This is a genomic window from Moritella viscosa (genome assembly GCF_900120065.1).
GTDB classification, from domain to species: domain Bacteria; phylum Pseudomonadota; class Gammaproteobacteria; order Enterobacterales; family Moritellaceae; genus Moritella; species Moritella viscosa.
In genome coordinates this window covers 1-115,343 of the sequence record NZ_FPLG01000015.1, presented here as the reverse complement: position 1 = coordinate 115,343, position 115,343 = coordinate 1, and the positions used below count along the sequence as shown (strand labels likewise).

110 protein-coding genes, 3 pseudogenes and 1 riboswitch are annotated in these 115,343 nt (G+C 40.0%); of the genes and pseudogenes, 32 read left to right on the top strand and 81 right to left on the bottom strand.

Annotated features, from left to right (window positions below):
- Window positions 1–39: 39 nt before the first annotated feature.
- The 7 genes from yciA to BT797_RS02670 form a co-directional block, all read right to left on the bottom strand.
- Entirely contained in the window at window positions 40–495 is a 456-nt protein-coding gene (gene yciA / locus BT797_RS02700) for an acyl-CoA thioester hydrolase YciA (RefSeq protein ID WP_045109240.1), read from the bottom strand.
- A gap of 75 nt (window positions 496–570) precedes the next feature.
- A complete protein-coding gene (gene ltaE, locus BT797_RS02695) occupies window positions 571–1,581 on the bottom strand; it encodes a low-specificity L-threonine aldolase (RefSeq protein WP_045109239.1) in 1,011 nt (336 codons plus the stop codon).
- Between the two features lie 297 nt (window positions 1,582–1,878).
- Complete coding sequence (gene sstT, locus BT797_RS02690) at window positions 1,879–3,093, bottom strand: serine/threonine transporter SstT (RefSeq protein WP_045109238.1); 1,215 nt, start codon at window positions 3,091–3,093, stop codon at window positions 1,879–1,881.
- A gap of 155 nt (window positions 3,094–3,248) precedes the next feature.
- Entirely contained in the window at window positions 3,249–3,686 is a 438-nt protein-coding gene (locus tag BT797_RS02685; protein WP_075471009.1) for a type IV pilus modification PilV family protein, read from the bottom strand.
- On the bottom strand, window positions 3,687–4,154 hold the full coding sequence (locus tag BT797_RS02680) for a hypothetical protein (RefSeq protein ID WP_082275993.1): 468 nt from the start codon (window positions 4,152–4,154) through the stop codon (window positions 3,687–3,689).
- A complete protein-coding gene (locus BT797_RS02675) occupies window positions 4,154–4,771 on the bottom strand; it encodes a hypothetical protein (RefSeq protein WP_075471008.1) in 618 nt (205 codons plus the stop codon). The genes BT797_RS02680 and BT797_RS02675 overlap by 1 nt, the downstream gene beginning before the upstream one ends.
- Entirely contained in the window at window positions 4,758–5,285 is a 528-nt protein-coding gene (locus BT797_RS02670; protein WP_075471007.1) for a prepilin-type N-terminal cleavage/methylation domain-containing protein, read from the bottom strand. Before BT797_RS02670 ends, BT797_RS02675 begins: the two co-directional genes overlap by 14 nt.
- A 225-nt stretch (window positions 5,286–5,510) precedes the next feature.
- On the opposite strand from BT797_RS02670, the gene BT797_RS02665 reads away from it, so the two are divergent.
- Entirely contained in the window at window positions 5,511–5,732 is a 222-nt protein-coding gene (locus tag BT797_RS02665; protein ID WP_045109235.1) for a hypothetical protein, read from the top strand.
- Between the two features lie 113 nt (window positions 5,733–5,845).
- Here the strand turns inward: BT797_RS02665 and carB are convergent, their stop codons facing one another.
- From carB to BT797_RS02640, 5 genes are all read right to left on the bottom strand, one after another.
- Entirely contained in the window at window positions 5,846–9,064 is a 3,219-nt protein-coding gene (gene carB, locus BT797_RS02660) for a carbamoyl-phosphate synthase large subunit (RefSeq protein ID WP_045109234.1), read from the bottom strand.
- Between the two features lie 27 nt (window positions 9,065–9,091).
- A complete protein-coding gene (gene carA / locus BT797_RS02655) occupies window positions 9,092–10,249 on the bottom strand; it encodes a glutamine-hydrolyzing carbamoyl-phosphate synthase small subunit (RefSeq protein ID WP_175545646.1) in 1,158 nt (385 codons plus the stop codon).
- A gap of 170 nt (window positions 10,250–10,419) precedes the next feature.
- Window positions 10,420–11,238, bottom strand: coding sequence for a 4-hydroxy-tetrahydrodipicolinate reductase (dapB, locus tag BT797_RS02650; RefSeq protein WP_045109232.1), 819 nt, complete (start codon window positions 11,236–11,238; stop codon window positions 10,420–10,422).
- A gap of 542 nt (window positions 11,239–11,780) precedes the next feature.
- Window positions 11,781–12,398: a BamJ family beta-barrel-assembly machinery protein gene (gene bamJ, locus BT797_RS02645; RefSeq protein WP_045109231.1), complete on the bottom strand. Its 618-nt coding sequence runs from the start codon at window positions 12,396–12,398 to the stop codon at window positions 11,781–11,783.
- A gap of 145 nt (window positions 12,399–12,543) precedes the next feature.
- A complete protein-coding gene (locus BT797_RS02640; protein ID WP_075471006.1) occupies window positions 12,544–13,476 on the bottom strand; it encodes an ROK family protein in 933 nt (310 codons plus the stop codon).
- A 264-nt stretch (window positions 13,477–13,740) separates the two neighbouring features.
- Between BT797_RS02640 and BT797_RS02635 the strand changes: the two genes are divergently transcribed.
- Complete coding sequence (locus BT797_RS02635) at window positions 13,741–14,463, top strand: lipoate--protein ligase family protein (protein ID WP_075471005.1); 723 nt, start codon at window positions 13,741–13,743, stop codon at window positions 14,461–14,463.
- Window positions 14,464–14,553: 90 nt separating this feature from the next.
- Here the strand turns inward: BT797_RS02635 and dnaJ are convergent, their stop codons facing one another.
- From dnaJ to BT797_RS02615, 5 genes and pseudogenes are all read right to left on the bottom strand, one after another.
- Complete coding sequence (dnaJ, locus tag BT797_RS02630; protein ID WP_045109228.1) at window positions 14,554–15,678, bottom strand: molecular chaperone DnaJ; 1,125 nt, start codon at window positions 15,676–15,678, stop codon at window positions 14,554–14,556.
- Between the two features lie 95 nt (window positions 15,679–15,773).
- Complete coding sequence (dnaK, locus tag BT797_RS02625) at window positions 15,774–17,702, bottom strand: molecular chaperone DnaK (protein ID WP_045109227.1); 1,929 nt, start codon at window positions 17,700–17,702, stop codon at window positions 15,774–15,776.
- Window positions 17,703–17,985: 283 nt separating this feature from the next.
- Window positions 17,986–18,390 (bottom strand): annotated as a pseudogene (locus BT797_RS24175) (ABC transporter substrate binding protein); the annotation flags it as partial.
- A gap of 24 nt (window positions 18,391–18,414) precedes the next feature.
- Entirely contained in the window at window positions 18,415–18,891 is a 477-nt protein-coding gene (locus tag BT797_RS24170; RefSeq protein WP_244534101.1) for a hypothetical protein, read from the bottom strand.
- Between the two features lie 349 nt (window positions 18,892–19,240).
- Window positions 19,241–21,547, bottom strand: coding sequence for a response regulator (locus BT797_RS02615; protein WP_045109225.1), 2,307 nt, complete (start codon window positions 21,545–21,547; stop codon window positions 19,241–19,243).
- A gap of 80 nt (window positions 21,548–21,627) precedes the next feature.
- On the opposite strand from BT797_RS02615, the gene BT797_RS02610 reads away from it, so the two are divergent.
- Entirely contained in the window at window positions 21,628–22,383 is a 756-nt protein-coding gene (locus tag BT797_RS02610; RefSeq protein ID WP_045109224.1) for a substrate-binding periplasmic protein, read from the top strand.
- An 84-nt stretch (window positions 22,384–22,467) separates the two neighbouring features.
- Here the strand turns inward: BT797_RS02610 and ribA are convergent, their stop codons facing one another.
- The 4 genes and pseudogenes from ribA to BT797_RS02595 form a co-directional block, all read right to left on the bottom strand.
- Window positions 22,468–23,109, bottom strand: a complete 642-nt coding sequence (ribA, locus tag BT797_RS24165; RefSeq protein ID WP_244534104.1) for a GTP cyclohydrolase II — start codon at window positions 23,107–23,109, stop codon at window positions 22,468–22,470.
- Window positions 23,101–23,520: pseudogene (locus tag BT797_RS24160) on the bottom strand (NADAR family protein); the annotation flags it as partial. The pseudogene BT797_RS24160 and the gene ribA, both read right to left, overlap by 9 nt.
- Before the next feature lie 252 nt (window positions 23,521–23,772).
- On the bottom strand, window positions 23,773–24,444 hold the full coding sequence (locus BT797_RS02600) for a cytochrome b/b6 domain-containing protein (protein ID WP_045109223.1): 672 nt from the start codon (window positions 24,442–24,444) through the stop codon (window positions 23,773–23,775).
- Window positions 24,445–24,500: 56 nt separating this feature from the next.
- Window positions 24,501–25,475 (bottom strand): DMT family transporter, encoded by a 975-nt coding sequence (locus BT797_RS02595; RefSeq protein WP_045109222.1) that lies wholly within the window; start codon window positions 25,473–25,475, stop codon window positions 24,501–24,503.
- 589 nt (window positions 25,476–26,064) lie between these two features.
- Here BT797_RS02595 and BT797_RS02590 point away from each other — a divergent pair.
- Both BT797_RS02590 and BT797_RS02585 read left to right on the top strand, forming a co-directional pair.
- Window positions 26,065–27,366, top strand: coding sequence for an aerolysin family beta-barrel pore-forming toxin (locus BT797_RS02590; RefSeq protein ID WP_075471003.1), 1,302 nt, complete (start codon window positions 26,065–26,067; stop codon window positions 27,364–27,366).
- 430 nt (window positions 27,367–27,796) lie between these two features.
- Window positions 27,797–29,017: a diguanylate cyclase gene (locus tag BT797_RS02585; RefSeq protein ID WP_075471002.1), complete on the top strand. Its 1,221-nt coding sequence runs from the start codon at window positions 27,797–27,799 to the stop codon at window positions 29,015–29,017.
- Between the two features lie 105 nt (window positions 29,018–29,122).
- Here the strand turns inward: BT797_RS02585 and BT797_RS02580 are convergent, their stop codons facing one another.
- The 28 genes from BT797_RS02580 to flgB all read right to left on the bottom strand — a co-directional run bounded on the left by BT797_RS02580 (window position 29,123) and on the right by flgB (window position 53,689).
- The gene (locus tag BT797_RS02580; RefSeq protein ID WP_045109219.1) at window positions 29,123–29,491 is read right to left on the bottom strand and encodes a rhodanese-like domain-containing protein; all 369 of its coding nucleotides are present in this window, start codon (window positions 29,489–29,491) and stop codon (window positions 29,123–29,125) included.
- A gap of 157 nt (window positions 29,492–29,648) precedes the next feature.
- Entirely contained in the window at window positions 29,649–30,593 is a 945-nt protein-coding gene (secF, locus tag BT797_RS02575) for a protein translocase subunit SecF (RefSeq protein ID WP_075471001.1), read from the bottom strand.
- Between the two features lie 11 nt (window positions 30,594–30,604).
- Window positions 30,605–32,449 (bottom strand): protein translocase subunit SecD, encoded by a 1,845-nt coding sequence (gene secD / locus BT797_RS02570; RefSeq protein WP_075471000.1) that lies wholly within the window; start codon window positions 32,447–32,449, stop codon window positions 30,605–30,607.
- 29 nt (window positions 32,450–32,478) lie between these two features.
- Window positions 32,479–32,820, bottom strand: coding sequence for a preprotein translocase subunit YajC (gene yajC, locus BT797_RS02565; RefSeq protein ID WP_075470999.1), 342 nt, complete (start codon window positions 32,818–32,820; stop codon window positions 32,479–32,481).
- A 118-nt stretch (window positions 32,821–32,938) separates the two neighbouring features.
- Entirely contained in the window at window positions 32,939–34,078 is a 1,140-nt protein-coding gene (tgt, locus tag BT797_RS02560; protein ID WP_075470998.1) for a tRNA guanosine(34) transglycosylase Tgt, read from the bottom strand.
- A gap of 133 nt (window positions 34,079–34,211) precedes the next feature.
- Window positions 34,212–35,261 (bottom strand): tRNA preQ1(34) S-adenosylmethionine ribosyltransferase-isomerase QueA, encoded by a 1,050-nt coding sequence (gene queA / locus BT797_RS02555; RefSeq protein ID WP_075470997.1) that lies wholly within the window; start codon window positions 35,259–35,261, stop codon window positions 34,212–34,214.
- A gap of 155 nt (window positions 35,262–35,416) precedes the next feature.
- Entirely contained in the window at window positions 35,417–35,833 is a 417-nt protein-coding gene (locus BT797_RS02550) for a hypothetical protein (RefSeq protein WP_045109208.1), read from the bottom strand.
- A gap of 2 nt (window positions 35,834–35,835) precedes the next feature.
- Window positions 35,836–36,840, bottom strand: coding sequence for a flagellar motor protein MotB (locus BT797_RS02545; RefSeq protein WP_075470996.1), 1,005 nt, complete (start codon window positions 36,838–36,840; stop codon window positions 35,836–35,838).
- Window positions 36,840–37,697, bottom strand: a complete 858-nt coding sequence (motA, locus tag BT797_RS02540; protein ID WP_045109206.1) for a flagellar motor stator protein MotA — start codon at window positions 37,695–37,697, stop codon at window positions 36,840–36,842. Before motA ends, BT797_RS02545 begins: the two co-directional genes overlap by 1 nt.
- Window positions 37,698–37,706: 9 nt before the next feature.
- Complete coding sequence (gene fliA / locus BT797_RS02535) at window positions 37,707–38,423, bottom strand: RNA polymerase sigma factor FliA (protein ID WP_045109205.1); 717 nt, start codon at window positions 38,421–38,423, stop codon at window positions 37,707–37,709.
- Between the two features lie 9 nt (window positions 38,424–38,432).
- Window positions 38,433–38,870 (bottom strand): flagellar basal body-associated FliL family protein, encoded by a 438-nt coding sequence (locus BT797_RS02530; RefSeq protein WP_045109204.1) that lies wholly within the window; start codon window positions 38,868–38,870, stop codon window positions 38,433–38,435.
- A gap of 28 nt (window positions 38,871–38,898) precedes the next feature.
- Window positions 38,899–39,996, bottom strand: a complete 1,098-nt coding sequence (locus tag BT797_RS02525) for a flagellar hook-length control protein FliK (protein ID WP_075470995.1) — start codon at window positions 39,994–39,996, stop codon at window positions 38,899–38,901.
- A complete protein-coding gene (locus tag BT797_RS02520; RefSeq protein WP_045109203.1) occupies window positions 39,993–40,310 on the bottom strand; it encodes a hypothetical protein in 318 nt (105 codons plus the stop codon). Before BT797_RS02520 ends, BT797_RS02525 begins: the two co-directional genes overlap by 4 nt.
- Window positions 40,311–40,494: 184 nt before the next feature.
- The gene (gene fliS, locus BT797_RS02515) at window positions 40,495–40,887 is read right to left on the bottom strand and encodes a flagellar export chaperone FliS (RefSeq protein WP_045109202.1); all 393 of its coding nucleotides are present in this window, start codon (window positions 40,885–40,887) and stop codon (window positions 40,495–40,497) included.
- Window positions 40,888–40,903: 16 nt separating this feature from the next.
- Complete coding sequence (fliD, locus tag BT797_RS02510; protein WP_045109201.1) at window positions 40,904–42,280, bottom strand: flagellar filament capping protein FliD; 1,377 nt, start codon at window positions 42,278–42,280, stop codon at window positions 40,904–40,906.
- A gap of 102 nt (window positions 42,281–42,382) precedes the next feature.
- Window positions 42,383–43,429, bottom strand: coding sequence for a flagellin N-terminal helical domain-containing protein (locus tag BT797_RS02505; protein WP_075470994.1), 1,047 nt, complete (start codon window positions 43,427–43,429; stop codon window positions 42,383–42,385).
- Window positions 43,430–43,721: 292 nt separating this feature from the next.
- Window positions 43,722–44,756 (bottom strand): DUF4349 domain-containing protein, encoded by a 1,035-nt coding sequence (locus tag BT797_RS02500; protein WP_075470993.1) that lies wholly within the window; start codon window positions 44,754–44,756, stop codon window positions 43,722–43,724.
- Window positions 44,757–44,760: 4 nt separating this feature from the next.
- Window positions 44,761–45,663, bottom strand: a complete 903-nt coding sequence (gene flgL, locus BT797_RS02495; RefSeq protein ID WP_045109198.1) for a flagellar hook-associated protein FlgL — start codon at window positions 45,661–45,663, stop codon at window positions 44,761–44,763.
- Between the two features lie 9 nt (window positions 45,664–45,672).
- Entirely contained in the window at window positions 45,673–47,004 is a 1,332-nt protein-coding gene (gene flgK / locus BT797_RS02490) for a flagellar hook-associated protein FlgK (protein WP_045109197.1), read from the bottom strand.
- A gap of 18 nt (window positions 47,005–47,022) precedes the next feature.
- On the bottom strand, window positions 47,023–47,544 hold the full coding sequence (locus BT797_RS02485; RefSeq protein WP_052678241.1) for a rod-binding protein: 522 nt from the start codon (window positions 47,542–47,544) through the stop codon (window positions 47,023–47,025).
- Window positions 47,544–48,656: a flagellar basal body P-ring protein FlgI gene (locus BT797_RS02480; protein WP_045109196.1), complete on the bottom strand. Its 1,113-nt coding sequence runs from the start codon at window positions 48,654–48,656 to the stop codon at window positions 47,544–47,546. Before BT797_RS02480 ends, BT797_RS02485 begins: the two co-directional genes overlap by 1 nt.
- A gap of 69 nt (window positions 48,657–48,725) precedes the next feature.
- Window positions 48,726–49,415, bottom strand: a complete 690-nt coding sequence (gene flgH, locus BT797_RS02475; RefSeq protein ID WP_045109195.1) for a flagellar basal body L-ring protein FlgH — start codon at window positions 49,413–49,415, stop codon at window positions 48,726–48,728.
- A 16-nt stretch (window positions 49,416–49,431) separates the two neighbouring features.
- A complete protein-coding gene (flgG, locus tag BT797_RS02470; protein WP_045109194.1) occupies window positions 49,432–50,217 on the bottom strand; it encodes a flagellar basal-body rod protein FlgG in 786 nt (261 codons plus the stop codon).
- Between the two features lie 65 nt (window positions 50,218–50,282).
- Window positions 50,283–51,005: a flagellar basal body rod protein FlgF gene (locus tag BT797_RS02465; protein WP_045109193.1), complete on the bottom strand. Its 723-nt coding sequence runs from the start codon at window positions 51,003–51,005 to the stop codon at window positions 50,283–50,285.
- Between the two features lie 13 nt (window positions 51,006–51,018).
- Entirely contained in the window at window positions 51,019–52,221 is a 1,203-nt protein-coding gene (flgE, locus tag BT797_RS02460) for a flagellar hook protein FlgE (protein ID WP_075470992.1), read from the bottom strand.
- Window positions 52,222–52,230: 9 nt separating this feature from the next.
- Window positions 52,231–52,887, bottom strand: coding sequence for a flagellar hook assembly protein FlgD (locus BT797_RS02455; RefSeq protein WP_045109191.1), 657 nt, complete (start codon window positions 52,885–52,887; stop codon window positions 52,231–52,233).
- Between the two features lie 5 nt (window positions 52,888–52,892).
- Complete coding sequence (gene flgC, locus BT797_RS02450) at window positions 52,893–53,315, bottom strand: flagellar basal body rod protein FlgC (protein WP_045109190.1); 423 nt, start codon at window positions 53,313–53,315, stop codon at window positions 52,893–52,895.
- A gap of 2 nt (window positions 53,316–53,317) precedes the next feature.
- On the bottom strand, window positions 53,318–53,689 hold the full coding sequence (flgB, locus tag BT797_RS02445; RefSeq protein ID WP_045109189.1) for a flagellar basal body rod protein FlgB: 372 nt from the start codon (window positions 53,687–53,689) through the stop codon (window positions 53,318–53,320).
- A gap of 117 nt (window positions 53,690–53,806) precedes the next feature.
- Here flgB and flgA point away from each other — a divergent pair, with 117 nt between their 5' ends.
- From flgA to BT797_RS02430, 3 genes are all read left to right on the top strand, one after another.
- Window positions 53,807–54,526: a flagellar basal body P-ring formation chaperone FlgA gene (gene flgA / locus BT797_RS02440; protein WP_045109188.1), complete on the top strand. Its 720-nt coding sequence runs from the start codon at window positions 53,807–53,809 to the stop codon at window positions 54,524–54,526.
- A gap of 83 nt (window positions 54,527–54,609) precedes the next feature.
- Window positions 54,610–54,885: a flagellar biosynthesis anti-sigma factor FlgM gene (flgM, locus tag BT797_RS02435; RefSeq protein WP_045109187.1), complete on the top strand. Its 276-nt coding sequence runs from the start codon at window positions 54,610–54,612 to the stop codon at window positions 54,883–54,885.
- The gene (locus tag BT797_RS02430; protein ID WP_045109186.1) at window positions 54,882–55,328 is read left to right on the top strand and encodes a flagellar protein FlgN; all 447 of its coding nucleotides are present in this window, start codon (window positions 54,882–54,884) and stop codon (window positions 55,326–55,328) included. The genes flgM and BT797_RS02430 overlap by 4 nt, the downstream gene beginning before the upstream one ends.
- Window positions 55,329–55,332: 4 nt before the next feature.
- On the opposite strand, the gene BT797_RS02425 is transcribed toward BT797_RS02430, so the two are convergent.
- From BT797_RS02425 to BT797_RS02390, 8 genes are read right to left on the bottom strand one after another with little or no spacing between them, the layout of a single operon-like run.
- On the bottom strand, window positions 55,333–55,746 hold the full coding sequence (locus BT797_RS02425) for a flagellar FliJ family protein (RefSeq protein ID WP_045109185.1): 414 nt from the start codon (window positions 55,744–55,746) through the stop codon (window positions 55,333–55,335).
- Between the two features lies 1 nt (window position 55,747).
- Window positions 55,748–57,070, bottom strand: a complete 1,323-nt coding sequence (locus BT797_RS02420; protein WP_045109184.1) for a FliI/YscN family ATPase — start codon at window positions 57,068–57,070, stop codon at window positions 55,748–55,750.
- 34 nt (window positions 57,071–57,104) lie between these two features.
- Entirely contained in the window at window positions 57,105–57,794 is a 690-nt protein-coding gene (locus BT797_RS02415; protein ID WP_052678239.1) for a FliH/SctL family protein, read from the bottom strand.
- On the bottom strand, window positions 57,794–58,807 hold the full coding sequence (locus BT797_RS02410) for a FliG C-terminal domain-containing protein (protein ID WP_045109183.1): 1,014 nt from the start codon (window positions 58,805–58,807) through the stop codon (window positions 57,794–57,796). Before BT797_RS02410 ends, BT797_RS02415 begins: the two co-directional genes overlap by 1 nt.
- Window positions 58,797–60,539: a flagellar basal-body MS-ring/collar protein FliF gene (gene fliF / locus BT797_RS02405; protein ID WP_052678238.1), complete on the bottom strand. Its 1,743-nt coding sequence runs from the start codon at window positions 60,537–60,539 to the stop codon at window positions 58,797–58,799. The genes BT797_RS02410 and fliF overlap by 11 nt, the downstream gene beginning before the upstream one ends.
- An 8-nt stretch (window positions 60,540–60,547) precedes the next feature.
- A complete protein-coding gene (gene fliE, locus BT797_RS02400; RefSeq protein ID WP_075470991.1) occupies window positions 60,548–60,877 on the bottom strand; it encodes a flagellar hook-basal body complex protein FliE in 330 nt (109 codons plus the stop codon).
- An 11-nt stretch (window positions 60,878–60,888) separates the two neighbouring features.
- Window positions 60,889–62,220: a sigma-54-dependent transcriptional regulator gene (locus tag BT797_RS02395; RefSeq protein ID WP_075470990.1), complete on the bottom strand. Its 1,332-nt coding sequence runs from the start codon at window positions 62,218–62,220 to the stop codon at window positions 60,889–60,891.
- 3 nt (window positions 62,221–62,223) lie between these two features.
- Window positions 62,224–63,078 carry an OmpA family protein gene (locus BT797_RS02390; protein ID WP_075470989.1) on the bottom strand — a complete coding sequence of 285 codons (855 nt, stop codon included), beginning with the start codon at window positions 63,076–63,078 and terminating at the stop codon, window positions 62,224–62,226.
- A gap of 243 nt (window positions 63,079–63,321) precedes the next feature.
- A riboswitch (cyclic di-GMP riboswitch) is annotated at window positions 63,322–63,405 on the bottom strand.
- Window positions 63,406–63,879: 474 nt separating this feature from the next.
- Between BT797_RS02390 and BT797_RS02385 the strand changes: the two genes are divergently transcribed.
- Genes BT797_RS02385 through flhA form a run of 7 tightly spaced genes read left to right on the top strand, consistent with a single transcriptional unit; the run spans window position 63,880 to window position 70,143 of the window.
- Window positions 63,880–64,752, top strand: a complete 873-nt coding sequence (locus tag BT797_RS02385) for a FliM/FliN family flagellar motor switch protein (protein WP_075470988.1) — start codon at window positions 63,880–63,882, stop codon at window positions 64,750–64,752.
- A 17-nt stretch (window positions 64,753–64,769) separates the two neighbouring features.
- The gene (gene fliN, locus BT797_RS02380; protein ID WP_045109179.1) at window positions 64,770–65,138 is read left to right on the top strand and encodes a flagellar motor switch protein FliN; all 369 of its coding nucleotides are present in this window, start codon (window positions 64,770–64,772) and stop codon (window positions 65,136–65,138) included.
- Window positions 65,135–65,875: a flagellar type III secretion system pore protein FliP gene (fliP, locus tag BT797_RS02375; RefSeq protein ID WP_139291619.1), complete on the top strand. Its 741-nt coding sequence runs from the start codon at window positions 65,135–65,137 to the stop codon at window positions 65,873–65,875. Before fliN ends, fliP begins: the two co-directional genes overlap by 4 nt.
- Before the next feature lie 2 nt (window positions 65,876–65,877).
- Window positions 65,878–66,147, top strand: coding sequence for a flagellar biosynthesis protein FliQ (gene fliQ / locus BT797_RS02370; RefSeq protein WP_045109178.1), 270 nt, complete (start codon window positions 65,878–65,880; stop codon window positions 66,145–66,147).
- A gap of 2 nt (window positions 66,148–66,149) precedes the next feature.
- Window positions 66,150–66,932: a flagellar biosynthetic protein FliR gene (fliR, locus tag BT797_RS02365; protein ID WP_075470987.1), complete on the top strand. Its 783-nt coding sequence runs from the start codon at window positions 66,150–66,152 to the stop codon at window positions 66,930–66,932.
- Entirely contained in the window at window positions 66,925–68,052 is a 1,128-nt protein-coding gene (gene flhB / locus BT797_RS02360; RefSeq protein WP_045109176.1) for a flagellar biosynthesis protein FlhB, read from the top strand. The genes fliR and flhB overlap by 8 nt, the downstream gene beginning before the upstream one ends.
- Window positions 68,053–68,067: 15 nt before the next feature.
- Window positions 68,068–70,143: a flagellar biosynthesis protein FlhA gene (gene flhA, locus BT797_RS02355; protein ID WP_075470986.1), complete on the top strand. Its 2,076-nt coding sequence runs from the start codon at window positions 68,068–68,070 to the stop codon at window positions 70,141–70,143.
- Window positions 70,144–70,209: 66 nt separating this feature from the next.
- Here flhA and tssJ read toward each other — a convergent pair whose 3' ends face one another.
- From tssJ to guaB, 3 genes are all read right to left on the bottom strand, one after another.
- The gene (tssJ, locus tag BT797_RS02350; RefSeq protein ID WP_244534099.1) at window positions 70,210–70,695 is read right to left on the bottom strand and encodes a type VI secretion system lipoprotein TssJ; all 486 of its coding nucleotides are present in this window, start codon (window positions 70,693–70,695) and stop codon (window positions 70,210–70,212) included.
- Between the two features lie 310 nt (window positions 70,696–71,005).
- On the bottom strand, window positions 71,006–72,586 hold the full coding sequence (guaA, locus tag BT797_RS02345; protein ID WP_075470984.1) for a glutamine-hydrolyzing GMP synthase: 1,581 nt from the start codon (window positions 72,584–72,586) through the stop codon (window positions 71,006–71,008).
- Window positions 72,587–72,694: 108 nt separating this feature from the next.
- Entirely contained in the window at window positions 72,695–74,158 is a 1,464-nt protein-coding gene (guaB, locus tag BT797_RS02340; protein ID WP_045109172.1) for an IMP dehydrogenase, read from the bottom strand.
- A 230-nt stretch (window positions 74,159–74,388) separates the two neighbouring features.
- Here guaB and xseA point away from each other — a divergent pair, with 230 nt between their 5' ends.
- Together xseA and BT797_RS02330 are read left to right on the top strand one after the other, a co-directional pair.
- Window positions 74,389–75,696 (top strand): exodeoxyribonuclease VII large subunit, encoded by a 1,308-nt coding sequence (xseA, locus tag BT797_RS02335; protein WP_217650838.1) that lies wholly within the window; start codon window positions 74,389–74,391, stop codon window positions 75,694–75,696.
- A gap of 150 nt (window positions 75,697–75,846) precedes the next feature.
- On the top strand, window positions 75,847–77,829 hold the full coding sequence (locus tag BT797_RS02330) for a methyl-accepting chemotaxis protein (protein ID WP_045109170.1): 1,983 nt from the start codon (window positions 75,847–75,849) through the stop codon (window positions 77,827–77,829).
- 68 nt (window positions 77,830–77,897) lie between these two features.
- On the opposite strand, the gene BT797_RS02325 is transcribed toward BT797_RS02330, so the two are convergent.
- Window positions 77,898–78,149, bottom strand: coding sequence for a Rho-binding antiterminator (locus BT797_RS02325; RefSeq protein WP_045109169.1), 252 nt, complete (start codon window positions 78,147–78,149; stop codon window positions 77,898–77,900).
- A gap of 362 nt (window positions 78,150–78,511) precedes the next feature.
- Here BT797_RS02325 and BT797_RS02320 point away from each other — a divergent pair, with 362 nt between their 5' ends.
- Entirely contained in the window at window positions 78,512–79,903 is a 1,392-nt protein-coding gene (locus tag BT797_RS02320; RefSeq protein ID WP_045109168.1) for a nucleobase:cation symporter-2 family protein, read from the top strand.
- A gap of 42 nt (window positions 79,904–79,945) precedes the next feature.
- Here the strand turns inward: BT797_RS02320 and BT797_RS02315 are convergent, their stop codons facing one another.
- The 4 genes from BT797_RS02315 to BT797_RS02300 form a co-directional block, all read right to left on the bottom strand.
- Window positions 79,946–80,287: a hypothetical protein gene (locus tag BT797_RS02315; protein ID WP_045109167.1), complete on the bottom strand. Its 342-nt coding sequence runs from the start codon at window positions 80,285–80,287 to the stop codon at window positions 79,946–79,948.
- A gap of 145 nt (window positions 80,288–80,432) precedes the next feature.
- Entirely contained in the window at window positions 80,433–82,457 is a 2,025-nt protein-coding gene (locus BT797_RS02310) for a PhoX family protein (protein WP_045109166.1), read from the bottom strand.
- A gap of 150 nt (window positions 82,458–82,607) precedes the next feature.
- Entirely contained in the window at window positions 82,608–84,647 is a 2,040-nt protein-coding gene (locus BT797_RS02305; protein WP_244534097.1) for a sensor histidine kinase, read from the bottom strand.
- Between the two features lie 2 nt (window positions 84,648–84,649).
- Entirely contained in the window at window positions 84,650–86,116 is a 1,467-nt protein-coding gene (locus tag BT797_RS02300) for a sigma-54-dependent transcriptional regulator (protein ID WP_045109164.1), read from the bottom strand.
- 257 nt (window positions 86,117–86,373) lie between these two features.
- Between BT797_RS02300 and BT797_RS02295 the strand changes: the two genes are divergently transcribed.
- The 5 genes and pseudogenes from BT797_RS02295 to BT797_RS02275 all read left to right on the top strand — a co-directional run bounded on the left by BT797_RS02295 (window position 86,374) and on the right by BT797_RS02275 (window position 91,021).
- Window positions 86,374–87,201, top strand: a complete 828-nt coding sequence (locus BT797_RS02295; protein ID WP_075470983.1) for an ABC transporter substrate-binding protein — start codon at window positions 86,374–86,376, stop codon at window positions 87,199–87,201.
- A 23-nt stretch (window positions 87,202–87,224) separates the two neighbouring features.
- Window positions 87,225–87,926 carry an ABC transporter permease gene (locus BT797_RS02290; protein ID WP_045109162.1) on the top strand — a complete coding sequence of 234 codons (702 nt, stop codon included), beginning with the start codon at window positions 87,225–87,227 and terminating at the stop codon, window positions 87,924–87,926.
- 75 nt (window positions 87,927–88,001) lie between these two features.
- Window positions 88,002–88,646, top strand: a pseudogene (locus BT797_RS02285) (ATP-binding cassette domain-containing protein); the annotation flags it as partial.
- A complete protein-coding gene (gene mobA, locus BT797_RS02280) occupies window positions 88,633–89,220 on the top strand; it encodes a molybdenum cofactor guanylyltransferase MobA (protein ID WP_045109160.1) in 588 nt (195 codons plus the stop codon). The pseudogene BT797_RS02285 and the gene mobA, both read left to right, overlap by 14 nt.
- A 10-nt stretch (window positions 89,221–89,230) precedes the next feature.
- Window positions 89,231–91,021 (top strand): bifunctional molybdopterin-guanine dinucleotide biosynthesis adaptor protein MobB/molybdopterin molybdotransferase MoeA, encoded by a 1,791-nt coding sequence (locus BT797_RS02275; RefSeq protein ID WP_075470982.1) that lies wholly within the window; start codon window positions 89,231–89,233, stop codon window positions 91,019–91,021.
- A 133-nt stretch (window positions 91,022–91,154) separates the two neighbouring features.
- On the opposite strand, the gene BT797_RS02270 is transcribed toward BT797_RS02275, so the two are convergent.
- From BT797_RS02270 to BT797_RS02235, 8 genes are all read right to left on the bottom strand, one after another.
- Window positions 91,155–92,210, bottom strand: coding sequence for a formate dehydrogenase subunit gamma (locus BT797_RS02270; RefSeq protein ID WP_075470981.1), 1,056 nt, complete (start codon window positions 92,208–92,210; stop codon window positions 91,155–91,157).
- A 104-nt stretch (window positions 92,211–92,314) separates the two neighbouring features.
- Complete coding sequence (gene fdh3B, locus BT797_RS02265) at window positions 92,315–92,932, bottom strand: formate dehydrogenase FDH3 subunit beta (protein WP_045109157.1); 618 nt, start codon at window positions 92,930–92,932, stop codon at window positions 92,315–92,317.
- 12 nt (window positions 92,933–92,944) lie between these two features.
- Complete coding sequence (locus BT797_RS02260) at window positions 92,945–95,800, bottom strand: formate dehydrogenase subunit alpha (RefSeq protein WP_075470980.1); 2,856 nt, start codon at window positions 95,798–95,800, stop codon at window positions 92,945–92,947.
- A gap of 12 nt (window positions 95,801–95,812) precedes the next feature.
- A complete protein-coding gene (locus BT797_RS02255; protein WP_045109155.1) occupies window positions 95,813–96,007 on the bottom strand; it encodes a twin-arginine translocation signal domain-containing protein in 195 nt (64 codons plus the stop codon).
- Window positions 96,008–96,030: 23 nt separating this feature from the next.
- Complete coding sequence (locus tag BT797_RS02250; protein WP_244534096.1) at window positions 96,031–96,630, bottom strand: TorD/DmsD family molecular chaperone; 600 nt, start codon at window positions 96,628–96,630, stop codon at window positions 96,031–96,033.
- 24 nt (window positions 96,631–96,654) lie between these two features.
- Window positions 96,655–98,364 carry a 4Fe-4S dicluster domain-containing protein gene (locus BT797_RS02245; protein ID WP_075470979.1) on the bottom strand — a complete coding sequence of 570 codons (1,710 nt, stop codon included), beginning with the start codon at window positions 98,362–98,364 and terminating at the stop codon, window positions 96,655–96,657.
- 273 nt (window positions 98,365–98,637) lie between these two features.
- On the bottom strand, window positions 98,638–99,264 hold the full coding sequence (locus BT797_RS02240; protein ID WP_075470978.1) for a DUF3306 domain-containing protein: 627 nt from the start codon (window positions 99,262–99,264) through the stop codon (window positions 98,638–98,640).
- A complete protein-coding gene (locus BT797_RS02235; RefSeq protein ID WP_075470977.1) occupies window positions 99,254–99,733 on the bottom strand; it encodes a DUF3305 domain-containing protein in 480 nt (159 codons plus the stop codon). Before BT797_RS02235 ends, BT797_RS02240 begins: the two co-directional genes overlap by 11 nt.
- Window positions 99,734–99,938: 205 nt before the next feature.
- Here BT797_RS02235 and BT797_RS02230 point away from each other — a divergent pair, with 205 nt between their 5' ends.
- Entirely contained in the window at window positions 99,939–100,829 is an 891-nt protein-coding gene (locus BT797_RS02230; protein WP_045109151.1) for a formate dehydrogenase accessory sulfurtransferase FdhD, read from the top strand.
- Window positions 100,826–101,740: a helix-turn-helix transcriptional regulator gene (locus tag BT797_RS02225; RefSeq protein ID WP_075470976.1), complete on the top strand. Its 915-nt coding sequence runs from the start codon at window positions 100,826–100,828 to the stop codon at window positions 101,738–101,740. The genes BT797_RS02230 and BT797_RS02225 overlap by 4 nt, the downstream gene beginning before the upstream one ends.
- Window positions 101,741–101,885: 145 nt before the next feature.
- Here the strand turns inward: BT797_RS02225 and yiaY are convergent, their stop codons facing one another.
- Window positions 101,886–103,034 carry an L-threonine dehydrogenase gene (gene yiaY, locus BT797_RS02220; RefSeq protein WP_045109149.1) on the bottom strand — a complete coding sequence of 383 codons (1,149 nt, stop codon included), beginning with the start codon at window positions 103,032–103,034 and terminating at the stop codon, window positions 101,886–101,888.
- A gap of 231 nt (window positions 103,035–103,265) precedes the next feature.
- A complete protein-coding gene (locus tag BT797_RS02215; RefSeq protein ID WP_075470975.1) occupies window positions 103,266–104,387 on the bottom strand; it encodes an enoyl-CoA hydratase/isomerase family protein in 1,122 nt (373 codons plus the stop codon).
- A 195-nt stretch (window positions 104,388–104,582) separates the two neighbouring features.
- Between BT797_RS02215 and BT797_RS02210 the strand changes: the two genes are divergently transcribed.
- Entirely contained in the window at window positions 104,583–105,152 is a 570-nt protein-coding gene (locus BT797_RS02210) for a PhnA domain-containing protein (protein WP_075470974.1), read from the top strand.
- A 131-nt stretch (window positions 105,153–105,283) separates the two neighbouring features.
- On the opposite strand, the gene BT797_RS02205 is transcribed toward BT797_RS02210, so the two are convergent.
- Complete coding sequence (locus BT797_RS02205) at window positions 105,284–106,003, bottom strand: YebC/PmpR family DNA-binding transcriptional regulator (RefSeq protein WP_045109146.1); 720 nt, start codon at window positions 106,001–106,003, stop codon at window positions 105,284–105,286.
- A 235-nt stretch (window positions 106,004–106,238) separates the two neighbouring features.
- Between BT797_RS02205 and bepA the strand changes: the two genes are divergently transcribed.
- From bepA to BT797_RS02190, 3 genes are all read left to right on the top strand, one after another.
- On the top strand, window positions 106,239–107,696 hold the full coding sequence (gene bepA / locus BT797_RS02200) for a beta-barrel assembly-enhancing protease (protein WP_045109145.1): 1,458 nt from the start codon (window positions 106,239–106,241) through the stop codon (window positions 107,694–107,696).
- A gap of 81 nt (window positions 107,697–107,777) precedes the next feature.
- Window positions 107,778–108,128, top strand: a complete 351-nt coding sequence (gene arsC, locus BT797_RS02195; RefSeq protein WP_045109144.1) for an arsenate reductase (glutaredoxin) — start codon at window positions 107,778–107,780, stop codon at window positions 108,126–108,128.
- Window positions 108,129–108,141: 13 nt separating this feature from the next.
- Window positions 108,142–108,717, top strand: a complete 576-nt coding sequence (locus BT797_RS02190) for a DUF2069 domain-containing protein (protein ID WP_045109143.1) — start codon at window positions 108,142–108,144, stop codon at window positions 108,715–108,717.
- A 159-nt stretch (window positions 108,718–108,876) separates the two neighbouring features.
- Here BT797_RS02190 and hda read toward each other — a convergent pair whose 3' ends face one another.
- Window positions 108,877–109,590: a DnaA inactivator Hda gene (gene hda / locus BT797_RS02185; RefSeq protein ID WP_045109142.1), complete on the bottom strand. Its 714-nt coding sequence runs from the start codon at window positions 109,588–109,590 to the stop codon at window positions 108,877–108,879.
- Window positions 109,591–109,687: 97 nt separating this feature from the next.
- Window positions 109,688–110,734, bottom strand: a complete 1,047-nt coding sequence (locus BT797_RS02180) for a DUF2066 domain-containing protein (RefSeq protein ID WP_045109141.1) — start codon at window positions 110,732–110,734, stop codon at window positions 109,688–109,690.
- 205 nt (window positions 110,735–110,939) lie between these two features.
- Between BT797_RS02180 and BT797_RS02175 the strand changes: the two genes are divergently transcribed.
- Entirely contained in the window at window positions 110,940–111,056 is a 117-nt protein-coding gene (locus tag BT797_RS02175; protein WP_045109140.1) for a hypothetical protein, read from the top strand.
- A 78-nt stretch (window positions 111,057–111,134) separates the two neighbouring features.
- Here BT797_RS02175 and upp read toward each other — a convergent pair whose 3' ends face one another.
- Window positions 111,135–111,761 carry a uracil phosphoribosyltransferase gene (gene upp, locus BT797_RS02170; RefSeq protein ID WP_045109139.1) on the bottom strand — a complete coding sequence of 209 codons (627 nt, stop codon included), beginning with the start codon at window positions 111,759–111,761 and terminating at the stop codon, window positions 111,135–111,137.
- 222 nt (window positions 111,762–111,983) lie between these two features.
- On the opposite strand from upp, the gene purM reads away from it, so the two are divergent.
- Both purM and purN read left to right on the top strand, forming a co-directional pair.
- Entirely contained in the window at window positions 111,984–113,024 is a 1,041-nt protein-coding gene (gene purM, locus BT797_RS02165; protein WP_045109138.1) for a phosphoribosylformylglycinamidine cyclo-ligase, read from the top strand.
- Window positions 113,024–113,671 carry a phosphoribosylglycinamide formyltransferase gene (gene purN / locus BT797_RS02160; RefSeq protein WP_045109137.1) on the top strand — a complete coding sequence of 216 codons (648 nt, stop codon included), beginning with the start codon at window positions 113,024–113,026 and terminating at the stop codon, window positions 113,669–113,671. The genes purM and purN overlap by 1 nt, the downstream gene beginning before the upstream one ends.
- 81 nt (window positions 113,672–113,752) lie before the next feature.
- Here purN and BT797_RS02155 read toward each other — a convergent pair whose 3' ends face one another.
- Both BT797_RS02155 and lpcA read right to left on the bottom strand, forming a co-directional pair.
- Window positions 113,753–114,529 (bottom strand): class II glutamine amidotransferase, encoded by a 777-nt coding sequence (locus BT797_RS02155; protein WP_045109136.1) that lies wholly within the window; start codon window positions 114,527–114,529, stop codon window positions 113,753–113,755.
- A gap of 76 nt (window positions 114,530–114,605) precedes the next feature.
- Window positions 114,606–115,196, bottom strand: a complete 591-nt coding sequence (gene lpcA / locus BT797_RS02150) for a D-sedoheptulose 7-phosphate isomerase (RefSeq protein ID WP_045109135.1) — start codon at window positions 115,194–115,196, stop codon at window positions 114,606–114,608.
- Window positions 115,197–115,343 lie beyond the last annotated feature (147 nt).

Genomic DNA, 115,343 nt, shown 5'->3' with positions numbered 1-115,343 from the left:
ATATTCCGCTTATATATCAGGTGTTATTCTTGATATCAATTATTCGACAGCACAAGTACGCTCGATACGGCGAGACTTACCACTATCATCAATCGCGACATAGGTAAATGTAGCTTCTGTAACAATATAACGATAGTTAAATTTCGGCGCATTGATCACTGGTTTAACCCAAATTTCTAACTTTATGGTCATCGATGAGTTACCAATACGAGAGCATGTACCATAACAACAAACTACATCACCAACGGCTACTGGTTGATGAAATGTCATCCCATCTACAGAAATAGTGGCCACTCGACCTTGTGCGATCTCTTTCGCTAAAATACCACCAGCAATATCCATTTGTGACATGATCCAGCCACCAAAAATATCACCATTTGCATTGGTATCAGCAGGCATTGCTAAAGTACGTAAAACCAAACTACCTGTAGGTATTCTCGATTTATCTAATTTCAATTTTTGATTATTTTCTACTGCTGTTGTTTTATCTGACATGATAACTCCGACACTACCTTTATTATAATAATTATATGTTATATCTGTCTTATTTACGTGAAATAAGGCTTGGCTTTACACTGAATGAAAATACTTAATTTCTGAAATTAATAAGTCGATTGCTTCAACTGTAATATCTTGGTGAACAACAAAACGGATCGCAGAACTCGCACTAATAATGATGCCTTTAGTACGTAAGTATGCCGATAATGCTTTACCATCTTGACCGGAATACTGAGTAAAGATCATATTGGTTTGCACACTATCTAAATCAAAAGTGAACTCAGACAGTTCCAATAATTGTTGCGCTAAATATTGCGTGTTTTCATGATCAATAGCTAATTTATCCACTTGCTCATCTAAGGCTAAAATACCAGCAGCGGCAAGAATACCCGCTTGACGCATACCTCCACCCAACATCTTCCGCCAGCGTCTTGCACTGCGAATTAATGATTCAGAACCAAGTAATAATGAACCAACCGGTGCTGCAAGTCCTTTCGATAAACAAATCGATGCTGAATCAAAATATTGCGTGATCTCACTCGCATCGACATTCAGTTTAACGGCCGCATTAAAAACCCGCGCGCCATCAAGATGAATGCGTAATCCATGTTCAAATGCCAATGCTTGCGCTTCAGCCAAATAAGCAAGGGGTAATACTTTTCCACCAATGGTATTTTCTAATGATAATAATTTGGTTTTGGCGTGATGATCATCATCAGGTTTAATATTGTCACGGATCGCTTGTAGACAAATGGTGCCATCAGCCTCGTTGGCTATCGGTTGTGGTTGCACACTACCTAACACAGCCGCACCACCACCTTCCCAACGGTAATTATGGGCATTTTGGCCACAAATATATTCATCACCACGCTGGCAGTGCGCCATAATTGCTAATAAGTTAGCTTGTGTGCCTGAGGAACAAAAAACCGCGGCATCAAATCCATAACGATCTGCAGCCATTGATTCAAGCTTGTTTACCGTAGGATCATCACCATAAACATCATCACCGACAACGGCGGTGGCCATAGCACTGCGCATTTTTGCCGTTGGCTGTGTGACAGTATCACTTCTAAAGTCAAACATTTGTCTATTCCTTTCGCCGATATCTATACAAAAATCTATATTTAAATATTAAACCGATAATTAATGTTTGAATCCATTGATACTTCGATTTTTAGAATTGTCAATGAGTATAACACTCGCATAACAAGAGTCAGGTTAATTTCCAACTTTGTTACTGATAGTTACGTATTTAAAGATCGTCAATAATACAGAGTTAAAGTTAATCAATAAAAAAGCAGCCAGTTATCATTAACTGGCTGCTTTATTATCATTGATATACTGTTGTTCGCACAACGCGAATCAGATTAGTAATATATTTTATACGTCTGTTTTTCTTTCATGAGCGTGGCTCACAGCAGCAGTAAATACCACATCAGTTGAACTGTTTAACGCAGTTTCAGCCGAGTCTTGCAATACACCGATAATGAAGCCTGTTGCAACGACTTGCATAGCAATATCATTCTCGATACCGAATAAGCTACAAGCTAATGGGATCAGCAATAATGAACCACCAGCAACACCAGAAGCACCACATGCAGAAATAGCCGCAATAACACTTAACAGTAAGGCCGTTGGTAAATCAACCGCAATACCTAAGGTATTAACAGCCGCCAAAGTAAGTACCGTAATAGTAATCGCCGCGCCGCCCATGTTAATAGTTGCACCAAGCGGGATAGAAACTGAGTAAGTATCTTTATGTAAGTTTAATTTTTTACATAACTCCATATTTACCGGAATGTTCGCTGCAGATGAACGCGTGAAGAACGCAGTAATACCACTTTCGCGTAAACACTGGAAAATAAGCGGATATGGATTTTGACGTGACATGAAAAATAAAATAGCCGGATTAATCACTAATGCAACAATGACCATTGAACCCAGTAATACCGCTAGTAAGTGGGTATAACTTGCCATTGCTGAAAAACCAACGGTCGCAAATGTTGATGCCACTAGACCAAAAATACCTAGCGGAGCAAATCGGATCACCACATGCACGATCTTCGACACACCACCAGCAATATCACTAATCACTTGTTTGGTCGTCGATGATGCGTGCTTCAAGGCAACACCAAAACCAATACCCCAGGTTAACACCCCGATAAAGTTGCTAGTAACAATCGCATTAATTGGATTATCAACCACTTTATAAATCAGGTTACGTAATACCTCAGTGATATTACTTGGTGCCGCATTCGTTGCACCTTCAGTCATTAAGGTTAACTGTACAGGGAATAAGAAACTTAAACTAACTGCGACAAGCGCAGCAGCAAAGGTGCCTAGTAGATACAAGATAACAACAGGACGCATATTAGCATTGGTATTCGCTTCTTGATTGGCTATCGCAGAGATAACTAATACAAATACTAATAAAGGTGCGATCGCTTTTAGCGCACTAACAAATAATCCGCCAAATAAACTTGCTTCTATAGCAATCTCAGGGGCTGCATACGCTAACGCGATACCCGCAATAATACTAATTATGATCTGCTTAACCAAACTCAGTTGAAAAAGCCCTGCTACTTTACTACCCATATCACGTCCTAAATATCCATAAACACCAATAAAGGCAGGATAATATCAAATTAAATGAAAAAGATAATATAAAACATTGGTAATCCATCACAGAATGACAATAAATATTGAATTTAACGTAAACTATAGTTCACAACACTTGCATTGCTTTTATTTTATCTCACAATCATGCCTTTATTTAGTATCGTCATACTACTAATGGTATAGGGCGTATTCGCTTTATCAATCCAATTAACTTTAACGACAACCTCTTTTAGTAGGCTTAATGTAGTTTTAGTTGTTATAACGCTTACTTGCCACGTTAAATTAAATTTATATTGATCATAATAAATGCTACCAGCTGCTAAATTACCACCTATATTGGAACCTAAAGTATTAAATTCAGCAATTGAATCGGTTAAATAATGGAGTTCATTCAACTTGAACTCCATTAACGCCCATGCAGCTGTATATTGTGATTGCTGCAATACAATTTTAGCCTGAGTTAATTTTAGCGCCGTCATACCGAATATTGGAAGTGTTAGTATAAATAAACAGATCATCACTTCTAGTAAACATCCCCCTTGCTGTACTACGTATCGCCTAATCCGCATTTAAAATCCAAATAAGGAATGTGGTTGCCAAATCCAAGGCGTTGATGTCGTAGTCAGTTTACGCTGCACCACCAGACGCTCAATATTATTGAATGGAATCTCAAGTAACACATTGAAAACACCTTCTTGTTCAGCGCATATATAAAACAGCTCTGATAGCATAAACTCACGCATCATGTCATTAGGAGTAACAGCCGAACGACTATTTAATGCTAAGTTTGTACATGGAGATGCCAAAGCAAGTAATTCAGGAGACTCGTAGAGCACGATATAAAATAAATCTAACTTATTTACCGCTATGATTCTCGTTTTTAAATAATTAAGATGGAGCTGATTACGCTGAATTCGCTGTTGCTGGATGTGGGCGAACGATAGACTACCACTGATCATAATAAAGACGATAATTAGCGTCATCGATAGTAAAGCAAAACCATGAACAGCTACATATGAAGATTGTTTAGCACGCACTATAGCAAAGCCCTCGCACTGCTATTTCGGAAAAAACTAAGCTCCATATCCATTAAATGACGATGACGTATATTTAATGCGATAATGACATAGCTTTTCACTCTTTGCGGTGATGTATACTGCTGGACAATTGTAAATTGCAATGAGCTCACCTCGATGCTAGCAGTATCAGAAATCATCTCCCAACCTAAGCCTCCCTCACAGCTAACCTCACTGCCTTTACGCAGCTGTATGCCACCATTATGTAACCTAAATCCAAAATTCTCACCACTAAAAACGCCATCTTCATTTCGGTCATACCGGTACAAAATGCAGTCTTTTCGGAGATTTAAGCTATAAATTTGGTCGTTACTATAAATAAAAGGGTTCGCTTCTTCACTATCGAGATTATAACCAGCTCGATTTAGCTCTCGCTGCATAATAATCAATACATTTTTAGCTTCCTGCTGCGCAAGATAATATTGTTCAGCCCGGTTCTTTTGCACTTCATGCGTAGCGAATACACTATAAAACCCAACTGAGATAACGCCGACTAATACAATCGAAATCATTGTCTCGAACAGTACAAATCCAGCACCATGAACGGGGAAAGGAAATAATGATTTAACAAGATGCATAAATAGCACTCTCTCCACGATCCATGCAAACTCGAATCCGTCCCTGAGTACTTACAATTATCTTAGTAGAAAAACGACCTAATGAAAGTTGGTAGGTCGCACCATTAGTCATGCCAAATAATGGTGAAAAAGATAAATGGGGTCGATTAGTGGATAGCTCAATATCACTTATTGCGGTACTAACCTGACTATATTTAGTCTGACATAAAGAGTTCGATGTAAAGCAACCACAGTTTTCTAATTGACTGATAACCCAACATAATTCAACGGTAGTAATAAGTGAGTTGTTTACCTGCACATGAAAATGATGTGGCAGCCCCCGTACTATCGATAATTGTCTAGTGACATTTAAGGCTTCGACTAATTGTCTTGTGAGATGGCATATTTTATTTTTATTCACTAATGCACTATATGAAGGCGCACTACTCGCCATCAATATAGCCAGTATTGCCAGAGCTAAAAGTAACTCGATTAAGGTTAGTCCTTGTAACTTGAATTTACATTGTGTTGTCATCTTTAGATTAATTTACCCCATAGCTTGATAACACTAACCTTAGAATAAAATGCAATCACTGATACATTTTTGCCAATAAACAGGTAAAATGTTCAACAATTATTGAATATACCCACAGTAACGACTTGCTCGCTTTGATTTAACTAAGTGATATAAACAAGTAAACAACAGGTGTAATCATACCGTTCACAACAAACAGAAAACACGCACAACTAAAGAGTTATTATGTCAAAAATAGATTTTTCAGCGATTAACAAAAGCAGTTCAAAGTCATTCCACGAACAACGTAATACCATCAAAAAAGTATGCCTTGGAAAAACTGTTTTATGTCCAGTTTGTCAGCAAGCATTAAAGCTGTTACCACCAAAAAATAAACATGACGAATCTAAGACTGGCGTGAGCTGTACTAAGGGTTGTACATTCATTGAGTTGGAGTTTGAACTGTAATAACGATTATTAATTGTTAGCTATTTTTGAATATAAAAAATGCAGATATAAAAAAACCTCGCACTTCGTGATAACTGAAGTTACGAGGTTTTTTATTAACGATAAATACTTACTTATTTGATACGCTTATGTAGCTCTTGTACTGAGCGAACGGTACCGCGGTCATCAGCAGAGTGCGCTTGGCACGTTGCAAATGCAGCATTCATTGTTGTTGTGTAGTTAACTTTATAACGTAAAGCTGCTGCACGTAGTTGACGAGAATCTTCAATCGCAACACGACCTTCAGTCGTATTAATGATGTAGCTGTACTCGCCATTTTTGATACGGTCAAGAATATGTGGACGGCCTTCGTGTACCTTGTTTACTAGACGAAGATTAATACCTTCTTCACCCAACGCAACAGCAGTACCGTGAGTCGCATCTATTTCAAAACCAAGTGCAATTAATTGCTTAGCTAGGTCAGCTGCGCGGGCTTTATCACCGTTACGAACAGAGATAAGCGCACGACCAGTTTTAGCAACTTCTGCAGAAGCACCAAGCTGTGCTTTAGCGTAAGCTTCAGCGAATGTATCACCCACCCCCATAACTTCACCAGTAGAACGCATTTCAGGGCCGAGTAACGGATCTGAACCTGGGAACTTAGCAAATGGTAATACTACTTCTTTAACAGAGTAATATGGTGGGATAACTTCTTCAGTGAAACCAAGTTCAGCTAAAGTTTGGCCAGCCATTACACGCGCAGCAACTTTTGCAAGTTGAACACCCGTTGCTTTTGAAACAAAAGGAACAGTACGTGCGGCACGTGGGTTAACTTCAATAAGGTAAACTTCATTATCTTTCACAGCGAACTGTGTATTCATCAGACCAATAACACCTAACTCTAATGCTAATGCACGCACTTGGCCACGCATAACATCAAGAATTTCAGGGCTTAATGAATAAGGAGGTAATGAACAACCTGAATCACCTGAGTGAACACCGGCTTGTTCGATGTGCTCCATAATGCCGCCAATAACAACATCTTTACCATCACAGATAGCATCAACGTCAAGTTCGATTGCATTATCTAGGAAACGGTCTAGTAATACTGGTGATTCATTAGAAACACTTACCGCTTCTTTGAAGTAACGACGTAAATCAACTTCGTCATATACGATTTCCATCGCACGGCCACCAAGTACATACGAAGGACGTACTACGAGTGGATAACCGATAGATTTAGCTGAAATAACCGCTTGTTCAGTCGTGGTTACCGTCGCATTATCAGGCTGTAATAAACCTAAACGGTCAACAGCTTGTTGGAAACGTTCGCGATCTTCTGAACGGTCAATCGCATCAGGTGATGTACCTATGATTGGTACACCAGCCGCTTCTAATTCACGCGCTAGTTTTAGAGGTGTCTGACCACCGTACTGAACAATCACGCCTTTCGGCTTTTCAACGCGTACGATTTCTAATACATCTTCTAATGTAATTGGTTCGAAGTATAGGCGATCTGATGTATCGTAATCAGTTGAAACCGTTTCAGGGTTACAGTTAACCATGATAGTTTCGTAACCATCTTCACGCATTGCTAATGCCGCGTGTACACAACAGTAATCGAATTCAATACCTTGACCAATACGGTTAGGACCGCCACCAATGATCATGATTTTATCGTTATCAGTTGGCTTGGCTTCACATTCTTCATCGTACGTTGAGTACATGTAAGCTGTATCACTTGAGAATTCAGCTGCACAGGTATCAACACGTTTGTAAACCGGTAAGATCTCTAAACGGTGACGTAATTTACGTACTTCGTTTTCACTTACACCAGCAAGTTTAGACAGACGTAAATCAGAGAAACCTTTACGCTTAAGTTGACGTAATAACGTTTCGTCAAGACCAGCTAGACCTACTTTACTTACGTTTGCTTCAACATTAACGATGTCTTCAATTTGCACTAGGAACCAATGATCAACACGCGTGATTGCATAGATTTCATCGCGAGACATACCGCTACGGAAAGCATCAGCAATGTAGAAGATACGTTCAGCGCCCGCTTCTGTTAGCTCTTGACGGATTTTAGCAGCTGAAGACTCATCATTTAAGTTCACTTCTGGATCAAAACCGTTCTTGCCGATTTCTAAACCACGTAATGCTTTTTGCATTGATTCTTGGAAGTTACGACCAATCGCCATGACTTCACCCACAGATTTCATCTGTGTGGTTAAACGATCGTTAGCACCAGCAAATTTTTCGAAGTTAAAGCGTGGTAGCTTAGTAACAACGTAATCCAGTGTTGGTTCAAATGATGCTGGCGTAGCGCCGCCTGTAATATCATTTGATAATTCGTCTAGTGTGTAACCTACCGCTAGCTTTGCAGCAATTTTAGCAATTGGGAAACCTGTTGCTTTTGATGCAAGTGCTGATGAACGAGATACACGTGGGTTCATCTCGATGATAACCATACGGCCATCTTCAGGATTAATACCAAACTGCACATTTGAACCACCCGTTTCAACACCAATTTCACGTAGAACAGCCATCGATGCATTACGCATAATTTGGTATTCTTTATCCGTGAGTGTTTGTGCTGGTGCAACCGTAATTGAGTCACCAGTATGAATGCCCATTGGGTCAAAGTTTTCAATTGTACATACGATGATACAGTTGTCATTTTTATCACGTACAACTTCAGTTTCGTATTCCTTCCAACCAATGAGTGATTCATCGATCAATAATTCAGTTGTTGGAGAAAGGTCTAAACCTAACGTACAAATGTCAATAAACTCTTCCATGTTATAAGCGATACCGCCACCCGTACCACCCATAGTGAATGATGGACGAATAATACATGGGAAACCAACCTCAGCCAGTACACCTTTTGCTTCTTCAATTGTATGAGCAATACCTGCACGTGGCGTTTCAAGGCCAATCGCTTTCATTGCTTTATCAAAACGACTACGGTCTTCCGCTTTGTCGATTGCATCCGCTGTTGCACCGATTAGTTCAACACCGAATTCAGCTAAAACACCGTTGCTTTCTAATTCAAGCGCACAGTTCAATGCCGTTTGACCACCCATAGTCGGTAATACCGCATCTGGACGTTCTTTTTCAATGATGTTACGCACAACTTCCCAATGGATCGGCTCGATGTAAGTCGCGTCTGCCATTTCTGGGTCTGTCATAATGGTTGCAGGGTTTGAGTTAACGAGAATAACTCGGTAGCCTTCTTCACGAAGTGCTTTACAAGCTTGAGCACCGGAATAGTCAAACTCACACGCTTGACCGATTACGATAGGACCTGCGCCCAAGATTAGAATACTTTTTATATCATTACGTTTTGGCATAGTTCAATTCTCTACTAGGTATCAGGCTTAGGCTTTGCTTTTTTCCGTACTCTTTTCCATCAGCTCTATAAAGTGATCGAAAAGTGGAGCTGCATCGTGTGGACCAGGACTTGCTTCAGGATGACCTTGGAAGCTAAATGCGGCTTTATCAGTACGATGAATACCTTGTAAAGAGTCATCAAATAATGACTTGTGCGTCATTACTAGATTTTCCGGTAACGTTGTTTGATCTACTGCGAAACCATGGTTTTGCGCCGTAATCATTACAACGTCTCGTTCCATGTCTTTTACAGGGTGGTTCGCACCGTGATGACCGAACTTCATTTTTAATGTTTTAGCACCACTTGCTAATGCAAGTAATTGGTGACCTAAACAAATACCAAATACAGGAATATCTGTAGTCAAAATTTCTTTAATTGCTGTGATTGCATAATCACACGGTTCTGGATCACCAGGGCCATTTGATAAGAATACACCATCCGGATTTAACGCGAGTACATCTTTCGCAGGCGTTTGTGCAGGTACAACCGTTAGACGGCAACCGCGATCAACTAACATACGTAAGATATTACGCTTAACACCATAATCATAAGCAACTACGTGGAAACGAGAGTCTGTAGCATCAGCAGGTAAACCGCCTGTTAATGTCCAGCTACCTTGGTTCCATTCGTATGATTCTTTAACGGTCACTTCTTTCGCTAAATCCATGCCTTTTAAGCCAGGGAAAGCTTTAGCAAGTTCTAATGCGTGTGTTTCATCTAGATTTTCACCTGCGATAATACAACCCGCTTGCGCACCTTTTTCACGTAAAATACGTGTAAGTTTACGAGTATCAATATCAGCAATACCAACAACATTACGTTCTTTTAAATAGTCAGTGAGTGATTGTTGATTACGAAAATTAGAAGTGATTAGCGGAAGATCTCGAATGATTAGTCCACAAGCATGAACATCTGAAGATTCGGCATCTTCATCATTTGTACCGGTGTTTCCGATATGTGGGTAAGTGAGAGTAACGATTTGGCGAGAATAGGAAGGATCGGTTAATATTTCTTGATAACCAGTCATTGAAGTATTAAAAACCACTTCACCTACCGAATGACCTTCTGCACCGATAGACACACCACGGAAAACTGTTCCGTCTTCCAACACCAACAAGGCGATATTACTCAAGACAACCTCCAAAAAATAGATAGAAAAATAATAAAATAAATCAACTATTTACCCCAGGCTGTCACACAGCATAGTAATTCGAGATTTAAAAAACAACCTCTGAATTACTAAATTTTGGCAAATTCCGCGCATAATACAGATAAAATAAATGTTACGCAACTGTTTTATTTTATGTTTTAAATTTAAGATTTAAGATCAAGGACATCTTGCATTGTATACAAGCCTTTCTCTTGGGAAAATACCCAAGCAGATGCACGTATCGCACCTTTTGCAAATGTCATACGGCTTGATGCTTTATGTGTAATTTCAATACGTTCACCGATATCAGCAAACATTGCTGTATGCTCACCCACTAAATCACCCGCACGAATAGTAGAAAAACCAATGGTTTCTCGCTCTCGCTCACCGGTATTACCTTCGCGGCCATACACAGCTACTTTTTTCAAGTCGCGACCTAATGTATCAGCGATCACCTCACCCATGCCTAATGCTGTACCAGACGGAGCATCAACTTTATAACGGTGATGACCTTCAATGATCTCAATGTCAGTGTAGTCGCCCATGACTTTAGCCGCCATTTCTAACAGTTTAAACATTACATTAACACCGACACTCATGTTTGGCGCAAATACCACACCTATCGTATTACCAGCATCATGTATTTGTTGTTTTTGTTCATCACTAAAGCCTGTTGTACCAATGACTATTTTCTTATTGTTAGCAACAGCAAACTCAAGATGATTCAATGTAGCTTCCGTCGTCGTAAAGTCGACAATCACATCAAAATCATTCACCACATCAGCAAGGCTACTCACGACTTTAACACCGAGTGAACCGAGACCAGCTAACTCACCAACATCAGCACCTAAGAAGTTGCACTCAGGACGTTCGATTGCAGCACCAACAACAGCTGCGCCATCACTATCTTGAATAGCTTCTAAAATCGTGCGGCCCATACGACCATTACAACCCATAACCGCGACTCTTACTGCTTGTCCCATCTAGACTTCTCCCTGTGTTTATCATTAATCAAATAGTTAAAGTACTTTGATGATAACACTCATAGAAACACATCAACAGAGTCGACTGCGCTTTCTTAAGCATAATTTAGGCATAAAAAAACCCGCTATTCTAAGTGCTAGAATGCGGGTTTTTTTATACTGAATATTAGCAATCAACCGAAGATACCAAATAGGCCAGCCCATAAGTGCATCGTAGGTATTGTTAAGAATACAATTAAAAATACTAATGCGTATTTCCAGTTAAAATCGTTATATGTTGCCATTACTCATTATCCATTAATTGATCTAAATCAAAAAACATCTTACCTAAATAATTATGGCTCAGCAGCAACTATATCAGCCACACAATAAATTTATACCTTTATAGGTAGTGATAATTTTAGGTTTCACTACTATATAAATAGCAAAATTCGTGATGATGTAGCACGAACGAATTAACAGAATACATATTTTAGACATAAAAAAACGCCTTACTCATATCGCTATGAACAAGGCGTTTAGCTAGTCTGTAATAGGACTGATTAGATGATGTCTAATAGTTCTACTTCAAATACTAGTGCTTGGAATGGACCGATTGCAGCGCCTGCGCCCTGTTCGCCATAAGCAAGGTTGTGTGGGATAGATAGTTTAAATTTATCACCAACATTCATTAGTTGTAGTGCTTCAGTCCAACCAGCGATTACGCCACCAACTGGGAACTCAGCAGGTTGACCACGTTCAACAGAGCTATCAAATACAGAACCGTCTGTTAACATGCCATGGTAGTGAACACGTACTGTAGATTCTGCAGTTGGTTTTTGCTCAATGTCGCCACGTGCGATAACTTCGTACTGTAGACCAGATTCAGTTACAGTTACTTCTTCACGTTCTGAATTTTCAGCTAAGAATTTTTCACCTTCAGCAGCAAAAATTTTAGATTTTTCAGCTTTTTCAGCTTCTAATTTCTCATGGATTAGTTTAAAAGCATCATTTAGCTCTTCATTGCTCACTTTGCTTTCTAAACCAGCGAACGCATCAGCAAGACCAGCTTGAACAGCTGAAATATCTAGACCTTCGAATGGGTTAGCTGCAAGTTGTTGACCCATTTGTAGACCAATACCGTAACTACCTTTTTGTTCACTTGTTGCAAATTCAGACATAATTAAACTTCCATAATTCTTAATGATAAACACAGTGACTGTGTTGCTTAAATAATTAGATATGGGCGATTTATTTAAAAACAAGGGAATAAATAAAAATTTCGTCCCTTAAACAATATTCAGTATTTAATAAACGCCAAAAGGCTTATTTATAGTTCAACAGCGCCGCGCCACGCACGCCACCTTCGCCACCAAATTCAGCCTGTTTTAAAGCGGGTAACTTCATATTACTAAACACGTAAGCATCCATTTTTTCAGGTAATATTGAATATAAAGCTTCAAATCGTGCTAACCCGCCACCAAACACAATAACATTAGGATCGAGAGCCATAATCAGACTCCCTAGCGCCGCGGCTAAAATATCTAAAAATACAGTCACAGTTTTAACGGCGACCATTTCATTAGCTTCATAAGCAGTAATAATATCGGGTCCTTTTAACGCCTGTTCTTCACTACACGAGCCATTCATATGTATTTTGTAATGCTTATATAACGCAGCAAGGCCAGTGCCTGAACAATAGGTTTCCAAACAAGAATGACCACCACAACCACAGTGCGTAACAGGTAGGTCAGGGTAACGCTGCAGCATAGTACCAGGGATCGCCATATGACCAAATTCACCAGCGCCAAAATTGTGCCCTGATAAAATAGTTTTATTAATGCAGATCGCACCACCTAAGCCTGTACCGAGCGTCACCGCAATCGCGATTTCAGCATTTTCAGCTGCACCTTTATAACATTCCGACAGCGCGAAGCAATTAGCGTCATTCTGAACTTTTACATCACGGTTAATCCGTTTTTGTAAATCTGACTGTAAATTGTGTCCATGTAAGCTGGGTAAATTTGAGCACACTAATGCATTCGTTTCAGCGTCCACGACACCTGGGTAACCAATCCCGACAAGTCCTTTGCAACCAAATTTTTTATCTGCTTTAAAAATAAAAGTATCGAGTGCATCTAATAATTCTTCATAATCTTCGGTAGGTGCGGGGATCCGCTCATTAAAAACACATTCTAGTGCTGTGTTATATACCGAAAATTCTATCTTAGTACCGCCAATATCAAAACCGTAATACATTTAACCTCCATAACCATTAAACAACAGCTAAATCATTGCACTTCTACTAATAATGAAAGTGTAATCAATTTCATACGAATAGGCAGCGTTATATTTATATAATCAATCACACGTCAACAATTTATTATATATCCTGTAACCAGAAATACTGAAGAACAAGATGAAACCACATTCAGTTAGTCTATACCGCACCAACTTAAGGGTTTGTAGTTACAAGAGATAAAGCTTAAAGTAGTAATAACAGTCCAAACAATAGATTTAAAAATGCCGCCACCTAAAAATAAGTCCATCCGTTTTAACAGTATCGATATAGATAATGCTTTCGCTAAAGAAGCACAATTCATATCCCAGATAAAACAGGATGAATTAAACCAATGCTTAATGTTATGGCAAGCGAAGACACCAACATTGGTATTACCGGCAGGGAATAAATGGCCTGAATCGGATATGCTAAAACAAGCGCTTGCAGAACAATCTTGGCAGGTATTATCGAGACAAACTGGGGGCGTGCCAGTTCCTCAATCACCCGGTATCATCAACTTATCTCACATCTATATTTGGCCAGAAAAAACACCTTATTCTACAGCTGCTGCTTATATAAATTTGTGTACGGTACTCAATGACTTTTTTTCCCAATATGGGTTAGAAAGTGAAGCGGCTGAAACTCCCTTCTCTTATTGCGACGGTGATTACAATTTAAATATTAATGGTCGAAAGATCGTTGGTACTGCACAACGCGTGATACTAAAAAAAGGCGGTCGTAAGATCGTACTGGCGCAAGCATTTATATTAATTGATGTACTACTCGATGAATTAATTAAACCAGTCAATCTTTGTTATGAAATGCTAGGTAAGGCACCATTAGTGAAGGCGAGTGCGCACACTTGTTTGTTTGAACATATTCAAGAGCGCCCAAGTATAGACATGCTATATCAGCAACTCACCCAAGCTTTTTTACGTAATACGACTCCCATCAAGAGCGATTAAGTAGAAACTAAAAAAGTAATAATGATTGATAAAAATAAGCCGCAGTAAAAACTGCGGCTTTAGCATAACGAAATCTATAAGATGATTTAGTTATTTAGTTAAATCATCAAAGAAGCTTTTAACACCATCAAAAAAACCTTCTGATTTAGGCTTGTGTTTCTTTGCTGACGCATTATTTAGCGATGCTTCAAACTGTTGTAGTAAATCTTTTTGTTCAGTGTTTAACTTAACAGGCGTTTCAAGTATTACTTTACACAGTAAATCACCTGTTGCGCCACCACGTACTGATTTCACGCCTTTACCGCGTAAACGGAACATGCGACCAGTCTGCGTTTCTGCTGGTACTTTTAATTTAACGCGACCATCTAAAGTCGGTACTTCGATTTCGCCACCGATACCAGCATGTGTAAAGCTAATTGGTACTTCACAATAAAGGTTGCTGCCATCACGCTCAAAGATTGCGTGTTGACGAACACTTACTTGCACATACAGATCACCAGATGGTGCCCCCATATCGCCCGCTTCGCCTTCACCAGTTAAACGAATACGATCGCCAGTATCAACACCTGCAGGAATTGTTACTTTTAGATCTTTGCTACGTTCGTAGCGGCCTTCACCATGACATTTACGGCAAGGATCTTTAATGATTTTGCCTTTACCATGACAGGTTGGACAAGCTTGATTTACTGCAAAGAAACCTTGACGCATTTGTACTTGGCCTTGACCATGACAAGTACCACAAGTTGTTGCTTTACAGCCTGACTTAGCACCTGAACCATTACACACTTCACAGTGACATTGGCTTGGGATACGAATCGTTTTGCTTACGCCACGAACCGCTTCTTCAAGCGTAAGTTCCATGTTATAACGTAGATCACTACCACGTGCAGCGCGTTGCTGACGGCCACGACCACCACCACCGAAGATGTCACCAAACACATCACCAAAGATATCACCGAAGTCACCTTGACCACCGTGTCCGCCTTGTTGATTTACACCTGCATGTCCATATTGGTCATAAGCCGCTTTTTTCTGTGCATCATTTAGCACTTCATAAGCTTCTTTAACTTCTTTAAATTGCTCTTCCATCGCTTTATCACCCTTCGTTCTGTCAGGGTGAAATTTCATTGCAAGGCGTTTATAGGCCTTTTTAACATCTTTTTCGCTAGCGTCGCGTGATACGCCTAGCACTTCGTAATAATCGCGTTTTGACATAATAATCAGCTTAAATTGAAATAATGTAGATACACGAAAGGCGTTGGTGAAGCACCAACGCCTTTGCTATTTAAAAACTAATAACTCAGGCGTTATTATTTTTTGTCGTCTTTCACTTCTTCGAACTCAGCATCAACAACATCACCAGCAACGTCTTTCTCTTGCGGTTGTTCTGCACCAGCTTCAGCGCCAGCTTGTTGTGCTTGAGCTTGCTGTTGAGCAATTTCCATCAATTTTTGAGCGGCTTCCATCAACGCTTGAGTTTTCGCTTCAATCGCTTCTTTGTCTTCGCCTTTAATTGCAGCTTCTAGTTCAACAATAGCCGCTTCGATTTTTTCTTTTTCGTCAGCAGGTAGTGCTTCGCCAGCTTCTTCGATTTGCTTACGTGTACCGTGAACCATTGCATCAGCTTGGTTACGTGCTTGTACTAGCTCTTCGAATTTAGCATCTTCAGCAGAGTTTGCTTCAGCATCACGTACCATTGCTTCAACTTCTTCATCAGAAAGACCAGAAGACGCTTGGATTGTGATTTTTTGCTCTTTACCAGTATCTTTATCTGTAGCAGATACGTGTAAGATACCATCAGCATCAATATCGAAAGCAACTTCGATTTGTGGAATACCACGTTGTGCAGGACGGATACCTTCTAGGTTGAATTGACCTAGTGATTTGTTGTCAGCAGCACGTTTACGCTCACCTTGAATTGCGTGAACGGTTACAGCAGCTTGGTTATCTTCAGCTGTTGAGAATGTTTGTGACGCTTTAGTCGGGATAGTTGTGTTTTTCTCGATAAGCTTAGTCATAACACCACCCATAGTCTCAATACCTAGAGATAGAGGTGTAACATCTAGAAGAAGTACGTCTGTTTTGTCGCCAGAAAGTACTGCACCTTGAATCGCTGCGCCCATTGCAACTGCTTCATCAGGGTTAACGTCTTTACGTGCTTCTTTACCGAAGAATTCAGTAACAGCGGCTTGAACCATAGGCATACGCGTTTGGCCACCAACTAGGATGATGTCGTTAATGTCGCCAACAGCTAGGTCTGCATCTTGTAATGCAATACGTAGTGGTTCCATTGTTGCTTTAACTAGATCTTCTACTAGTGACTCTAATTTAGCACGAGTAACTTTGATGTTAAGGTGCTTAGGACCTGACGCATCAGCAGTGATGTAAGGTAGGTTTACATCAGTTTGTGATGCTGAAGACAGTTCGATCTTCGCTTTTTCTGCAGCTTCTTTTAGACGTTGCATTGCTAGCGGATCGTTTGTTAGGTCAAAGTTTTGTTCTTTTTTGAATTCTGCTACTAGGTAGTTGATTAGACGTGTATCGAAATCTTCACCACCTAAGTGCGTATCACCGTTAGTCGCTAATACTTCAAATGTTTTTTCGCCATCAACTTCATCGATTTCGATAATAGAGATATCGAATGTACCACCACCAAGGTCATATACAGCAACAACGCTATCGCCTTTAGCCGTGTTTACACCGTAAGCAAATGCAGCAGCAGTTGGTTCGTTGATGATACGCTTAACATCAAGACCAGCAATACGGCCAGCATCTTTCGTTGCTTGGCGTTGTGAATCATTGAAGTAAGCTGGAACTGTAATAACAGCTTCAGTAACTGCTTCACCTAAGTAGTCTTCAGCTGTTTTCTTCATCTTTTTCAAAACTTCAGCAGAGATTTGTGGCGGAGCCATTTTTTGGCCTTTCGCTTCTACCCATGCATCACCATTGTCAGCTTTAACAATTTTGTAAGGCATAATTTTGATGTCACGTTGAATTTCTTCATCTTCAAAGCGACGACCGATCATACGCTTGATTGCAAACAGCGTGTTTTCAGGATTTGTTACAGCTTGACGTTTTGCAGGCTGACCAACTAAAGTTTCACCATCTGCAGTGTATGCGATGATTGACGGAGTAGTACGATCACCTTCAGCATTCTCGATTACGCGAGCAGTGTCGCCATCTAAGATTGATACACAAGAGTTAGTTGTACCTAAATCGATACCAATGATTTTACCCATAATCGTAATTCTCCAATAAATACTTTCATTTACAAATTTGATACAGAATAAATGGTGACAGTGAAAAGCTATTTCAAGTCTATTAAAATACTTTTTCCATCACTGATAACCCGCGTCTTGCAAGGTTATCTCTGCGATTGAAAATAAATATGGGGACAAAATGAGAGGCTTCAAGCAGAAACGTGAATTAATTAAAAAAAAATTGAATATAATTACGAAAATAGACCTAAATATAGTTTAAAAAAGTTAATAATACCGCTATTTAAGTCAATCAACACTTCAACTACTCAACAATATACTTAGCTTTATCAATGACTTCACCAGATAACTCAATCCCCATTCTTGCAGCTGCATCCAAATTAATGGAAAGTACAGGTTGAACAAGATAATTATCGGTGTGTAAGCCTTTCTTACCTTCAGCTAAGCGAACTAATAAATCAGCGGCGTCCTTGCCTATTTGCACATAGTCGATGTTGTAGACAGCAAAAATACCTTTATCGATACTACGGTGGTCCTCACCTATCAATGCAACGTCATTCCGCTCTGCCACTGTTACAACGTAGTTTAAGTCAGGCATATCAGTAATATGATGTGGTAAATATATCGCATCGACTTGTGGTACGAGTACTCTAGCCGAAGATCTAAGCTCTGTACTACCATCAATGTAATAATAAATAACCTGTACACCTTTTTGTTTTTGCTGTGTTAAAAATTACTCTACATTAAAGTTATCAATCGAGTTCTTATCAATTATTACGCCTAAGGCATTAATACCAGGCAGTAATTTTTTAATAACGTTAACGTCATAATGATCTATTAATTCATTGTGATGATTATTCTCATCAATACTACTCTTATCAAGGTAAATATCGGTTGATAGACCTTGCTGGCTAACCAAGGTAATAAAAGGCGTGTTTTGTGATATAGAAATAGTCATATTAACATCTGATAATTGCGCCTGATTTTCATCCAGCCAAGTGAGATTCGTACCTACGACATAACCTTGTCGAGTTAACTCCGATTGTAATCCTGATTGAATGTGTTCGACCACCATGCCAGAATCTAAAGTCGAGAGGCTGACTCTAAGCTGACTTGCCTGAGCGGCTTGGGAGAGTAAAGAAAGTAAAAACGTTAAAAATACGACTGATGGTATGCCAATATGACACAATGATAGGAGTGATCGTTCCATGATATGACCTTCTCGCATTATGCTTTCCTTAGCTACTAAATACTGTCGAGGTAAGGTAATTAATTTAACACATAATATTTTGATAAATAATGTAATGCATCACATTTCCCCATGCCTGAAAATGGGTCACTATCAAGTGCATAGCAGTAGGTTATTGAATAATGACCTTAACAATAATAAATAAAGAAGTAATATATTTTAGAGAAAAACACTAGAGTTAGCCGGACTTACATCGCTAATTATTCCCACCGCAGCACATCGATTAAAACGAATAAAATAAAAAGGCAAACAAATGTATTTGTTCGCCTTTCTTTATTTTAGAATATCAGTTCACACCAAAAACCAATTATTATACTTTATCTATGTTAGTAGCGAGTTGTCTCCGCGGCGCACTCGCTAACCAAGGCGACAAATGTTTTTGTAACATTAACGTTAATACTTGCTTACTCACTGGTTTCGCTATGAAATCATCCATTCCAGCAATAAAACATTTATCTTTTTCTGTTTGTAATACATTCGCGGTTAACGCCACGATAGGTGTGTGCTGATCAAGGGTTTCTCTTTCTCGAATAATCTTGGTTGCCTCAAAACCATCAAGGACAGGCATCTGGCAATCCATCAATATTAAATTAAATGTTTGCTCTTTACATAAATCAACCGCTATTTGGCCATTATCGGCAATCGTCACCGCGATACCGAGATTTTGTAACATCATCTTAGTCACTTTCTGATTGATAAATGTATCTTCAACTAGGAGCACTTTCATTACATCGCTGGCGGCCGTTTGATCTACAACCTTTTCAGTTTGTTCTGCGTCCTCATTAAGCATGGTTTTAAGGACCACATTTTTTAATGTATCAGCTTTATAAGGACGACTTAAAAAAGCTTTAATACCAAGTTGTTTAGCTAACACATCATCACCGATCTGTGCTTCTGCAGACATCAGCATTAAGCGAGGTGTTAATTCAGCAAATTCATCTTGTAATTGTTTTGCTACTGTAAAACCATCCAAATTGGGCATGATTTTATCAATAATAACCAAATCAAATGGCTTTCCTTTATCTAAGGCATCAAGCACAATTTGTTTGGCCAAACATGGGTCATTGCAAGACATTGATGTAGCGCCAAAATTTTTCAATTGTGCAGAAGTAATACGCATATTTAGCATACTGTCATCGACAAGTAATATTGACAGCCCCGCAAGGCTTTGTTCTGTATCCGTTCCGTGTAAAAGTTCATCAATAGATTCAAATTCAACGGTAAATTCAAATCGACTGCCTTCACCCGGCTTACTATAAACAATAATGTCACTATCCATTAACTGAACAATACTACGGCAGATAGCTAAGCCTAATCCTGTACCACCATAATTACGTGTAGTGCTACCATCTGCTTGTTGAAATTTCTCAAATATTTTTTGTTGGTTTTCCGCAGCAATACCAATACCAGTATCAATAATTTGAAACATGATCCCTGCACTATTATCTTCACGCTCCATTAACTTAATATTGAGATGCACGTGACCCACAGAGGTAAATTTGATCGCATTAGATAAAAGATTATTTAATACTTGGCGTAATTGCGTGATATCACCAAGCACCATGTCCGGTACTTGCTCATCAATATGACAAACTAAAACAATCTGTTTTTGTCCCGCGACAATTGAAAAATTAGCTTCAATCTCTTTACATAACTCAAATAAATTCAGCGGATTTTTTGCCAATACAAGTTGCCCAGATTCAATTTTAGAGAAATCGAGAATATCGTTAATTAAATCCAGTAGTGTAATCGAAGAAGAGTAAAGCATATCAACAAACTCTTTCTGCTCACTATCCATTGGCATGTCTTGTAATAAGGATGCCGTACCAATCACACCGTTCATTGGTGTCCGGATCTCATGGCTCATATTTGCTAAAAACTCACTTTTCTTTAAGTTAGCATCTTCAGCTTGATGCTTAGCAACTTCCAGCTCATGATAGTTATGACGAATGCGCATAATTGAAGCATTATAACTTGCCGTTAAATTAGTGATCTCGTCATCAAATGGACGAGGCATTAATTCAAGTGGTTGTAATAGCTGATCACTATCAAACTTATTCACGGCATCCGACATTTCGGTTAACGGTCTTATCACTATTTTATACACAACAAAAATAATAAATAATGCCACAATGGAGGTTTGTACCGCCTGAGACAACAACAAGAAAATAAATTTATCCCACAATCCCTTATAGATAGGATAGAGGTTGGCCTGAACCTTGAGAGTGGCGAGATCAAACGTCTTACTGCCAAAATCTTGTAGCATTGGCCAAGACACTTGATATTCATATTCCGATAATGGCGTTCCTAGTTTAAGGATTGTACCGCTATCATCTTTAATTTCGAGGTAATGAACGTTAGGTAGTTTCATTATCCCTTCTGCCTGTAATTTTAATTGGTCTCGATCTTCAACCCACAAGCTCGCCGTTAAGCTGGACAAATTACTTTGCCTTACTTGCTCAAGCTGAACCTCAATACCTGATATATCTTCTTTATAATCAAGGTAGACATTCAAGCCTGTAATGAGTAATGTAAAAAAAGAACTGATAAGTATAATTGATACGAGTAATTGCCTCGCGATACCTATTTTTTTCTTATGCAGCGTCGCTTTATTCATCCCCAAACTCACATCCTATTGCTAATCAACTAATCTAATGATAGACACTACTACGGAATTACTACGATAAGGAAGTAAAAATGAAACTGTTTATTTCAATAATGTTAACTCTACAGATTTGTATCGCTAGTTTTGCTACGAATGCAAAATCTATTAATTACTATGTCATTGCTAAACAAGCAATGCCTTTTCAAATAACAACAAGTAGTGGAAAACATTCAGGCATAGTTTCAGACATCATCTCACGTATATTTGTTGATAATTATATCGTCAATTATCATACTTATCCATTCAACCGTATGATTTCAGAATTAAAAGCCGGGAGAGAGAGAAACTGGATAACTTATGGCAGCCCTAATTGGGGAGAAGTACAAGCTGCAAACTTATCTGATATACCGATTTATACGGTACGCCATAGTATCTTAACCAACGCTAAATCTGACTTTTTTTACAATAATCTGAAAGACATAAACGATAAAGTCTTTGTATTACTGTATGGCTTTGATTATCCAAACTTACAACCCTTAATTGATAGCGGTCAAATGACAGAATTAAGAGTAAAAGACTATGCTGCAGCCTTTCGTGTCTTAGAAAAAATGCCGCAAGACGCAGTGTTTGTGGAAATGACCTCTCGTATTAAATACAACTTAAAAATACAAGGTCGAGATCTAAAACAATATAAGTTACAAGACTTTTCAGCATTAATCCCAAGCTACCCTATTTACTTAGCGCTCGATCCAAAGATGGATAAAGACATTCAAACATTTATTAACCAGAAATTATCCGACATGTCTGATTCAGGTTCACTAACAGAAATAATTAATCGCTATATCTGACACTATTACACCGGTAAATAAGTCGCTAACTTAGTTATCGGTGTATGTATTACCCCTTTTAAAATCTATTAAGGTGCATCAAATTTAATCAACATAACTAGATTCAAACATATGTCCTAGCTTGTCAGCTTTAGTTTTAAGGTAACCTGCATTATGCAGGTTATGACCTTCTTGTAACGGCACGCGTTCCGCAATATTGATCCCCGCTTTCATTAACGCATTTACCTTACGCGGATTATTGGTCATTAAATTAACTGCATTTATATTCAAGTGGCCTAACATTCCTTGGCAAAAAGTATAATCTCGCATATCAGCCGCAAACCCTAGACGTTCATTTGCTTCAACTGTATCTGCGCCATTATCTTGTAGGTGGTAAGCTCTAATTTTATTTAACAAACCGATGCCACGCCCCTCTTGGCGTAAATACAAGATCACACCACTCCCTTTAGCAACAATATTTTGCATTGCTTTTGCTAACTGAAAGCCACAATCACAACGCGCACTGAATAAGGCGTCACCAGTCAAACATTCCGAATGTAAACGAATTAATACAGGCTCACTTGGATCAAGCTCACCATAAACTAAAGCTAAGTGCTCTTTACCTGTCGCGTTTTCAATAAAGCCATTCATTTGAAATGTACCGAATTTAGTCGGCAACTTTGCACTATCAACATAAGAGATCAAATTATAAGGTGCTTGCTGAGCTAAATCACAACGTACATCCATTAATATCCGACCAAGTTCATTGCGTCCGCAACCATCACCACCGTCCCCCCAATAAGTGTCTTTATGCGAATGCTCTGTTAATACTTGCTCACCCGTTGCCACAAGTTGATAGGCATAAAATGGATTCTGACTAAATTTTTTCATCACGACATCACGCATGACACTGTCACGTACAGCCATCCAATCTGATTTTACAAATTGCGCATACTCTCGGCTTAAACTAAAGGCTTTATCAGGTGTCGATGCTTGACGAATTAAATTTTGTAATTCAAGATCATTGAATTTTTGCGCTTGATAATAATGTTCGCTACTTGGCCATTTAACCCCGGCAGCCTTGATGGGGGCTAACGCAAAATTCGAGAGAAAACCGAAATCTTCGTTGGGTTCGTAAAATTGTATTTCATCTATCATTTATTTCTACTCCATGAAAATAAAGCTGATTTAACATCAACATACAAGATTTAAATGCTATGCATGAGAGTGAGTATAGAGGTGATAGTGAGTGCAATACTGTTACACACTTAAAAGATTAAGACATTAAAACTAAAAATTTTACCTTAATGCCTGCAAAATCCATTTTATGATTTATCTTTATAAGGTTTATATATATTAATTCGCAAGTATAGTGACTAATATTAACGTCCTAACTATCTTTTCTTGCAATCAATAAAGTAAGTAACCTAAATTTTCATGTCCCCATTGCCACCAAATGGCACCAGCAATACATACGTAGATAACCCAAGCCAATAAACCATTCATCATTTTTGGCTGTACAATCGAATTCACTAATTTATACTCTGCTACGCCTGTTATCATCGTTTTCACTAATGGCTGTTTTTTGAGTTTATAAGCGACGATAGCAACGACATGTAAGCCTATTGCCCAAAGTAATACATCAAAATTCACGCTATGTAACCATGTCATAAAGCTAACAGTATCCGCTGCAAAATATTGCGCTAAGGGACCTTCTGACAAAATATCATCACTGGCACTGAGTCCGGTAAATAGCTGGGTTATTATTAAGCCTAAAAATAGTATAACCATGCATGCGCCAGCAGGATTATGACCAAATTTAACTCGATCAAATTTATTCTTATCACTAAGATAATCGATTAATGCTTTTGGGCTTTTTAGAAAATAGCGAAACTTTGCAGTATCACTACCAATAAAGCCCCAAATAAAACGCGTTATCCAAAGCCCCAGTAGTGCATAGCCAAACAAAAAGTGCCATTCCATTTCGCCGTTATCAGCGCAGTACCACAATGCAAATAGCAAACTCACTTGTAACCAGTGATAGCCACGAATAAATCCGTCCCAAACTTTAACCTTAACCATACAACCCTCTGCAGATAACTACGACGTAAATGTCCAACTGACATTGAGATAGGCGGCTATCTTCTAACACTTAACCAAACAATAGCAACAATTACCATAAACATACCTAAAAAATGATAAAGGGTGAAACTTTCCCCTAACAGAAATACGGCCATCAATGCAGTTAACACAGGGCCACTGCCCCCCACAATCGATGCTTGCTCAGGCCCAACTCTCGCAATGCCCTCACTCATCAAAAATGAAGGGATCACGGTACAGCCAATCGCTAACCACAGTGAAATCCAAAATACCGGCAGAGGGATACTAAGATCTTTAATATCATGCACCACCGAAAAATGAACAAAGATCATGAAACTCGCACCAAACATAGCGATACACGTAAAAACTAAACTGCCTAACTGCTGGATCTTGGCTTTACTCAGTAGTAAATAACAAGCGAAAGTAAAACAAGCCGTTAGTACTAATAACGAGCCCGTTATCACCCCCTCACCCTGTTTACCTAAGTCATGATAAAACAGTACAAAAACCCCTGCATAGGCTAAGATAAGCGCACCTATAACTTGTCGGTTAATCCGGTTCCCCAACACTAACCAACTGAGGATCACGACAACCGTAGGATAGGTAAATAACACTAATCGCTCTAGCTGTGAGCTAATATAGTTAAGCCCTTGAAGATCAAAATAACTCGACAAGTAATAACCCAAAAGACCAATACCCATCACCGGAATAAACTGTACTTTTATAGGAGATGATAACGATGGTGTTTTTCTTATCATCCACACAAATACTGCGATATAAAAAGGCAGCGACATTAGCATGCGATACGTCATTAACGTAATGCTATCAACCCCATATTGATAAGCAAGTTTAATGAAAATTCCTTTGGTCGAAAACAAGCAGGTAGCAAAAAATGCGCATAATAAACCCATTTTATGTGCTGATAGCTTATTACGTAAAACTAAACGAGTATTGTGTTGCTTTGTGTGATTGGTAGTACTGGTGCTATTACTGCTGATAGTAGTCTGTTCCATGACCCCTCCAAGATAAAAATGAAGGCTAGGAATAAGTAGAATAAAACAGATAGCTGACTACAGATCCCGTAGCCTCGCCAAAAATTAGTTAGCTGCTACTCTGGTCTCCAGAGCAGCCATAATCGAACAACAAAGTAAGTACAAGAATAAGCTGTCATCAATATCATCCTTACTTATGTTTAAAATGAATCTTAATCATGACAGCTACCTTAATATAGAACAAGCTCATAATTTAGCTAAACCACGAATCAATATAAATGCCCGCCTTTACATTGTAGTAAACATTTAAATAGCGAAAAATGGCACTAAGCAGGATAGATTTAGTGATATAGAGTTCGTAGTCCAACAATCTTCCTTAGCTCAATAATCAACCAGAGGCAGAGCGATAACCAACCAGAGGTAGTTTAATGTTTGTGCATCACAGTTTTGATATACGCTGAATAATATAACGTTAACGGTAACGGTAACACAAATGATAACTATTTATGTTGACTGGCATAATACGAAATCATAACGTGCACCTGAACCCAGAATAATAACTGGGCGATTGACAATATATCCAACTTAAACAACTGCCTAAGGGATACCAATGAAAATAATCTCTCATTTAAATATCATAACTCTAGCGTGCATCTCTGTATTAACAACAGGTTCTGTAGCCGCCGCAATTCCAAACACCATACCAAACCTATCTATGGTAGAGCATGCTTCACCGGATTTAGATTCCCTGAAAAATAATATAATTACAGATTCCTCGTTTGTTAACTCTTTATTTTATCTAGGTCATCACCTCGGCTATGCTTGGGCCGGAGGAACTCAATCACGGTATGTTGGTGAAGATATCGCAATAAGAAGAGAATCAGAAAATAAATACAGCCTTAATGCCCGTTACAACGCTAGTGATCCTTATGCTGACGGTTACCGTGCCAGTGAACGTTTAAAGGTAAAACTAAACAACATTCGTTTTGTGACTAACCCGAAAGATCTAACCTTAGGTGAACCACAAGTATATGATCGTGAAGTTTTATACACAGAGACTCATGTTTACTACAATTGGGGAGATCTCGAAGATACAGCCGTTGCCTCATTAAATTATAACCAGCAAAGCAGCTGGTCAAAAACAGATAACTTTTCATTTTCACAAACGATTGGTGTAACGAATAAATATGAAGTTGGCATACCGGGTATTGGCGGTGCTAGTTCGGAAATAAAAGCCGAATTTTCAGCAAGTCAAGGCTGGAATGAAAGCAACGGCAATTCGACAACACTAGCGGGCTCAGCCCAATACAGAGCTATAATGGAGCCACGGAGTAAGCGCTATGTAACAATCACCTTATTTAAACAAAAAGCTGATATTCCATATAACTCTAAAGTGTTTATGTTGTACGATATTAACTATGAGAATTTCTTGAGATGGAGTGGTAATTCGCATATTGACCACCCAACCAATAGACCTAATTTCCCTTATACATTTGGCGGTGCGAATGCCAAAAACCTAAGCGGTCCAGAAGCGCTAGTTGATCAATACCTACATCAGGATATTAATGGTTATGGGGAATGGGATTGGCCTAGTGCAGTACAATCATCAAAAAGTAAATATTGGTTTGAATGGAATCTTGCTAATTTAAGCAGAAAACACGGTGCTAGTATTGCCGGTAAGTTTACTACAGTCGATGCGAGTCAGTTTAATGTTGATGCCAGCGAATCAATTCCATTGACCGCTGAAGATTATGCAAACCGTAAAAGTAAAAATAAAGCAACAAGAACAAGACGTTCAGCGTCATTCAGCCAAATTGAGATGGTTATTGAAAATATTGAAAATAACGATCCCGACGGTATCATTTCAGGTCTAAATATTTCACAACCTACCGATATGATGATGAGTAATTAAAACTGAATTAACTGAGTGTTCTTCCATCACCTTGGAGGAACATTCATCCAATGATCAACTTATTTACTAATTGAGTAATCTTTCATTTCCCCTTAGATCTACGCAGGTAATTGTAGATTCACATCTATATTTATTTTCTAAAAGCGAGCCAATATATGCTTTTCCGAGCTATCAGACAAAATTATAGATAATAGTAACCAACTAATTAGGCATACCTCAGTTCAAAACATTATCGTAATCAGCCACAATAAACTAAACAAGTCTAAATTTTATATATTAGGCTATAGTACATAAACAATATTATGGTGCTATAATACCCCACCGAAAAAATAGAATCGAACAATCACACACATAGTGACAACCTATTAATTTCAATACGTTACACTATAATAATGGCGATTGTCATGTTAACGAAAATAAGGATATCTAATTGCTCAGCAAAATACTTGTTGTTGAAGACAGCCGAGCTTTTCGCAAATACCTTAATGTCCAGCTGAGTCGAGCTGGTTTTCAAGTAGTATTTGCTGAATCAATAACACAAGCACGTGAGATCCTAGCACGAGAAAGTGATTTTCTTTGTTCTGTACTCGACTACTGCTTACCTGATGGCCATGACGGCGAGATCATCGAACATGTATTGAGTTATGGTGTACAAGCCATTATTTTAACCGCTCATTTCAGTGATCAAATTCGTGAAAAGGTGCTATCAAAAGGTGTCATTGACTACTTGTTAAAAGACAGTGTATCGTCGGTATCCTATCTAATCCCATTATTACAACGTCTGCAAGAAAATTGTCGCCATAAAGCACTGGTCGTTGAAGACTCTGCAACCGTGCGTTTCCATCTCATTAACTTACTTGAGCGACAAAACCTGCAGGTCATTGCGGCTGAGAATGGTGAGCAAGCAATCGAGTTATTACAGCAGCATCCTGATATCAGTTTGATCATCACAGATCATGATATGCCTATTAAAGATGGTATTACCATGACCCGAGAGATCCGACGAAAATTCGATCGGAATCAACTGGCTATTCTAGGTTTATCTGGCAGTAGTGATCGATCGATGACAGCCCGCTTCCTTAAAGCTGGCGCCAATGATTTTCTCTATAAGCCTTTTAATCAAGAAGAGTTTTATTGCCGTATTCATCATATTCTAAGCATGAAAGATACCGCCGACAAACTCTACAAGATGGCCAACCAGGATGCGTTAACAGGTTTATGGAACCGACGCTACTTCTTTAGCCAGCACAGTAGCGGTACCACAGCTGAGGATAAAAATATTGCCATGTTGGACATTGATTTTTTCAAAAAAGTGAATGACAACTATGGTCATGATGGTGGTGATACAGTCTTAGTATCCATCGCTCAACAATTACAACAGCACTTTTCAGATGCGACGGTTGCACGTTTTGGAGGAGAAGAATTCTGTATTCAAAGCAATAGCGACCGTACTGTTTTTGTATCGCAGCTGGAATCAATACGCCATAAGATTGAGCAATTAACCATGACGCACAATAGCGCAGAAATCAAGATCACAATCAGTATTGGCTCCTGCTTTGGCAATAAACCAATTGATGAAATGCTCTCTGAAGCCGATTCTCGTTTATACAAAGCGAAAACAAATGGCCGAAACCAAGTTGTCTGGCAATAGCGTAATAAGAAGAGTGCTGAGCTTATCGATTCTTAGAGTCTTAGCACGTTAACAATATGAATGTTGTACTTCACATTACAACATTCATTCGATAATCAAAATAACCTATTTACTGATTGGGTAGTTTTTCATTTTCCACTCACGGATGCCGCCATCCATTGAGATTACGTCTCTATAACCCATTCGTTGGATGAACTCAGCTGATAACGCAGAACGATAACCGCCACCACAATACAGTACAATACAGGTATCAAGTGCTGGGTATTTAGCTTCTAAATCACGCTCGATGATGCCACGGCCCATGTATTCAGCGCCGCTTATACGACTTGCAGCCCATTCGCTTTCTTCGCGCACATCAACCAGTACAAATTGCTTACCTTCGTCTTGCCACTGCTTTACATCATCACAACTACATTCTTTGACTACTTTACGTGCTTCATTACATAAATCTAAAAATCGTTGACTATGAGCCATGTTGTTATCCTTTCAGTTAAATACCAAGTCATTACTAAACTACTATTTCATTTTGTATCCTATATTTCAATAACTAAAAATATAAAAACAAAAAACCCGCCGAAGCGGGTTTTTTAACAGTCTGAAGACCAACAAGTTAACTAGGTTTCCCTAAGGCTTACATCATTGGGTCTTGGTCTGCGCCTTCTTTTTCTACCACTGGTGGTAACATCGTCTCACGACTTACGCCTAAGCGTAGTGCTAATGCACTTGCTACGTAAATCGAAGAGTATGTACCAACTACAATACCAATCAGCAATGCAAGTGCAAAACCGTGGATCAGTGCGCCACCTTTCAGGAATAATGATACTAATACCATTAATGTTGTACCTGACGTGATTAACGTACGTGATAATGTCTGCGTCAATGATACGTCCATGATTTCCACAGAGTCATCAGTGCGCATGCGGCGGAAGTTTTCACGGATACGGTCAAATACAACGATAGTATCATTCAATGAATAACCAATAACGGTCAATAGCGCCGCTAAAATAGTTAAATCAAACTCAATCTGTAATACCGAGAAGATACCTAACGTGATAATAACGTCATGCGCAAGAGCCAATACAGCGCCCGATGCTAAACGCCATTCAAAACGTACACCAACATAAAGCAAGATACAAATTAACGCAGCAAGCAGCGCTAGACCACCTTGCTCTGTTAATTCATCACCGACGTTTGGACCAACAAACTCGATACGACGCATTTCTACGCTCTTATCATAGCCCTGTAATGCATTGATAATTTGACTACCAAGATGCTTATTATCCAAACCTTCACGTGGGGCAATACGGATCAATACATCACGACTAGAGCCGAAATGTTGGATCACCGCATCATCAAATCCTTCCGCAGATAATAGCGGACGGATAACCTCAAGATCAGCTGGTTTATCATAACCAACTTCAATCACCGTACCACCGGTGAAATCAAGACCCCAATTAATACCTTTAATCGCAATAGAAGATATCGATAAAATAACTAACAGCGCTGACAAAATAAACGCGGGCTTCGCCATCTTCATAAAGTGGATCGTGCGTTCTGTTTTAATAATTTCAAACATAATTAATCCCCTTAGATTGAAAGTTTATCGATTTTTTTATTACCCCAAAGGAAGTTCACGATCGCACGTGTACCTATGATGGAAGTAAACATAGAAGCAGCAATACCAATTGCTAACGTAATAGCGAAACCTTTAATCGCACCAGTACCAACCGCAAACAAAATGATCGCTGTTAATAACGTGGTAATATTTGCATCGGCAATAGTTGATAACGCATTATCATAACCACTATGAATTGCTTGCTGAATACTTCTGCCTTCTTTTAGCTCTTCACGAATACGTTCAAATACTAGTACGTTCGCATCAACCGCCATACCAATCGTTAATACGATACCAGCAATACCTGGTAGCGTCATTGTCGCGCCTGGGATCATCGACATGATACCAATGATCATGATGATATTTGCAGATAACGCGACATTGGCAACAAGACCAAATTTACGGTAATAGATAGCCATGAAGATAACAATTGCGATCATGCCATAAATCATCGCAGATAAGCCGTTTTCGATGTTTTGCTTACCTAAGCTAGGACCAATGGTACGTTCTTCAACGATTTGAACTGGCGCAACTAACGCACCTGCACGTAATAATAACGCCAGATTTTTAGCTTCGCTTGCGCTGTCTAAACCCGTAATACGGAAACTACGACCTAACTGCGCTTGAATTGTCGCCACGTTAATGACTTCTTCAATTTTTTGTAATTTCGATTTACCATCAGCAGTTTTCTCACCCGTAGGCTTGTATTCAATGAATACCGTTGCCATTGATGTGCCGATTGCTTTCTTCGTCGCACGAGACATTTTACTGCCACCTTGCGAATCAAGATCAATATTAACCTGTGAACGGCTAAACTCATCTAAGCTCGATGTTGCACCTGTGATGTGGTTACCCGTTAAGATAACTTGTTTCTTCAGTACGACTGGACGACCGTCACGCGTGGTATATTTTTGGCTACCAGCAGGTACTCGGTTGCTGTAAGGGTCCGCTTTATTATCAACTAAACGGAATTCTAACGTAGCCGTAGCACCTAAAATTTCTTTCGCTCCAGCGGTATCCTGAACACCCGGTAATTCAACAACAATGCGGTCTGCACCTTGACGCTGTACTAGCGGCTCAGCAACACCTAATTGGTTTACACGATTACGGATAATAGTGATATTTTGTTGAAGGGCATATTCTTTGATTTCGGCAAGTTTGGATTCTGACATTTTTGCTGAGAGACTAAATTGACCATTACTTTCACTGTCAGTTAACAGTAGATCTGCATATTTAGACTTAAGGAATTTCTCTGCTTTGTCGCGTGTTTCAGCATCACGAAAACGCGCTGTAACACCGTTACTGTTTTTACGTATTGCGGTATAACGCAGTTTTTCTTCACGTAAATCGGTACGAAAATCTTGCAACATTTGATCTTGTGCTTTCACTAACGCTTCTTGCATATCAACTTCTAATAAGAAGTGAACACCACCACGTAAATCAAGACCAAGTTTTAACGGTCCAGCACCAAGACTTTGTAACCAGTCAGGCGTTGAAGGGGCAAGGTTTAAAGCAACAATGAATTTCTGACCAAGTTGTTCTTTTAAAATTTCACTAGCAAGTAGTTGTTGTTCGCTGTCATTTAAACGAATCAATACTTGATTATTTTCTAATGAAACGCTTTTATAACTGAGCTCTTGTTTATCGAGTTCTGCTTTAACTTTATCGAGTGTTGATACTTCAATAACAGCACCACGTGCAGCAGAGACTTGAACAGCGGGGTCTTCCCCGTATAGATTCGGTGTGGCATAGAGTAAACAAATGGCGATCGTAGCGATCACCATTAGATACTTCCACAGAGGATATTTGTTTAACACAATATTACCTTACTGGGATACGGAAAAGATTAAAGCGACTGCATGCTACCTTTTGGTAATACTGCTGCAATGTAATCACGCTTAATAGTGACGTTAGTAGCATCAGCAATACTGAGCACAACATAATCATTACCATCAGAAATCTTTGTTATTTTGCCCACGATGCCACCAACAGTAAGTACTTCCTCACCTTTAGACAACGATGACATTAGGTTCTTCTGTTCTTTTTGACGTTTCGCTTGTGGACGATAGATCATAAAGTAGAAGATCACACCAAAAATACCTAACATGATCAACATTTCGTAACCACCACCAGCTGGAGCAGGAACACCTTCAGCAGCAACTGCGTTTGCAATGAAAAAATTACTCATTTTTATTTCCCTTTATAAATTTTGATATTGATATGATAAACCAATCACATTACATTACTACTAATGAGAAAGGTTTACCAAACTTTGATCGACAATCAGATTAGTGTTTGCTTAATAATTAAGCGCCAGACTTAGCTAAAGGTGGCACTTCACGGCCTTGTTTAGTATAGAAATCTGTAACAAACTCTTCAAACGTATCAGAATCAATCGCGTCACGGATACCTTGCATCAGGTTTTGGTAGTAACGCAAGTTATGCATTGTGTTTAAACGCGCACCTAAGATCTCGTTACATTTGTCTAAATGGTTCAGGTATGAACGCGAGTAGTTCTTACATGTGTAGCAATCACATTCAGGATCAAGTGTACCAGTATCTGTTTTATGCTTGGCATTACGGATCTTAATTACACCTTCACTTGTGAATAAGTGACCATTACGTGCATTACGTGTTGGCATTACACAGTCAAACATATCCACACCGCGACGAACACCTTCAATCAAATCTTCAGGTTTACCAACGCCCATTAGGTAACGTGGTTTATCTTCAGGAATTTGTGGGCAAGTGTGCTCAAGGATACGGTGCATATCTTCTTTTGGCTCACCAACAGCTAGTCCACCAACCGCATAACCGTCAAAACCGATGTCTAATAAGCCTTTCACCGAAATATCACGTAAGTGCTCGTAAACACCACCTTGAATAATACCAAACAAGTTATTTTTGTTGTCTAATTTATCAAAGTGATCACGTGAACGTTGTGCCCAACGTAATGACATGCGCATTGATTTTTCAGCTTCAGATTCTGTCGCTGGGTATGGTGTACATTCATCAAAAATCATTACAACGTCAGAACCCAGATCATCTTGGATTTCCATTGATGTTTCTGGATCTAAGAAGATTTTGCTACCGTTTACAGGGTGACGGAAATGCACACCCGCTTCAGTAATTTTACGCATTTTACCTAGGCTGAATACTTGGAAACCACCTGAATCAGTCAGGATAGGTCCCTGCCAGTTCATGAAGTTATGTAAACCACCGTGTTGCTTCATTACTTTCTGACCAGGACGTAACCACAGGTGGAAGGTATTACCTAAAAGAATATCAGCGCCTGTTGCGTCAACTTCTTCTGGTGTCATACCTTTAACTGTACCGTAAGTACCTACAGGCATGAATGCTGGTGTTTCAACAACACCACGTTCAAAGATTAAGCGTCCGCGACGTGCGTTACCAGTCGTTTTATCTAATTCGTACTTTAACTTCATATAAACCTCAAGTCAGAGAAACAGTCTGACATTACTTCTCTTAAAAAATTCAAACAACATACGCGATTGGCAATTGTTTATCGTGAACAAACTAACCGTGAATGAATAAACATCGACTCACTGTTAATTAAATTTATACAGCGGTCTGCTTAGTCACAAACATCGCATCACCATAACTAAAGAAGCGGTATTTTTCAGCTATAGCATGTTGATAAGCTGGCATCACATGGTCATAACCAGCGAATGCAGATAACAACATAATCAACGTTGATTCTGGTAAGTGGAAATTAGTGACCATAGCATCAACAAGTTGGAACTCGTAACCAGGGTAAATAAAGATTTCAGTGTCATCAAAGAATGGCGCTAGCGGTAAGCCTTTTGCCATTGTTGCTTGCGCTGCACTTTCTAAAGAACGGACTGACGTTGTACCCACTGCAATCACGCGACCGCCGCTCGCTTTTGTTTCAGCAATTTTGGTGACAACTTCTTCAGAAACTTCGGCATACTCTGAATGCATATGATGATCAAGAATATTATCCACACGTACTGGCTGGAAAGTTCCCGCACCAACGTGCAGTGTCACAAACGCCGTGCTTACACCTTTCTTAGCAAGCTCTGCTAACAATGCTTCATCAAAATGTAAACCCGCTGTTGGTGCCGCTACAGCACCCGGTTTTTCATTGTAAACCGTTTGATAGCGTTCTTTGTCTGAATCTTCATCAGGACGATCGATATAAGGCGGCAATGGCATATGACCAATGTCTTCTAATACTTCCAATACATGGCGTTCGTCTAAAAATTTCAGTTCGAATAACGCATCGTGACGGGCAATCATTTCGGCATTTACAGTGCCTTCTAAGATAAGTTGAGCACCAACTTTAGGGGACTTAGAAGAACGCACATGCGCAAGTACAGAGTGCTCACTAATAACACGCTCAACAAGTACTTCAATTTTACCACCTGAAGCTTTTTGACCGTACATACGCGCAGGAATAACACGCGTATTATTAAATACCATTAAATCGCCAGCTTCAACTAAATCGAGGATATCAGTAAACTGCTTATCAGCCAGCTCACCGCTATTACCGTTTAGTTGGAGTAGACGGCTTGAACGGCGATCCGCTTTCGGATAACGGGCAATTAACTCGTCAGGAAGACTAAAATTGAAATCTGAAACCTGCATGAAGGTACCTTAAAATCGAACTTAAAATTGAAATAGTCCGCTAGTCTAGTTATCAAGTCGCAGAAGATCAAGTTAAGAACACCACAGCTGCAAACATCAAACTTAATACTTATAAAAAACGCGCTAAAGTAGCGCGTTTTTTATAGCAAATTCATTCACTTTTTAACAAACTCAGTAACATTACTCGTTGTTACATCACCTCTAAATGCTTTACGACTGTAAAGTTTTAACAAAGGTAAAACTCGGCTTGCTTCATCCTCGCTCCAAGCTACTCCGTAAAAAGTAAGTTTACTCCCAATATCAAAGTGATGTTTTTCAGTACAGAGCATACGCTCTCCATTCGGCCAACAAATGACAAATTTACGTGCTAATTTACGACCTAATTTACGTGAAACAACAAAACCAACACCACCAATACTGATATCTTTAGCTATTGCTTTAGCCAAAAAAAAATCCATAAACAAAAAACGTCGATAAATTTTTATTGGCAGGCCTTTAGTTTGATAGATAAGTGGAATTGATCTTGATTCAAACTTCCAACGATAAAATTTACGATTCGGTTCAATCTCCATAATCACTTCCCTACGTTATCAAATAAGACTTTTGATCTTAATACGGGTCTATTATATTCAGCCCTATCAACCGCGTTATCAATAGCATTATCCGGTTTATCTCGATTAAATAACGACTTAATGGCTTCTTCAGCGTCTTCAGTCAGTAACAATAACTCGATCCGTCGATTAACACTCGATTTAGGATTCGCAGCATCAATAGGCATCGTATCTGACATAGCGACGACTTGTGCAACACGCTCTCTCGGCATTCCACCAATTTGTAGCATTTGCCTTGCTTGTAGCGCCCGTTGGCTAGACAGCTCCCAATTAGTAAATGCCGCATTATGAAACTTAGAGCGATCTGTATGCCCAGAGATCATTAACTTATTTTCAATAGGAATAAAAACGGGCGCTAATGAGCGTAAGACATCCTGAAAAAATGGTGTCATCTGAGCACTACCACGGCGGAACATCTTATGTTGAGCGTTATCACGTAATAGAATTCGTAAACCTTGTGGCACCACTTCAATGTCAATATTTTCCGCTGCACCAATCGAATCAGTAATAGCTTCTAATTTAGAGGCTAATAATGCTAATTGTTCTGGAGAAGTTAACAGCCCTTTCAGCAATGAACTCATCATAGCCTTATCACCGTAACCACTATCCCCTTCATCATCTGCAGTACGCTGATTTAAAGAACGAGCCGTTTTTTTAGATACTGATTTTTTTGTTAGATCTGGCTGATGTTTACTGTCTAATACAGATAAGTCAGCGCCAATACTTATCGGCAAAGGATCACCATTAAAATCAAATGGATTACTTTCACTCTCAAATAATGAATAACTACGTACTCGTTTAGAAAATTCCTCACGTTCATCGGGTTCAGAAACAGCGAGGATCCACAACACCATAAAAAAAGCCATCAAAGCTAACATGAAATCAGCAAATGCGACTTTCCAAGCACCGCCACCTTTAGATTTACCGCGATTTCTTTTTTTACGCTTAACAATAATACTTTCTGACATTAGCCTACCTTAGCGTTAAGCCACTCTTCCATTTCAATAAATGTCGGCTTAATTTCTCGATCTATCAGCTTGCGCCCAGAATCAACAGATAGCACCGGTGATTTACCTGAAATATGTGTCACCATCATCGTTTTTACGCAAGTCAATAGCATTAATTTATGATGAACGCGCGCAGCAAGTGATTCGCCAATCGGTTCAAATAAGCAGTAGCATAAAAAAATACCAAGAAAAGTCCCGACTAAAGCTGCACCAACGTGTAAACCAATCATCATTAATGGTCCGTCTAGCGAAGACATAGTAATAATAATACCCATTACGGCTGCTAAAATACCAAAGCCAGGCATAGCTTCACCAGTAGTATGCAAGGCTTCTGATGGTTTTAATAAATCATCTTCAAGCGCTTCTATTTCACTTTCTAACACATGTTCTAACTCATGAGGCGACATTTTACCCATTGACATCATACGAAAGTTATCAGTAATAAAATGCATTAATAGACGATCAGAATGGATGTTTTCGTATTGTAAGAATAATGAACTCGTTTCCCAATTTTCAATGTGTTCATCAATCGACTTTAGTCCTTTATTACGAACCATTTCCAGCAGCGTATGCATCACCAACAGTAATTCTTTCATTACCTCGCCGCGTTCGGGTTCTTTTTTAAAAGATGCAAAGAACTGATTTTTTAATTCAACCAATACATACTTAGGATTTGCGATCAACATTGAACCAATACCAGCACCTAGAATAATCAGTAATTCAGCTGGTTGCCACATTGCAGCAAGTTTTCCTCCTGCAAGGACAAAACCACCGAAAACACAAAGGAGGATGACCCCCAGACCTACAAATTTTTGCATAACAATGCCTTACAATAAATTGGTTAAATGAGAATGGAGCTTCTTAAGCGCCAATTGATGTAACTGACACACTCTAGATTCAGTGATCTTAAGGGTAAGGGATATCTCTTTCATATTAAGTTCATATTGATAATATAAGGTCAGTAATAATTGATCTCTTTGATCGAGTAAAGACAGTGTTTTTTTAAGGCTACGCTTCATATCAAAGTTTTGAATATCTGAGTTTTCATCTTTAATATCAGTACCTGCTTGCAGTAACTCATCGAAGCTCTGCATCTCTTCAGATACACTATCAAAGATCATATCTTGCAGCTGTTCAGCATCAATCTCTAAAAATGCCATTAACTCTTTTTCATTCGCTTCCCGACCTAACGTACGAGATAAAGTACGTCTAGCATGATTTAATGAGTGACCTTGTTGACGTGCTTGACGTGGGCGCCAATCCAGCCTCCTTAGTTCGTCTAATATCTCACCTCGTATACGCTGAAAAGCGTAGCTTTCAAATGCATCATCAGGCTCACAGCCATAACGGCGAATAGCTTCAAGTAAACCCATAGTCCCAATCTGAACAAGATCTTCATAGGATTGCAGCGTACCAATCTGGCTACGTAAATGCGTCACCGCCCGCTTGACTAAATGCATATATTTAATCAATAACGCATTTTCATCTACAACTGATGTTCTAGCATTAAAAGAACTGTCGTCCCAAGCAACCGAGTTTGTCACAGCAAGCCCCTATTGAATAACCAGTTTGGTAATCAGAACATCATCAATGATGCCATTCATTTCATACCGAGTGAGTTCTTCATCTAAGCCTGACAGCATCTCTATTTCTAATTGTTCTATATTTTTCAAATTTTTACGAATCATGTCATAACTGCGTTGACTGAGATTCTGAACAAAAGAATTACGGATCACCGGCATGTAATAATTAATCCCCTCAATAGACGCTTCTAATTTAGTCTCTAAAGTAACTTCCATCATGACGTAGTAAATAGTGCGTTCACTTTCAACACTTACTACCATTTTATCAAGAGGTATATAAAACGGTCGTACCGATTGTGCTACTTCTGGCGTTTGCACTAATGCTTTAATCTGATCCTGATATTTAAAACCTAAAAATCCCATTGCAGCGATAATTACTAACCCAACAATTAATATTTTGACTTTCATATATGTATTAAAACCTTAATTTTTAAAATCACACCAGAGTATTAAATAAACCATGCAACTCGATTGGCGGAAGCATTGCATTTTCTGTTTGCTCTTCAGAAAAAGATAATGCGACATTATTTTCACTTTCCTTAAATTCTTTTTCTCCAGAACCGCCACCGACATTAACATCGACACCAGTACCAAACTGATTAGAAAGCTCACTTCGAAGCTGCTGTAATGATGCCTGTAGTGCATCTCTGATCGCACTGTTACTGGTATTAACCATTACAGTTAAACGGTCTCCGTCCATGCGAACAGATAAATCTAAGCGGCCAAGATCAGGTGGATCCAAACGTATATTTGCTTGTTTGATATTCTGATGAACTTGCATTTCAATACGATCTTGCAACACATTAAATAATTGTTTAGACCATGCATTTTGCTGACTATCCATTTTGACAGCTGACCACTCATGTCTTCCTTGACTTGCTTGCTGTACTAAACGATCAGGGGCGTTAATATCGGCAACTTGTTGCTCGATACGCAGGCTTGCAACATCCACTGGTTTTTTATCGCTTAGATGTGCATTCGTTAACCTATCCAGCAATGCTGCAGTCGATAATGTTTGCATCGCCTTAATGTCAGGGTTAGCTATCCCCTTCACTTTAACGGCATCCGCCGCACTCGTATCTGTAGATTGCGTTTGATGCCTCACTGCTTGTAACAGCGATATTGACGATGCTTGTTGATGGGTAAGTTCAACATTATTTACTGTATTTATTGCCGACACAGAGCGACTCTCAAACTGTGTAGAAAGTGGCGACATAGATGCAACGGAGGCACTCGTCACTGCCAACTCTACTGTTGTAGTTGTAGTTGCAGTTGCAGTTGCAGTTGCAGTTACATTCTCTTCAGGTGCTAAAAAATGAGCAAAATCACTGTCTTTATTTTTGTCTCGAGGAACTAAATTGTCCTGATGATCTGGGCTAACAAAATCAATACTATCTTGATCTTCAGCATCAATACTATGACCACTTTGTTTATCAGCCTCTTTCGCTTGCTGAGGTTGCTGCTTGATAGTATTCGTAGAAGTATGATGTTGAGCGCCTGTATGACTGACTGCAGTCCTGTTCATTGCAATCATATTTCTAGTTCCTGATACGCCATGATACCTTCTCTATTTTGGGTATGGTTTTCCATTAAGCTAGCGAGACGCGTTTGTTGCTGTTTGCATAATTCTAGGACTTTATAATGGCTGCTTTTTAAGGCAGTGAGTTCTCTATGTAATTGTAACTTTAGCGCTGGTTTTAAATTCAATAACGAAAGTAAGGTAGCAACTTCATTGTCTAACTTAACCATTACGTCGACGTTAATATTTTCATTACTTGCATTTATAACGCGGCAAAAATGATTATGTAAAATAATAATTTGCTGCTGTAATGATTTTATATCTAACACTCTTACTACCTCAGTCAATACGCCCTAATGAAATATTATGCAAACTACAGACCAACTGTTAAAGCCTTGTTATTTAAGTAAAATTAAAATAATAAAGGAAACTTAACTTCCGCTTAACTTCCGCAAGCGGAACTAATAACACCGGGATGCCCCAGCATTATAGTCCAATATTATCGAGCTAAAACTAAGCAGCATCTCGGCCTATATTTTCCCAGCCCTCTTTCAAATTTTCCATGACATTAACAACAGTAGTAAGTTCTTCAACATCATTACTGATACTCATGTTATATAGTGCATTTGCACAGTACTCATATAAATGATGAAGATTAACCGCTACTTCGCCGCCCTCTTCCATATCAAGTGCCGCATCTAAACCCGATACAATATCTAAACATTTACTAATAGATTTACCTTTATGCTCATATCTACGACCTAAAATATGACCTTCTGCACGTGCTATTTCATCTAATAGCCCATCAATTAACATCACCACTAATTTGTGGGGATCGGCCGTGGCAGCCTGTGCTTCGGTATTGGTTTCCTGGTAGGCATCATAACCCGGATCAAATTCGTTCATGTTTCTATCCTATTGACTAAAATTGTTGGCTCATACCAAACAGACGACTGGTCTGCTGCATCTGACTCTGTAATTGCTGCATCGCAGTAAACTGTTTCAGGTAGCGCTGATACAGACTCTCCATCTGCACATCTAACTGCGCGGTTTTATCTTGCAGTCTATCAATTTCTGAATTTAAACTCGACACTCGGTTATCAAAGAGACCGCGTGATTTGCTATAAGGTTCTAACGTCGTAGATAATCTGTCCACAATGCTATCTTTACCCAACAACATGTTATTGAGAATATCCGGATCTTTATCTAACGATTTGGCCAAAGCTGTTTTATCTAGGGATATTTCGCCATTTTTGTCAAACTTAAGACCAACCTGACTCAGGTAGCCACCATCGGGCAAATTAGAAAATACAGCGCGTAACTGACGCATCATCGAGGAAGCCGTGCTGTCACCAGACAGAGCTGCCCGAGTTATCTTTTTAGTATCCCCACTCTCAACCTTAGAGACCGTCGCGGTTTTTACCCGACCGACCAAGCTATTATAAGCACTGACCAGCGACTCTAATGATTTGGTGATGGCATCATCATCACGCCCGACCGTTAATGTGAGCGGCTTGTCGGTTTCGGTTTTGGTTATTAATTCCAAGGTGAGATTATCGGTAATATTTTCAACTTTGTTTGACTGTGAAATAATCTTGATGCCATTAAAGGTTAATTCGGCATCCTGCGCCTTGCTCAATTCGATTTGACCTGTGACTATAGTTTTCTTGGGATCAGCAGGGTCTGTAACAGTTTTAGGGGTAACTATTTCATCTAATGTCTTAGAACCTCCGACATACTCCACTTTCAGCGCATGCTCGGTACCGGTTTTTGAACTGCTCAATACCAGTTTAACATCTGTACCGGTGCGAATAATGGCAGCCTGCACCCCGGGATTATCTTTCGCATTGTTGATCGCGTTACGCAAATCCATCAGGTTAGCGTCGGCAGGTAATATCTTGGTATCACTGAGCGTGAGCGTCCACGGCTTACCACCTACCGTAAAAATGAGTTCGCCCTCATTCGGTATCTTCACATTCTCATCTTTAAACGTCAGGCCGATGCGTGATGCCTTGGCCAACTGGCTGACCTCAATGCTGTAATCACCCACAATAGCGCCGTCAGTGGTGCTGGCTTTAATAATGCCTTCACTACTTAACTTCGTATTTGTCGCCCTCAAGTCACTGTTTTTACTTAAATCTTTAAGCGCTGTTGATAAATCACCTACCTTTCCGTCTAATGCTTTGAACGCTCTAATCTTATTATTGACAGTCGCTTTCTGCGTATTACTGTGTTTATCCAAACCTGCACGGGTAGCAGCCACCAACTTTGAGGATAAAGAAGCGGGATCTATTGCCATAACGACTCCATAAAAACAAAAAAGATCCTATATTCATAGCTGGATATAGGATCATATTTTTAATTCCAAACGGAATTAATGTATAACTCGGTCATTACGCGATTAACGTAATAGCCCCATTACCATGCCGCCGATCTGGTTGCTCTTACCAAGAACAGACATACCAGATTGCATTAACAGCTGTTGCTTAGTCATGCTTGCAGATTCTGAAGCAAAATCAGCATCCATAATACGACCTTTAGACAGTTCCGTATTTTGGTTCATGTTGCCAAGGTTATTGATTGTATGATCTAAACGGTTGATAGATGCACCGAATTGACCACGTAAAGAGCCAACAGCATCAATCAAAGCATCCGCACTCTTCATTGCCGTCTGTGCAGACGCCTGATCGCTAACATTACCTAAACCAGCTTGCGTTGTAGCCAGAGTGCTTAACTTATCAGATACATTTAGCTTCATAGTCTCATTAGCAGATGCACCGATTTGGAAAGTAATCTCTTCACCAAAGGCACCTTTTGTACTCTCAACTAGTTTTGGTGTCTTGTCGTCTACTTCGTTTGTTTTCACTGCCAAAGCATCTGCAGCAGTTTTTGCCGCTGCGATTAATGCTGCATCAGCAGGTTTGGCTTTTAAGGCTGCTTTAGCTGCTACATCCGCATCAAATTCAGTTTTAAGCGCTGCTGTACGTGCAGTATCACGATCTGTAACTTCTTTTGCTGTAACTTCTGTTGCTAATAGTTTCTTACCTTCACCGTACTGAGTATTTTGCGCGATGTTAGTTAATTCTGCCGCTAACTCTTTGTATTCATCATTTAGCGCTGTGTATTCTGCTTTGCCGTTAGTGCCGTTAGACGCTTGCGTAGCAATATCTTTCATACGTTGACCAATGCTGCTCATCTCTGACAATGCGCCTTCTGCAGTTTGCATCATAGAGATTGAATCCTGCGCGTTACGCATACCCACTTTCTGACCGTTAGACTGAGTTTGTAAACGTGTTGCGATCTGTAGGCCCGCCGCATCATCCGATGCAGAATTGATACGCATACCGGTACCCAAACGTTGCATTGCTGTTGATAGCATGCTGTTAGTTTTGCCCAGTTGGTTTTGAGTAGCCAGTGACGCGTAGTTAGTATGAATTGATAAAGCCATGTTGGAGTATCCTAATGTAATTAGTTATAAAGAGATGAAGTAAAAGTATTCAATGCCTTCTCATCTCGCTTATAAATAAAAAGCGACATTCGATTTTAAAAACTTAAATTTATTTTTGTTTTTATTTAAAATAACTAAAAATAAAAAAAGTTAATTGAATAAAAATAACTTTATCTATCGAATAATAAAAATGCACTCAATGAATCCAGTTATAACTGAGGTCATTAAATACATTTTCATATATTACATATTGTTTATTACATATTATTTGTTATTTGTTATTTGTTATTTGTTATTTTATGAGTAATGATACTGCAGTATTTCGAGAGATATTCGCTTGTGCTAATAAACTCGTTAATCGGCTACCAAAGTCTCCCTCAGTTAATAATTCAGACAACTCAGATTCCACGGCTCTAATATCAATACGGCCAGATTGTACATTTTTATTCTTAACCTGATCCATTGCGGCTCTTAGCTGAACGATGGCATGACGCACATCAGCTTGTACTTGTCTTACTTGTTCATTGACGTCTTGCTTATGCACATTTTGTTTATCGGCATTGCCGTCGATAGCGTCAGCTAAACTCAATAAAGCACCAACTTGTAATCGCATCTGCACTGGCACAGGATTCCCCGCAGGTACTCGAATACCTTCACCAGAAAATAATACCGGTTCATTAAAGAACCGACTATTATCAGATGTCGGATTGAATACTAATTTTTGCTCAGCATTAAGTGTCACCTTGGTATCAACCGCAGCTAAAGAGCGGTTAATACTCATTAATATTTCTTTTGGCTCAGCATAAGCTGGAATATGAAAACTCACCGATTTACCCGCGGATGGCAATACCATACTCAGTGTTTCTGCAGGTTTTTTCGCTAATAAATTCACACTATTCAACACGTAATTAGGGCGGTCTGAATGGCGATTCAATACTTTTGGCTGTAATTGGCCATTTAAATCTTTACTTGTGACATGGTCAAGTTGGCGCACTCGGTTAGACATCACTTCAACATTATTAACTTTGCTATTGAGCATAGTATTAATATTAACAAGCTCCCGATACACTGTACCTAAACTACTCTCAGCACTTTTATATTGACTAAAAGCCAATTGGTTTGAATTCAGCCCAGACCAACGCGCTAAGCCTGATGCTGCTACATTAGCATTGCCTTGTTTGTGCTGTTCATTCGTCGCTAACTTGCTATCAACGGCATCAACACTCGACCCTTTAGTCGATTTATTTGCCGCTGGAGTAGCAAGATATGGGGAATGTTTAGTGCTATTAATTAAATTATCACTAACTTTATTAAGTAAATTTATCATTGTCTTACATCACATTAAACAAGCTTAATCTACTTGCCTTAACATAAACCTGCTGTGTAGTTTTTAGTGCTAATTCAGCTTGAGCCAAATCAAATGACGCCATGCCATAATCGAGTTGTTCTAAGGATAACTGCAGATTTTTGCCATATAAACTAATATCAGCATTTGTATCTTTCGTTTGCATAATTTCTGATAGACGAGTACCTACAATTGTAAGTAATTGTAAATTAGTATCGATACTCGAATCCACCGCACCTAACATCATCTTTATATCACCAGGCACTTCGGTACCTAGATTCAATTTTTCAATATACCCATCTACATCTTTGAAAAAATCTTTACCGCCATCAAAGAATGTCGCATCAGCATTCACATTGGCAGCCACTTTCACTCCAGACGCAATGGTAATGTAACGTTCACCATTATCACCGCCATAGCTATAATCCCCCGTAACAGGATCCGGTCCTGCAATCGGTTGTTTCTCTACTTCAGAGCCAGAAAATAAGTATTTACCATTACTGCCTTTCGAATTTACGGTGGCTAATAATGAGTCTTTTACAGACTTCATTTCCAACGCAATCGCTTTACGTCCTTCTTCGTTTAGCGTGCCATTACCCGCTTCTAACGTTAAATCACGTAACTTGTCAAAGTGATCATTAATACTGGTAATATATGTTTCAGCACCCGATAAGTGTCTACGCACATTTTCAATATTTGTATCAAACTGCTTTAGACTCACCTGTTCAGCTTGTAAAGCCATCAGTTTCACTGCACCTAGCGGATCATCTGATGGTTTAACCATACGCTTGCCCGATGCCTTTTGTTGACTGATATGAGAAAAAATACTTGCACTTCGTTCCATTCCACTCATGACGGTACGCTGAAGCTGAACTGTACTCACTCGCATAATTATTCCTTACATCATCATTAATAGGGTTGAGAACAGCTCATCAGCTACGCTTATTACTTTTGAGTTAGCATTATAAGACTGCCGATACTTCATTAATGACATACCTTCTTCATCAAGGTTAACACCACTTACAGACTCTCGTTGAGCCAGTGCATTTTTAGCAATCGTTTTACTTGCTTTCGCACTAGACTGTGCCTCGCCACTTTTAATAGCTAAATCACCAACCAACCCATTGTAAGTACCTAAAAAGCCATCTTTCATCTCAAGTAATGCCACCAAATTAGTATTATCACCAGGTCCGGTACCGACAGCACCAAGCGCTAAATCTTTCGGCTTAAATCCATCTGACACCTGAAATGATCCCGCAGGATTGGCTGGGTCATAACTAAGCAAAGGTTTACCTACACCAACTGGTTCGTTAATATCTTGGCCTAATTCCAATTGCTTATTCATCGCATCAGCGGTATCTTTTGCTAATTTATCTAATTCTGCTTTAGTGGGTTCTAAAACATGATTCTTATAGGATAAAACACCACCAATTTTACCGCCAACGTCACCATTAAAAGTAAAGCTCTGCCCCGCGATGCTCACCGCGTAGCCAACCCCTTTGCTTAATAACATTGCTGCACTTGCCCCCAATACAACAGGTTGTCCGCCGGAAAGAGAAAGCGTGATAGAACCATCGTTCTGACGACTGACATCAAGATCCATCAATTCAGCTAATTTACTAATCGTTTCAGCGCGTTGGTCCTGTAACGCTGACACATTACCACCCGCCGAACTACTCTCTACAATTTTACTATTTAAAGCAGCCACTTGCGAAAACATTATATTCGCAGAGATCATCATGCCATTAGTTTGTTGTGAAATATCTGTACTCTGAATATCTAAATTTGAATATAAAGAATTAAAACGATTAGCAAGCGCATCCGCTGAAGCTATAATTTGCTGCCGAGGTGCTATGGTACTTGGTTCTGTCGTTGCTGCATCCAGAGCGCTAAACAAGCCATCTAAGCCTTTAGATATACTGATGTTTTCATTAGAAACAAGCAGCTCACTACTCGTAAGATAGCCACTATACGCTTGAGCAAAACCATTCTTTGAATTACTTCGCCACAGGCTATTATTGAGATAATTATCCGCGATACGGCGGATAGACGTAACCTCAACGCCTTGACCAGAACTTAAGTTTGAGTTACTTGCGCTATAGCGCGAACTACTGATCACATCAAGACGGCTATAACCAGCAATGTTAACACTCGCAACATTATTACCGACTACTTTAATTCCCATCTGCGACGCATTTAAACCAGATAATGCATTACTGAAAATGCTCATAATTAATTTACTCTTAATCTACTGGATATTTAATAACGACTGGCTAAATGAGCCAAGCAAAGTTTCTTGAATACTATTAGCCTCTTGCTGATAACTATTAGTTCCTTGATAACTACAATCGACCTTTTTTTCATTAAACTTTAATCCAAAATTAAAATTATTTTCCAGAGATGCTTCAGAAAGACTTGTTACTAATGGCAACGCCTGTTTAACAATTACATCTTTAACACTCTCAACCAATGGTGACATCTGCCTAACCATTGCGTCAGCAATACCGAGAGCACTCTTATCCGCCATTGCCATTGTTAACTGCCCATCGTACATATCGCGATACATACGCTGGCGGTCGCTATTAACAAATGAATCATCAGAAGCTAACGCATCACTAGCAGTACGCATACTTTTTAATACCATTTGTAAGAACATAGTTTCAAATTGATCGGCCGCCTGAGTCAAACCTTCAACCGTATTTCCATTTTCTTTAATTGTATTAACGGTTGTAGGGTCCATTGTTAACCCCGTTATTTCTATCTTTGTCATTAAATCACTACCAATTCAGCTTCTAATGCACCAGCTTGATCAAGTGCTTGTAAAATTGACATTAAATCGTCTGGCGATGCACCTAAACTATTAATAGCTCGGACAATAACATCCAGAGATGTACCTTCAGGCACAATAAACATCGGGTTATCGCCTTCCTGTACATAGATCGACGACTCAGGTGTTATCGTAGTATCGCCATTAGAGAATGCATTTGGTTGGCTTACATTTGAGCGTTCATTAATGGTTACCGTTAAGTTACCGTGACTAACAGCCGCTTTGCGAACTTTCACATTAGCCCCCATCACCACAGTCCCTGTTCGGCTATTAAACACAATACGCGGATTAACTCGGCCTAACTCAATTTCTATCTCTTCTAGCATCGACATGAAAGTAACACGTTGACGCGCATCGACGGGGGCAGCAACGGTCACACGATGTTGTCCTTGCGCTTGTGCTACACCGTCACCAAAAATATCATTGATGGCAAGTTCGATATTACGTGCCGTTTTAAAGTTCGGTTTTTTAAGATTAAGAACCACTTCTTTTGCGCTAATAAAATTAGTCTGGATCTCTTTTTCAATCGTTCCCCCGTTAGGAATAATACCAACAGTCGGCGTATTCACTGTCACTGATGAACCTGAACCACCAGATGCTTTAATGCCGCCAACAACAAGATTACCTTGAGCTGTAGCATAAATTTCACCATCCATACCACGTAACGGAGTTAAAAGCAGCGTACCACCACGTAAGCTTTTCGCATCACCAATCGAAGACACTGTAATATTAGTCGTTTGACCTTTACCAGCCTGAGATCCAATCTCTGCAGTAATCATAACTGCAGCCACATTTTTTAATTTAGGCTTGCCTTTATCTCCAAGCTTTACGCCAAACTGCTGCAACATATTAACCATTGACTGAGTCGTAAATTGCACCTGACTCTTATCACCAGAGCCATCTAACCCCACAACAAGTCCATAGCCAATCAGCTGATTCTTACGTAGCCCTTGGATATCGGTAATATCCAATAACATACGCTGATACTCCGCATTGGCACCGACAGATAACAATGTCGAGTATAACAACACTGATAACAAAATTAGTTTCTTCATTCATTTAACCTAAGCTATATTGTCTCTAAATCACATTTTGAATACGTTCTACCAACCACAGATTGATACCTAAAAAGGAAACCACTTACTATTAATAAATCGTGTAAACCAACCTTGTTGATTCGACTCAGCAAGTTCTCCACGTCCAGCATAAGTAATATTCGCATCTGCAAGTCTTTGAGAACTTATCCGATTCGATTTATCAATGTCATCAACCCGGACTAGACCTGTCAAACGAATATACTCATCACCTTGATTGAGTTTGATCCATTTTTCGCCACGAATACGCAACGCACCCGTAGGTAAAATTTCAGCAACCGTCACCGTGATAGCTCCAGATAATGCATTTTGTTGGCTTGATGCTCCACCACCATTAAATGATCGGTCAGAGCCAAAACTAAACGTACCTGTTTCATCAAAAAATGGGAGGTTACTGGTATAATTACCTCCACTTTTAACGTTCTTTTTAATACCTGAGTTCGCTCGCTTACTAGACTGAGTCTGCTCTTCTAGTATTACCGTTAAAATATCGCCAACATTGTAAGCTCGACGATCTTGAAACATATTTAATAGCGAGGAATTAGCCAATAAACTACCATCACCTAAGGTCGCATCATCATTTTCTATTTCCGGTTTAGTTGTGATTGTTGGTGACCATTCGGCCTCACCCGGTTTTGCTTCAAACACATTATAAGTGCTATCGGCACAAGCACCCAACAGTGTTAACACACTAAGTTTCACCAGCCATTTAGCCAACATAATGAGCACCTATCGGTTATAAAGATTGAGTAACAAACTGCAACATCTTATCCGCTGCAGACACTACCTTGGCATTCATTTCATAAGCTCGTTGAGTCGAAATCATATCTACCATTTCTTCCACTACACTTACATTTGAACCTTCCAGACCGCGTTGCTTAATTGTTCCTAATGAGGCCTCGCCAGCCACACCTTCTTGTGCTGCACCAGATGAACCCGTTTCAGTATATAAATTACCACCTAACGCAACTAAACCTGCAGGATTAGCAAAACTGGTCAGTGTTATTTGTCCTACATCTTGCGGTGCACTTTCACCCGCTAACTGCGCTGTTATGGTACCGTCTGAACCAATAGTAATACTGGTTGCATCAGCTGGAATTTGGATACTTGGAACCAATGGCAAACCATCACTATTGACAATTTGACTATCAGAGTTCAACGTAAATTGACCATTACGTGTAAATGCGATTTCACCGCTGACCTGTTCAATTTGGAAAAAACCTTTCCCAATAATAGCCATATCCAGTTCTTGACCCGTTTCAGAAAAACTCCCCGGTGTGAATACTTTTTGAGTACCAGTAATTCGAACACCATTACCAACTTGAACGCCTGTTGGTATTTCATTGTTTTGGTCTGCTAATGCCCCAGGCTGACGTTTAATATCATAAAATAGATCCGAGAATGCAACGCGATCTTTTTTAAAACCAGTGGTATTAACATTGGCTAGGTTATTTGCAATTGTTGACATTTTTACATCTTGTGCTGCCAACCCGGTTTTACTTGTCCAAAGTGCTGAGCTCATTATATTATTCCTACTATTTAAACCTAAGATGATTAATTATTTAAATCTAAAGTAATTAATTATAATCAACCGTTGATCAGTTGATTACCTTTTTGAGCCAATGTATCAGCCGTTTTCATCATCTTAATTTGAAGTTCAAACTGGCGATTAACCTTCATTGATGAAACCAACTCTGTCACGGCATTTACATTAGAACCTTCCAGAAATCCTGACACTAATACGACATCTTCAGCTTGATTTCCAACAGCACCCGCCTTTAAATGCAAAAAGCCATCCTGTCCTTTCATCATGCTGCCAGCTTCAGGTCTAATCAGCTTTATTTGACCAACTTGAACCTGTGCGCCACCTAACGTAATGGCAGTAACAGTCCCATCACTTCCAATTTCAATACTTTGGTATTCAGGAAAAGTAAGTTGCGCACCATCAGCAAGTACAGCGTTACCATTAATGGAAGCACGACCTTCGCTATCTAATTTCATGCTGCCAGCCCGGGTATATGCTTCAGCACCACCCGGCGTTTGAACTGCGATATAGCCTTCGCCTTGAATTGCGATATCTAAGCTACGCCCAGTCTTTTCTAGCTCACCAGCAGTAAAATTAGTACCTGACGCTGCACCTTGACTGAGATAACGGGTTTCATAACCTGCGCCTTCGATCTTGTAAGCTACTGCGCGATCAATATCAGCTTTAAAACCATTGGTATTAACATTCGCTAGATTATTTGCGCGAATATTCATTGCAGTTTGGCTTTGCTCAGCACCAGATAAAGCGGTATAGAGTAGTTTCATCAACTAGTTCCTATTAAAATGCGTTAAATAACACTTGAGTCATTTTTTCAGCTGCTGAAATAGTTTTAGAGTTAGCTTGATAGTTACGCTGAGCAGTCATCAAACTAACAAGTTCACCAGTTAGGTCTACATTAGAACCTTCATAAGCACCCGACGTTAATGCACCCAGCGTACCGCTACTTGGTAAGCCTATATTTGGCGCACCCGAGGCAAAGCTTTGACTCCACGCCGTATTATCACCTTGGCGTAAACCATTTGGATTAGCAAAATCAGCTAAAATTACTTTACCTTGTAACTTATCTTGACCATTAGTGTAAACACCGTATAGAGAACCATCATCATCAATACGAATTGTTTTCAGATCGCCAGCGCCATAACCGTTCGTTTCATTACGGCTCAAGCTGAAACTTGCTGCATTTTGGCTCATATTGGTCATTGACATCTTGATATTCAACGGCTCTGCACCCGTAATAACCTTAGAAAGTTCAACAGCATTTATAGGCGAAATCATTTTACCACTGGTATCAAAGCTTAATGTTTTCGTTGCGGTAGTGCCTGCTTGTTCACCATCAATAAAATAATGCGCAGTCCATTCATTTGTTGCAGGTCCCGCAGATTTTACAAAATACTGCGTTAATACGTGTTCAGTACCGAGTGAATCATAAACTTTGCCTGATTGTGAATAGTTATACATATCTGGTTGGATATTAGCAGGGTCAAACGCTGTCGTAGGGGCTGAAGCATCCGCTTTTAAGTTAGCGGCAAATTCAACATTTGACGATGCTTTCGCAGGTAACGTACCGGTGCCGACCTTTAGATCCGAAACAACACCACTTAAAAGTGCGCCATTTGCATCAACAGGGTAGCCTTGTAAGCGCGCACCACCACTGTTTTCAATATAATTACTCGCATTACGAACAAACGAACCAGCACGTGTATAAGACGTTTCACCGCCATTATTTAACACAAAGAAACCACGACCAGAGATAGCTAAATCCATTGAACGACCAGTGTTAACAACATCACCATCGCGATCAAAATTACTTGAAACTGCAGCAACTTCAACACCACCAGCAGACCCACCACTGTAAACAGCGGAGAACTCTGCACGACCGGATTTAAAACCCGCAGTATTTACATTGGCAATATTTTGCGAAATAACATCAAGTTGTTCATTCGTAGAACGAAGCCCTGACAAACCGATACTATAAGACATTTTAAATCCTTAACTTGCTGTTTTACCAAATTCAGAAATAGAGAACAGGGAGACACTGCCCATACCTGCAATTGACAGTTGAATATCAGAACCTGTTTTTGGCAGCGTGATTTTTTCAACTTCTCGCGATAGTAAAGGGGCACCTTTTAATACCTGATCACCAACTTTAACTTCAACATCAAACACATAACTTCCTTCATCGAGTTCTGACACTGCGAATTCAATATCTCCAGACTCAGGGTATTTCCAAGTTTGGGTGTCAACAACATTGCCGTTCAAATCTTTTACACTCAGTGTAACCTCTTCCGCTGCACTATCGATTCGGATAACACCAGAAGGTTTTTCACCTTGCTTTGCAGCAATGCCTGTAGATGGAACTAATACTTCGGTACCTATTAAGGCAGTACTCTGCAGTACTTGTTGGGTGTAGAGCATTTCAGCTTGACCAGCTTGACTGGCACGTAGACCCTCAATACCTTCAACCATCGAAAACTGGGCGAGTTGGCCGACATACTCAGTGCCATCAAGTGGATTAAGGGGGTCCTGGTTTTTAATTTGCGCAACCATCATGTCTAAAAATTCATTTTTCAAACCCAAAGCATTACTGCCTTTAGCATCTGCTGCCTGAGCAGGATCCGTTCTATTGATATTATTTATTGGATTCATAACCGTTATCCTTGTCCAAGTCTTAATAAACTTTGCTGCATGCTATTTACACGGCGCATAACCTCAGCCGAGCTCTCAAAACTACGAGACGCAGACATCATGTCAGCCATTTCACCAACCGCATTCACATTCGAATAAAAGACGTAACCATCCTTATTTGCGAGTGTATTCTCAGGCTCATATCGACGGTCAATAGTTTGTTGTGATTGAGTAACACCAAGCATATTAACGCTTGCTCCCGTCACCTCTAACGTTTCTTGACTCGTCTGATAAATAGTCGAAAACACCGGTTTCAAAGCATGATATGCTTCTTTTTCGCTACTCGCTGCCGAGTTTACATTCGCTAAATTTGAGGCGACTGTATTCAAACGTAATGTCTGGCTTCGCATACCACTGCCAGCAATTTCATAGATATTGTTAAACGACATAATTAGCGTCCATCGATTACTTTTTGAAGTCCTTGAATACGCATATTTAAGAACGTTAAACTACTTTGGAAATTCATCGCATTGTTATTAAATTTTGCTTGTTCAACACCTAACTCCGCAGTATTACCGTCTTTTGAAGCTTGAAATGGCACGCGATATAGACTATGCATTTCAAGTTCTGGTAATCTACCGCCCGTTGATTGATTTAATTGCGCTTCTAAATTTGTCAGCACGGACTTGAAATCATAATCGCGGGCCAGGTAACCCGGAGTATCAACATTGGCTAAGTTACCAGCTAAAATCTCGCTGCGTTGAACTCGCGCTTGTAAAGCATAAGGATGTATCCCCAGTGCTTTATCAAAATTTATTGCCATGAACTGCGATTCCTATTGTTTGATATAATAAACGTAGTTCACTTAAAGCAATATTCACGCCACAAATTAAAGACTATAAAAACAATGATTTACAAAAGAAGTAAGCAGGAAAGGGAAGTGGGAACGGAAGTGGGAACGGAAGTTCAGCTTCCTTTCAGGAAGTTACTGATATTAACTATTTTGTGGTTACTGAATAACAGCGTGTCTGCGCATTTATTTCAGCAACAAGTTGAGCAAGATATTAAGCGCTATAGCCAGCAACAAAACTGGCTAAATTATGATGCTGAGATCCTCATCTGGCTACCAAATAAAGCAGAACACTTGCCAGCCTGTAAAGACAGCGTTCAATATCAACGGACAACACCAAATAATGCACCTATCGGTCGAGTCAATTACTTAATATCTTGTACACAGCCAAGCTGGAAGATCCGCGCACATGCTAAAGTAAAAATAGGGTTAGAAGTGTGGCATGCTAAAACAGACATTAACCCTAATCAAATACTTAAAAAACAAAATATTCGGTTACAACGGGGAATAATAAGTCGTCACACTCAACGTTTTATTACAAGCCCACAGCAATTAATCAATCAACGAGCTAAACGCCGAATTAGATCGGGTAAAATTATCTTACCAAGTCAATTACAACAACGTCTCTTAGTCAAACGTAGTGATGAAGTCATAATAAGAGCCAGTTCAGGCAGCTTTGTTGTATCAATGAAAGGAAAAGCCCTGCAAGATGGTAAACTAGGTGATAAAATCTATATTAAGAACCTGTCATCAGGAAACAAAATTCAGGCTAAAATCATTGCGTCAGGTGTTGTTGAAACTTTATTTTAGTTTATTTTCCATTTAGAATTACAGTTACACTCAGTTTATGTCGCTTAATTATAATAATCGGATAATTTAGGTACGAGAACAACATGAAAATAACTAATAGCATTAATAATCACGCAATGGCTAAAGCTGCATCAGGCTCAACTAAAGTAACAACTGATACAGCTGTTCAAGGTTTAAAACAAACAACGGAAGTGAACCGCAAAGCCGATAACTTTGTTAATATCAGTGATAAGTTAGCGCCTACTTCTGATGTGGACATGGATAAAGTAAACCGAATCTCAGCGCTACTTAGAGAAGGCAAATTAAGCTTAGATTTAGACATACTGGCTGATAGTATTGTTGAGATGCACCGTCGATGAGTAAAGTTCGTCAATGTATCATAGCTTTAATCTCAGGCCTAAAGACAGATATTAAAAATTATTCAAGATTCCATGAATTACTGCATAAGCAACAAAGCCTTATGCAGCAGCATAAGAATGAAGAACTCATTACGTTAAATCAAGATCATAGTATATTATTAGAAACAATTCGCGAGCAAGCAATACGCCGTAAACAACTGATGTATAATATTGGTGTTACCGCTGATAATGCAGGGATGGAAAAAATACTTGCCGTACTCGATGCGAAATCGAGTCCTCAAGTTGCCCTATTATGGGAAAAGTTAAAGCAGCTAACTCACAACTGCCACAACCAGAATGAAGTGAATGGCCAACTACTCGCATTGCAATCTGAACTATTAAATAAAGTCTTACATACACAACCGCAAGATGAGTATTCATCAAATACAGCTGGTGAATACTAAGTTATTAATCTCTATACCGAAAAAAAACTTGTATAGCTAGCTCATCATTTTGAAATTGTTCAGCTATATCTTGTGCTAATTGCGCCTTAGATTCACGCCTTCTTATCACGGTTTCAAAGCCTTTAACCTGCCCAATTTTCTGGCTGATAAGCGTATTCTGCCGTAATAGGTCCGCTTCATGTAAATCAATTTCAAACTGTTGATTATCAATCAAACCGTCAAGTTGATTTCGCATCGACTGCATATTTTGCAAATGTAATACTTGGCTATCACCACTATTTGCAGTTAAGGCTTGCTGATAAATCGCGAGTTGAGATACCTGATATTTTTTGCGCTGCAACTGTTCATTAAACTGTATTCGCTGCATAGCTAATTCATCTAATTTTTTTTGTTCTATAACAATTAATTTATTTAGCATGCTAATTATCCATCAGATGTATCAATTGATTCATACTATCGCTTAGCCCTGTTTGCTCATCTAAGCCTTGCTGTAAAAATTTCGCTATCTCAGGAAATTTTTGTACAGCATAGTCTACTTGCATATCCTTACCGGGTTGATAACCACCTAATGGGATCAGTTCCCTTATTTGTTGATAACTGCTGTATAATTTTTTCAATTTAATCGCATGCGCGAGATAATCTTTTCTCACGACTTGTGGCATAACACGACTAATCGATGCACTAATATCAATGGCTGGGTAATGTCCTTGTTCAGCGAGATCACGACTAAGCACGATATGACCATCTAAAATAGCGCGAGCAGCATCAGCAATAGGTTCTTGCTGATTATCACCTTCAACCAATACGGTATAGATAGCAGTCATGCTGCCACTACCGAGTCCATTGCCCGCGCGTTCAACTAATTGAGTAAGTAGACTGAATACAGAAGGTGGATAGCCTTTCGTTGCCGGAGGCTCTCCCATCGCTAAACCAATCTCACGCTGCGCTTGCGCATAGCGGGTCAAAGAATCCATTAATAATAAAACGTGCTTCCCTTGATCACGGAAATGCTCAGCTAAACGATGACAAACTTGTGCTGCACGCAAGCGCATCAAGGCGGTAGCATCCGCAGGAGCTGCAACAACAATCGCGCGTTTACGACCTTCTTCACCTAAACTGTGTACTATAAATTCATGAACTTCCCGACCGCGTTCACCAATAAGCCCTACAATAATAATGTCAGCTTCGGTATAGCGGGTCATCATGCCTAATAACACACTTTTACCGACACCTGAGCCCGCAAATAGGCCTAAACGCTGCCCTTTACCAGGTGTTAACACTGCATTAATACAGCGAATACCTACATCAATTGGTTCAGAGATAGGTTGACGGCTAAGCGGGTTATTTGGCAAAGAAAAAAGGGGAATAGACTCACCAGTAATGGCAGGAAGGCCATCAAGTGGTTGCAATAGCCCATCAACAACCCGACCTAATAATTGTTCGCCAACAATAATATTTTCAATACCACTTTGTGATGAAACCCTCGCACCCGAAAACAAGCCTACAGCATGATGAAGTGGCATTAAATAACTAATATCTCTGTTGAAGCCAACCACTTCAGCAGCTAAACTGCCATTATTAAGTGTTTCAATAAAGCAACGTTGACCGACAGCCAGTCGACAGCCAGTCACCTCGAGTGTCAAACCATTAATACGCACAAGTCGCCCATAAACTTTTGCAACAGCACCGGCGTCAATACTGTCCATAGCCTGAATCAACCGCTCTTTTAATGCTTCATTCATAGCCGAGTTCCCCTTGCAACATCATAAAATTGAACTAGCTAGCTTCTGTCATTGACTGATTCACAGATTCCATGCACTGTTGAAAGCGTTCTTCGGTATCAACTGAAATCTCCTTATCTGAACTATTAATATAACTATCTCCGACAGCTAATTTCTCATCAGCTTCCAACGTCCAACCATTCAAGTCTGATATACCGAGGTCTTTAAGGCGTTTTTTATCATCAACATTTAAGAAGATACGTACTTTTTCAATATCATCGGCAAACACTTGGATAGCCTCTTCAACAAGGTTTAACACTTGTTTAGGGCTTAAAGTCAGCTCGGCACGGATAACTTGACGAGATACCTGTCCAACTAAATCAGCAATCAGTTCTTGTTGAACTACGAGCTTATGCTTAGCCAATTCATCGACTTTTCTCTGCACTGTTGAAAGCTGAGCTATTGCATCTTTAAATAACTGCGCACCTTTAATTTGGCCTTCCGCAATACCTTTCATAAGACCCGCGTTATGCCCTTCTTGGTGACCATCAACCAAACCTTGCTGCAAGCCACGCTCAGCACCTTCTTTATGCCCCTCTTCCAAACCTTGTTGAAATCCTTGCTCAAAATTAGGTGATACCTCATCAATAACGCCAAGATTCGAACCGCCAGCCACACGAAATGGTGGAAATACATGCCGTCGGTAACTGGTTTTATTGGATTTAATAATTTGAGCTGAGTTCATTAGCTAACCACTTGTTCTTCGAATAATTGTAACTGTAATTCACCACTTTCAAAGAGCCTACGGGCAATAGCCATAACCTCTGTGCGTGAAACTTCGATTTTACTCAACGGCATAGGACCCAAACGTTGAATTTCAGCATTAAGCGCTTCTGCCATACGTTTTGGCAATGCTTCTTCGATTTTATCGATAATTGATTTATCTGCACCTTTCAAAGCCGTAGCTAAAACCTCATTAGGAACAGCCTCAATAAGCGCTTGCAGAACATCTAATGGCTGTCGTCCAATGATTATAAAGTTGTACATGTTATCTCTAATAGCGTTAGCTGTATCAAGGTTATGCATCTCAACTAATTCAATTAAGTTAGCTTTATCGCCACTGTAACGATTAAGGATATTTGCCGCTTGGCTGCTGCCATCAACTTTAGCGCCAGACTGTTCAGCAACAAAATCAATACAAAGTTGTAGTGTGACTCTTAAATCATTAATTACATGATCACTGATTTCTTCTAAATTAGCGATACGATAGATAAGTTCATCATGAGACTCTAAAGGTAAATTCTTTAGCACCGCATTGGCTGTATCAGGTGGTAAAAATGCCAACATAACCGCTTGCATTTGCAAGTGTTCATGACGGAAAAAACGAGCTAATACATCAGCTGGTAGCCACTGTAGACGCTGAATATCGTTCGACATTACATCACCATAAATGGAATCTAACATGCCACTAGCCAGTTTTCGTCCAAGCGCCATATCTAATGATTTCTCAAGATATTCACGAGATGCCCTGCTAATCCCACTTTGCTGAGTATATTGTTCAAAAAATTGTTGTAAAATTTGCTGAGCATCAATACTTGATACATTACTGAGGCGAGCCATTGCCATTGATACATCTTTAACTTCTTCAGGCTCCATCAATCTCAATATTTTTGCAGCTGATTCTTCACCCATGCTTAACAGTAAAATAGCGGCTTTATCTCTTTCACTAAACGCTGTGGTCATATCATTACGACTCATTCTGACTCCCTCCGTTAGACTTAACCCAGCCTTTCAATACTTCCGCAACACGAACAGCTTCTTTATCCGCTAAAATTTGTAGGTGGTTTAATTGCACGCTAAACTCACTTCCAGGGGCTGGTAAAGTTGGCACTTCAACTGCTGTTAACTCGGCCATATCGACCGCCTTACTTGTCTTCGAGATCTCATCCGGCTTAATATCAGAGCTTAAACTATTCGTTTTAGGTTCACTTTTTTGGTCTGTTAACGCAAGAGCAGCATTTTCTGTTTCTCGTGATTGACTAACGAAGTTTTTAATTAACGGTCTGATTACAAATATAATTAACGTTAAGCCGAGAATTGTAATAACGATATAACGCAAGTACGCTTGTATGGCATCCATCTGCCACCAAGGTAATCCTTCAAGCGTTGTTTCAGGAACAGCGATAAAATCATAACCAGAAATATTGAACTGATCGCCACGACTAGCAATCATACCAATAGCATTTTTTATCGTGCTAGATATTTTAGCTAACTCATCATCACTCCAACCTTCAGTGCCCGTTGCTATTTTATTATTCAAAATAACGGAAACACTTAAGTTATTAATGCGGCCAAATTCATGTTTTTTATGCATCACAGAGCGACCAACAACATATTCTTTGCTGTAATCATTACGCTTAGTGATCATCGATGATTCAGCTTTACTCGATGCTGTTTTTTTACCTTTCTTTGTCACTTTTTTAACGGGTGGTAAATTTGATAACGAACCTGGAATACCAACAGCATTTACATCACCAGAAACTTGTTCACGTATATTTTCCTTTGTTAATACAGTTTCAGGGCTCACCATCTCTACAGTCTCTTCGACCTCGTTGAAATCTAAATCTGCGGTTAGTTGTATTCTAAAATTGTCAGCACCAACAAGTGGATATAAAAGATCACTTATTCGACGCGTTAATCGAGCTTCGAGATCATGTGTAAATGTAACCTGCTGCGTGGCCAGTTGTCCCCGATTACTCGACTGACTACCGGATAAGGTTAATAATCGACCCGCTTGATCGACCACCGAAATATTATCGGGTTTCATATTTGTTACACTGTTCGCGACTAAATTAATGATCGCGCTAACTTGCCCTTGAGAAAGTTCTCTACCGGGTTGCAAATCAAGCATGACCGAAGCCGAAGCCTGTTCCTCATCACGTCCAATAAACAGTGTGCGTTCAGGTAACGCCAAATGTACACGCGCATTACGAACTGTATCGATAGTGATAATCGATAATGCTAACTCTCCTTCAAGTGCAAAACGATAGCTTTTAGACTCCATAAACTGACTTGTGCCCAGTCCCATTTTACCTTCAAGACCACCCATCCCCATTGGGATATTCTTTTTGACACCCAGTGCAGCCAACGCCATACGTAATTGAGCGAGTTGATTTTTCGCGACTAAAATTTGTCCTGACTCTCGATCCAACTGAAAATCAGCTTTTTGTTGCTCTAGCAGCTCAAGAATGTTGGCTTTATCATACATTTCTTGCTTCCCATACAAGGGAACATACTGCTCAGCAGTCCATAAAGATGCAACAATAACAGCAGCAATAAGGCTTGATAACAATCCAATAAAAAATAAAGACCTAAATCGATAGAATTTTTCGCGAGTTAGTTTCAACCGCGATTGCATGTTCTTTATCACGTTTCCGTTACCTGCGCTTGAGTTTTTGATGAGACCTGTTTCTTGAGATAAAATGTCCACACTAGCCCCTACAACGGTATACGCATAATATTATCAAAACCGGTCATTAACTTATTTCTAACTTGCATTAATACCGAAAAACTTAAATCCGCTTTTTTTGTCATAACCATCGCACCAACTAAGTCATCACTACGACCTGAATCGACGGCTGACATCATGCCATTAGCTTTTAACTGCTGCTGATTAATATCACTGACCATCATTTTCATTGTCTGGTTAAATGATACCGCTTGATTTGCACCTAATGGATTACTTTCAATTTCATTACCAGCTTGAAGCTTCATTAGCTCCATTTTATTCATCAAATTAATTGATTGGGTATTTGCTTCGATTTTCATATTATTACCAGTTAAATTGCTATACCTTGCTCTCGCATTGCGACCATTTTGTAACGCAACGCTCTAGTGCTTACACCTAGTGCAGCAGCGGTTTTCATTCTATGTCCTTTAAATTGTTTTAATGTATCTAAAACATATTGGTACTCAGCCCTTTTTTTAGTTGATTCCAATCCTTCAAATTGGTGAACAGTTTTCAACACCGTTTTCTTTTCATTTAACTGTGCTGGTAGCATTAAATCAGCCTCTTGTATTTCCATACCTCGAGCAATAATGAGTGCCCGTTGAATTACATTTTCTAATTCACGGACATTACCAGGCCAAGCATGTCCTAATAGCATCAATTTGGCAGCACTACTTATAAAATAATCAGGCGTTGGCGCATACTTACGAATGAAGAACTCCGCGAGAGGCAGAATGTCATCTTTACGCTCTCGCAACGCACCCCATTGCAAAGGTAATACATCTAATCGGTAATACAGATCTTGACGGAACAGACCTTTTTCAACGGCCTCTTGTAAATTTTTATTTGTTGCAGCGATGATACGAATATTAAGCTTAATTTTTTTATTACTTCCGAGCCGTTCAACTTCTCGTTCCTGGATAACTCGTAGTAACTTAGCTTGTAATTGCAATGGCATTTCAGCAATTTCATCTAACATGATGGTGCCATTATTGGCGAGTTCAAACTTCCCCATCTGGTCACTAGTTGCACCGGTAAAGGCACCCTTTGTATGACCTAATAGCATGGCTTCAATCATCGTTTCAGGGATAGCGGCGCAATTAAAAGCTACAAACGGTCCATTTGCACGCGGAGAATGAGTGTGGATATAGCGAGCCAACAACTCTTTACCTGTGCCCGATTCACCTCGAATAAATACAGTTGCATCGGTTTGTGCAGCACGATGTGCAAGTTGTACAACCTGACGACTTTCAGCCGAACCAACAATAAAATCATCCATTGGTTTGCGTAAGCTCACCGCTCGTTTTATCGCTTTAATCAACTGATAATCAGAGAATGGTTTCAGTAAATAATCCGCGGCACCAGCTACGATCGCCTCAGCAGCAAGTTCACATTGACTACTTTGCACCGAAACGATGATAACGGAGTCGGGGTGATTACGAGAAAAGGCATTAACAAAATCAACTAATGACATATCAGCTAATTCAGCATCGACAAGAACCACAGAGGGTGATAACGTCGAGGCATTTAAAAAAGCATCTTCAGCATTCAGACAGCGATGAACCACATAGCCTTCTTGCTCTACCACTTTCCTATCAAGGCTCGTCACTGAAGGAGATTCAAGAATCAATAATATATTATCTTGCTCATAATTATCCGACATATATTATTTACCCAACCGACGAATAATACGTAAATTCACGCGTCTATTTTTTTCACGACCTAATGCTGTCCGGTCTGATTTTAATGGGTAACGATCACCGTGAGAGCGTACTTCCATCAGTGTTGTAGAGATACCAGCCTCCATAAGATACATATAAACATCATCAGCACGTTGCTGTGATAACAATAAATTATTTACTGTATTGCCAATACTATTCGAATGTCCATCAATGAGTACTTTGGTCACTGAATCATCAAGAGATATGTATTTAACGATCGCAGCCATTTCTTGCTTTTGTTGGGTATTCAATAAATACGAGCCACCAGAATAATATAAATTCCGGTCTCTTACTTGCTCATATGAAAAAGGAGATATATCGTGGAGACATTGATAATAACCATCGAATACGTCACCTATGTTTACTGAGGGTAGTACTGCATGTATGCCTTCGCTGTCAGCATAGGTCAAGGCTATATGTCCCCAATCTCCCTGCTGCAGGTGTCGAGTAAAACGAGCAACACCGTCTGAAATTTTATTTTCAAGTGGTAAGGCGGGCGCTAGCCAACGAGCGTCAGGCAGTGTTTTTACTCCCCAAGGTGCTTTTGAACTACCAAGCCTATAACGCTTAATTTTTTGTGTATAAATTGTGGACGTTACGTCAATAAATTCAGGATATCCCGCTTGTTTAACAATACTAACTGTCCCTAGTGTTTCAACTTTCGTTGTCATTCTGCACTCAAACGAATTTGAGCTCAATTGCCATTGCACCTGGTCTAATTCAGAAATAAAAGGTTGTGCATTCAATATTGAACAAAAAAACAAGTTGCCGAAAGCAGGTAGTAAAACCTTTAGAGACATGATTCCTCCTTAAATCGTTTACAGTACAAAATCAACCAAAACGAAAACGAATACGAATGCGAATACGAATGCGAATAAATTGATAATAATAATGATAAGTAGCTCAATAGCGACGTTTAAGTAACACCCTATTGACTAGCCTAATAACGTAAAGAAAAAAGCAACAGATGAGGTATTTAGCAGAAAAAAGATAGATCTTCCCCCCGGAATTAATATTTTCAAAAAAATATTAATAATTTACCTTTTGGTAGTTCCACTATCTGCAATAAAAAATACAGACTGGTAACTTTGCGTCCAAACCTCACGATTTGTTTGCCCTTTTACAAAAATTCATTTAACAACATCCCAAACCACAAAGCAATTAAAAACCCATATGAAATATATATTAAATACATATAAAATATATTAAACATCCATTAAATGCACATGACATATACATAAACGCATATTGAATAAATATTAAATAAATTTAAAATAAATATTGAGTGGTTATATTAACGCCCAAAAAACGAACAATAAATAGACTGTTCATTTAATTAAAACATAAGAGAATACTAATAAAGTGATACAGAATAGTATTATATTTAAGCAATATTGAAATTTAATTTGCTATGGTCCTTCAAATTAATATATATTTCAAATCCCCCCCCCTGATATACGCATGAAATATTATTTATACATATATAAATATTATTTTATACATACATCTATGTCTGAACCTCTGTTGATTCAATGTTATCAACCGACGTTATCAAATATTATATTAAGTCTAATTAGGCATTATCCATTGGAGAATTTACTATGTTGGTTGTAAAACCTACATCGGTTAGTCCTAAAATTACACTCGCAGCCGAATCAGCTGAGATTGAAAAATACGATCTACTCGGTGAACGTCGTCAGTGGACTGATTACCTTGAAGTCATTAATTCAGATCTTTCCTTGGCGAATCGTGACATTGAGCGCCGTTTATCTCAATTATTTAATGAATATGAATGCAGAATCGTGCTACAAAAATTCACCCATCAAAAGGTTAATTCTGACGATTTAAGTACCAATATAATTTGGCTTCAAGCCAAAAATAATGCGGGGCTAAAAGTATTATTATCAATCAATAATTCGATGTTATATACCCTGACAGAAATCTTTCTTGGAGCAAGTAAACCCAGCAACAAAGATAGCTTAGAGCAACCAAGTGATTCTGAATATCGACTACTTAAGCGCATTTTAACAATCCAACTTGACGCGTTAGACAATCAATTAAACCATGATCACGAATGGGTCATAAGTCATACTAATCAACCAATTACAGGTGGTGATTTTATTGCATCAACTATTGATTGCACGATAAAAGAGTACCTTCCCAGTTGGAAAATTTGGTACCCAAAAGAATTTATTAGCCAAACATTATCAAGCAACAGTACGATGCCAGATTATGAATTGTTAGCAACAAAACTGGCTAACGCAGCAACGAATATACCAACTAATATCAAGGTTATTCTTGCGAATACTCAGCTTAATATCGAACAACTCACACAGCTAAGAACAGGTGATTTCATTATGATGGACTTACCTGAAATTGTCAGTGCCTGTACTGGTGATCATGTTATAGCTCATGGCCGAGTAGTCGTTCAGTCTGGACGATTAGTAATGCAAGTAACCGATACAAACGATTAATTTTGGAGATCTAAATAATGAGTAATTTTAATGTAGGAGATATCAACTTAGATATGGATAGTATCGATAGCCTGGACGATATTTTACAAGATGATAGTTCTCTTATGACGGCAGAAAATAAGCCAATAAAGAAAGATCTTAGCTTTTTTCATAATATTCCCGTTGATGTAACACTCGAAGTGGCCAGCACTAAACTCGTCATTGGTGACTTAATGATGCTAAGCAGCGGTGCTGTTATAGAATTAGATAAGCTCGCAGATGAACCTCTTGACGTGAAAGTTAACGGGCAACTTTTAGCAACCGCTGAAGTGGTAGTTGTAAATGGTAAATACGGCGTTAAGTTAATTGATGTTGTAGATGATGTGGTGAGTGGATTAAAAGCATGAGAAAGTTCAGCATCTGCTTAGCCGTATTCTTAGCATTTATCAGTCTTTCGGCACCAGCGCATGCTGATTTAGCCTTGTTTTCTGTCAATAATGGCGGGCAATCTCAAGAATACAGTATAAAACTACAACTGTTATTACTGATGACAGCATTGAGTTTATTACCCGCTATGTTATTGATGCTGACAAGCTTCACCCGTATTGTGGTGGTGCTGGCAATATTACGACAAGCTATTGGTTTACAACAAAGTCCACCCAATCGAGTACTCGTTGGTATCGCGCTAACCCTAACGATACTGATCATGAGACCCGTATGGACTCAGATACACGAGGATGCATTCTTACCTTACGACAACGGTAATATGACACTTATTGAGGCGCTAGGAAAAGCAGAAATTCCTTTACGCAGTTTTATGCTTAAGCAAACTCGTGAAAGCGACCTTGAACAGATGCTAAAAATTGCGAATGAACCCCCAATGACCTCGGTTGATGATATCCCCTTTGTTGTCTTAATGCCTGCATTTGTCCTCAGCGAATTAAAAACAGCATTCCAGATCGGATTCATGCTGTTTCTTCCATTTCTTGTCATCGATCTTGTCGTCGCAAGTGTGCTGATGGCAATGGGCATGATGATGCTATCGCCACTTATTATTTCTTTACCTTTCAAACTGATGATATTTGTTTTAGTTGATGGTTGGGCAATGACGGTCGGTACATTAACAGCCAGTTTTGGAGGCTAACGATGACTCCAGAACAGGTTGTATCGTTAATGGGCTTAGCTGTTAACACTATTATTGCTATGGTGTCTGTATTAGTGATCCCTGGATTAGTTGTCGGCTTAATTGTCAGTGTTTTTCAAGCTGCAACACAAATCCAAGAGCAAACATTAAGCTTTTTACCAAAATTAATCGTTACTTTATTAATGGTTACATTTGCAGGTCATTGGCTATTAGCGCAAGTTAGCGCACTTTTTGATTATATGTTTTTGAATATTCCAGGACTCATCGGTTAGCTATGCTTAACTTGTCTAGTATCGAATTAATGACCATGATAGGTAAAATATGGTGGCCATTCTTTCGCATTATTTCAGCATTATGGCTATTACCTTTATTTGGTGATAATCGCATTACACCTAGTGTGCGTATTTTGTTTGCTTTAACTTTAGCGATTTTAATTTCTCCAGTGGTTCCCGTCGTAGGCAACATCAATCCTTTTTCTTTAGGTAGTATAATTTTAGCTTTAGAACAGATCTTATTTGGACTATTTTTTGGTCTCAGCTTAACGATGCTGTTTACAATGATGAAATTGATTGGTGAAATGCTTTCAATGCAAATGGGCTTATCGATGGCTGTGATGAATGATCCAAGCAGTGGTGGTAGTTCTCACGTTAACTCTCATTTACTGACTATTTTTGCTACGCTGTTATTTTTGAGTTTCAATGGCCATTTAATTGTCTTAGATATTTTAGTTGAAAGTTTTGCTACTTGGCCAATCGGCTCTTCTATTTACTTATTAAATATCGATATAGTTTTAAAACTTGTCAGTTGGATATTTATGGCCGCGCTAATGTTAGCTATGCCTGCTATTGTCGCTATGCTGTTAGTTAATATCACCTTCGGTGTCATGAACCGAAGCGCTCCGTCTTTAAACGTTTACTCATTAGGTTTTCCGATGGGCATGATGTTGGGTATCATCTGCTTAGGTCTGGTATTTCGTGTCATTCCCAACCGTTTCTTTGATTTTACGGTATTCATTCTCGAACAAATGCGATTAATTACTGGAGGATTAAATGTCTGAAAGTTCAACGCAAGATAAAACCGAAGAACCCACCCAGAAAAAACTCGATGATGCGAAAAAAGAAGGTCAGATAGCACGTTCAAAAGAGCTTGCTACCGCGGGGTTAATCTTAATAAGTGGTTCTAGTTTGAGTTGGTTCGCCCCCTCTTTTAGTGAATATTTTAGTGAATTATTTACTATTCAGATGCAGCTTACCCGAGACGTCACTCGCGACCCTCAATATATGATAGTGATGCTTGGTGAAGCAATAATCAACATGCTAAAAGTATTAATTCCATTTATTTTGGTATTAAATTTAACTACATTTTTACTCGGTATAATGCCCGGTGGATTGATCTTTGTATTAAAAAACATTAAGCCAAAAATGAGTAAAATGAACCCTCTTTCAGGGCTAAAACGCATGGTATCTAAAGACACCATTATTGAACTTATTAAGTCCATATTAAAAATTTCACTTATTGGTTTTACCCTGTATAAAGCGCTCAGCTTACATTGGCATGAATTAGCAGCAATGGCACAAATGCCTCTTTTGAACGTCCTTAACAATGCTATGTATATCATGTCTATCACCCTCTCGTTTATGGGTGCGGCTTTATTAATCGTCGCTGCAATCGACTTACCGTACCAAAAATGGTCGATGAATAAAAAGCTGAAGATGAGTAAACAAGAAATAAAAGATGAACATAAAGGCGCAGAAGGCAGCCCCGAAATAAAACAAAAAATCAAACAAATTCAACGTCAAATGAGCCAAAAAAGAATTGACTCAGCCGTGCCGACAGCTGACTTTGTCATTGTAAATCCAACTCACTATGCGGTTGCAGTTAAATACGATGCTGCGCGTAGTCAAGCACCATTTATTGTGGCTAAAGGTGTTGACAGTATGGCCCTCCGGATCAAAAGCATTGCCGCAAGTCATGATTTAGACATCATTGAAGCGCCTGAATTAACGCGTGCTATTTATCACTCAACACAAGTTGACCAAGAAATACCAGCACAATTATATACCGCTGTCGCGTATATTCTAACGCATATCATGCAACTGAATGCATACCGAAAAGGGCGCGGAAAACAACCAAATACATTACCCAACTTTGAAATCCCAGCAACGTTAAAACGTTAATTAAAGAGGTTATTCGTGAACTGGAACACAATAAAAAACATTAAAGTAAGTGTGCCGATATTCTTACTCGCAGTCCTCGCAATGGTGATGCTACCACTGCCAGCATGGATACTCGACAGCTTATTTACCTTTAACATTGTACTCTCGATACTTGTACTTTTAGTCGCGGTATCAGCAAAACGTCCACTGGATTTTTCTGTCTTTCCTACGGTGTTATTACTTGCAACCCTATTGCGATTAACGCTTAACGTCGCTTCAACCCGAATGGTACTACTGCATGGCCATGAAGGTGGAGATGCTGTGGGTAAAGTAATCCAAGCATTTGGTGAAGTCGTTATCGGCGGTAATTACGTGGTTGGTATGGTGGTCTTTATTATCTTAATGATCATCAACTTCGTTGTTATCACTAAAGGTGGTGAGCGAATTTCAGAAGTGACAGCTCGTTTTACACTTGATGCGCTACCTGGTAAACAGATGGCTATCGATGCTGATCTCAATGCTGGTATCATAGATCAAGATCAAGCTAAAACCCGCCGTACAGATGTTTCTCATGAAGCTGATTTTTATGGTGCAATGGATGGCGCCTCAAAATTCGTTCGAGGTGATGCAATTGCTGGTCTGATGATCCTTTTCATTAACCTACTTGGTGGTTTGGCCATTGGTGTATTCCAAAATGATTTAAGTGTTGCAGATGCTTTTCAACGTTTTGCATTGCTCACTATTGGTGATGGATTAGTTGCGCAAATCCCATCACTATTATTAGCAACAGCAGCAGCTATTATCGTGACGCGTATTAATAATGATGATGGTGAGTTATCAGGCCAAATTGGCCGTCAACTTTTAGCGACCCCAAGTGTCATTTATACCTCAGCAATCGTCATGCTGATACTTGGTCTCGTCCCGGGTATGCCAACATTAGTATTCTTAATCTTCGCGGCTGTACTTGCTCTCGTAGGTTGGAAACAAAAAGACCACTTAACAGATCATGCGCCAATTCAGCAAGCTGAAAAAATGGTCGAGTCATTAACAAAAAAAAATGAACAGCTTAAATGGAGTGACTTACCGGTTATCGATTGTTTGTCTATTGAACTTGGCTATCAGCTCGTTTCATTAGTCGATCAAGAACAAGATGGTGAATTACTCAATCGGATTCGAGGTATTCGCAAAACTAACTCTGAAAAGATGGGTTTTTTAATACCAGAAGTGCGTATAAAAGATAACCTAACATTAAAACCGAGTGAATATCGAATTAAGCTCAATGGGGCCAAAGTCGCAGAAGCTTCTGTAAAACATGACCAGTTACTTGCGATAAAATCAGGTGAGGTATTTGGCACCTTAGACGGTGAGATAACACGTGATCCTGCTTACAATATGGAAGCAGTTTGGATCTCTCCAAACATAAAATCAAAAGCGCTCAATCTTGGTTATTCTGTTGTCGATTGTCCAACGGTCATTGCCACACACATGAGTAAAATAATTCGTGACAATTTGTCTGAGATATTTGGTTATAATGAAAATGAGGCGCTAATGGAAAGACTTAAAAGTTTATCTCCAAAGCTCGCCGATAATATAGAGAAAGCATTAACAAATAATGATCAACTTAAAGTTTTCCGCCAGTTACTCCGAGAGCAAGTGCCATTAGTTGATATTACTAATATTGCGACCACCATTATTGATTCAGCAGAAACGACCAAAGACCCTATTTTATTAAGTTCTGATATTCGTTGCACCTTAAAACGTAGTCTGATCACGCTCGCGATTGGCGATAGAACCAAACTTAATACCTTTACGCTTGCTGATGAATTAGAACAAACGCTGCTCACGGCATTAAACCAGTCTCAACAAGAAGCTAAAACCGCAATAGATAGCTTCCCAATAGATCCAAATTTATTAAGTCAATTACAACAGAGAATGCCGACTGTAAAAGAACAATTACAACAAAATGGTCATCCTGCGACCCTATTAGTTACACCGCAACTCCGTCCATTACTTGCACGTTATGCGCGTTCCTTTGCTAAAGGATTATCTGTTTTGTCTTACAATGAGATACCTGAACATATTCAGGTTGATGTCGTAGGCACCCTAGGATAATGAATATATAAAATAAAAACCAGCTATGCGAATAGCTGGTTTGCATCCAATCTCAGAGCTGAAAAATTAGTTATCCAAGTAAGAAATTTTATTGTTCATCAGTTTAATATTAAACTCGGTATCGGAAGACAGTACGCCATCATTTAATATATGCAGCCAGCGCCAGTTCTGTTTCTCCACATTCCGAAACATAACAAACAGCGCAATATATTCAGCCTCATCAGCTTGAATAAATTCATAATCTAATTTCGAATTCGGTTTTACGGTCAATTCTTTTTTGTTCACAAGCGCAGAGCCTAAGACCAATTCATCTGCTTTCCACAACTGATCAAAACTCGCATTACGGAAAGTTGCTACGTCAGATAACTGATATACCCGCACAATAACAGGTAACGGTCCGCTGTAATCATTTGAATTAAGGTCTGCAGAAGCAGATAAATTCAATCTGACATCGGTATTACTGCATGCGGAAAGTAAGAGTAAAATAAGTATACTGGTCAACGTTTTCGCACGTTTCACACACGCACAAAAAAAGGCGGGAAATATTATCATATGCTTCAACATCCATTGTTATGAGCTAATAATTTTCGGAGTGGTATCCATATCAATAGTTGTTATAGCAAAATATCTACCAATATAAAACTATATAATATGCGCGCCCCTATTAATGGCTAATACTTAACACTAAAAATTTCATTTTTCTAATCGAACCATATGATAATTACCCGTTACTTGAACTTATCCCGCATCCACTGACAGTATGTCTAGTATTTCACTGCAAACTAAAAACCAAACAACAAAAAAGCAGCTCAAGAGCTGCTTTTCATATTCATATCAGTATGTACTGCTTAATAAGTGAGGATTATTCCCACTCAATTGTTGCAGGTGGCTTACCAGATACATCGTAAACCACACGAGAAATACCATCAATTTCATTGATAATACGGTTTGAAACATGACCGATTAAATCATACGGAAGATGTGACCAACGCGCAGTCATAAAGTCGATTGTTTCAACACAACGTAGTGATACAACCCAATCGTATTTACGGCAATCGCCCATTACGCCAACAGAGCGTACCGGTAAGAATACAACAAATGCTTGGCTTACTTTATGGTAAAGTTCCGCTTTGTGTAATTCTTCGATGAAGATAGCGTCAGCACGACGTAATAGGTCGCAATATTCTTTCTTCACTTCGCCAAGTACACGCACACCTAGACCAGGTCCAGGGAATGGGTGACGGTAAAGCATGTCGTATGGTAGACCTAATTCAAGACCAATCTTACGCACTTCATCTTTAAATAATTCACGTAATGGTTCAACAAGACCCATTGCCATATCGTCAGGTAAACCACCTACGTTATGGTGTGATTTAATCACGTGCGCTTTACCATTTTTAGTCGCAGCTGATTCGATAACGTCAGGGTAGATAGTACCTTGTGCTAACCATTTAGCATTGCTTAATTTCTTAGATTCTTCGTCAAAGATTTCAACAAATACACGGCCAATAATTTTACGTTTAGTTTCAGGATCATTTTCGCCAGCCATTTGCTCAAGGAAACGATCTTCAGCTTTAACATGAACAATATTTAGACCGAAACGATCACCAAACATATCCATTACTTGCTGACCTTCGTTTAAACGAAGTAAACCGTTATCAACGAATACACAAGTCAGCTTATCGCCAATTGCGCGTTGTAATAACATAGCAACAACAGATGAATCAACACCACCAGATAGACCTAGAATAACTTCATCATCACCGATTTGCGCTTTCATACGAGCAATTGCATCATCGATAATTGAAGTTGAAGTCCAAAGTCCGTCGCAGCCACAGATGTCTTTTGCAAAGTGAGCAAGCATACGCTCACCTTGACGAGTATGTGTTACTTCTGGGTGAAATTGAACACCGTAAAAACGTTTTTCTTCGTTTGCCATCGCAGCAAACTGACAAGTCGCTGTGTTAGCAACTGTTACAAAGCCTTCTGGAATAGCAGAAACTTTATCACCGTGGCTCATCCATACGTCTAATAGTGCTTTACCAGAATCAGATACTGCATCTTCGATAGACTTGAACAGCGCAGAAGGAGATTGCATCTCGATTTGTGCATAACCAAATTCGCCTTCGCCAGTACCTTTAATGACTTTGCCACCAAGTTGCTCAGACATTGTTTGCATACCGTAACAGATACCCAGTACAGGTACGCCTGCGTTGAATACATATTCAGGTGCACGAGGTGAACCCGCTTCTGTTACGCTTTCTGGGCCACCAGCAAGGATAATACCGTTTGGATTGAATTCACGGATTGCCGCTTCATCTACATCCCATGTCCATAATTCACAGTAAACACCGATTTCACGGATACGACGAGCGATTAACTGCGTATATTGAGAACCAAAGTCCAGAATTAGGATTTTTTGCTCATGAATATTTGTGGTCATTAAAGATATTCCTGTAAATATATTTAGTAGTAGTATTTGTAATAATAGTAAGAGGAGACACTTGTCTCCCCTTGCATTATCAGTTTCTAACTATGCGTTCAGCTAAGCTTAGTTTGAACGGTAGTTTGGCGCTTCTTTAGTCATAATCACATCGTGAACATGGCTTTCTGTGATACCAGAACCAGTGATACGAACAAATTCAGCTTTCGTGTTCATGTCATGAATCGTTGCACAACCAGTTAGACCCATTGAAGAACGGATACCACCCATTTGTTGATGGATGATTTCTTTCAATTTGCCTTTATAAGGAACACGGCCTTCAATACCTTCTGGTACTAATTTGTCGGCAGCGTTTTCTGATTGGAAGTAACGGTCAGATGAACCCTTAGACATAGCGCCTAATGAACCCATACCACGGTAAGATTTGTATGCACGACCTTGGTAAAGTTCAACTTCACCAGGTGCTTCTTCAGTACCAGCGAACATAGAACCAACCATCACACATGATGCACCAGCAGCAAGTGCTTTCGCGATATCACCAGAGAAACGGATACCACCATCAGCGATAACTGGAATACCAGTACCTTCTAATGCCGTTACAGCATCATTGATTGCGGTAATTTGTGGCACACCTACACCAGTAACGATACGGGTAGTACAGATTGAACCAGGGCCGATACCTACTTTCACACAGCTAACGCCAGCGTCAACTAATGCTAGTGCACCAGCGCCAGTTGCAACGTTACCACCGATGATTTCTAAATCAGGGTATGCCGCGCGTGTTTCTTTAATACGGTTTAAAACACCTTGAGAGTGACCGTGAGATGAATCAATTAATAATACATCAACACCGGCTTCTACTAATGCATCGATACGCTCTGCAGTAGAACCACCAGCACCAACAGCAGCACCTACACGTAAACGACCTAATTCGTCTTTACATGCATTTGGTTTTTTCTCTGCTTGTTTAAAATCTTTAACCGTGATCATACCCGTTAGTTTAAAGTCTGTATTTACTGCAAGTACTTTTTCAATACGGTGTTTGTGCATTAGGCCAAGCACTTCTTCACGAGAAGCTTTCTTTCCAACTGTCACTAAACGATCTTTCGGTGTCATCACAGATTCAACTAGGGTAGTTAAATCATCAACAAAACGTACATCACGACCAGTAATGATACCCACTAGGTCATTGGCTTCGGTTACTACAGGAAAGCCAGCAAAACCGTATTGCTTAGCTAGTTCAGCTACATCAGCAATTGTCATGTCAGGTTTTACAGTAACGGGCTCAGCAACAATACCACTTACATATTTCTTCACTAAACGTACTTCAGCTGCTTGACGTTCAATAGACATGTTTTTGTGAACGAAACCAATACCACCTTCTTCAGCTAACGCGATCGCTAAACGACCTTCAGTTACTGTGTCCATCGCAGCTGCAAGCATAGGGATGTTTAGTTGGATGTTTTTTGTTAGTTGAGTTTTTAGGTCAGCATCGTTCGGTAAAACAGTTGAATGAGCAGGTACAAGTAGTACGTCATCAAAGGTAAGGGCTTCTTTGGCAATTCTTAGCATGGGCAATATCTCACCTTGTTAAAGGTATAAAATGGACGACATAATTGGTATAAATATTGCGGACGAAGTATATGGATGCTTGTGGGTAAAAGCAAACTATATTTCAATATTTTTTAGTTTCCGTTGATCTTAATGCCTATTAAAAAGCAAATCTGCTACAATATGCCAACGCAATTACATCTAATTTTAACTGCTTAACGCTAGAGAGCCTTATTTTGAACAATGCAAATATTTATACAGTGACTCACTTAAATGCCAGCGTTAGGCAATTGCTTGAATCAGAGATGGGGACGCTATGGTTGACTGGCGAAATCTCCAACTTTGTCGCGCCGGCATCTGGACATTGGTACTTATCGCTTAAAGATAGTCGCTCACAAGTCCGCTGCGCCATGTTTAAAGGCAATAACCGCCGAGTGACATTTCGTCCAGCCAACGGCCAACAAGTATTAGCCAAAGTACGTGTAACCATGTACGAACCGCGTGGTGAATATCAATTAGTGGTTGAATCATTAAGTCCAGCTGGCGACGGTTTATTACAACAGCAATATGAACAGTTAAAAGCATCGTTAGATGCACAAGGTTATTTTGCCCAAGCACATAAAAAAGCCCTGCCCCTACATGCCAAACGCATTGGTATTGTTACTTCGGCAACCGGTGCTGCGGTACATGATATTCTGACCGTACTTGAACGTCGTAGTCCTAACTTACCGGTGATTATCTACCCAACGCTGGTGCAAGGTGCACAAGCAGCACCCGCGATTGTTAATGCTATTAATATTGCCAATCAGCGTAATGAAGTTGATTTGTTGATTGTCGGCCGCGGTGGCGGTTCATTAGAAGACTTATGGTGCTTCAATGAAGCCTCTGTTGCCCAAGCTATTTTTAACAGTCAATTACCCATTATCAGCGCCGTAGGCCACGAGATCGACGTCACTATCGCCGATTTCGTCGCCGATATGCGCGCACCAACTCCTTCTGCCGCAGCCGAACTCGTGAGTCAGGATCAAGCACACCTGCAACAACAGGTGACAAACCTGAGCCGACGTTTAAACAAAGCCATACAAACACAGCTAGCGAAAAAGAAACATCAACAGCGTTACTTACAACAAACATTGATGAACCAACACCCACAACATAAATTGCAGCAACAAAGTCAAAAGCTCGATGAACTTAGCCTACGTTTAAACCAAGCCGTTAATCGCCATATTGGTAAGCAAAAGTTACATCTAACCCAACTAACGGGTCGATTACAGTCCCACTCTCCAGTGCATAAACTAGCGGCGATGCAGCAACAACAAGCCAATTTACAAACTCGATTACACAGTGCGATGCAACGCCGTTTACAACAAGAACAAAATAATTTACAAAATCTTGTGCAACAACTCCAAACAGTTAGTCCACTAGCGACACTAACCCGTGGCTACTCCATTACGCAGAATGACAAACACCAAGTGATCACCTCTGTGGCCAAACTAAAATCTGGCGACAAGCTAGTCACGCGTTTTACCGATGGTGAAATACGTTCTACCGTCGATTAATTTTAGCTAAGTCGCTGACTTAAATGGCCTCCAATTAGATATTAATAATACTTAATTAAAAATAATCAATAAAAAAACCTTGTGATATCAGCTACTCAGCCGATAGCCTACATAGCTTTAATTTATGGGACATCACAAGGTATCTAAATCATGAATTCTATTAAAAATATGTACTCTTCCTACTTCATTGCGTTTATGCTCGCAATTATGGTATTAACAACGATCGGCATTAAAACCTTCGTCTCACCACAATTACTTGAATCTTCAGAAGACATCATTCATAAGTCATTACAAACAGTATCTGAAAATGTATTTAGTAAACTCAATAAAGTAGAAGCTCAGCAGAAAAATATCACGCAAGTGGTCCCTGAATTATCCAGTGAACAAATTGATAAATTACTGCCCGCATTGGTTGATCAATACGGTGATAGCAGCGTGTTTGGTGGCGGTATTTGGCCACTACCAGATCAGCGTCAAGAAGGTATGCGTAAATTCAGTTCTTTTGTGCACCGAGATAGTAACAATCAATTGATCTCTAATGATTATTGGAATACCGCCGCGGCACCGAATTATTTTGAACAGTCTTGGCACAGAGCCGGACAAAATGCACCAAGAGGTACGTGTGCTTGGGCGCCAGCATACAAAGATTCGGCAAGTACCGAAGCACGTACTAACTGTAGCATGGGTATCTATAAAGACGGTCGTCTGTATGGTGCGGCAACAATTGACGTAACACTCGGTTTCTTTAACCAACTTGCTAAAGACTTAGAGCGAGAGTTTGGTGGCTACATTCTAGTTGTCGAACAAGATGGTAAGATCCTTAACAATACAGCAGCTACCTCAGGAGATTTATTATTAAAAACAACCACATCTCTGGCATCACGTTCTACATTTATTAATGCCGTAAATAACAACTTAAACAATCAGAATAACAAACAGTATATTAGTTATGACGCTGAGAATGGCGAAGAGTACGCACTGTATTTTGAACCATTAGAGGGGACACCATGGTCAATTGCGTTAGCCGTTCCCGTTGCCTCTTTACATGAAAATGAGTCGGTTATTTTATCACTTATCGCGGCAATTCAATTACCACTCATGCTGGCTATTATTTGTTTTTGTTACATTACCTTTAAACGTCTGTCACAGCGCTTGATCGTACTACGTGAAAACATTGACCTACTTTCACAAGGTAATGCAGATCTAACAACGCGTGTGCAAATCAAAGCAAATGATGAAGTTGGCGATATTGGTAATTCAGTGAATAACTTTATTAATTACTTACATACGTTAATGCTGTCTGTTAATGATTCTTCAGTCAAAATATCGGGTTCGTTGGCGCAAGTTGAAGAACAAACTCAAATCACCAATAACATCGTCATTAGTCACGCGAAAGAAACAGAGCAAGCTGTGACTGCAATGGAAGAAATGAGTACCACAGCAACGATTGTAGCGACCAATGCAGCAGACGCAGCAGCAGCCACCCAGCAAATGCACGATGCTGTATCACAATCAAAAATAACGGTTATTCGCGCATCAAGTAACGTACAAACCTTACTGGATGATGTTGAAGATACCGTAGTCAATATTGAAAGCATGGCGCAGCATACTCAACAAATTAGTGCTGTACTAACCGTTATTGGCGACATTGCAGAACAAACTAACTTACTTGCACTTAATGCGGCAATTGAAGCAGCCCGAGCAGGTGAACAAGGCCGTGGTTTTGCCGTAGTAGCAGATGAAGTCAGAGCATTAGCGGCACGTACACAAAACAGTACATCAGAAATTAATACGATGTTAGCGAAGCTTAATTCAGGGGTAAATGCCGTTGTGAACGCGATGGATAAAACCAAAGAACGCTGTGTAACAACTGCAACGGATACTCAAGAAGTAAACCAAGATCTAGAAAGTATGGAAATCGCAATTTCTACTATTAGTGAACTGACTATCCAGATCGCTTCTGCTGCAGAAGAGCAAAGTACAGTAAGTAATGAAGTCACCCGTAATATGAGTGAAATACAGCACATCGTAAGCGAGTTATCAAGTAACTCCGAACATACAGCAATAACAACAACAGAACTTGGAGTAATGAATACCGAGTTGAAAGATGTTGTTGGTAAGTTTAATTTATAAGAACAGCAATCACTAACTCGACCTAAATATCAGCCTTGTTTGTTTATCACAGACAAGGCTTTTTATCTTTAATCATAATCAAAAATCACGCTCTGAAAATGAGGGTTATCGACTGTCACATCAAGTGTTAAGATCGTATCGAGTACAATCAAACGAATAACATCATCAACCGTTATCTTAATACATTCGTCTCGATTTTCATTACGTTGCGTATCGAGCCCAATACCGTATATTTCAGCACCCGATTTAAGCGTTAACTTAACCGGGTATTTGTGCATACACACTATTTCAATATAGTCATACTGATCGCATTTCATCATAGTTTATATCTCCACATTTCACTGAAACAAGTCCTAACTTTTATCATAGTCGGTGAACATATACTAATTTTAGCTCTTTACAAACTAACGCTAATATATGAATGCACTAGTTTGGAGGATATTATCAATTTAGAGCAATATTGGTGCACGCTTTGTATATAAATATAAGTTAAAACTGTATATAAATTTAAAACAAAAAAGACATGAAAACTTAATCATTTTAAAATCAAATGGATACGCAACAAAAAAATGAATGTATTCAATATTAACGCTTATTGTAAACACTGGTTCGATACTTGCTGTACATCAATGCATACATATAATGAATATGCCGACTCTCAGAAAAATAAGGAAATTAATTCATGAGCAGTAATGATGCACAGCATGAACACACAGATCTGATTTATAAATTAGATGATATTCCCCCAGTATTAGAATCTTCATTTGCTGCAATACAGCATGTCTTTGCCAGCTTTGTTAGCGTTATAACACCCACACTCATTATTGGCGGTGTATTAGGCTTAGGTGAACAACTACCTTACTTGATCAGCATGGCGCTATTGGTTTCAGGTGTCGCAACGTTTATTCAAGCTCGACGTTTTGGTCCAGTAGGCGCGGGTATGATCTGTTTACAAGGCACCAGTTTTTCCTTTTTAAGTTCAATACTCGCCGCAGGATTTATGGTTAAAGCCAATGGCGGCGGGCCCGAAGATATTCTCGCCATGATATTTGGTATTTGTTTCTTCGGTGCATTTGTAGAAATCTTTATCTCTCAGTTTATTGATAAATTAGAACGTATTTTGAATCCATTAATTACCGGTATCGTCATTACTATTATCGGTATCTCATTAATTAAAGTAGGTATGATCGATCTTGCAGGTGGTTTTAATGCACCTGACTTTGGGAACATAGAAAATCTAGCACTTGGTGGTAGCGTTCTTGCGATTATTATTTTCCTCAATAATTCAAATAATCAATGGATCCGCTTATCTTCTATCATCATCGGCTTAACCTGCGGAGTGATGATTGCCCTTGGTTTTGACATGTTCACCTTTACCGACATCAGCGATCAACCACTGTTCAGTATTCCCGTACCATTTAAGTATGGTTTTGCTTTTGATTGGATGGCATTCATTCCAGTCGCATTGATCTACTTAATTACCGCCATTGAAACAACCGGCGATCTAACAGCGAACTGTATTATCTCGCAACAGCCAATAACAGGGAAACGCTACATAGCGAGAATCAAAGGCGGCATACTGGGTGACGGCCTTAACTCAATGCTAGCAGCCACTTTTAATACTTTCCCTAATACAACATTCAGCCAGAATAACGGCGTGATCCAAATGACCGGAGTGGCAAGTCGTCACGTTGGTTATTTCATTGCTGGTATCTTAGTATTGTTAGGTTTGTTTCCTGCGATTGGCGCGATATTACAACAAATTCCAAAACCCGTGTTAGGCGGAGCTACGTTAGTAATGTTTGGTATGGTTGCAGCGACAGGTATCAAAATATTAGCCACTGAAGAATTAGACCGCCGTAAATTATTAATCATGGCGGTATCATTCGGGGTTGGTTTCGGGGTTGCTTTAGTGCCTGAATTACTAAAACAACTGCCGCAATTAGTACAGAATATTTTTGGTTCTTCAATTACTGCCGGTGGGTTAACAGCAATCATTTTAAGTTTGCTATTACCCGAAAAACGAAGCTGTAAAGTGGCTGCTGAAGAGCACGTAATTGAACAAATCAATTAACTAATTATAGCCATTTGCCCTCTTATTAATAATGAGAGGACATTAACCTAAGCGCTTCACCCAATTACCCGCATTGTCACGAGTACAATTTTCTTCACTATCAAACTTCACTTGCTTGTTAATATTTTTGAATCTCACATCAACAGCGTTAAGTGCTTGAGCTAATAATTCATGCAAATGCTGGTCTTGCTTCGATGCCGTTAATTGAGCAATATCAGCGTTGTTATCAAATACACAAGTTATTTTTAAAGATGCCGGAAAATTCGCGTAATTAACGGTATGCGTTAACCATTGAAACCCCTGAATTTCATCTTTTGCATCTTCACAAACACAAGTAAGCACTTTACATAAAGTATTATCAATCTTCTTTTCAGTTTTAGTCATATTCTGTCGGCTGTTATCTTCTGAGTATTTATAGCGCTATCCTACCGTAAATCATATCCTATAAACAATAAAGCCAACCCGAAGGCTGGCAATACTTAACAAGGTGTAATTAGCCATTAATCGCTAAAAAATTCATCGTAGTGAACTAAACCCCTACTTCCCCACCATCATTCTTACGAATAATAACGGTTGCAGCACGTGGTCGAACAGTTTGATTACTCGGTGTTTCCATCGACGCGTCATTACTATACGGCCAATTTTTAGGGTGTTGGATATTCAAAAACAGATCCGTTTGAGCAGGACTAAAAGCTAAACCTGTGACTTCAGCGCCATTTGGTCCGACAAAGAAACGTTTCAATGCAGTTTGATTATCACTGTTAATTGTCTCTAATTCACCAGCATCTTTAGTGAGTTGACTTGGTACTACAGCTAGCATCTGATCATTGGTATATTCAGTTAATTCTAGTGCACCATTATCCGTTTGGATCCACATAATACCGCGCGAATCAAATGCGAGACCATCTGGACTTGCAAACTGATTTAGCTCGTCTAATCCAGAGATATTAACTTCTGGTGATCCATCTTCTGCCGCACCAAATACAAAAATATCCCAACTAAATTGCTCAGCATCGTCACCTTCTTGCCAACGAATAATATGGCCGGCGCTATTGTTCAATCTTGGATTCGCAGGGTTAGTTTCCGTTGTACGTTTGGTATTATTAGTCAAGGTCATGTATACCGCACCATTAATAGGGTCTACGGCTGCCCATTCTGGACGATCCATTGGCGTCGCACCAACAAGATCCGCCGCACCAGCTGTATTTAGAATAATCTCAGCAAGGTTAGCAAAGTGATCAGCTAACACACCTTGCTCTTTCGTTTCCGCCGTCATAGTTAGTGGTAGCCATACACCAACCCCTTTATCGTCAAAACGAGCTACATACAAAGTACCTTGACCCATGTACTTTTCACCCACAGTTAAACGATCAGTGCGATCGGCATCACCAGGGGCCCACAACGCATCAGAAACAAATTTATAAATATATTCAAAACGAGAGTCATGCCCAGAATAAAAGACAATCGGTTTACCTTCAGTTACTTTGCCAAAAACACAACCTTCATGGCGGAAGCGTCCTAATGCGGTACGTTTAACAGCATTCGATTGATTATCATAAGGGTCTATTTCGACAATATAACCATGACCATTGGCTTCGTTACGATAATCTTCAGCCGCATTCACGCCTTTAATCGTAATATCAAAACGGCTAAATTCATCAGCGACTTCATCATCGTTACCCGCTAAATCATCCCAACCATAACGGGTATTTTTATCGTCAATGCCGATACGTAATTGATCTACGGTCTGTGTGCCAGTATTAACGAAATAACCAGGCCAGTTTTCTTCACAAGTCAGGTAGGTACCCCATGGCGTATAACCATTACCACAGTTATTAAGCGTACCACGTACTTTATCGCCATCTGTAGCGAAAGCCGTTACGAGTAATTCCTTATCAGCAACTGGGCCGCTAATATCCATAATAGTAGCACCTGTAAAGCGACGATTATGGCTATCATTTTTAACTACATCCCAAATACCATTAGTTTGCTTAATACGCACAACAGTAACACCATGCGCATTAATTTCTTTGCGTACTTCATCAAGAATTGTGCGTAAGCTATTCACATCTTTAGTCGGTCCAGCAGGATGTAATGCCTTTTGATCTATGTACTCATGATTAATACATAATAAGCCATCGGTAGAGCTACCATTTAACGGAAAATAATGCATGCCGTCATGATGCATACCCAGTGAATTAGCTTGATCTAACGCAGTATTTGAACCGTCGGCTTGCCATTCTTGAGCAAAATCATTAAGCGGTGTGCCCCAAGGTGCGAGTACTTGTGCACTGTAACCTTTAGGCACAACAACTGCGTCTAGTTTAGCCCCCGAAATAGAATCGAACCCTAATTTTAGCTTTGTTGCCAAATTTTCATCGCTCGTCGTATTCGAACAACCTGTTAAACCTATCCCACTTAACATACCAACAGCAGCCATCCCCACGCCTGCTCTTAAGATACTGCGGCGAGACAATTCTCTCTCCATTACCGCTGCGAAAGGTTCATTATTACTGTTATTATATTTAGTTGGGTCAAATGTATCTTTGCTCATGCTTTATTTACTCAATCATTATTTAAGACCGATATAAACTAACAAGCAATTATGTATTTTCTATTTCAGTAACATGACAGTTTTTATAATCAGCCATATAAACTGTTAAAAATTGCACCTTTCATTCGGTGACAAATAAAACCCATCTCGCTAATACACCTCAACAGGCAGTAATAAATCATTATGTACGACGGCTTTTTCGTGTAAATAAATAGAGAATGTCGACCCGATACCAAGCTCAGATTTCACCGATATTTTGCCGCCGACTTCGCTAATAATACTTTGACTCACAGATAAACCTAACCCTGTACCACTACGACGTGTTGTGAAAAATGGGTCAAAAATACGCAATAGATTGTCTTCACTGATACCACAACCATGATCACTAATATGTACTACAGCACCAATAATATTACCGCCATCATCATGCCAGTCTTCAGTTTTAATCTTCAACAGACCTTTATCACCCATAGCATGTACACCATTCATTTGCAGGTTAACTAATACTTGTAAAAGTTGATGACGGTTCACTTCCACACAACATTTAGCATCAAGTTGCGATTTAATCTGTACATCGGCAGATTTAGTGCCTGAACCAACCAAAGTTAAGCTTTCTTTTACAATCAAATTTAAGTGCTGCCAAGTGATCTCATCTTGTACCCCACCTTGACGGCTATACTGCAATAAGCTTCGAGTTATGTTACGGATACGATCAATCTGCTCATGTATCGCTTCAAGCTCTTCAGTAACTCGTTGACTGTCTTCTCCGAGCTCGAGTTGCAACAGTTCCACATTACCGAGGATCACCGCTGTGGGATTGTTAATCTCGTGGGCAATACCAGCAGTTAATTCACCAAGGGCTGCCAGTTTTTCACTCATCACGAGCTTACTACGCGTTTGATTTAGCAACTTAATATATTGCTCTAATTCTTGGGTTTTATCATGTAAGCTCTGCGTTCGGCTGTGGACCTTATCTTCAAGTTCCAGCGAAGCCCGTTTAATTAAATCATTACGCTGTTGTAACTGGTCTAACATAGAATCAAATTGCTGACCAAAAATCGCGAGTTCATGATCCTTACATAATCCCAGATCACCAATACGACGATTTAACCCCAATGGCACTACTCTCACCACATTATGGATCTTTTCAATCGGTCTAAATAAATCCCGTGCGCCACGATATACCAAGCCACCAGAAAGTAATAATACCGCTATAATACCCACGCTAAATTCAGCAATATTCGTTAGAAACGTTTCCAATAATGGCCACTCTAAATAACCAGTGTAGAGCATACCTATCACATGACCATCATAGTCTCGTAACGGTTCATAAGCAGAGATGTACCAATCATCGTAAACGAATGCCCGACCAACCCAATTATCTCCACCAATGAGAACCTGCTGTTTTACTTCTAGAGAAACACGGGTGCCAATTGCCCGACCATTAAGCTGCTCACTATCAAGCGGAACATTAGTGCTAACCCGGATATCATCCATAAAGAGTGTCACAGTCCCAATACTGTCTAACGGTAATGTGCCATCGCTGTAAACAAGATCACGAATACGGTCAACCAGTTGGGTGCTATTATTCAGTAATATACCACCATCAATAATCCACTCTAGCTGATTATTATGATTAAAAATCGGGAGTAAATTGCGACTAATAAGCCCTCTATACTCTAATTTATTTTCACGTAATAGCGGGATCTGAGCTGATGCAGGCAGCGTACTATTTAATGCCAACAATTCATCATGATTAAGTACTTGAAAAAACGTTTGTGGTTTGGCGGTAAGTAATAATTGCTGATTCACCAACGGGAACGAGTCTAATGCTGACGCTGGGTGTAATACCACAAAATCTAATGCGTAATTCTCAGCTTGGCGTTTAACCCATTCCGGTAACTTGCTTTCATTTGTGCGCAATAAATGTTGGAAATCGTAAGATGAGGACAGTGACGTCAACTTCATCCGTTGTTCTTTTTGCAATAACTCAATACTGTTATGCGCAACAGCCAGATCCGATTTCACGTTCATTAATGCGTTTTGCCATGTATAGGTCACTGTCCAGTACATAGTCAATGCGAATAAAGCAAACAGTGTAATCACTATGGGAACAGATGTAAGCACTAACAAACGATAGCGTACCATGGTTCTAAAACGCTTAATCCATAACAGTATAAATTGTTTCATTTTCATAAGGCTGCTTCATCAATCCATTCTTTATATTTACGCTCTAGCGTTTTACGTGCCACACCAAGCTTACGTGCAGCCGCTGATTTATTCCCTTCATGAGAATCAACTACCTGCATGATATGTGCTTTTTCAACTTCTTTTAATGTCCATGTCGTTGGATAACAATATTGTTCTTCATCACCGTTAACTTCGGATGAGCAACGACAAGGACTCTCTAAATTAGCTTCATCCATGCGTATCTGGTCAAATGGTGTAATAGCTGCTCTTGGCTGCCTTGCCGCATCACCTTGCAACTCTCGCCAATATTCAGCTGGCGGTTTACCGAGCAAAATACAACGTTCCATCATATTCCGCAATTCACGAATATTACCAGGCCAGTCATATGCTTGCATTGCTTGTATATCTTCGTGTGTCCAACTGACACTCTTCATGCCTAAATCATTGGATAATTTAAGTGTAAAATGATGTGCTAATGCAGGAATATCTTCAACACGATCACGCAAGGGCGGTAAATCCACCGTTAGTACATTTAAACGATAATACAGATCCTGACGAAAACGCCCTTCTTCCACTTCCACTTTTAAATTACGATTTGTAGCTGCGACAATACGCACATCGACCGGAATTTCACGCTCACCACCAACCGGTCTAATCGCTTTTTGCTCTAATACCCGTAATAACGACGATTGCATGGCAAGTGGCATTTCACCAATCTCATCGAGGAATAAGGTACCGCCGTTGGCAACACGAAATAGCCCTTCTCGGCTTTTTTTAGCGCCCGTAAATGCGCCTTGAATATGACCAAACAATTCACTTTCTAATAGGTCCGGTGCAATCGAACCACAGTTTAATGGTACAAAAGGACCATTACGTAAACTAAGTTGATGTAAAGCCCGCGCCACTAATTCTTTACCGGTACCCGATTCACCTTCAATTAATACAGCGGCCATGGATGGGGCAATCTGGGTTATCAGTTTTTTCATTGATAAGGTTTTAGTGGCATCACCGATAATATCGATAGGAAATGTACGCTCAATATCACGTTGCAGCGCAAAGTTCTGACGTTCCACTAAACGACGTTCAATACACCGATTTACCGATTGCATCATTTGTTCGAGGTTGAACGGTTTTAAGATAAAGTCTGAAGCACCAGCCCGTAACGCTTTAATCGCGGTATCTAAATCGGCATATCCAGTCATAAATATCACATCACTACGACGTGTTTGCGGATCAAATGCTTCGTGCCACTCAATACCAGAGCGCCCTGGTAAATTAATATCAACAATAAGTAAATCGAAATGGCAGCGCTTACGGAGTTCTTCTGCTTCTTCGATGCTGCCAGCAGTATCAACTTGGGCAAATTTTTTACTTAACGCTTTCTTTAAGATCGCGCGCATACCCGGTTCATCATCAACAACAAGTACAGAGACCGCAGCCCAAGAGGGAGAATAAGTAAATTCTGACATAAATATAAATAACTACCGTAATTTTTTAAGTTGCGACATTTTGTCTCATATCGACTAACAAAGTCAAAACTGTTTCAATCATTTATTTACGATCGATTTAATTAAAATATTATTTATCTTTTAAATTAAATACTTATTTACACGCCCAGCGTTTTATCTGGTTTATTTTTAATTTGGCATCTAATTTGCTACATAACGAGAAATACGGTGATTTTTCAACTAACTCATATAAATAGCTTTAACGCCAGGAAGACCTAATGACTGTAAAACCGATGAAATTTATCCAAACATCGCTTGCCTTATTCGCACTTGTAACGGCTGCGGGTGTCAATGCCGCAGACGACATGAAGATCCGTCTTGCTACCACAACTAGTACTTATCATTCGGGACTGCTTGATTTTTTGTTACCTGAATTCAAAAAAGACACGGGTTATACGGTTGATGTACTTGCAGCAGGTACGGGGAAATCACTACGCATGGGTCAAAATGGCGATGTTGATTTGGTCATGACGCACGCAGCAAAATCAGAAGCGAAATTTGTCGATGCGGGTTACGGTGTACTACCACGTCAACTCATGTATAACGATTTTGTCCTTGTAGGCCCAAAAGCTGACCCAGCAAAAATCAATGCTGGAGCAGATATTGTGAAAGCATTAGCTGGCATCGCATCTTACAACGCAACCTTCATCTCTCGTGGTGATGATTCAGGCACCAACAAAAAAGAACTTGGCCTGTGGGCTCAAACTAAAATGGAACCAAATTTCGGTGGCTACAAAGCGATAGGTCAAGGCATGGGACCAACGCTAAACATGGCATCGGAACTACAAGCGTACACGTTAACTGACCGTGGAACTTGGTTAGCTTACCAAAATAAACTAGACCTTAAGATTGTTGTACAAGGTGATAAACGTTTATTTAACCCATACCAAGTGATCTTAGTGAACCCAAGCCGTTATCCAGATATCAATTACCGAGGCGCAAAGATATTCAGTGATTGGTTAGTTAATCCAAAAGCACAAACCATGATTAACAGTTATAAACGTAGCGGCGAGCAATTATTTGTTGCGAATGCCAAGTCTTCATAATCGTATAGAAACCTAGATACTTAATGGATATTTGGCAAACCACCCAACAAGCTGTTCAACTCCTTTTAAGTGGCGATATGGCACTGTGGGGAATTGTCGGTGTGTCATTTTCAGTATCTTTACTGGCGATTGCGTTGGTACTAATACCTGCATTGTTAATCGCATTTGCTCTCGCATACGGAAAGTTCCAAGGGCGTTGGTTATTGCTATCATTATTCAATACCTGTCAATCCATCCCGACGGTTGTGATTGGCTTATTACTTTACATGATGCTGTCTCGTGCAGGTCCTCTCGGTAATTGGCAAATGCTATTTACCCAAAAAGCGATGATCTTGGGACAAATGATGGTTTGTTTTCCGATTTTAGTATCCATGATGCACGCCGCGTTTCAAAACAGCGATCGCCGTGCTTGGGAAACAGCATTAACCTTAGGTGCAAGTCTACCTCGCGCATTATTAAGTTTGATGTGGGAGTGTCGTTTCCCACTCCTTGCCGCCATTATCGCCGCATTTAGTCGTATTATTACTGAAGTTGGTTGCTCTATGATGGTTGGCGGTAATATTTTAAATTCAACGCGGAATATACCCACGGCGATCGCATTAGAAAGCTCAAAGGGCGCGTTTGCACAAGGTGTCGCCCTAGGTATGGTCTTATTGCTCCTTGCGCTAGGACTTAACTTTTTATTATCCTTCGCTCGTGGTAAAGCCCACTTGCGCACCAATTAGACTAAGGAATAGATAGTGCCACAAATTACTATTCAAGCAGAAGATATCTCGATTCGATTTAAAGATCGTCTGCTATTTCACATTCCTCATCTTAAGTTCGGTCCGCAAGAAGCCATTTATCTCACTGGTGCAAATGGCGTAGGTAAGACCACATTATTAAAAATATTATCCGGTTTACAACGCCCAACCACAGGCAAAGTAAACTTACAGTGCAATACTTGGTTTCGCCGTTTATTTAGAAGTAACGCCAAAAATGGTGTTATTTATATGCACCAAACACCCTACATGTTTGACGGTAGTGTACTTGATAACGTTTGTTATGGATTAAAATTCACCCGAAAAGGCCGTCAAGAGCAACGAAGTGAAGCGATAACAGCGCTACGTATGATAGGGTTAGAGACTCTCGCTAATGAACATATTTCGGTATTGTCTGGTGGTGAACGCCAGCGCGTGGCGATGGCAAGAGCATGGGTACTCAAACCCAGCGTGTTATTAATGGATGAATCAAGCGCCAGCATGGATACAGAATCCATTGAGCGCCAGGTGGTGCTAGCCAATGATTTACTCGAGCGCGGTTCAACCTTAGTTATCACCAGCCACCAGCAAAATGCGCTTACCGCACTTTGTCGCCGTCAATGGTGCATTAACAATAGCAAATTAATTGAACGAGCAGATCTACAGCTCATCAAAAAAGATAAGGATACTTATGCCTTCGGCTGAACAAACAAGTTGGGTAATTTTAGCGGGCGGACAAGCCAGCCGTATGGGCGGTAATGACAAAGGTTTAGTTAAATTAGCCGATAAAGCGATGATCGAGCATGTCATCGATACACTTTCGCCACAAACCAACAAGATAGCCATTAACGCCAATCGAAATCAAAACGTTTATAGCCAATACGGCACTGTATTTGGCGATCAGCTACAAGGTTATCAGGGTCCATTAGGCGGTATGCATGCTGCTATTTTACATTTAAACGATGCAGAGTGGATTGGTTTTGTCCCCTGTGATTGCCCACAGCTACCAAGCGATTTAATCGCCCGTATGGCAGCAGCGTGTAAAGCAGATACTGATATTGTGGTCGCCCATGATGGTGAGCATATTCAACCAGTAGTGACACTATTACATCGTCGTATTTTACCAAAACTAGAAGCCTTTTTAGCGAATGGTGACCGCAAGATCATTCTACTGTACCGTCAATGCAACATGCTCACGGTTGACTTTAGTGATCAACCGAACGCCTTTATAAACTTAAATACACCTGCAGAATTACACCAGTTTGGACACATAAAATGAGTCTACATCTATGAATAAAATCTACGCGTCACTCCCCTTACTCGGCTTTGCAGCATTCAGCGGTACAGGAAAAACAACATTGTTAGAGGCAATACTGCCTAAGTTAGTTGCGCGTGGTATTCGTGTTGCAGTAATTAAGCATGCGCATCATGATTTTGATATCGACCAACCGGGAAAAGACAGCCACCGCCTGCGCAAAGCGGGAGCCAGCCAGATGCTCATTTCATCGCGCAGTCGTCGTGCTTTGGTAACTGAAACGCCCGATGAAGAAGCGACATTACCACACTTGATCGCTCAGCTGGATCAAACTCAACTCGACCTGATCTTAGTTGAAGGCTTTAAAAAGCTGAGTTTCCCTAAAATTGAATTACATCGTACAGAAGTCGGCAAACCTTGGTTACATCCAGCAGACAATAATATAATTGCTATCGCAGCGAATGTGCCTGCGAATAGCCACTTACCACAACTTGATATTAACGATCTTGAGCAGATCACCGAATTTGTGATCAGCTTTATTCAAGGCAAAGTAAGCACTTTTGTTCCAGATCAACCACAAGGGTTGCAATGTGGCGACCTAACACCACAAGGTATGTTATCTGTCGCAGAGGGTCGAGACCGTATTCTTGGTCATATTGTACCACTTGCGCAATCACAGACTGTTGATTTGAAAACAGCTTTGGGTCAAATTGTCGCACATGACGTGATTTCGCCAGTGAATGTGCCACAACATACAAATTCAGCAATGGATGGCTATGCTATCCGTGGTGATGATTTAACAGCAGAAAGCTACCAAGTTGTTGCGCATGTAATGGCGGGACACTGTTACGATTTGCCACTTGAAAAAGGCCAAGCAGTACGGATCATGACAGGTGCTGCAGTTCCAGAGTGTGCCGATACAGTCGTCATGCGCGAACAAGCTGAGCAAATCGACAACACGGTGCGCTTTGATCTGAGTATGGCTGCAATTAACACTGGTCAGAATGTACGTCAAGCAGGCGAAGATTTAGCATTGGGCCAAACAGCCGTAGCCGCAGGTAGCAAGATCAGCGCACCAGAGTTAGGCATGATAGCCTCACTCGGCATTAACCAAGTGACAGTTAAAAAACCTGTACGTGTCGCCATCTTCTCAACGGGTGATGAAGTACAGCATCCTGGTGAGACACAAAAGAATAACTGTATTTACGATTCCAATCGCTACACTTTGCACTCCATGTTAAGCCAAGCAGGCTGTGAAGTGATTGACTTGGGCATTATTGAAGACAGCGAAGCCGCATTAGAAGTAACATTGCAGCAAAGCAGTAAACAAGCTGATTTAATCTTGTCATCAGGTGGCGTATCTGTTGGCGATGCCGATTACATCAAAACCGTATTAGATAAGCTAGGACAAATTAACTTCTGGCGTATCAATATGCGCCCAGGTAGACCCTTAGCATTTGGCCAAATTAACGACACGCCATTTTTTGGCTTACCAGGTAATCCAGTTGCAGTGATGGTCGTGTTTTTACAATTTGTTGAACCTGCGATCCGTAAGCTACAAGGGATGACAAATTGGCAACCACAAGTATTCAATGCAGTTGCTACAGAGCGCTTCCGCTCTCGTCCTAATCGTACTGAGTATACTCGTGGTATTTTTGGTTTTGATGCTAATGGTCGTTTAACCGTGAAAAGTACCGGACAACAAGGCTCTGGTATCCTACGTTCTATGAGTGAAGCAAATTGTTTAGTTGAAGTGTTACCTGAACAAGCAAATGCAGAAATTGGCGATTCGGTTCGCGTGATCCCATTGCAAGGCCGAATTTAACACTCATTGACCTGTAACTACAGGTCATTAATTTAGTGCTATGTTAATAATGACATAGGGCTATATAAAATAGTGGCGTACTCACATTACGCCACTATTCCCAATTCTTACCAGGCTTTATTACGTCTTAATTTTACTGTTTGTCACCTAACTTAGTTGATGACTCTTTGCTTGGTTTATTCTCTGGTAAGTTTTTTACTTTTTCATACCAAATATCATGATGCTCTTTCGCCCATGTTTCATCAACTTCACCCGTTACCATGCCTTCTAGTGATGCTTCAATACCCACTAGACCGACATAAATATGGAATACAAAACCGCAGATCAATACTAACGACGCCAGCATATGGACTAAGTTTGACAACTCCATATCCCGACGAGTTTGATCAAAGAGGGGGAAATCGAGAATAAAGCCACTGAAGATAATAAATACGCCACAGAAGATTAGTAACCAGAACAGCGCTTTTTCACCGCCGTTAGAAAAATCAGCTGATGGATGCGTGCCTTTATGTTTGCCAGCCATGCCGCCCATTTTCTTAAACCAGTTAATATCGACTTTGGTAAACAGGCTCTTACGCCACCACTTAACCATGACTGTAAACAATAAAATAGCAAATAATGGCCCGACATAATTGTGGAACTGTTTCGCGCCATAAATAATCATAGCCCAAATATCACGTGGAATAATAGGTTTAATAAAGTGCTTACCGTACACCAACGTCAATCCCGTCACAGCAAGGCTTAAAAAGGTAAATGCCATACTCCAATGCAATATACGATCGACCAAACTCCAGCGCTGGATCTTGCGGCCTGTTCTTGCTTTACTTAATCTTAGTGGACCAATAGTAAAGTAAGCCAGTACGACTAAACCAATACTACCAAAAATAGCTAACGCACCTAATGGCGACATCCACTTTTCTTTCAGAATAAACCAAGCTTGACCAGGTACACTGATCAACACACCGTGTTCCGGTGATTTTGACGTCGTATAGCCCTCTTGACCATCGCGTACTGCACGCCAATAATCAGCGCCAGCAAAACCAGCAAGCTCACCTTTAACTGCTGACTCACCTAAGCGTTCACTCGTTGTATTTTTATCCGCGGTTTCATTAGCAAATGCCGACAAGGTAAAGCTCAGCATTAATGCACTCACTAACAGAGTGAACCAATGTTGAATTCGCTTAGTCATTAAATCTCCTCACTGTATCTCACTACAGCGCTAAATAGGCACCTGCATATCACTAAACAGGTTACCTATGTTTATATTACAGCTAATCTATATCGATGAACTAATTAGCTTTCTTGCGATTTACTTGCATCATAAGCAAGCTCATCTGTACTTGCCCAACCCGCGTTTTTAGCACCGCGTGCAACAACACGTTCAGCATAAACATCAGAGATTTTTGCAGCATCACCAGCAAGCAATGCTTTAGTAGAACAAAGCGATGCACACATGGGTAATTTACCTTCAGCAATACGGTTAGCACCGTATTTTTTCTTCTCTTCTTCAGAACCCGGTTCGACACCTGGACCACCAGCACAGAAGGTACATTTGTCCATCTTCCCACGTTCAGCAAAGGCATCTTGTTTTGGAAATTGCGGCGCGCCAAATGGGCAAGCAAATAAACAATAACCACAACCAATACACAGATCTTTATCGTGTCGCACAATACCGTCTTCAGTACGTTCAAAACAATCGGCAGGACAAACGGCCATACACGGCGCATCAGTACAATGCATACAAGCGACAGAGATTGAACTTTCACCCGGTTCACCGTCGTTTAAGGTAACAACACGGCGGCGTTGAATGCCCCATTGTAATGCATCATCATTTTCATTCTTACATGCGGTTACACAACCATTGCATTCAATACAACGTTTAGAGTCACACAGAAATTTCATACTCGCCATCGGAATGACTCCTTACGCTTTCGTAATTTTACAGAGGGTTACTTTAGTTTCCTGCATTTGTGTCACAGGGTCATAACCATAGGTTGTCGCAATGTTTGCAGATTCGCCCGATACATACGGCGTTGAACCTTCAGGATAGTTACCACGCAAATCTTCACCTTGGAAATAACCACCAAAGTGGAATGGAATAAAGGCAAGACCTGGTTTAACACGACGTGTAACCATTGCTTTAACGTGAATACGGCCTTTTTCTGCACCTTCAACCCACACCATTTCGCCATCTCTGAAACCTAAATCATTAGCATCTTTCGGGTTTACTTCAACAAACATTTCTTGTTGTAATTCAGCTAACCATGGATTTGAGCGGGTTTCATCACCACCGCCTTCATACTCAACCAAACGGCCAGAAGTAAGCACGATCGGGTATTCACCTGATACATCTTTATCTTGGATTGATTTGTATAATGTTGGCAGACGGAACATCGCTTCACTGTCATTCCACGTTGGGTAATCAGTCACAAGATCACGACGCGGTGTGTATAGCGGTTCACGATGAAGTGGCACGGCATCTGGGAATGTCCATACCACTGCACGCGCTTTCGCGTTACCGTAAGGGATACAACCGTGTTTGATTGCCACACGTTGAATACCGCCAGATACGTCAGTTTTCCAGTTTTTACCTGTTGCTTTCACTTTTTCGTCAGCCGTCAGTTCGTCCCACCAGCCAAGTTGCTTAAGCAGTTTGTCACTGAACTCTGGGAAACCACTCTCTAACTCACAATCTTTTGAATAACTGTCGACTGCTAATAAGCTTTCGCCATTACGTTCAACACCAAAACGTGCACGGAAGTTACCACCACCGAGCGCAACAGGTTTCGATGTATCATAAAGAATATGAGTACCTGGGTGTTTCATCTCTGGCGTGCCCCAGCATGGCCAAGGTAGACCGTAAGTCTCACCATGAGCAACACCACCTTCAGCTTCAAGCGTTGTTTTGTGGAACGTATGCCAGTTTTTCTGATGATCCTTTAGACGTTCAGGACTTTGACCTGTGTAACCAATTGTCCACATACCCTTGTTGAACTCACGGGTAATGTCTTCAATAACAGGTTGGTTGTTCTTCACTTCAATATTTTTGAATAATTGATCCGCTAGACCTAATTTTTTCATTAGTAAATACATGATCTCATGATCAGGTTTTGATTCGAATAGTGGTTCAATTACCTGATCACGCCACTGAATTGAACGGTTTGTTGCAGTAACAGAACCCGTTGTTTCAAATTGCGTCGTCGCTGGTAGCAAATAAACATTGTCAGTACGGCCGTTCATTACAGCTGCAACACCTGGATACGGGTCAACAATAACCATCATGTCCAGTTTGCCCATCGCTGTGCGCATTTCTGGTCCACGGGTTTGTGAGTTAACCGCGTGACCCCAATAGAACATGGCACGAATATTATCGTTTTGCTCGATATTGTCTTTATTTTCTAATACACCATCAATCCAACGTGATACCGGAATACCGGCATGGTTCATTGGTTTTTTACCACGGTAAGCATTTTGATCAAAGCGGCCTTTTAGCCACTCATAATCAACATCCCATACGCCAGCCCAATGCTTCCAAGCACCTTCAGAAAGACCGTAGTAACCTGGTAAGTTATCTGCTAATACACCAAAGTCAGTCGCCCCCTGTACGTTATCGTGACCACGGAAAATATTAGCACCACCGCCTGGTTTACCCATGTTGCCAAGCGCAAGTTCAAGGATGCAATATGCACGCGTATTATTGTTACCCGTTGTATGCTGCGTCCCCCCCATGCACCAAACAACACAACCAGGACGGTGTTCAGAAAGCAGTTTCGCCGTTTCATAAACATCCGCTTCTGATACTCCAGAAACACGCTCTACTTCAGCAGGTGTCCATTTTGCAACTTCTGCACGTACATCCTCCATGCCATAAACACGTTGGTGAATAAATTCTTTATCTTCCCAACCATTTTTAAAGACGTGATATAACACGCCCCAAACGAAAGCAACGTCAGAACCCGGACGTAAAGACACATAATGATCTGCTTTTGCAGCAGTACGGGTACGACGTGGATCAGCAACAACAATTTTACACTTGTTCTTTTCTTTGGCGATAAGGATATGCTGCATCGCGACTGGATGCGCTTCAGCAGGGTTTGAGCCGATAAACAAAATTGATTTACAATTATGCATGTCATTTAGCGAGTTAGTCATCGCACCATAACCCCAAGTATTTGCTACACCAGCGACTGTTGTAGAGTGACAAATACGTGCTTGGTGATCGACATTATTGGTGCCCCACATCGATACCATTTTACGGAACAAATATGCTTGTTCATTGTTATGCTTTGCAGAGCCTAACCAATAAACAGAATCAGGACCGGATTCTTCACGGATCTTAAGTACCTGCTGACTTACTTCTTCAAGTGCTGTTTCCCAGCTCATTTTAATCCATTTACCGTTAACCAGTTTCATTGGATATTTAAGACGTTTCGCACCATGACCGTGTTCACGCAGTGCGGCACCTTTTGCACAGTGACCTCCCGCATTAAACGGATGATCAAATGCAGGTTCTTGACCTGTCCATACACCTTCTTGTACTTCGGCATAAATACCGCAGCCGACTGAACAGTGAGAACAAATCGTACGTTTTATTTCAACTGGTGATTCTGGTTCGACAGATTTCGCTTCAGCTTTTTTCATCATGCCCGGTGCAAACATACCAACACCGACAGCCCCCGCAGCGGCAGTAATTGAAGAGTTACGCATAAACGAACGGCGCGAAATACCCAGTTGTTTTTCGTCCTTGTTGACCGTATCGGAACGTTTAGTTAATTTCATTTAGAGCTCCGCTTATAGAGAATCGTAGTAATCACGAATGTGTTGAGTTTCATGGTAACCAGTTGTATTTTCTTTCTTATTTTGCGTGTCAACAGATGCATTCACAGAGGTCGAAACACCTGTTGCAATCACACCTGCTGTGACACCTAAACCAATATTCTTTAACAATTGGCGGCGGTTTTCATCCGGCTTATTTTGTTTACTCATCCAGTTTGATCCTCATATCGTTATTATTTTTTTATGTCGATAAAACGTATTTTTTCAATGCTTAAAAATTGCAACGCTAGCTCGGCGACTGCGCTATAAAACACCGCGTTTTTCGCTACCTTTAAATCCTGACAAAAACGCTCAAACCAGGTATCGATATGGCGATTAAAAAATTCAGCTTGTACTTTTTGATTACTTTCTGCGACTAACATCGTCATGACTTCGAGCAATGCAGCAATATGATCTTCCGGTTCTTTCACGTCTTCATCACGTTGAAAACCCAGTTTTTTCAAATCATGGCGTAAATGCGCTAATGGCATTTCCATTAGTGAACCGGTGAGGAACCAAGAACCAAACGGCACGATCTCACCATGACCAATACCAATAAACAAATCTTGGTATTCATCTTCAACCGCGGTTAATAAGGTCTTTTGTGACGCGAGTTTTAATAACGGCCAAGCTGCCGACATACCCGTGGTTTGAATAAGTTCGTTCGGTGCATCCACATCTAAATTCGCTAACCAATCAATAACCTCAGCATCGGGTGCCTTACGTAATAAGTGAGCAAGTAAGCTATAAATATCGATACGTAATCTTGTTTCTTCAGCAACTGGCTGTGACATGTTTTGTGTTTCCATCATTTCGTTTTACACTCGCAACTGACTTGTTGGATCATCAGCCATGTCAGAAAAAATATCGCGTACACGACAATCTTCACACATAGATAAACGGCGAATAGCATCCCCCTGAAATTGCGAATGACCTTGTAATTTTTCGGTCAGCATTTTAATCATCGATGCTGGTGCAAACGCTTTACCACAACTTAAACAACAGGCAGGCTCTTCTTCATGGATCATCACGGTACTTTGGCGGCTTTCTACATCCCAGTTAACACCCGGTTTAAGACTAATAACTTGCTCTGGACAGGCTTTTTCACATAAGCCACATTGCACGCAATCTTGCTCTCTAAACTGCAGACCGGGGTGTCCACCAACAGCATGTAATGCACGGGTTGGGCATACCGCCACACAGCCCATACATAGCGTGCAATCATCGGTCTTACATTCAACACTGCCGTAAGGTGCATTTTCAGGTACGCTAGATACTGTTGGTCTAACTGTGCTTTGCGCATGCAATCTATCTAATGCACTAAACAATTTTTCACGCTTAGTCCCTGATAATTGCTTGGCTAATACACCGCTATCCATCACAGCGATCTTGTCATCTACCACAGGCAACAAAGATGCAGGGAACGCCACAAATTCAGCCGCGGAGCTAAGTTCAAACAAGCAAATGCGATCTGCTTCAAAACCAAGTTCAGTTAAGAAGTTATTCGCAATGGCTAACTCGTTTTTTAAAACGCGATCAATTGTCGCAGGCATGTAAGCGATATTGGTTGCTAACAGTACTTGATGCGCACCATAAATCAGCGCACTAAACCATGTATCCACACCAACAGTTGCTAACTCTTCCAGTGCAATCGGGATCACATTCGATGGTAATGACGGTAATTGTGCTGCAACGTTTTCTTCATCACGCTTACCAAAGAATAAGATCGTTGGTTTAACACCACCCGCCATTTGATAACTGTTTAACAAACGATAAATGAAGTTCTGGGTTTTCTCTGGATCTGGTAATGCATACGTGATCGCTTCTGTCGGACAAGCCGTTGCACAAGTACCAACCCCCTGACATAAGAACGGGTTAATCTCGATCGCATGGCCATTACTTGATAACGCACCCGCTGGACATGCATCAACACAACGCGTACAGCCACTCACACCACGGGATGAATGTGCACAAATGTCATTGTTTAAACGGAAATACTTAGGCTTATCAAACGTACCTAGCATGTCAGGTAAGGTTTCAATCACATCTGCAATCGCCGCTTTACCACTGCCGACAGGGTAATAACCAGGTGCAGGGATCTCGGTGTTGATAATGCTCTCGGCACTCATATCAACCACTAAATCAAAGCTATCACCACCGATAGTTACTTCTGCTAGGTTGATATAGGTATCAAGTAACGTACCAGCTACGCGGCAATTCACTTCGAATGCGCCTAAGTAACCTTTTATTGTCACGTTATTACTAAAAAATACCTTAATGTCATTACTTGTTTTCGCCGTGTTTTCAGCAGCCTGCGAAGTCGCAAGGAGTGTCACTGAATTAAGTGTTGAAAATTGCGGGGCCAGCGCAGTAATAGTATCGTGCGGACCAATGATCAATAGATTCCCTCGGATCTCGTAAGAAACCGTTGGCGGGATCAAATTCGATAATTCAACCGTACCAGCGATTGCACTTAAGCGTGCTTGACCATTGCTATCTGTAAATGTTTCTAGAATACTTTTTAACATTGCTATTCCTGTATACTCGTCACCGCTAAAATTGGTGCCGATTAAACTGCGAGTTTAGTGCCCGCTGCTCTTTCTGCCGTACGATTTTTACCGTACTTTATGCTGTAGCTAATAGAGCAATAACCGAACCAACTTTTAACGGAAAAAAATGACCTATAAAGAACTAAAGTCAGATAAGGACAGTTGAGGCATTTCCAATTGAGACATTTTGTCGCTACAAATGATCACACCTGTATCAAATTGTCCCGATGAAAATAAGGGTTATTAGTCCCTTTATGTCTCACCTTGCTGAATAGTCTTGTGACGTGGATCATCGCAGCCTTGCGATAATTTGAAATCTTCCGTGACGGGTTCAACGGTTTCATCTTCAACAGCTGACATTTCTGCTTCTTCTGTTCGTTCAATACTGAGGTCTTCTACTTGCTCAGATTCTTCTAATACTGCATTAACCCAACCACGTAACTGCTTTGCGATACTATCGTCAAGTTTAGGAATGTTCGAAAAATCTTCAGTATGATCGTCCATATCACTGATATAGTTGAATTCATCTGAATGAAATAATTTAGCGAGCGCCGCTTTTTTTACTGATTTATCAACCCCCTGCTTTAGAAATGAAACGACGCCGCTGTCAAATGTCACACTATCTGCATCTGCAATTGTTAATACGTCATCACTGCTCTTGTCTGAAATATCGCTCTGCTTATCTACCGCATCATTCGTCACTTTATCTAGCGTAACGGCTTGATTAATTTCTGCGTTAGCATCATAAACTGGCTCAGAAAATTGCTTAGATTCAGTTAATTCTTCAACGGCTTCATTCGTTTCCGATAACGTTGTTGAAGCTTTGTCTTTAGCCGTCAGAGAGCGGCTAGACCAACGTTGAAAAAAGTTAGTTGCCACTTGAACGTCCTTTTTTATCTTTATAACGTTTCTTTTTAAATTCAATCAGTTCGCCATGACGCCCAATGAATGCTTCCATCCAAGCCTGAACTGGTAAGGGCATTTGAATATGTAACACTTGATAATCGCCATCCATGTAACTGCTTGCGACACTTTGCGCGACAGTGATAAGTAACGGCGATAGCTGCTCATTATTTTCTTCACAAACAATAAACAAATGCGGGTCTTGTGAGCTGAGGTTAAAACGATAATCTGTCCGTTCATCGCGGTATAACGTTAATACGCGCTCATAACAGGTTCCGATGCTGAAATCTTCTTGCGTGTGGAGATCATATAATTCGACATTATCAATAGACCAAGACAACGTCGTCCAGCGTCCAATTTGCTTTTCTTCAGAGCGAAGACGAAACCTAATAGGCCAACTTGATTCGTCTTTTTCTAAGCGCTTATGTTCATCAATTTGTTGCACACATGCTCCTTTATTCTATTTTTATAATTATTTAGTATTTTTATAATTTCTTATATAACGCACCCTACTCAGCAAAATTTAGACCAAGTTCAAGATAAGTGACAAATAAAATGGTGATACCCAAGTTACTTCAAGATGCAGGGTATAAGTTGGAATGAACTTTGCTTTAATTCTTGATAGAGATATAAACCAGCAGGACTTTCGGATGCCGCAATTACCAAAAATAATTAGAACCAACTCTTCAGTTAAGCACACCATGACCGTCGACATCATGGATGAATATGGCGATACCATGACCAAAGAGATCGCGTGTGAACATCCGCTAACGATTTACTTAAACTGGGTAGAAATCGTAACAGTGATGACGCTCGGTGCCCGCCCTGCCGAACTGGTATTGGGTTACTTGAAAAACCAAGGTTTCATTGAAGATATTGCCGCGATTGAATCAGTGATAATTGATTGGGATTCGAATTCTGCAGCGGTGATAACCCGTGAAAGTACCGATGGTTTAGAAGATAAGTTATCGAAAAAAACCGTTACCTCAGGCTGTGGTCAAGGCACAATGTTTGGCAATGTAATGAAAAAATTAGAAGGTATCACACTACCACAACCTAGATTACGTCAATCAAAACTCTATGGTTTGTTAGAAGCATTAACTCACCACAACGCAACTTATAAAGCCGCTGGTGCAGTACATGGTTGTGCAGTGTGTAAAGACACCACTATTTTATCGTTTGTCGAAGATGTAGGCCGTCACAATGCAGTTGATACCTTGGCTGGGGAGATGTGGTTAAAAGGTCAAACAGGTGAAGATAAGATCTTTTATACTACAGGCCGCCTCACGTCTGAGATGGTGATTAAAGTAGCGCAAATGGGGATCCCGGTATTATTATCTCGATCCGGTGCTACACAAATGGGTTACGACTTAGCAAAAAAACTGGGTATTACCATGGTTGCTCGCGCCAAAGGTAATCGTTTTCAAGTATATAACGGTATGGCAAACCTAATTTTAGATGTCAAAGGCCCTGACGCAGAAGCGCTTGCACAAACAGCATCACAAGAACAGTCATCAACACTAATCGGTAAGAGTGCATGATCGAACACTTCCCTGCTTTTATGAATGTAAAGCAAGTCGCTGAGTATTTAGACCTGAATGAAAAAAAGGTCTACACACTGGCTAACGATGGCCACTTGCCTGCAACGAAAGTAACGGGTAAATGGTTATTTCCCAAAGCAATGTTGGATAAATGGCTACTGGAGTCTTGTCATAACGGCGTACTGAATGACCGCTTACTCATCGCAGGTTCTGACGATCCACTCTTGCAACTGGTCGTGGGTAAGATGGCACAAAAGCTTGGCAGCACCGCACTAGTTGGTTACACCTCAACAGGCACTCGCCAAGGTTTAGCCATGCTCAGTAAAGGCCATGTGGACATTTGTGCGATCCACTGGGGCCATGCAGAAGAAGCAAGCTTGCGTCATCCCGCATTATTACAGCAATATCCAGGGCATAAAAACTGGGTACTGATCCACGCCTTCGAGCGTCAACAAGGCTTAGTGGTTAATAAAGAATTAGCCGATTTAGTAAACTCACGCTCTTTAAACTTACAAGAGTTACTGACTTCACGCTGGCGCTGGGCACTACGTCAAGAAGGAGCTGGTAGTATGCGCGCCTTAGGTGAATGGTTGCATAATCATGCTTACACTGTCGATATGCTTACCGCAGCGGAAACTTGTCACAGTGAACGAGAGCTAGCGTCTTGCATTGCCCGTGGAGAAGCGGATGTGGGCTGCGCGAGTCAAAGCACTGCAGGCGAATTTGGTTTAGGGTTTATTCCGCTGAGTACCGAAGCTTTTGAACTCGTGATCCCAAAAAATATCTATTTCCGCACCTTGCAGCAACAATTGCTACAGTCGCTATCTGATATGAAAATCCAAGCTAAAGGAGATCAACTCGGTGGTTATAACTTTAGTCGTACAGGTCAACAAGTCTGGAGTGCCAGCTGATACTCTATCATTGTAGTTGAAGCTAAAGATTAAAATAACAAATAAAAAGCCCAGACATTAAAATTAATACCTGGGCTTTCTAAATTACCTATTAGCGTTCTTTCTATCGTGATAGTTCATAATAACTAAGCGAACGATAAATTGATTACATTGCCGCGTTAAAGATTGCGCAAACTTCTTCATGGGTCGCTTGCTTTGGATTAGTAAAACCACACGCATCATTCAGTGCATTTTTAGCCAGCTCTGGAATATCTTCAACCTTTACCTTTAAGCTTGTTAAGCCTGCTGGAATACCTACCGCTAACGCTAATTCTTTAATTGCAACAATCGCTGCATCTGCACCTTGTTCTGGCGTCATGCCTGCCACATCAACCCCCATCGCTTTAGCCACATCACGTAAACGCGCAGGACAAACTTGTGCATTATACGCCTGTACATATGGTAGTAATACCGCATTGCATACACCGTGTGGTAAGTCGTAAAAACCACCCAACTGATGCGCCATTGCATGTACGTAACCGAGTGAAGCATTATTAAATGCCATACCAGCCATGAATTGTGCATACGCCATTTGTTCACGAGCTTCGATATTCTCACCGTGTGCTACCGCCGTGCGTAAATGCGCTTGAATTAGTTCCATCGCTTTAATCGCAACTGCATCTGTAATCGGTGTCGCCGCAGTTGACACATACGCTTCTACCGCATGGGTCAATGCATCCATACCAGTTGCAGCCGTTAATGAAGCTGGTTTAGCTAACATTAATTCCGGATCATTCACTGAGATTAACGGTGTGGTATTTTTATCAACAATCGCCATTTTAATGTGTGTTGTTTCATTGGTTATAATACAAAAACGCGTCATTTCAGAAGCCGTTCCCGCAGTGGTATTAATTGCCACTAATGGAAGTTGTGCTTTATCTGATTGATCCACGCCTTCATAATCAGCAATATGACCACCATTAGCAGCTACAAGTGCAATACCTTTAGCGCAATCATGTGGTGAACCACCACCTAACGAAATCACAAAATCACACACTTCTGAATTTAATAATTCAAGTCCAGCAGCAACATTCGCTGTTGTCGGGTTTGGCTGAGTACCATCAAAAACGGCTGATTCAACGCCTCTCGCATCTAATAAATCTTGAACTTGTTTCACCATGCCAATGCTATTAATCACTTTATCAGTGACAATTAATGCTTTTTTAAAACCATGAGATTTGATTGCGTCAGCCGCTTGAATTAGACAGCCTGCGCCCATTAGATTGTAAGCAGGAATAAAGAATGCAGTGCTCATAATATATCTCCAAAATAAATCAATAATTATTGCCGCAGTACACTTTTAAAATTCACTGTAAGTAATAATTATCTCAGTGCCGTTATTTGATAGCGCAACCCACCAACAAATTAACCACTTTGAGGTAATTATAACTTTAAACCTTACAAAATAAAGGGGTTTATAAAATCAAAACAACTCACCTACCCACTTTGATATAGATGTCACATAATTAGGTAATTTAAATATCAATTACAGCGCGCGCAGTGGGTGCGATTCGATTACCCAAGGCGATACAAATAAGCCATCAACAAAATCAACAGGTACGTCTTTAATCTGTTTAAATAACCAATTCGGTTTGTTGTCTTTGTCGACTAACAAAGCCCTTACTCCTTCAACAAGATCAGCATTTAGACAGACATTCACCGCTAAATCTAACTCCAGTTGAAAGCATGCTGCTAGCGATAGCTCAGTATATTGGTTTACCTGCCGGTACAAGATATGCGCTGATATTGGGCTGCCTAATAGCAATTTTTTAACGCTGGTTTGTAACCACGGATCACAACTTTCGTGCGTTTGAATACATGCCATCACGTCAGTGAGTTCTGTATAAAGACTCAACTGAGTAAACAAAGCTTGATGATTAATTAAATTACCATTGATGAAATTAGTATCCGCATACTGTTGAGCTAATAGCTGATCAACTTGTTGGTGATGTACCGCAGTATCAGTTTGCCAATCAAGCGTGGTTAATGCATTCACCACATTCGCGTATTTTATGGCAGGAATTAAATACTCGGTTAACCCTAAATATTGCGCATCTTTGGCATTAATGCTGGCGCCAGTTAACCCTAAAAATAATCCAACACCAGGGTATGGTAAATGATTTAAGAACCAAGTCGCACCAACATCAGGGAATAAACCGATGGTAATTTCCGGCATAGCAATACGTGCAGTCTCAGTAACAACGCGATGACTTGCCCCCATAAACAACCCTAAGCCCCCCCCCATAATAATACCATCACCCCAAACGATTAGTGGCTTACCAAAGTTATGTAATAAATAGTCGACTTGGTACTCAGCCATAAAATATTGACTGACAACCTGCAGTTTAGCCCCATCCCCTTCAGTGCTAGTTAACGCTTGTTGTAATGATTTAACATCACCACCGGCGCAAAATGCTTTCTCACCAGCACTAGTCAGCAATACACTGACAACCCTATTATCACGTTGCCAAGCAAGTAACTGCTGACGTAATAATGGAAACATATCCGCACTCAGTGCATGCAATTGACGTGCTTTATTAAGGGTAATAACACCAATGACATGACCATCATTCGTCGCTAACTCATCAAATAATACGCTTGCTTCCATGTGAACTCCGACTAGATAAAAAACCAGTGTAGTCAGATTAAGTTGATTAATTCAACTCGCTAAGGCGTTGATTGTGAATTTAACCAAGCACGTTGCTCAAGTTAGCCGATAACATCTGATTGAAACCTATTGTAAGATACCCAAAATACTTCCGCTGTGGCATAATAGCCCCACAAAATTTAGAGGATTAATTCAATGACTATCGAAACAACGCTATTACAACGCAGTGATTCTAAATGTGAAATGTGCACATCAGAATCTAACCTATCAGCTTATGAGCTACCTGAATCACCAGAAAAAAGCTCTGACTGTGCAGTAATGCTTTGTGATACTTGCCTTGAGCAAATCAACAACTCAGATACTCTTGATGAAAATCACTGGCGTTGCCTAAACGACAGCATGTGGAGCCAAGTACCAGCAGTGCAAGTACTTGCATATCGTATGTTAAATCGCCTAGATGCAGACTGGTCACGTGACCTACTTGATATGATGTATCTAGAAGAAGACGTAAAAGCATGGGCTGAAAAGGGCGTGCTAATTGCAGCAATGACTGACTCACCAGCGCGTGATGTGAATGGTACTATCTTACAAGCTGGCGACAACGTAAACATCATCAAAGATTTACCAGTTAAAGGTTCAAGCTTAGTGATCAAACGTGGTACAGCAGTCCGTAATATCGGTTTAACAGATAATCCATTACACATTCAAGGCCGTGCCAACGGTACTGCAATGGTGATCATTTCTGCATACTGTAAGAAAATGTAATTTGCTTAGTTTGTCTCGTCTTTAAATACGCGACAACGAGTAGATCAAAAAAGGCCGATTACCCATTCTGATAAAGAAGCGGTAATCGGCCTTTTTTATGCGCGGTGTTAATAACCGTACATCATGACTAATTAGTCAATGATTGCATTGTGATATACGTCTTGAACATCATCACAATCATTTAGTGCTGCAAGGAAACGTTCGAACATTTCAACGTCATCACCTGTCACTTCCGTTTCAACTTGTGGTAAGAATGTAATGTCTTCTGCATCAAATTCAATACCAGAAAATGCGTCTGATAAGGCTACTTTAGTTTTGTAGAACTCAGTATGTGGAACATAAACAGTAATAGTACCATCTTCGTTCTCTACATCAGCAACATCTACTTCCGCTTCCATTAATGTTTCTAATACCGCATCTTCATCATCAAATTTGAATTCAAATACAGCTTGATGATCAAACATGTGTGAAACAGCACCTGGAGCACCAAGTTTCGCGCCATTCTTAACGAATGCTTGACGAACTTCAGTGAAAGTACGCTTGCCATTATCAGTTAAGCATTCAACGATAACCATACAGTTACCAGGACCAAAACCTTCATAACTTGCACGCTCATAATCTTCACCACCAGCACCAGCTGCTTTTTCAATCGCACGGTCAATTACGTGTGTTGGTACTTGATCTTTTTTCGCTTTTTCAATGATGCGGCGAAGACTTAAGTTGCTATCAGGGTCGCCACCACCAGTTTTTGCAGATACATAGATCTCTTTACCATATTTAGAGTAGATCTTAGTTTTCATGCCAGCTGTTTTAGCCATCGATAATTTACGGTTTTGGAACGCTCTGCCCATCTTAATTCACTCTCATTTTAAATTTGAAATAAATACTTGTCGATTTTAGCAGGATTAACACTATTTTTTCCACAAAAGCGTAAATATCTTATCTTTCATCAACAAAAATTGGCTAAACATCCCACGGAACTATAACGAATATAGGCCGTCTTACTATTTGTCACTGTTATCGGTTAATATTATGTTCTACTATGTTAACTAAATTTACTTAGTTATTACCGCATAGGTCGCCCATTTGTATCTCAAAAAAATATTACGCTTGACCAGTACAGCATTATTTGTCGGTACATTAGGTCTCGTTAGCTCAGCACAAGCAACTAATAAACTACCCGAAATTGGCACCGCGGGTGTGACGGCTTTATCGATCGATCAAGAACGTCAATACGGCGCAGCTTTTATTAAAGTCGCACGTGGCTCTTTTCCTATGGTCAGCGATCCGGTTTTACAAGAATACATTGCCGAACTCGGCGCAAAACTAATTAGCCAAACAGATTCGGTACGCTTTCCGTTTAACTTTTTTCTCATTAAAAATGACGAAATCAATGCGGCAGCATTTCTTGGTGGTTATGTAAAAGTACATACAGGGTTATTTTTATATGCTGAGAGTGAATCTGAATTTGCATCGGTTATCGCCCATGAAATCTCACATATAACTCAACGGCACCTTGCGCGTAGTTTAGAGACACAAGCAGGCAATAGCCAACTAACTGTTGCAGGTTTAGTTGGTGCTGTATTATTAGGTATTGCGAATCCAGTCGCGGGTATCGCCATGTTACAAACCACTGTCGCGATTAATGCGCAGTCTGCCATTAACTATACCCGAGCCAATGAATTTGAAGCCGATCGTATTGGTATTCAAGTGATGGCGAATGCTGGTTATGATCCTGCAGCAATGTCGACTTTCTTCGGTAAATTATCTGCGCAATACCGTTTTAGCTCAAAACCACCACAAATGCTGATCACTCACCCATTACCAACTACCCGAATCAGTGAAGCACGCGATAGAGCAGCACAGTATCCAAATCGTTATTATCCGCCAAGTCTCGACTATCAATTAGCCAAAGCCCGTATTCAAGTCCGTTATGGCACCTTAAAACCAAAAGAAGCACTGCAATTTTTTCAGCATCAACTTAAAACTAAAAATTTCAAGCTAAAAGATGCGGCGCTCTATGGCCAAGCATTAGCATTACTGCAATTAGGTAAAAATGTAGAAGCAAAAAAGATCGTTGTCGAATTAGCCAACACGCAGCCAAACAACCTGTTTTATCTCGATACCCTTACCGATATTGATTTAGCCTTAAAGCATAATAGCGAAGCTATATCGAGGTTAAAAAAAGCCAATAACAGATATAGCAATAACCCGGTTACCACCATCAATTTAGCCGTGGCCTTGCAACAAGCGAAACAGTATGACGAAGCTAAAAAGCTCATTCGAAATTACTTACGTGACAATGAAACAGATATGATTGCCTTAAGCATTTATATTGATTTGCTGAGTCAAACGGATGATAAGATAAAGATGTATGTCCAACGTGCAAATCTAGCGCAACTTAAAGCTAACTATCCAAAAGCCCTTAATGAACTGCAATCAGCACGCACTCTAGCAACAAGCTCAGCTGATATTGCTCGAATTGATGCGCACATGGAACAAATTGAATTAGAAAAGCAGGAAATGCAGGCATTGCAAAACTAGCCAAGGGACAGGAAACAAGGCAAAATGGGGACTTTAAGGATCCCCATTTGTTTTAAGACTTGTTTAAGGAATAGGCCAAGCATGACTAGTGTCACTATTTACCATAATCCACGTTGCTCTAAAAGCCGCCAAACTCTTGCTTTATTAGAAGAACAAGGTGTAACGCCAAACATCGTAAAATACCTCGAAACGCCACCATCAGCAGTACAACTGCAAGAAATTTTGACCTTACTAGCATTAGCACCACGTCAATTAATGCGTATTAAAGAAGCTGAATATAAAGCACTCGGTTTAGATGATGAAAGCTTGTCTAATGACGAACTCATTACCGCAATGATCGCAACACCTAAGTTGATAGAACGCCCAATCGTATTAGTAAATGGTAAAGCTGTTATTGGTCGTCCTCCTGAAAACGTCTTAGCAATACTCTAACAACGAGCAAATAATGCAAACAACACAAGAAATACAAAAAAAAATTACTCAATATCGCCTGCTTGGACTGTTTGGCTTCTTTGGCCTGCTCATACTCATGTTCGTATGGCAGCTATGGTTAACACCTGAAAAACTGCAAGACCATACCCAATCACAAGCGTTAGCTGAATTAACCGCTATGGCAGAAGCGAACCCAGAGTTACTGCCGCAAGTGGAAATTGAAAAACAAAAGTGGTTAGAGCGTCAAGCTGCACACCAATCTAATCCATTAGCTAAAGCGTTAATTTGGATATTCCCATTATTACTACCTGCTTATGGTTTAATCAAAGGGAAGCCTTATACCGCAGCTTGGAGTAACTTTATTGTAATGATCTACTACATGCATTCATTAACGATCATGTATACAGATCCTGATGAGCGTCATCTTGCTATATTAGAGTTCATTTTTGCTAACTGCATGCTCTTTGGTAATGGTATTTATGCCCGAATGCAAGGCAAAGAGTTAGGCCTAGGTCTTGATAAGCTAAAAGTTGTGATGGCTGAAGAAAAAGAACGAGAAGAAGCGTACAAAACGCAAAACAAAGATTAACTTTGTATAAGCTAAGTTAAAGCGATTAAGTCTATTTAAAAGATTCTAGCCCAAATCCATACTGAAATAAAAAAGGAAATAGTGTCATAGATACTATTTCCTTTTTACTTTTTACTTTTTACTTTTTCAATATCTTGTGAATAGTTTTGGCTTTGTTAATTATAAAGAGAGGGTTTCTTTCACAAACGGGATGGTTAAACGACGTTGGGCGCTAATTGACGCATTATCTAATCGATCTAATGTCGAAATAAGGGTTTCCATATCTCGAGATGAACGATTTAATAAGAAACGGCCAACATCAACAGGTAGCTTCAGCCCCCTAAATTCAGCACGTAGCTGTAACGCAGCTAACTTACCGTCATCATCTAATAATTGTAGCTGATAACTAACGCCCCAATCTAATCGAGAAAGCAGATCCGGTAATTGAATACCTAAATGCCGTGCCGCGCTATTGCCTGTTACAATGAGTGAACCTGGATTATCTTGATCATGACTATCACGCCAACGATTATAAAAATTGAATAATGCAACTTCCCATTCACGGTTCCCTGCGATCAATTCAATATTATCGATACAAACAATATCAAGATGTTCCATACCATCTAATACAGACGGTGACATCATAGCAGACATTGCCATCGGTAAATAAGCAGCAGAACGGTCGGCGTCTGTACACTCGGTACAAGTTGCGTGGAGTAAATGAGAAGTGCCCGAACTTCGGCTACCAAATAAATAAATAAATGGATCACCGTCGCCGACAGCAGCATTTTTTAATGCTGTCAGGAGTTGGACATTAGCGCCGGGGTAAAAACTCGCGAAAGTTTCACCATCGGGTAATTGTACAGATAAAGAAAGTTGTGCTGGAGTGTTCAATATCACCCTTTCATACAATCATAAGATTAGTGAGACCATTGTAGCACCTCAATGGTCGATAGAAAACGGCTAGTAAAAAAACACGATGTAAATTTGCTTAATTTATCACATTCCATTGAAAATTCATGTCACCAAAGGTATTTTGAGTACTTTGGATCCGTTGATCCAGTGATAATTCGGTTAATAGATCTTGTTGTGTACCCAGTAATACTAATTTTAATTGCACACTTGATCCTGTCACTGTATCAAGATCAACTTGCGCAACTGCTGATAATTCAGAAAACATTACAATCAATTTAGCATAATCAGTGATGTTAGTAATAGCATCTACATTTAAGAACACTACTTCATCTTTACCAGATGCTTTCACGCTATAACGTTCACCGAGATGATCAGCAAGACTATCGGTGAGTTTTGTACCGATGGCAGCAAGCTCACCTTGACCTTGTCCATTTAACCAAATCTCATACGGTTGATTACTATTGTTACGACCATACATACTCCAATTTAATTGGTAATCATCATTTTGCTTAATGATCTTCGCAATGATGTAATTGTCTGCACCATAACGCACAGAAGCGAGTTCAACCGGATCTGTAAACTGTCCCCATAAATCACTACTGCTTACTTGTAGTTGATCATCAAGATCCATAACAGGGAATAATACCGGGATCGCACGTTTATTTGCTTGTGCTTTAATCGCATTAATAAAGTCGGCATAATCACTGTCACTTTCACCTTTTACGCTGCGACTAAAGTCTTCATCAACCACTAGCCATATTACTTGCTGAGGACGATTCTGACTCCATACACCAAATTCACTACTGCGTAATAGGCGATTTATCTTTTGCTCGTTAAAGCTTGCCTGTAAATAACGCTCGCCATCAACGCGCTCTTCAGCTTGTTTCACTAAATATTCACGCGCATTAATTAATGCTTTTTTAATCACTGGATTAGCCGCAATTGTCGCATTACCAGAAACCTTGACCAATACTTCTGCAAAAGCAACTTTTTGTAACGTACGGTTAGGCTGATTATTCACAGCCATAACTGATGCCGAATAAAGATGCTCAACCTCAACGGCACGCGCAGTCAAAGGGACAAGAAATAACAATGATAATAAAATAGGAAATAAACGCTTCATACGATCCTTTTAAGAGTAACGTGATGACTCAAATTGATTATTTGAATAGTACCATAGCCAACGCTATTAATTTACCTAAAATAATAACCAAACCAGCCACTATGTCCAAACATATTCCATGGCCTCAAACTAATTAGCCGTTTAGAGAAACATTGACCATACTAAAGTATCAAGGAGTTGTCTTTAAAATGAAGGAATTAGTTGTATGGATGGCAAAGAAACGGAGAGTGACCGATATTTTGATATTGATATTGAAAAAATATACCTATTGAATATGTTATTAATATGGGGTGGGTATTTAGTGGGTAATCAAACAGAATAAATAATACAGGCATCAACATCTTGGCTAATGCCTGTATAGCTCAATTAAGCAATATAATTAAGCGGCTTATCATTGGTCTTATTTAGTACCAAAAATCTTATCGCCTGCGTCACCAAGACCAGGAACGATATAGCCTTTTTCGTCTAAACGCTCATCAATCGATGCAGTGTAAAGTTCGATATCAGGGTGTGCTTCCTCTAACGCTTTTAGACCTTCAGGTGCAGCAACAAGAATAAGTACTTTAATGCGCTTACAACCTTTTGCTTTTAATAAGTCTAATGTTGAGATCATAGAACCACCCGTTGCTAACATCGGGTCAATCACAATAGCTAAACGCTCTTCAATACTGTGAACAATTTTTTCAAAATAAGGTACTGCTTCTAATGTTTCTTCATCGCGGTAGATACCAACAACGCTCACACGTGCACTCGGCATATGCTCTAACACACCATCCATCATGCCTAAACCTGCACGTAGAATTGGCACAACAGTTACCTTTTTCCCTTTGATTTGATCGACAGTAACATCACCATTCCAACCTGCAATGGTCTTCTGCTCTAGCTCTAAATCAGCAGTTGCTTCATAAGTAAGTAGGCTACCCACTTCTGTTGCTAGTTCACGAAAACGCTTAGTGCTAATATCAGCAGCACGCATTAAACCCAATTTATGACGTACTAACGGGTGCTTAACCTCAACAACTTTCATGGAGTCTCCTAATAAAATCAAAATAAATGCAATATAAAAACGCGTAATATTACCAATAATGACCTTATAATGATAGCTTATTCCATGGAAAAGCCAGAGTTAAGAATAAAATCAATTTGCAGGTCGAACAAGGTATAATTTTGTTTCTATTATGTGATTAAAGTTGTTAACATGGCGGCGATTTTTTAATCCAATTGATACGATTAGTTTGTGAGGGATCCAGTGAGCAACCAAAATACTTCTCTAAGTTATAAAGATGCAGGCGTTGATATAGACGCAGGTAATGCATTAGTAGAACGCATTAAAGGTGTAGCAAAAAAGACTAAGCGACCTGAAGTTATGGGTGGTCTAGGTGGCTTCGGCGCACTTTGCCAATTGCCTACTGGTTATAAAGAACCAGTGTTGGTTGCAGGAACAGACGGTGTAGGAACCAAACTACGCCTCGCTATCGATTTAGCTAAATATGATACTGTTGGTATCGATCTAGTTGCTATGTGTGTGAATGACCTTATTGTACAAGGTGCTGAGCCACTATTCTTCTTAGATTACTACGCAACAGGTAAACTAGATGTAGATGTAGCTACAGCTGTTGTTACCGGTATTGGTGAAGGTTGTCTACTATCAGGTTGTGCGTTAACCGGTGGTGAAACAGCTGAAATGCCTGGTATGTACGACGGTAAAGATTTTGACATTGCTGGCTTCTGTGTCGGTATTGTTGACAAAGAAAATATCATCGACGGTACTAAAGTTGCTGCGGGTGATAAGCTTATCGCTTTAGGATCGAGTGGCCCTCACTCAAACGGCTATTCATTAGTTCGTAAGATTCTTGAAGTATCAAAAGAAGATCCAAGCCAAGCGTTTGGTGATTCGACATTAGGTGATACGCTGCTAACGCCAACAAATATCTATGTTAAGTCTGTGCTAGCTGTATTGAAAGAGTGTGAAGTTCACGCTTTATCACACATTACTGGTGGTGGTTTCTGGGAAAATATCCCACGTGTACTACCAGCACTAACAAAAGCTATCATTGATGAAAATAGCTGGCAGTGGCCTGAAATTTTCAACTGGTTACAAGAGAAAGGTAACGTTGAACGTACAGAAATGTACCGTACGTTTAACTGTGGTGTTGGTATGGTTATCGCCCTACCAGAAGCACAAGTTGAAAAAGCACTGGAAATCTTCACTGAACACGGCGAAAATGCGTGGCTAATTGGTGAGATTGCAGACGCTGCAGAAAATGAAGAACAAGTTGAGATAAAATAATGTCTAAACAAGCATCTATCGTAGTATTAGTTTCTGGTAATGGAAGTAATTTACAAACCATTCTAGATCAGTGCGAACAAGGTTCTATTAACGGTAAAGTAACAGCTGTTTTTAGTAATAAAAGTACCGCTTATGGCTTAGAGCGAGCACAACTTGCGGGTATTGACGCAATATCACTTGCTCAAGATGATTTTGCTGACCGTACTGCATTTGATGCCGCGCTAATGACACAAATAGACCAGTATCAACCTGATCTGATTGTGTTAGCAGGCTATATGCGTATTCTAAGTGATAACTTTGTACTGCATTATGCAGGTAAGATGCTTAACATACATCCATCTCTACTCCCTAAATATCCAGGTTTAGATACACATCAACGTGCAATTGATAATGGTGATGAAGAACACGGTGCTTCAGTGCATTTTGTAACGCCAGAATTAGACTCAGGTCCCGTAATCTTGCAAGCAAAAGTACCTGTATTCTCTGACGATAGCGTAGATGATTTAAGTTCACGAGTACATACTCAAGAACATATGATCTACCCTATGGTTATACAATGGTTCTGCGCTGAACGCTTAGCAATGACCGACGGTAAAGCCGTACTTGATGGTAAAAAATTAGCGGAAAGCGGCTACGCTGCGGACTAAGTTAATTCATTAATCCTAGATAATAAAAAGCCTTTATCACATTGCTGTATAAAGGCTTTTTTATGGCGCCGGATTAATAAACTAAGTATTCGTCAACATAATCTCACCGCGACAAAATACACAATACTCCCCAGGCTTCATTTTATGCCAAACTTCATTATCCGTCAGCGGCTGTGTCGCAATTATAGCGACAACATCTGAATCTGAGGTTTCATTCTCAAAGTTAATTTCAATATTTTCATCAATTAACTGGGCATGACCAAACGGCGCTTCACGAATAATATGATGTAAGTTATTAGTACAGTAGGCAAATACGAAGTCGCCATCGCTTAATAACAAATTAAATACACCTAATGCTCTTAGCTGATCACATAGACTCGCGATAAAACGAAACACAGGTTTCATATCATCAGGCTTAATTGGAAACTGTTTACTTACTTCTTGTAAGATCCAACAAAACGCGAGTTCACTGTCAGTCTCACCAATTGGCGTATAAAACCCGGTCGCTAAACCATGATAATCAGTTAGCTGGCCATTATGTGCATACGTCCAGTTTTTACCCCAACATTCACGGGTAAAAGGATGGGTATTTTCTAATGCTACACCACCACGATTAGCTTGACGAATATGCGAAATAACCGCTTGGCTTTTAATCGGGTAATCTTTGACTAATTGTGCAACTTTTGATTCGCAGCTTGGTTTCGGATCACGAAACGTCCGGCAACCCTTACCTTCATAAAAAGTAATTCCCCAACCATCAGAATGTGGTCCAGTCTTACCACCACGCTGCATCAGCCCAGAAAAACTAAAACAAATGTCGGTAGGCACATTTGCGCTCATACCTAATAATTCACACATATACTGATAACTTCACTTTTATGGCTTACTAGCATTAACTACACAGGATTAAATTAATATCACGAAAGACTATAGCTTAATCTGCATAACCCATCATTTTTTCAATCAACTGAATCAACAAGTGGATAACTTTAATGTGGATCTCTTGGATACGGTCCGCATAGCCGAAATGTGGAACTCGAATTTCGATATCAGCAATACCCGCCATTTTACCGCCATCTTTACCTGTTAATGCAATAGTCTTCATACCTTTAGCTTTTGCTGCCGCAAATGCATTTAGTACATTTTGAGAATTGCCGCTGGTGCTTAATCCTAATAGTACATCACCTTTCTGACCAATACCTTCAACATAACGTGAAAACACATATTCATAGCCAAAGTCGTTACTCACACAAGACATATGACTCACATCAGAGATAGCAATGCCCGGCATTGCTGGACGATTTTCACGATAACGCCCCGATAATTCTTCAGCAAAATGCATCGCATCACAATGTGAACCACCATTACCACAAGATAATACTTTACCTCCGGCTTTAAATGAATCAGCTAATAAGGCCGCTGCTGCTTCAATATTTTCACCATTTTTCGGGTCAGCTAAAAAATCATTTAAAACTTGTGCTGCTTCGACTAATTCTTGCTGAATTAAGCCTTGATAACTTGTCATTTATTATCGCCTCTACGCCTAAAATATATTTGTTTAATAGTACTATTGTTTCACAAAATAATGTACCTGTATCACCCATATAAATAAAACACTAAGCATAACCAAAAATAAGCGAATGGTATGATAAAGGCTTTGTAGCAGCGCTCA

Bases quoted from the DNA above. Each gene is read 5' to 3' on its own strand.
- fliD (WP_045109201.1), bottom strand. From the start codon at position 42,280: ATGGCAATAGATCCCGCTTCTTTATCCTCAAAGTTGGTGGCTGCTACC.
- BT797_RS02675 (WP_075471008.1), bottom strand. From the start codon at position 4,771: ATGCATCTTGTTAAATCATTATTTCCTTTCCCCGTTCATGGTGCTGGA.
- lpcA (WP_045109135.1), bottom strand. From the start codon at position 115,196: ATGACAAGTTATCAAGGCTTAATTCAGCAAGAATTAGTCGAAGCAGCA.
- flgK (WP_045109197.1), bottom strand. From the start codon at position 47,004: ATGAGCATTTTCAGTAATGCATTATCTGGTTTAAATGCGTCGCAGATG.
- BT797_RS02590 (WP_075471003.1), top strand. From the start codon at position 26,065: ATGAAAATAATCTCTCATTTAAATATCATAACTCTAGCGTGCATCTCT.
- tgt (WP_075470998.1), bottom strand. From the start codon at position 34,078: ATGAAGTTAAAGTACGAATTAGATAAAACGACTGGTAACGCACGTCGC.
- BT797_RS02230 (WP_045109151.1), top strand. From the start codon at position 99,939: ATGCCGCAATTACCAAAAATAATTAGAACCAACTCTTCAGTTAAGCAC.
- BT797_RS02670 (WP_075471007.1), bottom strand. From the start codon at position 5,285: ATGACAACACAATGTAAATTCAAGTTACAAGGACTAACCTTAATCGAG.
- yciA (WP_045109240.1), bottom strand. From the start codon at position 495: ATGTCAGATAAAACAACAGCAGTAGAAAATAATCAAAAATTGAAATTA.
- BT797_RS02430 (WP_045109186.1), top strand. From the start codon at position 54,882: ATGAGTAAAGTTCGTCAATGTATCATAGCTTTAATCTCAGGCCTAAAG.
- sstT (WP_045109238.1), bottom strand. From the start codon at position 3,093: ATGGGTAGTAAAGTAGCAGGGCTTTTTCAACTGAGTTTGGTTAAGCAG.
- flgB (WP_045109189.1), bottom strand. From the start codon at position 53,689: ATGGCAATAAATTTTGATAAAGCACTGGGGATACATCCTTATGCTTTA.
- flgH (WP_045109195.1), bottom strand. From the start codon at position 49,415: ATGTTGGCTAAATGGCTGGTGAAACTTAGTGTGTTAACACTGTTGGGT.
- BT797_RS02580 (WP_045109219.1), bottom strand. From the start codon at position 29,491: ATGGCTCATAGTCAACGATTTTTAGATTTATGTAATGAAGCACGTAAA.
- BT797_RS02270 (WP_075470981.1), bottom strand. From the start codon at position 92,210: ATGACTAAGCGAATTCAACATTGGTTCACTCTGTTAGTGAGTGCATTA.
- flgC (WP_045109190.1), bottom strand. From the start codon at position 53,315: ATGTCGTTTAACAATATCTATGAAATTGCTGGCAGTGGTATGCGAAGC.
- fliQ (WP_045109178.1), top strand. From the start codon at position 65,878: ATGACTCCAGAACAGGTTGTATCGTTAATGGGCTTAGCTGTTAACACT.
- BT797_RS02250 (WP_244534096.1), bottom strand. From the start codon at position 96,630: ATGTCACAGCCAGTTGCTGAAGAAACAAGATTACGTATCGATATTTAT.
- ltaE (WP_045109239.1), bottom strand. From the start codon at position 1,581: ATGTTTGACTTTAGAAGTGATACTGTCACACAGCCAACGGCAAAAATG.
- BT797_RS02685 (WP_075471009.1), bottom strand. From the start codon at position 3,686: ATGCGGATTAGGCGATACGTAGTACAGCAAGGGGGATGTTTACTAGAA.
- fdh3B (WP_045109157.1), bottom strand. From the start codon at position 92,932: ATGGCGAGTATGAAATTTCTGTGTGACTCTAAACGTTGTATTGAATGC.
- BT797_RS02480 (WP_045109196.1), bottom strand. From the start codon at position 48,656: ATGAAGAAACTAATTTTGTTATCAGTGTTGTTATACTCGACATTGTTA.
- yajC (WP_075470999.1), bottom strand. From the start codon at position 32,820: ATGAGTAATTTTTTCATTGCAAACGCAGTTGCTGCTGAAGGTGTTCCT.
- BT797_RS02665 (WP_045109235.1), top strand. From the start codon at position 5,511: ATGTCAAAAATAGATTTTTCAGCGATTAACAAAAGCAGTTCAAAGTCA.
- fliR (WP_075470987.1), top strand. From the start codon at position 66,150: ATGCTTAACTTGTCTAGTATCGAATTAATGACCATGATAGGTAAAATA.
- upp (WP_045109139.1), bottom strand. From the start codon at position 111,761: ATGAAAGTTGTTGAGGTTAAGCACCCGTTAGTACGTCATAAATTGGGT.
- fliP (WP_139291619.1), top strand. From the start codon at position 65,135: ATGAGAAAGTTCAGCATCTGCTTAGCCGTATTCTTAGCATTTATCAGT.
- BT797_RS02595 (WP_045109222.1), bottom strand. From the start codon at position 25,475: ATGGAACAGACTACTATCAGCAGTAATAGCACCAGTACTACCAATCAC.
- BT797_RS02315 (WP_045109167.1), bottom strand. From the start codon at position 80,287: ATGACTAAAACTGAAAAGAAGATTGATAATACTTTATGTAAAGTGCTT.
- BT797_RS02325 (WP_045109169.1), bottom strand. From the start codon at position 78,149: ATGATGAAATGCGATCAGTATGACTATATTGAAATAGTGTGTATGCAC.
- BT797_RS02395 (WP_075470990.1), bottom strand. From the start codon at position 62,220: ATGTCGGATAATTATGAGCAAGATAATATATTATTGATTCTTGAATCT.
- BT797_RS02485 (WP_052678241.1), bottom strand. From the start codon at position 47,544: ATGACAAAGATAGAAATAACGGGGTTAACAATGGACCCTACAACCGTT.
- BT797_RS02245 (WP_075470979.1), bottom strand. From the start codon at position 98,364: ATGTTAAAAAGTATTCTAGAAACATTTACAGATAGCAATGGTCAAGCA.
- BT797_RS02260 (WP_075470980.1), bottom strand. From the start codon at position 95,800: ATGAAATTAACTAAACGTTCCGATACGGTCAACAAGGACGAAAAACAA.
- BT797_RS02275 (WP_075470982.1), top strand. From the start codon at position 89,231: ATGAATAAAATCTACGCGTCACTCCCCTTACTCGGCTTTGCAGCATTC.
- BT797_RS02330 (WP_045109170.1), top strand. From the start codon at position 75,847: ATGAATTCTATTAAAAATATGTACTCTTCCTACTTCATTGCGTTTATG.
- BT797_RS02530 (WP_045109204.1), bottom strand. From the start codon at position 38,870: ATGAAAGTCAAAATATTAATTGTTGGGTTAGTAATTATCGCTGCAATG.
- BT797_RS02225 (WP_075470976.1), top strand. From the start codon at position 100,826: ATGATCGAACACTTCCCTGCTTTTATGAATGTAAAGCAAGTCGCTGAG.
- motA (WP_045109206.1), bottom strand. From the start codon at position 37,697: ATGCAAAAATTTGTAGGTCTGGGGGTCATCCTCCTTTGTGTTTTCGGT.
- flhB (WP_045109176.1), top strand. From the start codon at position 66,925: ATGTCTGAAAGTTCAACGCAAGATAAAACCGAAGAACCCACCCAGAAA.
- BT797_RS02455 (WP_045109191.1), bottom strand. From the start codon at position 52,887: ATGAATCCAATAAATAATATCAATAGAACGGATCCTGCTCAGGCAGCA.
- BT797_RS02155 (WP_045109136.1), bottom strand. From the start codon at position 114,529: ATGTGTGAATTATTAGGTATGAGCGCAAATGTGCCTACCGACATTTGT.
- mobA (WP_045109160.1), top strand. From the start codon at position 88,633: ATGCCTTCGGCTGAACAAACAAGTTGGGTAATTTTAGCGGGCGGACAA.
- dnaJ (WP_045109228.1), bottom strand. From the start codon at position 15,678: ATGTCAAAACGCGATTATTACGAAGTGCTAGGCGTATCACGCGACGCT.
- BT797_RS02175 (WP_045109140.1), top strand. From the start codon at position 110,940: ATGGATGGCAAAGAAACGGAGAGTGACCGATATTTTGATATTGATATT.
- BT797_RS02640 (WP_075471006.1), bottom strand. From the start codon at position 13,476: ATGTATTACGGTTTTGATATTGGCGGTACTAAGATAGAATTTTCGGTA.
- BT797_RS02500 (WP_075470993.1), bottom strand. From the start codon at position 44,756: ATGATAAATTTACTTAATAAAGTTAGTGATAATTTAATTAATAGCACT.
- guaB (WP_045109172.1), bottom strand. From the start codon at position 74,158: ATGCTAAGAATTGCCAAAGAAGCCCTTACCTTTGATGACGTACTACTT.
- BT797_RS02550 (WP_045109208.1), bottom strand. From the start codon at position 35,833: ATGGAGATTGAACCGAATCGTAAATTTTATCGTTGGAAGTTTGAATCA.
- dapB (WP_045109232.1), bottom strand. From the start codon at position 11,238: ATGGGACAAGCAGTAAGAGTCGCGGTTATGGGTTGTAATGGTCGTATG.
- BT797_RS02415 (WP_052678239.1), bottom strand. From the start codon at position 57,794: ATGAACTCAGCTCAAATTATTAAATCCAATAAAACCAGTTACCGACGG.
- BT797_RS02610 (WP_045109224.1), top strand. From the start codon at position 21,628: ATGAAACTGTTTATTTCAATAATGTTAACTCTACAGATTTGTATCGCT.
- BT797_RS02295 (WP_075470983.1), top strand. From the start codon at position 86,374: ATGACTGTAAAACCGATGAAATTTATCCAAACATCGCTTGCCTTATTC.
- BT797_RS02425 (WP_045109185.1), bottom strand. From the start codon at position 55,746: ATGCTAAATAAATTAATTGTTATAGAACAAAAAAAATTAGATGAATTA.
- BT797_RS02290 (WP_045109162.1), top strand. From the start codon at position 87,225: ATGGATATTTGGCAAACCACCCAACAAGCTGTTCAACTCCTTTTAAGT.
- BT797_RS02210 (WP_075470974.1), top strand. From the start codon at position 104,583: ATGACTATCGAAACAACGCTATTACAACGCAGTGATTCTAAATGTGAA.
- BT797_RS02600 (WP_045109223.1), bottom strand. From the start codon at position 24,444: ATGGTTAAGGTTAAAGTTTGGGACGGATTTATTCGTGGCTATCACTGG.
- purN (WP_045109137.1), top strand. From the start codon at position 113,024: ATGTCTAAACAAGCATCTATCGTAGTATTAGTTTCTGGTAATGGAAGT.
- guaA (WP_075470984.1), bottom strand. From the start codon at position 72,586: ATGACCACAAATATTCATGAGCAAAAAATCCTAATTCTGGACTTTGGT.
- dnaK (WP_045109227.1), bottom strand. From the start codon at position 17,702: ATGGGTAAAATCATTGGTATCGATTTAGGTACAACTAACTCTTGTGTA.
- flgG (WP_045109194.1), bottom strand. From the start codon at position 50,217: ATGAGCTCAGCACTTTGGACAAGTAAAACCGGGTTGGCAGCACAAGAT.
- BT797_RS02320 (WP_045109168.1), top strand. From the start codon at position 78,512: ATGAGCAGTAATGATGCACAGCATGAACACACAGATCTGATTTATAAA.
- BT797_RS24170 (WP_244534101.1), bottom strand. From the start codon at position 18,891: ATGGAACGATCACTCCTATCATTGTGTCATATTGGCATACCATCAGTC.
- BT797_RS02615 (WP_045109225.1), bottom strand. From the start codon at position 21,547: ATGAATAAAGCGACGCTGCATAAGAAAAAAATAGGTATCGCGAGGCAA.
- BT797_RS02525 (WP_075470995.1), bottom strand. From the start codon at position 39,996: ATGATTGCAATGAACAGGACTGCAGTCAGTCATACAGGCGCTCAACAT.
- fliE (WP_075470991.1), bottom strand. From the start codon at position 60,877: ATGAAAATCGAAGCAAATACCCAATCAATTAATTTGATGAATAAAATG.
- arsC (WP_045109144.1), top strand. From the start codon at position 107,778: ATGACTAGTGTCACTATTTACCATAATCCACGTTGCTCTAAAAGCCGC.
- BT797_RS02385 (WP_075470988.1), top strand. From the start codon at position 63,880: ATGTTGGTTGTAAAACCTACATCGGTTAGTCCTAAAATTACACTCGCA.
- flgE (WP_075470992.1), bottom strand. From the start codon at position 52,221: ATGTCTTATAGTATCGGTTTGTCAGGGCTTCGTTCTACGAATGAACAA.
- BT797_RS02505 (WP_075470994.1), bottom strand. From the start codon at position 43,429: ATGGCTTTATCAATTCATACTAACTACGCGTCACTGGCTACTCAAAAC.
- BT797_RS02545 (WP_075470996.1), bottom strand. From the start codon at position 36,840: ATGTCAGAAAGTATTATTGTTAAGCGTAAAAAAAGAAATCGCGGTAAA.
- secF (WP_075471001.1), bottom strand. From the start codon at position 30,593: ATGTTTGAAATTATTAAAACAGAACGCACGATCCACTTTATGAAGATG.
- flgM (WP_045109187.1), top strand. From the start codon at position 54,610: ATGAAAATAACTAATAGCATTAATAATCACGCAATGGCTAAAGCTGCA.
- flgL (WP_045109198.1), bottom strand. From the start codon at position 45,663: ATGCGAGTGAGTACAGTTCAGCTTCAGCGTACCGTCATGAGTGGAATG.
- BT797_RS02635 (WP_075471005.1), top strand. From the start codon at position 13,741: ATGCCGCCACCTAAAAATAAGTCCATCCGTTTTAACAGTATCGATATA.
- BT797_RS02300 (WP_045109164.1), bottom strand. From the start codon at position 86,116: ATGTCAGAATTTACTTATTCTCCCTCTTGGGCTGCGGTCTCTGTACTT.
- BT797_RS02255 (WP_045109155.1), bottom strand. From the start codon at position 96,007: ATGAGTAAACAAAATAAGCCGGATGAAAACCGCCGCCAATTGTTAAAG.
- BT797_RS02205 (WP_045109146.1), bottom strand. From the start codon at position 106,003: ATGGGCAGAGCGTTCCAAAACCGTAAATTATCGATGGCTAAAACAGCT.
- bamJ (WP_045109231.1), bottom strand. From the start codon at position 12,398: ATGTCTGAATTTGCAACAAGTGAACAAAAAGGTAGTTACGGTATTGGT.
- BT797_RS02190 (WP_045109143.1), top strand. From the start codon at position 108,142: ATGCAAACAACACAAGAAATACAAAAAAAAATTACTCAATATCGCCTG.
- yiaY (WP_045109149.1), bottom strand. From the start codon at position 103,034: ATGAGCACTGCATTCTTTATTCCTGCTTACAATCTAATGGGCGCAGGC.
- carB (WP_045109234.1), bottom strand. From the start codon at position 9,064: ATGCCAAAACGTAATGATATAAAAAGTATTCTAATCTTGGGCGCAGGT.
- BT797_RS02215 (WP_075470975.1), bottom strand. From the start codon at position 104,387: ATGGAAGCAAGCGTATTATTTGATGAGTTAGCGACGAATGATGGTCAT.
- BT797_RS02465 (WP_045109193.1), bottom strand. From the start codon at position 51,005: ATGAAACTACTCTATACCGCTTTATCTGGTGCTGAGCAAAGCCAAACT.
- fliS (WP_045109202.1), bottom strand. From the start codon at position 40,887: ATGAACGAATTTGATCCGGGTTATGATGCCTACCAGGAAACCAATACC.
- tssJ (WP_244534099.1), bottom strand. From the start codon at position 70,695: ATGATAATATTTCCCGCCTTTTTTTGTGCGTGTGTGAAACGTGCGAAA.
- fliN (WP_045109179.1), top strand. From the start codon at position 64,770: ATGAGTAATTTTAATGTAGGAGATATCAACTTAGATATGGATAGTATC.
- BT797_RS02420 (WP_045109184.1), bottom strand. From the start codon at position 57,070: ATGAATGAAGCATTAAAAGAGCGGTTGATTCAGGCTATGGACAGTATT.
- queA (WP_075470997.1), bottom strand. From the start codon at position 35,261: ATGCAGGTTTCAGATTTCAATTTTAGTCTTCCTGACGAGTTAATTGCC.
- BT797_RS02410 (WP_045109183.1), bottom strand. From the start codon at position 58,807: ATGAGTCGTAATGATATGACCACAGCGTTTAGTGAAAGAGATAAAGCC.
- BT797_RS02180 (WP_045109141.1), bottom strand. From the start codon at position 110,734: ATGAAGCGTTTATTTCCTATTTTATTATCATTGTTATTTCTTGTCCCT.
- BT797_RS02305 (WP_244534097.1), bottom strand. From the start codon at position 84,647: ATGAAACAATTTATACTGTTATGGATTAAGCGTTTTAGAACCATGGTA.
- ribA (WP_244534104.1), bottom strand. From the start codon at position 23,109: ATGGATGTACGTTGTGATTTAGCTCAGCAAGCACCTTATAATTTGATC.
- BT797_RS02310 (WP_045109166.1), bottom strand. From the start codon at position 82,457: ATGAGCAAAGATACATTTGACCCAACTAAATATAATAACAGTAATAAT.
- BT797_RS02390 (WP_075470989.1), bottom strand. From the start codon at position 63,078: ATGTCTCTAAAGGTTTTACTACCTGCTTTCGGCAACTTGTTTTTTTGT.